Below are 115,343 nucleotides of genomic sequence, written 5' to 3'. Positions count from 1 at the left end.
AAAAACGGATCGAATGCCACCACCTCGGTTGTAAGCGGTATTGATTTCAAATTTGTTGTTGACAACTTCACAATAGCCATATCTAACGAGGACTGCACCACCTCCGTAGTTTATGCCACTGGTATTGTTTCTAAAAACACAATTATTAAGGATGAGTGAGTCCGCATCGGTACAGTAAATAGCCCCTCCTTCTAATAGGCTTTTGCCGTTAATGAGCGCCAGGTTATCAAAGTAAAAAACTCCTCCGGGGTTTGTGCTCTTATCGATGTAAAACAACTGTACAGAATCACCACCGCTTATGTAAAGTGTGTCTAAATTGACATTCCCTCCCTTAATGGTTAGTCCGTGAGTTAGGCTGATGGTGTAAAGTAAGTGTAAGGTATCACTGCCATTGGCCAAAAGAGCTGGGTCAAATTGTACGGTATCCCCAGCATTGCTGTTGAAGATCTGCTGACGAAGAGATCCCGGTCCTGAGTCATTTAGGTTGGTGACAGTCAATGTGGTTTGTGCCAACGTTGAGATTGAAAGCGAAAGCAGAATGAAAGAGATGAGAGATTTCATGTTTCAGATGTTGAAGAATATGTTAGTCTAAACTAAGGAGCATTTAGCTCACAGAAGAGTAAACCTGCTACATTTCGAATAGAAATTACAATTTTAACATTTTCATCCATCTTTTATTTTTAAATTCCACTCCATATTCTCTCTAAAACCTAACTCTTTCAACCATGGTCTCTCTTTCGCATGGATTTTACCGCACGTACCGGGTGTGGGGATGTATTGCTTTCTTATCTGTTTCATTAGGTGTCTATTCTCAACAAGCTCCTGGGGGAGTTCAAGGCTCAAGTCTTTGGTATTCAGAGTCGGATTTGTCAAAAACGGTAGGTAATTACTACACATTCAATCTGTTAAATTTTGAAAATCGAATAGATGTCGAACAGCTACATCTCACGGGGGCTTCGACGTTGTTTTTGGTGTTAAAACCAAGCTTTAACACCGAGCGTGGAGCTCAGTTTCTAAGGCTGGGTGATGTGGCGATAAGCGATGAAGGCGTAGCACACGGTGTTAGTTTCTCTGAAATTGACTTCAAAGAAGACGTGCCAGTGATAATGTCGCTTGAAATTCAAAGATCTCGCAGGTTTGCTCATAGAGGTTTTTCAGAGATTCAAGTAGGGGATACTTCCTTGTTTTCACTTGCTGAGTTTATTGTGTTTCCCGGACGACTCAATCGCGATGAAATGCGCAAGGTACATACCTACTTGGCGTTGAAATACTCGGTTACCATAACAGATAATTCGGAAACAGAGTATCAAGATTATTTCCGTCCAGATGAGTACACGTATTGGAATACTAGGGTAGATAGGCTTTATAGAAATAGAGTTATTGGACTAGGACGCTCAGATGATCAGTCTTTCTATCAGTCTCAGACCGTCACTACTCAAGGGGCATCGGTAATGGTGGCTCTTGATCATTTTGATTCCATTGGGCAGATGCCAACAGTTGAAATAGCAGATGAATCCTTTATCATCTTTTCAGAGAAAAAATCGAAAGGAGCCAACGCTATTCATTGTCCAATTCCTTCCGCAGAGTCACACATTCTACATAATTGGAAATTTCAACTTCAGAATTGGCAATCACAGGCCGAATACCTACTGCTAAAGGTTCCTTCATCCGAAGTTGATAAGCGTGACTCTTTGTTTTTATCTGATGGGTATTGGAATCTATATCTGCCCATCGATAGTTATGAGGGGTCAGATTTCTTATACAAGATTCCACTCTCGGAATTGACCGATTATCGACATTATTTTTTCACCAACTCACAGAACTCAGACTGTCTTGAGATATTTACATATCCAGAAAGCGGAGATTTGAATGTCGTAACAGAGTTGATTGGTGATCGAGAATGGGTTTTGGAAACTCAGTCCATGAGTGATGGCACTTTGATATCAGAACACATTAGTGGCACCCATGCTCGTCGATTCTTGCGAGAAGGACAATATGTGGTATCTGTTTTGGACGCAGATGGTGAAATGATTAGCTCTGAGATTGTGAGAATCCAATCAACTTCTAATCGTTCTTCAATCGGATTGGAGGAGTTGGATATTCGAGTCTATCCCGATCCAGTCCAGACGGGCCAATCGTCCACTCTAGAAGTGAGGAATATGCCTTCTTCGGAATCTCTACGCATGACAGTGTCAGATATGAATGGTAAGATTCACCAATCCATTCCTGTGGATTACTCTGAAGAAATCATTCAATCTATAGCTCCACTTTCTGTTCCAGGCACGTATACGGTTACCCTCCATCAGGGGTCATCAGTTTATAGTGTGAAGCTCGTTGTTCGCTCAAAATAATTCATCTCTCCTCTTTATAAGTTAAGTATTATGAGAACGGATAGTATCTCAAGGATAGCCGCCATTGTTACCGTTTTGGTTTTTCTCTCTAATGATTTGATGGCAAGCGCAATGTATTTGAGGGTTGGTTTACCTGTGGTGTCAAGTGAAAGATACTCTGCGATGCCCGTGGTATCAACCCCGTACTTTCAACCTGTTGAAGCGGATACGGAAGTCATTACAAGACGTTCGTCCAACAGTTTCTCTGCACCAGAAGAAGAACGTACGTCAATTACTTCAACCGCTTCTAGAAATTACGCCAGAGCGCTCGATTTTGAAGTGCTTGATTCGACCGTTGATTTGCGAGGTTATGTATCGTTTGATGCTGAACTATCATCTATCCCTAGTCACATCAATAACGTGACACGAAATGCGGAGGCTTATCGCATGGATGGTGAATATGAACACGCGTATCCTGTGGCTATTGGAGTGGATGCCTCTCGATTGAAGTCCATATCAGATATTGACCATGTTCAGGTCTTATTCTTTGACCGAGTGACGCGTTCGTGGAAAGCGGCTCAAACCTTGAGAACAGATCGTGATATACTACGAATAGAGGCCATGGTTCCCGGTGAAACGGATTATTTCGCGGGATTGATTACTTCGCCAGAAATGCCAGAAGCGAATGCATATGTACCTACGAGTGTTTCTGATATAGATCCAGTAAATCCTGCTACGGGGATGCGCCTTATGCAGCCGCCAAGTGTCAATCGACAGGGTTCAGCAAATATTAATTATCCGCTCTGGATTCCGCAGGGCAGAAATGGAATGACTCCGCCATTGTCCGTTTCCTATAATTCAGATGGAGGAACAGGTTGGATGGGCATGGGATGGAATATTGGTAGTTCCAGTATAAGTGTCGATACGAAATGGGGTGTTCCTGTTTTTGATGACATTCAAGAAAGTGAAGGATATGTACTCGACGGTGAAGCGCTATTTCAGGAAGGTGGGTTTCGTCCCAATAAAGCAGTTAAAGATTCTTCAGGAAATGTAATTGTCCAACTGCGCCAGCCTAGTGGTAGTCGTTTCTTTCCGAGAGTACAAACGTCCTACCAGAAAATTGAACGTCTGGGTGGAGATCCAACCAAATACTTTTGGAAAGTAACCGACGCTTCGAATACAGTACGTTATTATGGAACTGAGGATGGTGCTACGCTAGATCAGAATTCTGTCTTACAAGAAGGGACAAACGGCAATATCGCCAAATGGTACTTGACTAAGGTGGTAGATCAATGGGGAAACACGATAGAATACGATTACACATCCTACCTCAATACCACCACCAATAAAATGAAGAGTGGAGGTAAAGGAATGCATTTATCCAGCATTACTTATACGGGATTTGGGAGTACGTCGGGAAGATATCATATCATCTTCAACACTGCGGTTGGCAGAAAAGATGGAAGCGTAATGATGAATTACGGTTTCAAAGTGATCGATGATAGGAAGCTGATGAGCATTGACGTTAAATACGATTCTCAATTGTTAGTGAAGTATGTTTTTGGATACAATGCCTATGATCAAAGTACTCACTTCAAGACACTGCTTCAATACATAGCTGAGGAAAGAGGGGGAGTTGAGTTTTATCGACATACGATGAATTACTACGAGCGTGGTTTGGAATACGACAGCGACCCCAAGATTCTTCGAATGAATCATGGAACTCGATATTTAAGTGAGTCACCATGGTATATCAAATCGGTTCTCAATCCTCTTTATACGTATATCGAGCCGTCTCCCATACGCACCTCGCTCACCGAGGGGTACAGCGGGAGTGGAAGAGTTGGTTTCGGACTGGCATTGAACGAGTCGCCATTTGGTATCACTTTAACAAAAGAAAACACGGTTGGTGCAGGGATTAGTAGCAGCTCTTCTGTTTCGGATGTGATCACTCAGATGCGCGATTTTAATGGGGATGGTATCCCTGATGTAGTTATAGACGAGGGAGATAAAGTGTACTATCGTCCAATTACCAGACGCGCAAATGGTACGCTTCAAATAGGTAGTAAGGTTCGTATTTATATCGATGGAATTAGTAGGACGCGAAACTCATCTACGGGGTATCAGGTTGAAGTAATCGGCCCTCAGGCTGCTCAACTCACTCACATGAATGTGTCATTCAGTGATGGGAATTCTGAAGTCCTTCGAGATGTGATTGACTATAACGCCGATGGTTATCCAGACTTAATCTACCCCGATGGCAATACAGCTAAAGTTTTGTTTGGGGAGATGAGCGATAATGGAGAGTATCACTTTAGGGGATCAAGTGAAAGTACTTTTAACCCTGTAGTTAAGGGGCAAAATGCGGTTGCGGCGCCTCAAGGAGATAATCTTCAACCGATGGAGATTGTTAGAGTTTGGGAGGCTTTTGAAACCGGTCAAATTCGTATCACAGGACTTGCCAGTATGTATCCTGGTGCTACAGGTACAGCTCAAGTAGCAGTCCAACACAATGAGGCCTTTCAAAACGGTGGCTTTCAAACAATAACCCCTACTTCTCCCTCATCGGTTGCACATTTCTTGTATTTGAATGTGGCCAAAGGCGATAAAATTTTCTTTCGAATGAGAGCGGGAGAAGATGGACAGTCCGACTTGGTGAAATGGAACCCTGTGATACGATATACAAGTGGTAATCGGTTGGACGGTCAAAACACAAACTGGGGTGTTTCATCTAGTCAGGCTGGTTTTTTACTTTCTTCTGGGGAAGGGGCGACATTTCAGGGAGATCAGGAGTTTCGTGTTCAATTGAATTATTCTAATAATCCAATCTATTCCGATGAGGTTAATGTGGCCATAGATGTTTATGTTAACGGAGTTCTTTCCAATACCTATTATCAAACTGTAGAGGAAGGTACATCGAGCTCTCCGACTAATTCTATTGCTCCCTTTGTTGGGTTAACAGGTTCTAATTACTACAAGGTAGCAGGATTGACTTCTTCGGATGTTGTAAGTCTGCAATTCCGTCTCACTTCTTCTTCTAACATTCTTTGGACTGGATTACTTTGGACGCCTGTTGTGGAATTTAAAAATGATTGTGTTAATCCAGTAGAAGAACTGTATCCAACTCCCGAATATGTGACCTACAATAAGTTGGATGAACATGGATATCAAACTGATTTGGGAATTCTTTCATCTGGAGTTGATTATCAACTATTGCCCGTTATCGATGACGCAGGTGTAAGTAGCGTCATTGACAAACCCGATGACGTTTCACAAGACGTGGTATACATGACTCTCAAGAATTCGGGCGTCATGGCAGAGAAAATAGCCATTGTCTTTGATGGTGTGAAAGGAACCATCACTTACAAGAATGTTGACATGACCCAAGGAGTTGGTCCTTATGATATGGCGTTTGTTGGGAAAACGACGCTCAACTCCAGTAGTTTTACAAGTGCGTCAAAAGCATATTTCACGAAAACTTCAATTGATCAGAAAGCTCAAATTGAGTTTTTCGCTAAAGGTCCTTACGCGCAAGCTTTACTGGATTATATCCAGAACAATCTCGCTAAATTCAGCCTGTACTCTCCTTCTGGTTTAGTTCGAAGTATTACTGCCTATGACCTCGGTTTTTTTCACAGAGAAATAGAGCTCCTTCAGATGAATTACAAGCATTGGGGAGTGTTCGGTTGGAAACCTCATGAGGATTCAATGAATTACCCTATCCAACGAGCGCAATTGCATATTCCACTAGGGAATGATCCGAGTGCGTATGATACTACTTACATCAAGAATCATCCAGATGAGTACGATGCGAGTAAGTATAAGTTCTGGCCGCTTTATGCAATAAGAGGTGAGAATGTTGGAGATCTATGGGGTTATCAGAAGAGCCTGATAACTTCAGATCGCAATAGAGACCGATACGGAATAAATGGTCAAGCTATCGCTGCATTTCGTTTGGCGGGGGGCTTTTCTCCTATCCTCGTCAATGAATTTGATCAATCGACGAATCTCCCAAGTATAAGTGTGGGTCCTTCGGATCCTAAGTTTACTGCACAGGGGCTTTTGACTCGAAGCACTTCTAGGTCGTTAGGAATTAGTAGTGGAACGGATCCAATAGCCTTTGCTGTGAGTGTTTCTCAACTTGGACTCTATTCTAAGCAATTATCATCTTTTACAGATTTGAATGGGGATGGTTATCCTGATATTCTTGTGGATGACGATGTGATTAAGGGGCAGTTTACAAATCCTCAAGGAGGATTGGGAGCTCAAGTGGAAGTTCCACGAATATCAATACTCGGTCAAGGTACTTCTCTAGGGGGGAATGCTGCCTGGTCTGGCTCTTACACAACAGAATCAAGGAAATTTACCCTTTCTGGTAACCTTGGGGCAGGATACCGCGCTTCGAAATCTCGAACGTCTATCATTGACGTTAATGGTGATGGGATTCCAGATTCGTATGAAGATGACTTATTTAGTGAGAAGTTCCGATTGGGGTATGGATATGGCTTTGAAGCAAACGTTTTTGATGCTATCGGAACCATCCGCAATCATGCCTATGATATTTCACTTTCAGGTAATCTAGCTCCAATTGCCGTATCCTATTCATGGTGGGTACGATCTTTAAGTGGTGGGCTTAACGTGAATAGAGCAGGTAATTACTCCGAGAGGTTCTATTTTGATTTTAACGGAGATGGTCTGACTGATTATATAGATTTGACTGCAGCTGATGACCTATGGCTCAATACGGGATCGGAATTTGAAGCTTATGATATAACGGGTTACAATCTTACCCAAGGAACCGAAAACTATAATAAATCGGGAAGTACGGGTGTGTCAGCGCAAGTCACCTTTACACTAGGTCCCATCCTTTGGGGGTTGAAGGTCCCTGTAACGGCAGGATACAGTGATAACTTCTCGATTGATCGATTGAAAACCAGCTTCATGGATATGAACGGAGATGGTGCTCCCGATTATGTGGAAACAGAGGATGGGGACTTAAAGGTTTATTACGCAACGTTTGGAGATGCGAATAAATTAAAATCCGTTACCAACCCTTTGAAGGGCAAGTTCACTATTACCTATGAAGTAGTTGGAAACAAGCAGGGATACCACGAGCCTGTTGTTCGAACTCATCTCAGTGAATTGGAGAATGAGAAAATCTATTGGGATATGCCGTCGGCTAAATGGGTGATGAGTTCTGTGGTTGTGTCAGATGGGCATCTTATCACAGATGGAACAAATGACCTAGATGGCGTAGATGAATATGAAACGAAGTTCGCATACGACGGAGGGATTCGGATTCGAAGAGAGAGAGAATTCGCAGGGTTTACGCGTGTCGCTACCATTCAACCCAATCAATTGGGAGAACGAGAAGACTTTTGTGCAGAATCCAATGATTTTGAAATTGAAAAGAAAAGATATATTAAAGACGAGTATGATTGTCCATTCAAACTCAATTATGATACAACGTCAGTAAGAAGAACAGGACAATACAATATGAATGTCCTTGAATATAGAGCTCCAAAAGGTACTTCACCTCGAGATATGGGTCGCTATTTGTATGAGCAGGGTATATTGGAGAATACTTATTTACTCCATGTTCATGAGTGGAGAGATTCAGTTCGAGTGGATACTCTGAATTTGGGTTACGATTGTTCTGACCCTTCAGTTGAATATGGGGCTCATCATTATGATTCATGGACTCACCAACACATAGAACTCATTTCCGACGAAGGGGTAGATTTTGAACTTCGTCTCGTTGAAAGTGGGGTTTCCAAAATGTCTACTTATGGAGGTACGCTAGGAGAGGTCATTGAGCAAGGTGCAAAAGATTGGCTATTAGTGGATGAAGTGTACACCTCTGATAATCTCCCGGATTATATCACTGTATTTCCTGCGGTCACGGATAAGCGAAACATTAATTTCCCAGTTGTAGAAGACCGTTCTGGGATCAATCTTCAGAAGTATCATTTAGAATTTGACAAGTATTTCAATGTGGTGTGGTTTGAAGATTTTGGCACGCTGAATACAGCTCAAGTAGATACGATACCTGTAGATACCATTTATACAGGACACTATGAGTATTTGACGCAGCAAAACAGCTGTGCAGATTTGGATATGGTCCCTGGCCTTGATGTTGTCCCGATAGATGATTACCACTACTATGTTTATGTGGAATGCGACTCCCCTTCATACGAGCCAGACACCATTTATGGTCTCTACGAAAACACTTCTGGATGCGGAAATCAGGAAGGAATTGGTCCACGAGCCGTATGTGATGGGAATGAACTTGCAGAATTCACAAGTACGCATAGGAAATGGGTAATTGAAGAAACGATTATCTATAAGCTCGTTGACAAGAGTACGTATGATTTCAGGATTATTGCGGTCATGGATTATTTTAGTCCGACATCAGCAAATAATAGAACCAATGTGTTACAAGAGCACTGGGTGTATACTCAGTCTGTTAGTCCTTCCAATATTCGCAGACACTCCAAGGTAGAATCACTTACCACAAATAAGAAGGCTGTTCAGCAAATGGGGCAGTATTTGTCGCCTAGTGATGTAATGCTAACTGACTTCACCTATGATGCGATGGGGAATTTGACTCAGGTTGAAGCTCCTCAGGTTCCTGGTCAAGGTAGGCCAACCACAACATTTGTTTATGATTCAGACGTTTCTCAATTTGTTGAACGTGTGAACAATCCTTATGGCGATTTTGCGTGCACCATTTATGATATCGGGTATCAACAAGTGCTCCAGACTACAGATATCAATGGTCAAGTTATGCGATTTGCATTTGATCAATATCGACGACCTTCTAGAGTTTGGGCACCTCGAGAATTGAGTAGCTCCTCAAAGGAACCTACCATTTCATTCGAGTATCACCCATTTGATACACATCCGTATGCTTCCACTTATCACAATACAGGAAATGCATCTACAGTGGTTAGTTATGGAAGTGCTTCAACCTCATGTGACGCGTTAGTTCCTGAGAATACACTTGATACAGTGATTTCAACAGCTGCTCAAACTATCACATTTACAGACGGATTGAGTAGAGCGATCCAAGTCCAAACATTAACAGATTGGGATGATCCTTCCTCAGGAACGGACCATTCCATGGGAGTGGCTCGTCGTGTTTCCGGCTTCTCTGTGTACGATAAGTTTGGACAGGTTTATGTGCAACACAATGACACGCTCATCACAGGGACATCTGCTTCTACGATAGCCTTTGAAACGCTCTTAACGGATACGATGGGTAAGGTGAAGTTTGATTACCTCAATCGACCGACAGAGTCTATGTCTTTGTATCCTACGGGAGGGGCGAGTTCGAATGTCGATTGGTCAACCACGACAGTTAACCGTTCATGGTCTGTATTTAATGGAGAGTCTCGTTACACGGAAATTACCAATCTCGATGGAAAGTCGAGAGCTTATACGTATCAAGATCACAAAGGGCGTCAAGTAGGTTCTGCGCAGGAGGGTGTATCCTGGGCTGCGAATATGGAAATTACTCGATTCGTTTACGATGAACTGGGACAGCTTGATACAGTGATTGATCCCGCAAATCAAAAGACAACCTATCAATATGATTGGGTGGGGAGAATGATTGAAGAAGTTCATCCCGACCGAGGACGGACAACCAATACGTATGACTTAGGAGGAAACTTGGTTTCCGTGAGTACAGAGGGAACGAGGGAGTCCATAACTAATGGACAAATTACCTTTGATTACGACTTAAATCGTTTGGTTGGAAAGAAGATGCCCGCAGGTTCTAGCAATGAAGATCTTTACAACGTTGCGTTTACGTACGGACAGCGCGGAGATGGAAAGAATGGAGCTGGCAGAATTGTGACCGTTGAACAAGGGGACTCTTCGGCCCCATTCTTAGTAGAAACTTTGAAGTACGATGAACTGGGACAAACCTCTTTTCAGTCTAGGGTGATAAAAGTTCCACAAAAAGGCTTTAAGACATATACCACTAATTTCCGCTATGACTCATTTGGAAGGATGCTTCAGATGACCTATCCTGATAATGAGCAATTGGATTACCATTACACGGACTTAGGTAATTTACTTTGGGTGGATGTTAGCAATGGTTCATGCATCACGGTTCCAAACTTGATAGACACAATATCGTATGACGGTTACGATAACATCGTTTACATGAAGTATGGAAATGGTACAAAAATGAACTACGGATACCATCCTGTAACGCGTACCTTGTTGTCGAGTGACGTATTAGCATTGCCAAAAGGGTATCCGCATCAACAGCAAGTTATGGACAGAAGCTACAGCTATAACAGCTTAGGTATGATTTCAGCATCTGAGATCACTCCACACCGACTGTTTATGGCGACATCTTCAAAACTTACAACGACCTATACGTATGACGGTTTAATGCGGCTTAAAGAAGCAAGTACGTCCATGAGTTCGGTGAGCTTTGACGCTGCAGATGATCCTGGAACCCCACCGGTTACTTATAGTGCCTACTCAGGGACGGTTCACGAGGTGTCCATGGATTATGACCTTTCCGGTAGGATTACAAATAAGGTCAGTGATCCTCAGGGCTCGTATCCTATGACGAACTTGTCAAGTCTTGATTACAGTTTGTCCATGGTTTATGACGGATCTAAAAAGCATAAGCTAACGAGCTCCTCAGAAATTACTCCATCAGATACTGCAAATACGACGTACGATTACAACAACTCTGGAAGTATTAAAGAGATAAATCGTAACTTATCAGGGAGTACGCTGGGAAGTATTCGAATATTGTGGAATGAAGAACAGCAGATGATTGCCGATAGCAATGATCGTGGAATTCATCACTACGTATACGACTACAATGGAGAACGAATCATGAAGGCGAGTTTTACCACATCAACGGTCAACATCAACGGAGATGTATACACGCAAACCGGCACTTTAGATGCCTACAAAGTGTATGTGAATCCGTATGTGGTAGCAGAACATTTCGACACGGAAGATCGCCTTACTTTCCATTATTACATGGGAATGCAACGGGTAGCCAGCGGACGCTTTACGGAGCAGACTTATCAGAGTCAACAGAAAGCAGCGTCGGAATCTCAAGATTCCTCGGAAGATCTTGTGTTGAATCAACTGGAGGAAATCCTCAGTGAGTTCAAGCTCAATAAAGGAGAAGATTATACGAGGGAAGAGTTGGAATCACCAGCTTCTGTGATTCAATCCTATCCAGATCTTTCATCGGGAAAGGCAGAAGGGATGTCTACAGATCTCTCTCCAACTACCAACGATGGAGTGAACGAAGTAAATTGCGGAGATCGCACTACGGAAGTCTACTGGTACCACCCGAACTACTTGGGTTCTGTCGACCTCATAACCGATTTAGATGGGCAAGTTCATCAATTCTTCCTCTACAATGCTTGGGGCGAGAACATGAGCGAATACAATGCGCAACCGCAAGGGTTTGATAGTCCGTACAGGTTCAACGGTAAAGAAGTAGATGAGGAGACTGGGCTAGCATACTACGGGGCTAGATATTATGATAACCAGTTGAGTATTTGGTTGAGTGTGGATCCGATGGCGATGGAAGGGATTAATTTGACCATGACGTCGTACCAGTTTACTAATAATAACCCTATAAATCTTGTGGATCCTAATGGCACGAATGCGAATCCTGTATTCGATTCTGACGGCAACTACATAGGAAATACGTCAGAAGGATTTGTCGGTGATGCGTTGATTTATTCTGGTACATCTCAAATAGATTTTAGCACGATGTCTGCAGATCAAGCATTGCAAGACAACAATACTAGCACGATGACATCAGTGATTAGAAATAACCAGATGAGAGGAGAAGTCTTTCAGAAAATAATGTCGTCTATCGTAAGCAATTTTGATGGTCAAGAAATCATGAATGGAATAGTTTTCGACTATGAATCTATCGGATCCCAAATCTATTGGGATGCATCTGGTGATCCAACTTCTAACGAGTTTTCATATGACCCTGAAAAAGACAGAATATATGCCACAATGAATACGTCAATTTCAGAGTATACAGTCGAGAATATTAAGAATGCGGTGTTATCGCATGAGTATTTATCACATAAGATTCTAGATTACAACAGCAGTGACCGTGATGAGTATAGGGCTTATATGCGTGAAATGGAATATATGCTCCAAACGGGAAATAATGTTACGCCAACCTATCGGTTAGAAACCATGAAAAGAATGATGCAATATTTTCAGGATGCATACCCAAACGCAGATATGTCACAAGCTGTGCAACAATGGTTGTATCACTTTAATCGTTATACCCAACCTTAATACATTTTATTAGTCGCATGAAAAAGTATTTGATTTCATCTCTCTTTATTTGCCTTTCGAGCATGGTTCTAGCTCAGTCGGTGTCAATTCTAGATGGTGATAGTCTATTTATTAAATTGAATGGTGCACATTATGTTGAAATCCAGTCGTTTCAAAGAGAATTAACCATTACTACTTGGAATCAAGAATGGCTATTGCAATTTCCTGATGTGGATGATGAAACACCACGGTTGGTGTCTTGGACTATATCATCTGCTGCTGAAATCAATGATTCGATTAGGACAGGGTGGCGCAAGTTTCTATTAATCGATCCATGGACAACTATTGACAGTTCTGAAACAAGTAGGCGGCGATCCAAGGAGAATGATGTGTATGTGGAGGTTTGGAGAGCTTGTGAGACGGGAAGCAATAAGAGGTTAGTTATTGGTAGAGGTTACTACACAGCTCTTTGTCACATGAAATATAAATGGACAAACGAATTTGCCAACTTCCATAAAATGCTTGACGATTTAGCTGGGTAATGTTTACTCTGTCAAAAGCAAATAAAATCAGGAGGATTTAAGGTTATTTCTCGGATCAAGAGTAATGTGATTGGGATCAAAAGTTTTTTGAGATTCGATGATGGCAAAGATGGTTCTGAGGAGTTTGTTGGCTACGTTGTTCATTACGAGATAAAAGTGTTTTCCCTCCATCGTTTTACGTTCTCGATATAGCTTGAACTCCTTGTTATGAATGCAAATGGTCTTGGCACAGATGTGCAGGAGCGATTTGAGATTTCGACTGGTTCGATAATGGACTCTGGCTGGTATAAGGACAGACACCTGCGTATGCGGCTGCTTTTCGAGCGGAATTGATACGCTGAAAGTTTTCGGTTAGTAAGATGAGTTCTGTAGCTGTAATAGGCCCCACTCCTGTGATGGAAGTAATAAACGAAAAGTTCTTTTGGATCTGCGGTTGAGCTTGAATGAGCTGGGTCATTTCGATTTCCACTTCCTTGCCTTCCTCAGCCGATAACGCGAGAAATCAGTTGGAGCTATTTGCTGAAGGTTATGCAGTAGATCGATTCGGAACTCGATTCTTTAATGATGATGTGAACGATCTATGGGGTATGGATACAATATTAATGAGTTTGGCAATGTTGTTTTTGGGGCCGCCAATTCTAAGAAGGGTAATATTGGACTTACACCAATGTTGTTGGGTGGTTATATTTATTCACTTTTTGCAAATGGACGACTTGATGAGACTAGCGAAGTTCAAGCTGTAACGCGAGGATATAATTATTACCATGGCTTTCAACAACCAAGTTCGGAAGAAGCACCTTTTATGCCATGAGAACGAAGCATTACCTATTTATGTTTGGGATGACATTCCTTTTCGGTTGTACTCGACAATTGAAGTTTGATACAGCTAGATGGGCTGAAGAACCTAGTGAGCGATATAGAATGACTGAGGATTTGGAAGAATCGAGGTTGTTAATCGGAAAAAGTCGGGAAGAAGTTGTGATGATGTTAACGACTGATAGGTGCAAAGGATGTGATGATTCGATAGGGAACTTGATGTATGTAATAAGAGTTAAAAAACATCCAAGAGGCGGTGAAGTAGAGGTGTTTGATGTTATGTTTAAAAATGATACTGTGGTTGAGGCAATGACTCGAGAATGATTAGAGGCATAAGCTGGTAATGTGGTCATCTAGGAGGTGGCGACTATTCAGGATCTTAACCCATTAAAAATCAATTTATAGTTTCAGTGAAAATTCTGGGACAGGGGGTGATTCAAATGAGTTATTCTCTTACGGAGCGAGGTATTATGATAACCAGAAGAATATGTGTTTGAGTGTGGATCCGTTGACGCATGAGTATAGAAGTTTGAGTCCGTATAATTCTGATACAAACAATTCAGTTTTTCGTAGTCAGGAGTGATAGTGTGTTTTTATGTTCAACAGATAACTAGAGTCAGACAAGCATAGGCTATAGGTCATTAGTCATGGCTTGGAGCTCTCTTTCGATCCGGTGCATCTTGGGGTGATCCATATTATCTTGGAGGAGTTGGAGAACATCATGCAGACTAAAAAGCTTTGAAATGAAAATCCAAATTGTATTAATCTGCCTCTTGATGAGTTGTGGATTTCGCAAAAATGAAAACAACTCATCAATAAATGCAGAATCTAAAATTCTACATTATATAGGTGAGTTTCAAAGGTTGAATACTTCCTATTGTGCCGTTCATATTAGCTTTTCTGAAGGCAATGTTGATCAAATAATTACAACAGACATTGATGATGAATTTACGCTAAAGGTAATCAGAGGGAGTAGTAATCAATATGATGAGTTCATTTCCGTACGAAATCGAAAAATTAAAAGAGTACTGAAAGAGTTTATTGATAGTGTTGAGAATAATTCAACACTTAGTGCTATCGATCGCAATGATCTAGTCAATCCTTCGATAGATTGGATAGAGGTATACAATGCGGAGACTGATAAGAAGTACTACGTAGAAATCACATCGGGTGACTTCCATAATTCTGTTTTCGAAGAAGTATTTAGGCAGATTTCACCTTTGCTACTTCAAGCGGAAATAGCCCATAATGCTATTGATGGCTCAAGCACATACCAACTTGATTATCCCGTAGAGGAAGTTGTATTACTTGCGTTTCTGAATTATTCACAATATCCAGGCACTTTTATTTATCCATCTTCTGTAAATGATTAGTACGAGGAAATTTAATAAAATAGGGTATGACGTACGTGCTAGCTCTTAACTGTTTAATAATCAAGATGCATTAATTGCAGATTGAATTGAAAAAGGGGAGTTTGCCGAACAATCCTGTATTGCTCTCTGAGCCGGACGGTAGATATCCTGTTTATAATGAAGAATGTATTAGCAACAATAGGTGCAGTGTTGATTTTGGGGTGTTCTGTCAAAGCACAGAAACTCTTAGAAGAACAGTTGTTTATTGAGTATATCCATCCAAACATTCCATTAAGCGTAACCTTGCGTTTTAACACGGAAGGCGACACTATTAGGATGACATCGTTAGGGTATTTCGATAGTCAAGACACATCTTTTTTCAAAGAAATAAGTGTATTTGAGCCTGAAATAATAGAAAAACTTGATAGTCTGGTATCACATGTTGAATGTGAAGGCTTAATCATAGCTTCTGAATTTATTGGAGGCGATGGAGAGCCTAGTCAAAGCTTGAAAATGGAGAGGAGTATAAATGGGGTCGTTTACTCTACGCATACTTATTATGCTCGATTCGGCGTATACTCTTTTGAGTTTTCACCTGAATTCTATGAAATCGCAGTTGTTGTAACAGCTTTGAAAAGAAAGTATTGGTAGAGTTTTTAGAGGGATTTCCTATTTAATGTTCTTCACCCTGCGGAAATCAATATTGAAATAGGTGAGCTTATGGTGAAGGCTTCCCGATGTCGTCTATCGAAAATAATTTTGACGGTCCAGCAATTCGACTTCCTCTCCTAAAACCAGTAAGTGTAATCGCGCGGGTACCCACTTCTCCAATTTACTTATCTTCCAAGAGATACATCAAAACACAATGCTTCAAGTCAGCCGATTTGCGATGATTAGAAACTTGAAATTCATGTGGCTTTTGGGATTGATCTTCAGTTCATGTACCACACAAAAGATTGTCATCAGTCCTTTAGGTCCGATGGATAAGCCCATGCCTACCCTTGAATTGACTTGTGATGAGGATGCAAAGACAGACCCCTTTGAATTCAAAGATGTTTTGGTGGTATCGAAAGAAACAATCACCGAATTGGCGATTTTTTTTGATTCAACCTTAGCCACCGAATCCAAAATCGATGGTGGTGAACATTATCCGTTTGGATCGTATCGTGTAGAAGTAATTAAAAGTGAAGGGAGCTCTTCGGTTTATACGTTGGTTGGAATTGAAGCTACACTGTACTTCATCGAACAGCACCAACTAATCTCCACTGATTCACTTTACATGGCCTCGTTAAATGGGATTAAAAGACGATTAGGTGGTTAGGTTGAAATCATCAATGTAAGGTAGAAGTATGGGGGCTAGTAACTGGTCACTCTTGCGAGGAGCTTTCACTAACCCTCAAAATCCAACCTATCCCAGCTTTTCAATAATCTCTGGCAAAATTCGTAATGAAGCCATTTCGCGGTACTTTTTGCGGGCATCTTCTGCAGGGTAGCCAAAGTAGGTTTTGCCTCCTTCAAGGGATTTAGAAATACCGGACTGGGCAAGGACAACACAGCCTTTACCTAGGGTAATTCCACTGGTGACGCCGACTTGTCCCCATAAGGTGACGTTGTCTTCCACAATTACACAGCCAGCTACGCCAACCTGTGAGGCAAATAGACAGTTCTGTCCAATTTGAGTGTCGTGACCAATGTGGACGTTGTTGTCCAACTTGCTTCCCTTGCCTATGATGGTGGTTCCAGAAACGCCGCGATCAATGGTGCAAGAAGCGCCCAACTCTACGTCGTCTTCTAAGCGGATATCACCGCCACTAACCAATGGGTCATATCCTTCTGGACGCTTTTTGTAGTAGAAAGCAGAGCTTCCTAGTACGGTTCCAGCGTGGATGGTAACGCGATCGCCAATGGTGCAATCGCCATAAATAGTGACATTCGCGTGGATCACACAGTCTTTTCCAATCACGACATTCTTACCGATAAATGTACCGGGCTGAATGATGGTTCCTTCCCCAACTATGAGGTCGTCTGCGATGGACTTTGATGCAGCTTGGAAGGGCTTGTAAAAGCGAGTGATTCGGTTAAAATCGCGAAAGGGATCATCGGAAACCAAGAGACCTTTGCCTTCTGGCGCTTCCACTTCTTTGTTGATCAGAATAGTGGTTGCCGCAGAATTCAATGCCTTGTCGTAGTATTTCGGGTGATCTACAAATACGAGATCACCCGTTTCTACTACGTGTATTTCATTGATGCCGGTAATTTCGTGGTCGGGGTGCCCCACAAAGGTGCAGTTTAACCATTCGGCTAAATCTGCGAGTGTTCTTGGTTCCGGAAATCTCATATTATTCTTTTGCGCGCTCTTTGTAAGCTCCTGTTGTTGTATCAACTACAATCTTCTCTCCAGTTTCAATGAAGAGAGGAACGCGAACTTCGGCACCTGTTTCTAGTGTGGCAGGTTTAGTAGCGTTCGTTGCAGTGTTTCCTTTTAGGCCCGGCTCGCTGTAAGTGATTTCAAGAACAACGGTGGCAGGAAGCTCGCATGAAAGCGGACGATCTTCATCGGTGTGATAAAGAATGCTGGTCTCCATGCCGTCTTTCAAGAACTCTGGAGCATTGATCAAGTCTTTTTGAAGCGTAATTTGCTCATAGGTGTCCATGTTCATGAAATGGAAACCGTCTTGGTCGTTGTAGAGGTATTGATAGCGACGAGTTTCAACTCGTACTTCTTCAATTTTAGTACCTGCAGGGAAGGTGTGCTCGAGCATTCTACCTGTGTTGAGGTTACGCATCTTGGTGCGAACAAATGCATTGCCTTTTCCCGGCTTCACATGAAGGAATTCTACAATTTGGAATGGGTCGTTGTTGTACGTGATGCACATCCCATTGCGGATATCTGAAGTACTTGCCATAATATCTGTTTGTGTAGCAAAAATAGAGCTTTTACTCTAGGGTTTTGACAGAGAGTCTAACTGGATTTTATAGAGGTGAAAACTTTCGGCAAAACCGGACTCGCTGTGGGTATTAATTTCTTCAGGTTGAAGAATGGGTTTCCAAGGATTTATGCTCCGAGCGTTTTCATAGGTCATGTTGATGGGCGTGATCAAATAGACCTCACCCTCCTGGTACCTTTCAAATAATCTCCTCAAAACATCTTTTGGGTAGTAGTCGGCCTGACTATCTGGATTCCAAATAATGTGAGTCATGCTGGTGTCCATGTCGGGTTGGTAGTAGGCTTCGCCCGATAGCAGGCTGATGCCTGCTCCATAGGCGGCAGGGAATACAGCAGTGCGTTGTGCGGGAATGTTTTTATTCTCTAAGTAGTCGGCCATTCCTCTGGATTCCGAATAGGGGGTAATGTATTCGAACACCAAATGTGTCAGTCCGCCAACAAGTTGGCCGGCCACCAATAGCTTCAATAAAATTGTGGGGCGAATTTCAATGCCTTCCCTGCTTTCTACAAAGAGCAAAAGGAGGTAGAAGATCCAAATGTGCCCAAGGTGTCTTGCAAAGCCAACCAATACCATGCTGCAGAAGAGAAGTATGACGAATGAAACAATCGCGAATGCCATTTGATGCGACACCTTTCTCAATGTGAGCGTCATAAATGAGAGTAGACCGAGTGCGACTAGCAGACTAATTCCATTCGTAAAAAAAAGGATGCTGATGGCAGGAGTCGATGGAGTGAGGTAAACAGGAAGAGGGGTTCCCCCAGTGAACATCTGTGTAGCATGCTGTAGTTTGTCGAAGTCAAAACTGCGTTCACTTGCAAATCCTCCGGTTTCGGGAGGAGTGAGTTGATAGGCTGTGAAGATCAGAACAAACAGGGCAAGAGGAATGCGCCAGTACCAATTTTTGTCTTTCGGATTTTCGAGGAGCATGAGCAAGCCGAGCACTCCAGCTAAAAGCGCTGAAAAGAAGTTGGCTTGTGTAGCGAGAAGCAAGAGTATGAAAGCTCCATTCATTCGATTTCTGTGCTTGCCTTTCCAAAGGCTGACCGCTGTAAATAGGAGAAGCACACCAATGGCGTAATCTCTGGATATCACAGCGTATTCAAACACAAAGTAGAAGGATAAGGGGAGTGTCCAACGCATCCACGCAGGCCACTTGCTCTTAAATACGATGATGGCATTGGTCAATACCGCAATTAATCCGTGAATGAGAGGAGTAATACTAGGGCCAGCCGCTTTCGCAATGAGAAACCAAAGCATAGGATGACCTTCCCAACGAATGCGTTGAATAAGGTCCCAGAATCCGGTAGCATCTTGAGCCAGCATAATAGCCTGCCCTTCATCGCGCCAAGGGGAGTGGAGGAGTAGGGTAGCAAAAATGAAGAAGGTAGAAATCACCCAAAGGATGAGGTCCATTCTCTTCTTCGCTTCTACTTTCATTTAGTCAGATTGATTTCGCTTGTGCAAAGGGCAATTTCCGCCGATTGATGATTTGAACCTACGCAAAGTATTCGATTCTCAATGTGTTGTTCCAACAATTCGTGAAACCACTTCATCGCCTTTGCGTCCAAATTACTGGTGGGTTCATCTAAGAGTAGAATTGGAGTATCGGCTAAAATGGCCAGAGCCAAACGAACGCGTTGACGCATGCCTGAAGAGAAGTTGGCAATACTGCGTTCAGATACTTTCTTCAATCCCGTCAATTCCACCACATCCTCATTGCTCAGGTTGTTTCTCCAAGGGCGGAATTTAGATTGAAAATCGACGATTTCTCTGAGGTTGAATTCCTCGATAACCTCGGTATATGGACCTGTAAAGGCCACTTTTCGCATGTAATCCATCACGGGAATAGATGCGCCAGAATCGTCTATAATGCTGAGCTTTCCGGTGGTAGCTGTAAGACTACCGGAAATTACTTTCAGTAGGGTACTCTTTCCAGAGCCGTTACCGCCAAGAATGGCTACGCGGGTGTCTGGAAAAAGATCGACCGACACTCCGCGAAAAACGAAATGTCGGTCGTATTTTTTACCGATGTCTTCGAGCTTAACCTGCATTACGCGTTAGGCTGAACCCTTTCATGATACCGGTTTGTGAAGTGCGGATAAAGGTGAGAATCTCATCTCTCTCTTTGGTTGCTTCAAAATCGGCTTCAATGATTTCGGCAGCTTGAGTGACGTTGAAGTTCTTTTGGAAAAGAATGCGGTAGATGTTCTGGATCTCGTTGATCTTATCGTTGTCGTACCCTCTTCTTCTCAAGCCAATACTGTTGATGCCCGCGTAAGAAATCGGCTCTTTAGCGGCCTTTACGAACGGAGGAACATCTTTACGAACCAATGACCCACCTCCCACAAATGCATGAGCACCGATTTTTGTGAACTGTTGAACGGCGGAGAGTCCACCCAAGATGGCATACTCGCCAATTTCTACGTGCCCGGCAATGGCACAACCATTTACAATGATGGCATGATCTCCTACCACACAATCGTGTGCGATGTGAGAATAGGCTTGTAGGAGGCAGTGTTTACCAACAATAGTAGCACCTGCTGCCTTAGTTCCTCGGTTGATGGTCACACATTCTCGAATAATGGTTCCATCTCCCACTTCAGCAGTCGTGTCTTCCCCCTCAAATTTCAAGTCTTGAGGGATGGCAGAGATAACAGCACCGGGAAAAATTCTACAATTCTTCCCAATACGCGCCCCTTCCATTATGGTGACATTACTACCAATCCAAGTGCCTTCACCAATTTCCACATTCTTGTGAATCGTAGTAAATGGCTCAATCACTACCGTATCGGCAATCTTAGCCGAGGGGTGTACGTAGGCGAGTGGTTGGTTCATATTATTTCTCTTTAGTGATCTGAGCCATCAGCGATGCCTCAGTAATTAGTTGTTCGCCCACAAAAACTTGTCCGTGCATTTGAACGATACCGCGACGAATCGGTTCGGTAAGTTCCAAGCGGAAGGTGAGCATATCGCCCGGGGTAACTTTTTGCTTGAACTTTACTCCGTCTATTTTGAGGAAGTACGTCAAGTAGTTTTCCGGATCGGGTACTGTGCTTAGTGCGAGAATACCTCCCACTTGCGCTAGTGCTTCAATCTGAAGAACGCCCGGCATAACTGGGGCGCCTGGGAAGTGTCCTACAAAGAAGGCTTCATTCATCGTAACCGCCTTCATGCCCACAACGTGGTTTTCAGAGATTTCGAGGATGCGGTCTACCAACAAGAATGGTGGACGGTGAGGTAAGCGCTTCATGATCTCCACAACATCGTAATGTGGAGTTGCGTTGAGGTCAATTTTAGGAGCCTTTGGACGAGCATCTTCTTTCCGAATGGTGTTCTGAAGAATCTTTGCAAATTCGGTGTTAGCCTTGTGTCCGGGCTTGGTTGCGATAATTCTACCGCGGATGTTTCTCCCTGCCAATGCGAGATCGCCAATTACATCGAGTAGCTTGTGGCGAGCGGCTTCATTTGGGAAGTGGAGATCGAGGTTATCGAGAATGCCATTGGGCTTCACTTTCACAGAGTCCTTGTCAAAGGCCTTGCGAAGCTTCTTCATGGTCTCGTCATTCACCTCTTTATCTACATAAACAATCGCGTTGTTGAGGTCTCCACCTTTAATCAACCCATTGTCTAGCAAGAATTCCAATTCGTGTAAAAACGAGAAAGTTCGAGCAGGGGCAATTTGAGTGGCAAACTCATCAATGTGATCGATGTGCGCATTTTGGCTGCCCAATACGCGAGTCTGATAGTCAACCATAACGGTTACCTGATACTCATCAGCAGGTAAGGCAATGATTTCGATATCCTCTTCTTCGTTGTAGTAGCGAATCACTTCGTCGATGACAAACTCTCTTCGAGGAGCATCTTGTTCTTCAACACCTACTTTGGCAATGGCTTCAATAAACGGACGAGAAGAACCATCTAAGATGGGGGTTTCAGGTGCGTTTAGCTCAAGAAGACAATTGTCGATTTTAGAACCCACAAGCGCCGCAAGGACGTGCTCTGTAGTGAAAACCTTCGCTTCCCCTTTAGTGAGTGTAGTTCCGCGATCGGTGCTAACTACGTTAGATGCCAATGCATCAATAACAGGTTGTCCATCTAGGTCAACGCGTTTGAATTTGAATCCGTGATCGGCTGGAGCAGGATGTAGAACGAGGTCTACCTCAACTCCTGTGTGCAATCCAACACCTTTAATGTGTACAGGTGCCTTTAGGGTTTGCTGGTTCATGATTCGTTGGTTTTCTTCAACTGGTGTAGGTCTTTTGCCAAATCCGGTAGTCTACGGAATACGGCGTAAGACTTGGTATACTCGGTATAATCATAGGCAGGTGATCCTTGAACCACTTTGCCTTCTTTGATGTTTTTAGAAACGCCACTTTGCGCCGCAATGCGAACATTGTCGCCAATGTTGAGGTGTCCTACAATTCCCACTTGACCCCCAATCATACAGTTCTTGCCAATTTTGGTAGAACCTGCAATTCCAGATTGAGAAGCAATTACGGTGTTCTCACCAATCTCTACATTGTGAGCCACCTGAATGAGGTTGTCGAGCTTCACGCCTTTGCGGATGATCGTGGAGCCTAATGTTGCACGGTCTATGGTGGTATTGGCTCCAATTTCCACGTGATCTTCAATAATCACATTTCCGATTTGTGCCACCTTATCGTAGGAGTTCTCGCTATTCGGAGCAAATCCAAACCCGTCGGCACCAATCACCACTCCGGCGTGGAGGGTGACGCTGTTGCCAATCTCACAATCGGCATAGATGGTTACACCGGGGAAAATGGTGCAGTTTTCACCAATGGTCACATTGTCGCCAATCTGCACATTTTGATGAATGCGTGTGCCATCGCCCACTGAAGAGAAATCACCAATACTCGAAAAAGCACCTAAATAGATGTCTTTTCCAATCTTGGCAGACTCAGAAATGAAGGTGGGTTTTTCAATACCAGTTTTGCTATTGCGCATGGCATTGTACATCTCCAACAACTTGGCAAATGCACTGTATGCATCCGGGACGCGAAGTAGCGTTGTACTAATATCTGCCGTAGGCTTAAAGTCCTCTGAAACAATAACTATACTAGCTGTAGTGGTATAGATATACTTTTCGTAAGCAGGGTTGGCCAAAAACGAAAGAGAGCCTTTTCCGCCCTCTTCAATCTTAGACAGTTTGCTCACTGTCGATTCTGCATCTCCTTCTACACGTCCGTCTAGAAGTTCAGCTAGTTGTTTCGCGCTAAATTCCATCCCGCCAAAAGTATGAAAAATAGGCGTTGCTAGCCTACTTCGCTCTACGTATAATGGAATGGCTGAATATCCCTACGAATCCTCGATTTTTACAACGTGAAATCCCGTTCTATTTGGGTAGATCTACAGGGCCCACTTCCTTCGGATAGCAGATGAAATGACGTTTTACAGAAGTTTGTAAGGCCTTTAAATTGAGCTGGTCAGCATCTTCCGCTACATCGGTTACACGGCCATCTTTGTAGAGGAGTCGAATCTGACTATCTCCTGCCTTGTAAATGTCGTTCGCCGTCATTTTCTCAATGATGTAGTACGACGCTTCATCACTTGTGAAACCGAATAAGGCTTGAGTTTGTGTCCTGATTTCGTTCACATAGTCTTCGTTGAACGGGTCTCTGCGAATTTCAATTTTAAAGAGTCGCCGCTCTACAATTCGCCTACTCAAATCACTCAATACTCTGTCGCTGTGGTTGCACCATTCCTTAATGGAGGCCATGATGTCGAAGTCGTCCAAATGCGCAAAGGTGTCAAGCAGTGTAGTGCTGTTCATGAACTCGTCATATGTGGGATCTTCGTACATGAAAGTTCTCAGAGCGGTGGTGCCGTGTATTTCGATGCCCTCGGCTGCTAGCTCTTTGGCACGTTGAAGCACATTCACAAGCATGAATTCTGCACTGAGAACGGTTTTGTGGAGATAGACCTGCCAGTACATCAAGCTGCGAGCCACGATGAATTTCTCTACCGAATAGATTCCCTTTGCATCTACCACCAAACGATCGTTGGCAATGTTGAGCATGGTGAGAAGACGCTCTGAATTGATGGCTCCTTCTGTAACTCCTGTGTAAAAACTATCCCTGCGTAGGTAGTCGAGGCGATCCATGTCAAGCTGACTACTGATCAATTCATTCAAGAATCGCTTGGGATATTCATTCTTGAAAATCTGAATTGCCGTGGTGAGCTTTCCGTCAAACTGCGCGTTTAAGCGCTCCATGAAAAGCGTAGAGAGCTGTTCGTGATTGACGTTTCGAACCAAGGTGAATTCCAAGGCGTGCGAAAATGGCCCATGACCAATGTCGTGCAACAAGATGGCAACGTATACCGCTTCTTCCTCTTCTGGCGTGATGTCGTGCCCTTTGCTCCTCAGGATGGAAACCGCCCTTTGCATCAAATGCATGGCTCCAATCGCATGGTGGAATCGGGTGTGATAGGCACCGGGATACACCAAATAGGTGAGTCCAAGTTGTGTAATCCTCCGTAAACGTTGGAAATACGGGTGCTCAATCAAATCGAAAATGAGCTCGCTTGGAATGGAAATGAACCCGTAAATGGGATCGTTAAGTATCTTGTACTTGTTGGTGAAATTCGCCTCAAAGGCCATAAGCTTGAACTTAGTCTTGCAAAGTTTTCACTTAAGTTCGGATTTTCAGCAGAACTTCATCAAATATTCAGCACATTGAATCCGTTGGAGGTGCTAACTTGCATGGATTAAGATCGAATTTATGGAGAACACTCGGATACTTTGGGTAGACGACGAGATAGATATGCTAAAACCACACATGCTTTTCTTAGAACAGAAAGGCTATGTTGTGGATTCGGCGAACAACGGAGATGAGGCACTCGATTTAGTCGATGAGCACTCCTACGACATCGTTTTTTTGGATGAAAATATGCCCGGCCTTTCAGGGTTGGAAACACTTCAACGCTTAAAGTCGAAGCATGAATCTCTTCCGGTTGTGATGATTACGAAGAGCGAGGAAGAGCACATCATGGAAGATGCAATCGGTCAGCAGATTTCGGATTACCTGATCAAACCGGTGAATCCCAACCAAATCCTCTTGTCACTGAAGAAGAATCTTCAAACGCGACAATTGGTGAATGAGAAAACCACTTCGTCTTATCAACAGGAGTTTAGAAACATCAGCTTGGAATTGGCGGAGGTTCGCACTTGGGAAGACTGGACGAAGTTGTACCGCAAGCTGGTGTATTGGGAATTGGCCCTAGAGAAATTGGAAGATGAGGGGCTTCAGCAGATCTTGATCTCCCAAAAACAAGAGGCGAATAATTTGTTTTCTCGCTTTGTAGAAGATGAATACGAAGATTGGATTCGCGACGCAGAAGGAGCCCCGCTCTTGTCGCACCGATTGGTGAAAAGTGAAGTGGCTCCAGTGCTCCGCGAAGGGAAGCGCGTTATGATGGTGGTGATTGATAATCTCCGCTTTGACCAGTGGAAGATTATTCAACCCATGCTAGAAGAGTACTACCGTGTGGTAAGTGAGGATGCCTATTTCAGCATTTTACCAACGGCAACTCAATTTGCCCGAAATGCTCTGTTCGCAGGAATGATGCCATCGGCAATTGCTAAGAAATTCCCAGATAAATGGGTTGGCGATACAGATGACGAAGGCAAGAACCTCAATGAAGACTTCTTCCTCAAGGCACAACTAGATATGTTGGGCTTAAAGGATGTGAAGATGAACTATACCAAAGTAGCGAACCATCAAAGTGGCAAGCGATTGGCAGATTCTTTTGGAAATACCCGCGACTTCAACCTGAATGTGGTCGTATATAATTTCGTAGATATTCTCTCCCACTCTAAAACTGAGATGGAAGTGATTAAGGAGTTGGCAGACGATGACCGCGGCTACAGAAGCTTGACCGAGAGCTGGTTTAAGAATTCGCCTTTATTCGACCTACTTCGCCAGGTGGCAGAAACCGATGATATGGTCATGATTACTACTGATCATGGAACCATCAATGTGAATGAGCCTTCTAAGTTGGTGGGAGAAAGAGATTTGTCTACCAACCTTCGCTATAAAGCGGGGAGAAATATGACCTATGACAAACGCGATGTTTATCGCGTGACAAATCCAGAATCGCATGGTTTGCCAAAGCGCAACCTCAGTGATGAGTACGTTTTTGCGAAGAACGACAAGTTCTTTGCCTATCCCAACAACTACAATCACTATGTGAAGTATTTCCGCAATACCTATCAGCACGGCGGACTCTCACTTGAGGAAATGATTATTCCTAAAGTCTGGTTGAAGGGTAAAGGGTGATATCCTCAAAATTCTCCAAATAGATCTAGGCGCAACGGTTTCAGTTGCGCCTTTTTTTATGTCAGATTGGGAAGAACTGCTCAAAGGTTTCTATCTTCCAATGCAAAATAAAAAACGCCTCTCTCATGGGAATGAACTTTGCTGGCGCAGTGCTCAAAGACGGAATTACTTCTCCTCTCGAGCTCGCCAATGTACTGGGTAGGGAATTAGAACTCGTAGAAGAAACGGTTCTTGGTGATGAACCTTTTTTGGATGTTGAAGAGGATCAATTCGCCATCATTCAGAGAAACGGTTGCACCACCCTTTACTTCGATTATGACTTTCTTGGAGAGGATATCAATGATTTTTCAGAAATTTTTGCTCCTGCTAGTGAAGCAGTGTTTTACATGATTGGTGAAACAGCAGGGGCTTACATTGTTGAGTGGTACGAGAACGGAAAGAAGGTGTCTACGGATGAATACCAAGATGCCGATATCTATCATGTGAACGGTCCTAATAAACTCGGACTCACCGATGCAGATGTATATTTTTCGGGCATTCGTGAATTAATTGACGATTGGTCGGGCGGATGGGATGAATCTTATCCCGCCTTCATTTATCGCTTGATGCCTATCACAAAGAAAACCGTAACTCAAGTCATTCGAGAAGAGTTAGTACGTCAGTCGGGCTCTTTGGCAACTGAAACAGAAATAGATGAACGGTGTACACAAATTCTGGAATCCAGCGGGCATTTTTCAAGGGCGAGTTTGATCGCATTCTGTGAGGAGATTCAGCAATTTTACAAAGTGGTTACACCGCCAGCTCTCGGGTTCTACAAGGGCGTGAAGCTCTCAACTCGACAAGAAGCCACACCGCTTCAAATGCGTCATATGTTCATTTTTGTGGAACGCCTTACTTCGAGAGGAGATACCAAAGGCGGCCTCACCGATGAGAACAGCAGCGAAATGGGCAAAGTGGTTCGCTACCTAGGTGTTCATCTAGACGTACTCAAATCCTTTCCAGATAAATCCATGGTTGATCAAACGATTGCAGAAATAGAGAGCAATAAGGAGATCATCAACCTCGCTACGGTGATGTCTACACGAACGGGGGAAGATTTGAAAGTAGCCTTTCGAAAATTGTACAACAAGATTGTAGATCATTACGTGTATGGCTACTCAATGCAAACCAATCCTTTATTGAAGGAGCGCTCAATTGCGGAATTGAAGAAAGGAATTTACTTCAACGTTCATGGTAGGCCAGATGGAGGTGCGCCAAATAGTGCAGCCGTTACCAGAACTGTAATTCCAAACATTCACGAATTGCTAGTTAGGGGGATTCGAATGGATGATGTGTTAGATGGAAGTTTCGACCCGAACACTAAAGAGAATCAAATAAAAGGCAGAGTAGAGGGGAAAACCGTTGCCATTGGAGTGGTGGGCGTTCTCATCATAATCCGGTTGCTGTTCGGACTATTTCGGCTCATGGCCTAGACATTACTTCGATGAGAGAAGAGCTAGTAAAGGAACTCGCGAAAAGACTCAAACGGGGAGAACGCATTTACCGTTTGGAGGCTTACTTGGAATCCAAGGGATATTCTGAAGCAACGGTAGAGGCTTATATTCAGGCGGCTTTGAATTCAGTGGATAGAAAGTCGGTGAGTCTGAACCGGACAAGAGTGGCCAAGGGGATTTTCATCGGATCCGTGCTGACTTTTCTAGGGGCGGTCTATTACTTCTTTGGAGATGCATCAACGGGCACGATAACATCGTCCACGTTTAGGTCTGTAATGGGAGGGATATTGATTTCCGCCTCTGCTTATCTAAGTTGGCTCTTCCATTTTGTTTGGCGAAAGCCGAAGGATGGCAATGCAAGTTATGCTTACCCTGATTGGAGTGCGTCGTCCATTTTGGGCATCTTCGTAATTTCCATTTCTGCAATTATTCTCGGTTTTATTCTAGACTCTACTTATGAAGATCACAACCATTCTGTGTTGCGCGAATCTGGAGTTCTGACCAAGGCAAGGGTCATTTCTGTTTCCTTCGATAATTTCGGCAAGCGAGATGATTCTTCGGTGAGCTTGCTATGGAGAGATCAGTCGGGCAATCGAAGAGAAGAATCTTTTCCTGAAATACGAGAACGACTCTACATGTACCCTAAGGGAAGAGAGATTTACGTGATTTACGATCCTACTTACCCGCACAATTTCCTTCCACTTCTTCGAGATAGTCAGATTCAAGCGGCAACGGGAAGTGCGCAGCGCGATTTTACTATTGCCGATTTAATGTCTCTAATGCAGATGACGGAGGAAGAGCGGTTAGAGAAGCTCAACCAGATTCATTTTGGATGGGAGTATAAGAGCGCTGGCCACAGTTATACCAATAAACTGCAAAGTGGAGTAGTGGAGATATATCGAGGGCGAGTGCGTGTGATCACTCAACGAATTTCTCCATCGCACATCAACTACGAACAAAAGAAGTTGGGTTTCGAAGTGACCGAGGTCTTGCCTAAGAACCGTTGGAGTTTACAGGATTACACCGCAGAATCAGATCAGTATAGACTCAACTACACACATAGAAATGAGGGTGGATCGCTCTTTTTTGAACTAGAACTCACAGCGAAAGTCGACGAACCTTGAATTGCAATAACACCACTTGCGAAGACTATCTTTGCGCCCATGCATTATAGTTTTACCCTACATTCTCTTGAGGAGCTCGTGGAGAAGGCGCCTGAAATTGCCCAGGTGTTGCCCAGCAGCGGAGTCATCGTTTTTAAAGGCGAGATGGCGGCTGGGAAAACCACAACCATCGCGCAATTGTGCAAGGCTTGGGGAGTGGAGGATATAGTGCAAAGTCCTACGTTCTCTTTGGTAAACGAATACCGAACGAAGAGCGGCGAAACCATCTTTCATTTCGACTTTTATCGGTTAGAAGATGAAGAGGAGGCATTGGATATGGGCTACGAGGACTACTTCTACAGCAAGGCTCGATGCCTCGTAGAGTGGCCAGAAAAAATCCCTACCTTGCTACCTAGCACAATAACTCTACTAACCATTACCTCGGTTAACGGTGTTCGCCACATCGAAATCGACGTCCCTCAATTGTCGCAATGAAGTATTTGAAGTACCTTTTAATCACTCGGATGTTATCAAAATTGGTGCAAGCCAAAATGGCCAAGCGCTGGGTGCAGTAAGATTCTGAACTATCCATGACCGAACCGAATTACTTCTCGTTTTCAAGTACCCAACTCGTTCCGCAAGAAGAGCGATTGGCTGTGAGTAGAAAGAAAGGGAAACTTCAAATTGGTGTGCCTCGTGAAACGTGTATGCAAGAGAATCGCGTTGCACTTACACCTGAAGGTGTCCATCTTCTCGTATCGAACGGACACGAAGTGTTGGTGGAAACGAAAGCCGGTGAAGGTGCTCGTTACACCGACCGAGATTTTTCTGAAGCAGGGGCAACCATTGCTTATACACCTAAGGAGGTTTTTGAATGTGATGTCGTGCTCAAAGTAGAGCCGCCTAGCATGGAAGAGTTGGATTTAATGAAACAGAAGCAAACTCTGATTTCTGCTCTCCAGCTTAAAACCTGCACAAGGGAGTATTTTAAAAAATTGATGGCGAAACGCGTAACTGCGATTTCCTACGAGAATATCAGAGACGAAGAAGGACAGATTCCCATCGTTCGTCATATGAGCGAAATTGCGGGTAATGCCAGCATCCTCATTGCCGCCGAGTATCTCAGCAACGTAAACAACGGAAAGGGATACATTATGGGTGGTGTTACCGGAGTTCCCCCAACCGATGTTGTGATAATTGGTGCCGGTACCGTTGGAACCTACGCCGCTAGAACAGCCACTGGAATGGGCGCTAGCGTAAAGGTGTTTGACAAGTCACTTTCCAGGCTAAAACGCTTACAAGCGGAAATGCCGATCCCTATTTATACATGTGTAACGCAGCCAAAAATCCTTGAAAAGGCCCTTCGTAGATGTGATGTTGCCATTGGTGCCATCCGTTCGGAAGGAGGAAGGACCCCGTGTATTGTTACAGAGGAAATGGTGCGGAATATGAAGCCGGGTTCGGTGATTGTAGATGTAAGCATAGATCAAGGGGGTTGTTTTGAAACATCGGAATTAACGTCGCATGACGATCCTGTGGTGGTGAAGCACGGCGTGATTCATTACGGTGTTCCCAACATTGCCTCACGCGTTTCTCGGACTGCCTCTTTTTCATTGAGTAATATTTTCGCCCAACTTCTCCTCTCCTTCGGAGAAGAAGGTGGCGTAGAAGATTCTCTCCGATTCCGAAAGGAGATTAGAGCGGGGATGTATATCTACAATGGAGTGCTGGTGAACAAGGCGATTGGGGAGTGGTTCGACCTTCCATACAGCGATGGTAACTTGCTCTTTGGATAATTTCATAATCTAGAATCGCCGTTACCGTCTAGCGGTTATCTTTGCGCCATGGCATTTTTACGACGTATGGGGTGGTTCCTTGTCGGTGTTGGCTTGGGAACCCTTTTGGTGATATTCATGTTTGGCGATCGAGAGTTCAAATGCTCTTATTTTCCCAATGATCGCGTGCTGTCAGACCTTCAAAAGAAGGAATTGCTATTCAGTCCAGCCGTGGAATGTCTGAACAGTTGTATGTCGGCAGATACCACTTTCTACACAGGTGTATTGAACAATTCCGATGTTGATTTTGAGTTTAACAAACGCGGAACTGATAATATGTGCAACACCTACAAGCTAGATTATCAAGGCAATAATGGTGTGCATTCTTTCTATATTAAGAATTGTGATAGCACGGCAACGGTAATGCGTTGGACGCTTCCGGAAGGTGTAAGCTGCGACTGTCCTGAATGAAAACTAGGAAAAGCTAGTCTTATACCTGAGAGTGATCGGTAGCAGGTTGATGTTTTTCCTGCTTTCTTCTTCTCAATTCTGCTTTAATCAAGCCCAATTCTCTACCTGTCTGCCCTCGAACAGAAGTATTTTCTTCCGCTCTTCGGATGAGGTATGGCATGACGTCTTTTACAGGACCAAACGGGAGGTATTTTACCACATTGTATCCCGCCGCAGCTAAGTTGAATGAAATGTGATCACTCATGCCATAGAGCTGAGCAAACCAAATGCGTCGATCTCCCGGGTCGATGTCGTTTTCTGCCATTAAACTCACTAGCAACTGACTAGAAGCTTCGTTGTGTGTGCCGCATACAAAGTTGATGCGATGGATGTTTTCCATAAGAAGGCGAATGCCTGCATCGTAGTCGCGATCTGAGCTCGCTTTGTCAGGTTGAATAGGACTTTCATATCCCATTTCTTCTGCGCGGTCACGCTCTTTTTCCATGTATGCACCGCGAACTATTTTCACACCGTAGAAGTAGCCGTTTTGTTCGGCGTGTTCTAAGGATCGCTTGAGGAATTCTAGGCGATCGTGGCGGTAGAATTGTATGGTGTTGAGCACGACTACTCGCTCGCGGTTGTGCTGCATTTGGAGTTGCGTCACCAATTCATCAACCGCATCTTGAATCCACGATTCTTCCGCATCCACCATTACGGGAATGTTGAACTTATCGGCAGCATCGCAAATTTCGGTGTATCGACCTACCACGCGTTGCCATTCCGCTTCTTCTTGAGGCGTGAGGTCATCACCTGCACTTTTCTTTTCATAAAGCGCAAATCGGCCCATGCCTGTAGGTTTGAAAACGGCAATGGGAACGCCAACTTTTTCAGACGCGTATTCAATACTGTGTACTACTGTGTCTTTGGTGCGATCGAATTCATCTTCAATCTCTTTTCCTTCTACACTGTAGTCGAGAATACTACCCACACCAGCTTCAATGAGCTTGTCGATAGATTCTCCACAATCTTCAATCGATTCTCCCCCACAAAATTGGTTGAAAACCGTTTTTTTGATTAGACCCTTTACGGGTAATCCACTCTTAAAAGCGAACTCTGTTAATCCCTTACCCATCTTCACGATGGCAGGCGAACCGAGAGTGCTGAACAGTATGTAACTCTTTCTTAAATCGAAGTCCGATTTGTTCCGAAAGGCTGTAGCTGTATCTGAAAAATTAATCAGCATTTCACCAATTCAATTGATTGTGGCAAGCGGGCAAATATAGTTCAGTAACCATCAAAAAAAACTCATCTTTGTCATGTCAAGTGATGATTTTTTTCATCATTTCTGAGAATCAAAGTTGGGTATGAATCACCGAGATACCAAATTCGGAAGCATATATAATACGGAAGAAGCGCTCATCGCTTTCGACGCGCTACTTTCAGAGGCTAAAGCATCGTCTTCAAAGGTTTTCTTTTTAGTGGATGAAAACACTCATGAGCAGTGTTTGACTCGACTTTTGCCCGAGTTGCCCAACTTGGGGGAGTACGAGTTGCTGGAAGTTCCACCGGGTGAAGAGTCAAAGTCCATTGAAGTGGCTGCCCAACTGTGGTCGGCCCTCGCGGAACTCGGAGCCAATCGTCAATCCATTCTTGTGAATGTAGGAGGTGGTATGATTACCGATCTAGGTGGGTTTATCGCCTCAACTTACATGAGAGGGATTCGATTTTGCCATATTCCAACTTCTCTACTGGGGATGGTGGATGCTTCTATTGGCGGAAAAACGGCTGTAGATGTTGCAGGCGTGAAGAATCTAGTGGGTGCTTTCGCGGCTTGCGAAGGAGTGTTCCTGATTCCCGATTTCTTGGAGACACTTCCCGAACGTGAGTTGAGATCGGGTTTTGCCGAAATGCTTAAACACGGACTCATTCGAGATGCATCGCACTACAGTGATTTAATTCGAACGGGATTCGAGAAGGTGACCCCTGATCAGGTTCGTGCTTCCATGAACATCAAGTTGGATGTGGTGGAGAGTGACCCATTGGAAGCAGGGGCACGCAAGGAATTGAACTTTGGTCATACTCTGGGACATGCACTTGAATCACATTTTTTAGAGGCTTATCCTCATGACCCTCTATTACATGGTGAGGCCATAGCGTTTGGAATGTGGCTAGAGTTGGAATTGTCAGTGCTTTCAGGTCTGCTAGACGCTGAAATAGCAAAGGCAATACAATCGGATATAGCTTCCATTTTTGGTCGTTTGGCACTGCCGGAATCCGAATGGGAATCCGTAACTTCATGGTTGAAGTACGATAAGAAGAACACGAATCATTCGGTTCGATTTGTCCTTTTGGAGAATGTGGGAAAAGCGGTAATTGATTGTAGCGTTGACCCTAGTCTAATTCGGCGTGCATACGAGAATTGGCAAGCATCTTAAATCATGAAGACGGTATCTTGGAAAGAGCAGGCGGGTGATGTTCCCATTGTGAATGTCCCCCTTTCTAAAAGTGTGGCTAATCGCTGGCTGATTTTGCGAGCGTTTTATCCTGAGCACATTCACATGCACAGCTTGTCTGGGGCTCACGATACCGCCATCTTGCAACGCGCTTTGGAACAGGGCAGCGGCGAAATAAACCTCGGTCCGGCTGGTACGGCAATGCGATTTAGCACGGCGTATTTCGCGGTGGCAAGAGGGCGTTCTTGTCGGCTGTTTGGAACAGATCGAATGCACCAAAGACCCATTGGTCCCTTGGTAGATGCCCTTCGAAGTATGGGGGCTGATATCGAATATGAATCGATTCATGGTTATCCGCCACTGCGAATTGTGGGAAAGCACTTGCGCGGTGGGCAAGTTTATATTCCTGCGGACATGAGTTCGCAGTTTATCTCGGCCTTAATGTTGGTGGCGACAGCTACACAAGATGGTATTCTCATTCATCGAACCAGCAGAGGAGTGTCGCAGCCCTATGTGGAAATGACTGCTGAAGTTCTTCGTCAGGCAGGTTTGCATGCGGAGTTTGATGGTCCGAGAATTCATGTACATGGCAAGGTAACTAAGCGCGTAGATGTTCCCATTGAAGGAGATTGGTCAGCAGCTGCCGCTTTTCTAGCGTGGGTGGCGGTCACTGGAAAGCCTCTGGCGATACACGGACTCTCTCCTAAGTCCGTTCAAGGCGACAAAGTTTTGCAGGAGTTTGCGCCACAGTTTGGTGTTGTGGGTACTTGGGATGGTGCTTTGTGGAAGCTGGAACGCACCCATATTCCAACCGATGACGTACATCTTGATTTACTAGATTATCCCGACTTGGCCCAGTCGCTGATAATTGCTGCGGTTGGACAAGGTCGCTCGGGTAAAGTATCGGGATTGCGAACGCTACGGATCAAAGAAACCGATAGAATTGCCGCATTGGTGGAGACCATTGAGGCCGTTGGTGGTGAGCCCACTCCACTGTCGAGTTCCATTTATTGGTCTGTTTCAAAACCTGTGCTTCCCAACACTGTGTTTAAATCTCACGAGGATCACCGTATGGCAATGGCATTAGCTCCACTGTCCTTCTTTGGGAATTTGGATATCGATGATGTTGGTGTAGTCGCGAAATCTTTCCCTGAATTTTGGCTTGAAATGGAGAAGTTAGGAGTTTCGGTTTCCTAACTTCCAATGGTATTCAATCACAATTGAAAAGCTTCTGTTGCCTCTGGATTGGTCATTTCCCGATCCGCGTTCAATAGCTCCAACCCGCTCGTCGGAGTAAGAAGCAATTTGTACACTGTGCTGATTCGTAAGTTCCCAGGTCCATTTTAAACTGACTCCAACTCCTCTTCCAGACAAGGCGGCTATCCGCATTTGCATAGATGTGGTTGGAGTGTATAACCATGTGTTATGTCCTGTTCCCGCATCATTGTACGCATAGATTTGTCCAGTGATTTGATGTGATTTGAGCGTGTATATCGCTTGAACAGCATACGATTGTGAAATGGCGTTCACTCGATTGAAGTTTCCATTCCACCGCAATGAAACCATTGGATTGGGAGTGTTGAATTCAAGGCGCTGGACGACGTAATACGAGGTCCCTTCTTGCACGGTTTGTCGCGCTGTAGAACTCCAAAGTACCGAATGAATCCGCTTGCTTATTTTCCATTCCCAACCCCACTTTTCGAGTGGTGTGGATCGTTTTTGCAGACCTCTCCCGGCAAAGAGTAGAAGAGAGGTTTCACCCCCGTAAAAGCGAGTTTGCCAGAATGCCTGCATGGATAGGACTCCATTTCCGCTAACAAGTAAAGGGGGATGTTGAATCGGATGAGGTTGATAATCCAATGTGATATTCTCTATGCGCAGTCCGATTGTATGATCGTCTATAGCTTTACTCACGGATCCTATCAATGCGAACCTCCCTCTAGAATCGATGGCTGTTTCACTTTCGATGTGCAGGGCTCCGAGCAGATACTGCAGGTGCAAGGATGTTCCGCCATACTCTTTTCGACCTCCATAGGGATGACTGAGTTTTATATAATTGAAAGCACCACTCAATTTGAAGTTGTTGAGGGAGTACGACAGTTCTACAAAGGAATTCCAAGCCTCTACCGTTTTTCGGAAAGCGCGTTCACTTTTCGTTCGATGCCATCCCGTGGAGTAGAGGGTGGAGATGGTGTCGCTTTCTATCCGTGCATCCAATTTGCTTCTTCCGATAGCAACACGAATACCGATAGGATATCTGTGATAGACGGATGTGAAGCCCGTCCATTGTCCACTTTCCATGGCGGAGGCACTCATACGTGAGGAAGAAACACGCCGATGAAGATCACTCAATGAGCTGATCCGTCTTCCACCAAAAGCACTGCCAACCAGAAGCCCTGTTCCAAATCCCAATCGGTAACTACCGATCCCAAAAGAGGCAGAGGAAGTAGGTCGCCAAATGGCGTATCCACTCCAATAATCCCAAATGCCTCTTTGAATGGATAGCCAAGGTTCTTCCGCGTCACGTTGCCAACGAAGTCCAATCTCGTATGGCTGCGCTTTGAGTATTAGACTGCCTCCATCTTGAAAGGACGGGCCAGGGTAGGCTCCAGTTGTCGTTCCTTTGTTTACGGGGCCATTGACTTTGAAGCCAAGTCGGAGTTTAGCAGTGTAGTATTTAGGTAGAAATCTAAATCCAGATTGAGGTTGAGCCAACGTGAAGTAAGGCTTAGCTATCTCTATCCACTCCCGACTAAATCCTTTGATGTTTCCCAACTCTCCCCAATCTAAGATGCAGCCTGAGCGATGGGTGTAATAGGTCAGGTTTACAGCTTGTTGAAATGTGAGGAGAGGGTGGTCCGCTAAAACATTGGGATCACTTTCGCAAAGTGACATTGGGTCATTTTGGTAGTACTCCAAATCGTCGTTCCACTGTTGGAGTTGGTAACTGCTGAGGTTGGCATCTGCCGGAGGAAGAGGATGTTCATCTTGTGAGAATCCAATGAAGGAAAGTCCCATAACAAAGATGCTACAGAGCCATCGCATGTCCCAGCCCAATTTGTCCAGTGTACGGTTTGCCTACGCCTGCTACAAATGCCACATTCAATCTCCTTGTCCGCAATGTGAATCCAAAGGTTAAGTTGAGTTGTGTGCTCGCTATCAGAAAGAGTTCTCCCTGAGGGATGGACATCGAATATTCCAAAGCAAAAGTGGCGGCGGAATGAAGCTCGTTCAACCATTTTAGTCCGATTTGTTGGCTATTATTCAAATGGTAGTTGAGCCAGAATCCCGTTGCCATATTGCGATCTGGCGTTTGGGAGGCTGAAGTATGAGCGAGTACATTTTGAAGGAGAAGGGTTCCCTCGAGTTTGGCAACAGAAAAGTGAGTGAAGAAGTCGAAACCGAACCGATAGACACTTTGAAGATTTCCTCGCAACCACTCAACCCGACTGCCCATGCCAATTGTAGTGCCACTCAGAACCCTTCGACCGTAGGCCAACGTCGCTGTTTGAACTCCCCACTCGTCTTTTCCACTGACGTTCCACTGAATACTCGCCGCATTGTACTCATCCCGCCAACCTAATGCCGCCTTGTGAACAAACCAGCTGGGGATATGCACGGCGCGAGATTGAACATTCCACAGAAAGGCATGCTTTCCCACTTGCGGATAATCGAGACCGTTTCGAATACGCTCTTCGCCAGGAGAGTAGATTAATCCTGCAAAACCGGGATTCGCTTGCGCTAAGCTGCGGTTGGAAATGAATGACAACAAAAGCAAATTGATCCATTTGAACATGCTGCAATATCAACAGACACAATGCAGATAGTCGTATGATAAACGTTTACATGCGTTTGCAAACTGCTATGCCCACAATGGTTCTCGGGAATATTGCACCAGCAGTGAAATCGCGTATCTTGGCTCTGGTGAAGGGCTATCACAACATATTTCTATTTCTACTCCTCTTTTGCAGCTCTCTTACGGGCATAGGGCAACAGTATTTCTTTCAGTCGTACGGACAAAAGGAGGGAATTCCAGTTTCTACGGTAAACGATATTGCCGAAGATGAGTTGGGTTTCATGTGGGTGGCTACCGAGGGGGGTGGTTTGGCCCGATTCGACGGCCAGAATTCGGTTGTGTATACTACCGAAAATGGTCTACCATCTAACTATGTCACTTCTCTTATTTTTCGTCACGATAAAGGACTGTTGGTGGGAACCGATAAGGGGTTTCGCTTCTTCAATGGTCAGACTTTTGAAGATCCGTTCAACGTGCCTTCAGATCGCGTTTTCGATATGTGTACGCATGGAGATTCCATTCTTCTAGTTCTGCGGAGGTCGTTGGTGATTGTTCTTCCCAGCGGGGAACTTGAAACGTTGGAATTACCCGATAATCAGGAGATAATGTCTGTGGCTTGTGCAAAAGATCTCTTTGTGGGAGCATCCGATGGATTGTGGAAGTATGAAGAGGGAGACTGGGTGAAATGGTGGGAAGGGCGAAATGTTCGATCCATCTTTATTCCCGAAAACGAGAACTATTCTGGAACCATTCAAGTAGGCGCCGCCGATGATGTATACCTCATCCTTAGAAAGGGAGTAGGGGTAAAGAACCTGAGCAGCGGTACCTTAGATACAGAAGCTCATCCAGACGTTCGCGACATTGTGCACGACAATTACGGACGGTGGTGGTACGGCAGTTATCAACGGGGTTTGCGTCGGTATGATGCGAGTCAGCAAGACGGCTACCGCGGTGTGACGATTACCGAAGAGCAAGGACTGTCTACGCCAAAAGTTCGTTGCTTGTTTGTTTCGTCTGACGGTCGGATTTGGATTGGAGGTCTCAGCGGCTTGAGCCGACTAGTGGAGCCCGATTTGTTTCGATACACCTCTGAAGATGGACTGGGTGATGAACGTGTTCATGCCTTGTGCGTAACCCGCAATGGTGATTGGTGGATGGGCGGCCTGTCGGGACTCTCTCGAAAAACCATTAAAGGAGATTTCACCACTTATGATGAATCGGATGGCGTTCCTTCTGGACTCATCTTTGACATTACGGAAACCCAAGATGGCGATTTGTGGATTGCCACTGAAAACGGCTTGGCCAAGAAAGTGGGAAATCGGTTTGTGAAGTACGGAAGTACCGGTGGCTTGGATAATGCTTTTGTTTTTGATATCGATGCGTATGCGAATGGCGATTTGGTCATCGCAACCACACAGGGGATTTATCGGTACAACGGCATCCGCTTTAGTCAGATTGATCCCAACTTACAATCAACGGCCATTTCACATGTTCAGGTAGATGAGGACGGCCAATTATGGGCATTAGATATAGAAGGTCGAATTCTCGTTTTTGATGGTCAAGATTGGGAATACCCCATTCGCGAGGAGATTATGCTTCGCATTTCAACATCTACTTTTCAGGTTGAAAATGGGGTGTTGTGGCTAGCGACCAATGGTCACGGTTTGTGGCGTTTGGAAGGCGATCGCCTCGATTCCATCACCACTACACGGGGTTTGTTAAGCGATAATGTATGGTCGTTAGATGTGGTAGATAACGACGCTTGGATTGGCAGCGAACTTGGGATACAGAATGTGATTTGGCAAGGAGGGTGGACCTTTGGAACCCGCGTTTCAGAGGCTCGAGGTTTTGGTTCCATGGAATGTAATCCTCACAGTGTTCAGCGCTCAGATCGCTCCATTATTTTCGGAACCAACCAAGGATTATTGGTGGCACCTTTACGCTCAAGTCACAACAGAGATGCAGTGGGAACCATTCGCTTACTTCGTCTCGATCTCTATTTTCAGCAACCAGAAGACTGGGGTTTGTGGACCGATTCCATTTCACCGTGGACAGGCATGCCTCAAGATCTTGTTTTACCATATGACCAAAACTATTTGCGCTTTGCCTATAGCGCAATGGGGGTAGCAGATCCAAATGAATTACAATATGAATACAAACTGAGTCCTCTCAGTGAGGATTGGGTAAATGCTGAACACAATACGGAAGCGATTTTCACCAGTGTGTCTCCTGGGAAATACACCTTTGAAGTTCGTGCCTACGACCCTTTGAGCGGTAGAACCTTGGCATCTGATGTTTATCGATTTGCTATAAAACCTCCGTTCTGGAAAACTTGGTGGTTCTATGTGTTGGTTGTGGCGGCAGTTGTTGGGATTGTGGTAACGTACGTGCGCGTGCGATTGAGTCGAGTGAGAAGTATGTTAGCCTTGGAGGAAGAGCGAAATGACTTGGAAAGAAGGGCACTCCGACTTCAAATGAATCCACATTTTGTCTTTAATGCCTTGGATGCCATTTCGGGTTTTATTTTTAAGAATGAACCCAAAGAAGCAGTGAAGTATCTCAACAGTTTCGCCAAGTTAATGCGATTGATGTTGGAGAGTTCCAGAGAACATGTCATTCCCGTTCACACCGAAATCCAATTGCTCGAAAACTACTTGTCACTCGAAAAGCTGAGGTTTTCTGGAGAGTTCGACAGTGAGATTATTATTGATGAAGAACTAGATACCTATGGCTCTTCCATGCCATCCATGATGGTTCAGCCACATATTGAGAATGCGATTTTACATGGCCTTCGACCAAAAGGTGGAGGGAAGGTTACCGTTCACTTTGAACAAACCGACGAGGGCAAGGGACTTCGTTGCGTGATTGAAGACAATGGTGTGGGAAGGAAGCGAGCAGCTGAAATCCGAGAGAATAGTGGACGCAATCACCGAAGCTTGGCAGGCGAGATTAGTCGAAGACGAGTGGAGTTATTCGAGAAAACCTATGGGGGAAGGAGTGCTGTGATTGTACAAGATCTCCATGACCAGAATGGCAATCCATCAGGTACGCGAGTGGTTCTTCAACTTCCTTTACAGAACACCGATGAATGGGACGATGATTAAGGCCTGAATGGGTCGTTTAATCGAGGAAGAAACTCGTTTGCTCAATGTGTACACAAAGCACGGATAGAATCGTTAAGTTTGTGTGAACAGCAACACAGCCCCATGCTTAAAGCACTAATAATCGACGACGAAGCAAACAGCCGTGCAGCCCTCAAAGGCAAGCTCGAGCTATTTTGCCCAGATATCAATCCTATTTCTGAAGCGGGAGATATTGAATCTGCTCTAAAAGAAGTGATCGCCAACAAGCCAGACGTCATGTTTCTTGATGTAAAGCTGGCAGGCGAAACGGGTTTTGAGCTACTTGAGCGAATCCATCAGGAAGAAATTACTTGGAACGGAGAGGTGATATTCACCACTGCTCATGATGAATTCGCCCTAAAAGCGATCAAGTTCTCAGCGTTGGATTACTTATTGAAGCCCATCGATCCAGAGGAATTGGTAAAGGCTGTTCGAAAAGTTCAACAAGTGAGTAACGAAGTGCCCAGTGGGAACATTTCTGTATTGCTAGAAAACTTCCGCTCGGCTGCGGAATCGCCAAAGAAGATTGTTATTCCAAGTTCAGACGGAATGCACATCATCAAAGTGAGCGATATTCTGCGTTGCGAATCGTCGAGCAACTACACGCAGTTTGTGTTGAAAACGGGCAAGAACTTGTTGGCCAGTAAAACACTCAAGGAATTCGATAACATGCTTACTGACCACAACTTTGAGCGCATCCACAAAAGCCACCTAGTGAACATGAACTACGTGAAGCGCTACGTTCAATCCGACGGTGGATATGTGATAATGGAAGACGACTCTAAGATTCCTGTCGCCAATAGAAAGAAAGAACACTTAATGGCTTTGTTGAAAGCGTTGTAAGAAAAAATCCCGCGATGTTCTCGCGGGATTTTTATTTTTGGATGGATGCCAGAAGCTTATAGCTAACCAGCTCTACCGATTCTCTAATTCTTCCGCCGATTTCAACACTTTATTTTTCAAACCTTCTTTATAGTCGATAAGGTTCTGAAGGATCACTTGATCTGCACTGCCCACAATTTGAGCGGCGAGGATACCGGCGTTCTTAGCTCCATCTAACGCTACGGTCGCAACGGGAACTCCGCCTGGCATCTGGAGGATGGAAAGAACACTGTCCCAGCCATCAATACTGTTGCGTGATTTTACTGGAACACCGATAACAGGAAGTGGAGTAAGGGAAGCAACCATTCCTGGAAGGTGAGCTGCTCCGCCTGCACCGGCAATAATGGCCTTAATGCCACGCTTGTGCGCGCCTTTGGCATATTCATACATGCGTTCTGGAGTGCGGTGTGCAGATACGATGGTGATTTCGTACTTCACACCCAATTCGTCGAGCATATCTGCGGCTTCCTGCATAACAGGTAAGTCGCTTTTGCTTCCCATGATGATTCCAATCATGTGTTCTATTTTTTAGTAAAGATAGGTCTACCTACTTGATTATCTACTTTGTACACGGATGGCGTCCTTTGCCTTTTCGGCAGCGGCACGTGCCTCAGCTCGGTCGGTGTGTGTGGCCGTAACGTGCCCCATTTTGCGGAAAGGACGAGTAGAACTCTTGCCGTACAAGTGGATGTAAACGCCTCTCATAGCAAGCAAATCACGGTAGCCTTCGTATTTCACGGGGCCGCTGTACCCTTTGTCGCCTACCAAGTTGGCCATCACAGCAGGAATGCGAAGATCAGTTGAACCCAACGGCATATTGGTCACCGCTCTTACGTGTTGTTCAAACTGAGAAGTGAAGTTCGATTCAATAGTCAGGTGGCCACTGTTGTGTGTACGTGGAGCTACTTCGTTGATATAGATATTGCCGTCCTTGGCCAAGAACATCTCTACGGCAAGAAGGCCGACAAGATCATACGCCGCGATGGTTTTTTCTGCTAATTCTTTAGCCTTTTCTGCAGCCTCTGGTGAAATATGAGCTGGACAGAGAACGTATTCCACTTGATTAGCTGTAGGGTGGAATTCCATTTCTACAACCGGATATGAAACCACTTCACCGTTTTCATTTCTAGCAACAATCACCGCAATTTCCTTTTCAAAGGGAACAAAGGCCTCTACTAGTCCGGCTTGGTTTGGAAGGTTTTGAATGTCTGCTTCGGTGCGAACGATATTCACGCCGAATCCGTCGTAACCACCAGTAGCAGCCTTCCAAACAAAAGGTGGTTTCCAGTTGCCCTTCTTCAATCCTTCGTGCAATTCTTCCGCGTTTTCAAACGTGAAGAAATCAGAAGTGGGAAGTTGATGATCCTTATAGAATTGCTTCTGAACGGCCTTGTTTTGGATAATGCGGAGTGCCCTTGGTTGCGGGAAGACTTTCACACCTTCACCTTCAAGAACCTCTAGGGCATCAACATTTACATGTTCAATTTCAATGGTGAGAACATCCAATCCGCGACCAAAGTCGAGGACAGTGTTGTAATCCATAAGTGAACCGCAAACAAATTCGTTGGAAGCGAGTCGGGATGGTGCGTCTGCCGCTGGATCCATCACCACTGTGTAGATATCGTATCTGCGCGTTTCGGCTAGCATCATTTTTCCGAGCTGACCGCCGCCTAGTACACCGAGTTTAAAACTTGGGTTAGAGAAAATCTCTTTCATCTTTCAATTTCAGGAGTTGAACTTCTGCCAATGGATGGACGGCAAAGGTACGACCTGAATCGAGCTCTTCACATAGATATCGTGTTCTTCTCTTTTTACCGCGTTTCATGGGCTTTCTTCCCGGCAGGACAAAGAGGGCTCCTTCTTCAATTTCTTCAAGTGTTAACAGAGGTGAAGAATGCTCGTTCTCTGCGCGTAGAGCGCGAAGTAGACGGGTGTCGGCCGAACAGCTCGCCTTGGGTTTGGAAAGATATCGCCTTACTTCTGCCTCAATTTCTGGAGCGTAAATTTTTGCTTCCATGATGGGTTCCATGCACTTAGCAAAGGTGTTTTGCCACTCTTTTCCATGCGGATTAACCTTCAAGCCAAAGGTTTCATGGGTTTTCATGTGAGCAATTTCATGCACCAAAGTGAGTAGGAAATGAGAAGGAGGGAGGTCGCCATTCACCGTGAGTTGATGAGGGCCTCCACGGAGGTTGGGGCGAAAATCTCCGAGCTTGGTCTTTCGAGGTCGCACGACTTTCAATTTAAAAGAATGATCTTTTAATAAGTCGGCTACAAAAGGAGCAGATCCCTCTGGCAAAAATGGTTCTAGTTGCGAAATCAAGACCTAACCTGCTCTTGCTGTTGAACTTCGCCAAAATGCGGACAATCGCAATCTTTTGCTCCACCACATGAAGATATCAAGCCCGCAAAAGCAGTCACGATCAAAACTTTTCTTACCAACCGATGATTCACTTTCATATCCTGAAGTTGTCCCACAAAATTAAACTTATTTTAGCGGCATGATCCAGAGATTCTTTAATGGTATTGGAGATTACCTCCTGCTCATGTGGAGAACGTTCCGCAGGCCAGAAAGTTGGCGAGAGAGTTGGAAAGCCTTTTGGCGTGAGGTAGATCTTCTCGGTTTGGATTCCATTTGGATTGTTGCCATCATATCCCTTTTCATGGGAGCGGTTGTAACCATTCAAACGGCTTTGAATTTGGATGATCCATTCATTCCTTCATACTACGTGGCTATTGCGGTGCGTGAATCCATTATTCTAGAATTTTCACCGACCATGGTCAGTTTGATTTTGGCTGGAAAGGTGGGGTCTAACATTGCTTCTACCATTGGAACTATGCGGACTTCAGAGCAAATCGATGCACTGGAAGTGATGGGGATCAATTCAGCGAATTATCTGATTTTGCCCAAAATTGCGGCATCTGTATTTTTTAATCCCGTCTTGCTGGTTATCAGTGTGTTCTTGGGCTTAGCAGGAGGATATCTAGCCGGGAATTATACGGGAATGGTGATCTTTAGCGACTTTATTCTCGGTCTTCAAATGGGCTGGAATCCGTTCTACATTACCTATGCAATCATCAAGATGATTGTGTTTGCGTTCTTGATTTCCTCTATTGCGGGCTACTTTGGGTACTCTGTAAAAGGAGGTGCTATTGAGGTCGGTAGATCGAGCACCACCGCTGTGGTTAATGCGTCTTTGGCCATTATTGTATTCAACTACATTCTCACCGATTTACTCCTGAACTGATGATTGAAGTTAACGGATTAAAGAAGGGATTTAACGGAACCGAGGTACTGAAAGGCATCGACGTTGTTTTTGAACCGGGAAAAACCAATTTGATTATTGGTAGATCGGGTTCGGGAAAAACCGTTTTTCTAAAGAGTGTTTTGGGCCTGTATGATATTGATGCAGGTTCAATAAGATACGATGGAAGAGACGTAGCCGAATTGTCGAAGGACGAAAGGAAGCTCCTCCGACAAGAGATTGGAATGGTGTTTCAGGGAGGCGCTTTGTTCGACTCTCAAACGGTTCTAGAAAACGTGATGTTTCCGCTCAATTTCTTTGCAGAGATGAGTGATAGCGAAAAGAAAGACAGAGCTGATTTCTGTTTGTCTCGTGTCCAATTGGAGAATGCACATCAACGCTTTCCAGCAGAGATTTCTGGGGGAATGCAAAAGCGCGTTGCCATTGCTCGTGCCATTGCCATGAATCCAAAGTATCTCTTTTGTGATGAGCCGAATAGTGGATTGGATCCAGAAACGGCCATTGTGATTGATAACCTCATTCAAGAGATCACCGAAGAGTACAACATTACTACAGTGGTGAATACCCACGATATGAACTCCGTTTTGGAAATTGGAGATCACATCATTCTTTTGAAAGAAGGGTATAAGGTGTGGGAAGGAAACAAAGACGAAATCTTACACAGTGATGAGAGAGATGTGCTCGATTTCGTCTTTACTTCAGAGCTCTTCAAAAAAGTAAGAGCGGCTCAGGTGAAATAATTATCCGAGCTTTTCTAGCATAGCCGACATTACTTCGTCGCTATCCCAGTTGTCTTCAATATTCGGCATGGCCATGATTTCCTCCATGATCGCATCTTGGAATTTTCCACGGTTGTTTGCCTTGGCGTATGGAATATCGGTAAAGGTGACCATGGCGTAGAGTGGCATCCACTTTCCAGGGTGGAGTTTCGCAAACTTGCGCTCAATCTGTTTTTGAAGCAAGAATTTTGGATCGCCTGTAAGGTCTCGCATTTCAACGAAGTTGCGCATGGCTAGTTCAGCAATGGCATCACCGTTTGGCTTGCGTTCTTCTTCGTACAGCTTCATCGCAGTAGGCCAGTCTTCGTTGGTCTCTTCTAAGAATTTCTCGAAGATGGTACAGTCTTCAAAACCTGCATTCATGCCTTGCCCATAGAATGGCACGATGGCGTGAGATGCATCACCAAGCAGTGCAACTTTACCGTTCTTCGTCCATGGGAAACAGCGAATAATCACCAATGAACTCGTTGGGTTCTCGTGCCAATCGTCTAACAAATGTGGCATGAGTTCATACGCGTCAGGGAAGGTTGACTTAAAGAAATCTACCACCTTCTCGTCGGTGTCTAGTGCATCAAAGCCCACTTCGCCGCCGTAGGGGTGGAAGAGCGTACAAGTAAAGCTTCCATCTAAGTTCGGAAGGGCGATGAGCATGAACTCTCCTCTTGGCCAAATGTGAAGCGCATTCTTTTCAATCTTATGCGTTCCATCTTCATTCGGATGAATGCTGAGCTCCTTGTATCCGTGCTCAATGTATTCTTGCTGGTAGTTGAAGCGATCCGTACGCTGCATGGCTTTACGAACCGCAGAGAATGCGCCATCCGTACCAAAGAGCAGACCGGGTTCGGTCATTACTTTCTCTCCAGAATTTCTTTCTGAAAAAGTAGCAGATCCCGTTTCCAAATCTACCCCAGTGCATTTGTGGTTAAAGTGGATATCAACGTTACCTTGAGCTTCCGCAAGATCCATCAATACACAGTTCAATCCTCCGCGAGAGACGCTCCAAATCGCATCGCCGTTTACGCTGTAGGGTTGATGTGTTAAACTACCATCTAGGGCGTGAATCATTCGGCCATACATCGGTATAGCCACCTTGCGGATTTCATCTCCCAAACCTACTTTCTCAAGGGCTTTCCAGCCTCTATCACTAAGAGCGAGGTTGATGGATTTACCAGCGGAAAGGTTCGCTTTTCTAAGGTCAGTTCGACTTTCGTAGATATCTACTTTATATCCTCTTTTTGCCAAGTATACAGCCCAAAGAGAGCCTACTAAACCAGCGCCGGCAATGGTAGCGTTTTTCATTTCTATTATGCGTTTTTCAATTCAGCGAGAAGGGTTTCGCCAAAGCGATAGATATCGGTGAACGAGTTGTACATGGGAACTGGAGCTAAGCGAATTACATGTGGTTCGCGCCAATCGGCAATAACTCCTTTAGCGAGAAGGCGATTAAATAAATCCTTGCCTTGGCCGGGGAAAAGCGTGCTCACTTGGCAACCGCTTTCAGATTCTCCGCTAGGTGTAATCACCTCAATTGGCTGTCCAGTTTGTGCCGATACTTCGGCGAGCACAAAGCGCAAGTACTGACTCAATTTTCTTCCTTTAGCACGGAGTTCGGCGAGCTCTACTTTGTCGTATAAATCCAAAGATGCACGTTGAGCAGCCATGGCAAACACTGGAGCATTACTCAGTTGCCAAGCTTCCGCTGTTGGAATGGGAACAAATTGATCGGGCATGGCAAAGCGGGTCGATTTGTCATGACCCCACCATCCTTCAAAACGAGGAATATCGCTTAAGCCATGGTGGCGCTTGTGAACAAAGAGTCCGGCTATAGAACCTGGACCAGAATTCAAATATTTGTAGGTACACCAAGCGGCAAAATCCACATTCCAATCGTGAAGTTTGAGTTCGATGTTCCCCACTCCATGAGCGAGGTCCCATCCTACAACGATGCCTTTCTTTTGAGCTGCAGAGGTGAGTTTGCCCATGTCGAACACCTGTCCAGTGTAATAGTTAACACCGCCTACCATCATCATTGCGATGGATTCACCGTGTTCTTCTATAACTTGAAGGAAATCCTCTTCTCGAATGGTGTGCTCGCCTTCTCGAGGAGCAACTTCAATGATGGCATCTTTGGGCTCGTAGCCATGGAAGCGCGCCTGACTGGCAAGGGCGTATTGATCTGAAGGAAAAGCCTTGGCTTCACAAAGGATCTTGTATCGATTTTTAGTAGGGCGATAGAAACTCACCATCAAGAGGTGTAGGTTATTGGTCAGTGTTCCAACTGAAACCACTTCTGATTCTTCAGCCCCAACGATGCGCGCGAGGGATTTTGTGAAGTTTTCGTGGTAAGGCATCCAAGGTCGGCGAGCGTGTTCATGACCTTCAACGCCTAAGTTTGCCCAATCTTCCAGCTCCTCCTCTATGTATTGCTTGGCTTTAACGGGTTGAAGACCAAGGCTGTTGCCTGTGAAATACATCACGTCTTCTCCTTTGTGTTGAGGAATTCGGAATTCTTTTCTCAATGGGCTCAAACGGTCTTGAGCATCAGCTTCAAGTGCGTATTCTTTCGTGAATTTCATACTCATGGAGGGTGAATTGGAGCGCTAAGTTAGACCGAAATGTACGATGCCCCAAACCAAATTGCCGTTGCGACGGCGAGGATGATGGGCAATCCTTCAATCACAAAACTGAAGTACATGTCGGGTAGTTCTTCATCTGAACGATGGACCAAATAACCAGTAAGCAAGTAAACGCCTACTTCGGTCCACGGTATCCCGGTAACATTGTACCCCGGATAAAGTTGAAGCAAGATGACAAAAGCCACACATGTCAGTGCCACATTTCTAGCTCCAGTAACCCCTATCCACATGGGAAGTGTCAACATATCGGTGGCGTCAGTGCGCGCATCTCGAATATCAAAAGGGATAGTGATGGCAATTAAGAAGAGCAATCTTTCCAGGTGGTGTAAAACGAGGGCAAGATCGACTTCCACCTCAGAAATCAAAGCGGGAATGGTTAGTGTAACCACTGTCCAGATGGCTGCGATGTAGAACAGTTTGAATCCTGCAAAATAACGCACGCCCCTTCGGTTAAAAAGACTGGGCAGCGTGTACAGTCCACTCAACCCGCTAGCCAAGGCGAAGGCCCATCGAGGTGTGCTCTCCAAATCAAACCAAAAGTAAATACTGGCTAGGGTGCAAATGACAGAGATGCCAATGATGCTATTCCGATGAGAGAGTGTCCATGCGGCGATGTGCTGTTCTGGAGTCTCTTCCACTTCAACGCTCTCCACCAATCTGGCATAGCCGTAAAAGGCAATGGTAGAGGTGAAGCAAAGCAGCACATAGTTCCAATTCCAATCTCGAAAAGTTAGAAAGGATACCACAGAAAGACTGGTCACTGCCAATCCCACCCAGAAATTCGAATAAACGAAGCTACGAGCAAGGCGTTGAAACATACGCAAACGTAACAAAACCTTTGCATCCACGCGGGTTGCAGAGAGGATAAAAAACAGTATGACACACATTCGGTCAAATCACTCAGTCATCGTAACTTTGCGGCCTAAATTTAGAAGTGAGTTCGTCCATGAAAACCCATTCTTTTGCCTTCCGTCATATTGGCCCTCGCGATCATGAAGCTGAGGAGATGCTCAAGACGATCGGCGTTGATTCTCTTGATGAGTTGATCGCCCAAACTGTACCGGACAACATTCGCATGAAAGAGCCATTGAATTTGGCTCCTGCATTGACCGAACAAGAGTTTCTTGTACACATTCAAGAACAAGCTAGAAAGAATCAGGTATTCCGAACGTATATCGGGCTGGGTTACCACAACACCATCTTGCCCGGTGTTATTCAGCGAAACATTCTAGAGAACCCAGGATGGTATACCGCTTACACTCCGTACCAAGCTGAAATTGCACAAGGTCGCCTTGAGGCTTTGTTGAACTATCAGACGATGGTTTCCGAATTGACCGGAATGGAGTTGGCAAATGCCTCACTTCTCGATGAAGCGACGGCTGCTGCAGAAGCCATGAGCATGATGTTCGCAGCGCGTTCCAGAGAAAAAGTAAAAGCGAACGCAAACAAGTTCTTTGTTTCAAAAGACTGTTTGCCACAGAATATCGACCTACTCAAAACTCGTTGCGAGCCAATGGGAATTGAATTGGTGATTGGTACACACAGAGAATTCAGCTTTAGCGAAGAGTTCTTTGGTGCCCTTCTTCAATATCCAGATGTAGTAGGAACGATCCACGATTACCGCGCCTTTGTACAGCGCGCTCATGAAGCAGGAGCTCTTGTGGCAGTTGCTGCAGATATCATGAGTTTGGTAATGCTAACGCCTCCAGGTGAATGGGGAGCCGATGTTGTAGTAGGTACTACTCAGCGTTTTGGTATCCCATTGGGCTATGGAGGTCCACACGCGGCTTTCTTTGCCACCCGTGATGAATACAAGCGATTGATTCCAGGCCGTATCATCGGTCAGACGATTGACCGCGATGGCAACCCTGCACTTCGCATGGCACTTCAGACTCGCGAGCAACACATCAAGCGTGACAGAGCCACTTCTAACATTTGTACTGCTCAGGTATTGTTGGCGGTGATGGCAGGTATGTATGCCGTTTATCACGGTCCAGATGGCTTGAAGCGCATTGCAACCACCATCCACCGTTCTGCAGTAACCTTGAACGATGGTTTGACCAAGTTGGGCTACGAGCAATTGAACGAAACCTTCTTCGACACGCTTGAAGTGGAGTTGGGTGATGTGGATCAAATCAATCTTCAAAAGATTGCTGAAGAGCACAAAATTAACTTCCGATACATGTACAGCACACGTATCGGTATTAGCTTGAACGAACACACTTCAGTGGAGCACGTAAACGATATTCTCACTGTTTTGGCGATGGCCAAAGAGATGGAAGCTCCAGTTTACGACGACTTCATTCAGGCAGATCAATTGCCAGCTGATTTCGTGAGAACCAGTTCGTTCTTAGAGCACGATGTATTCAACACCTACCACAGTGAGACAGAAATGATGCGTTACCTCAAGAAATTGGAGCGCAAAGATTTGTCGTTGAATCACAGTATGATTCCATTGGGTAGCTGTACCATGAAGTTGAATGCAGCCACTGAAATGTTGCCGTTGAGCTGGCCTAGCTTTGGTAATATTCACCCATTTGTTCCTGTAAAACAGGCGGAAGGGTACCAATATATCCTGAATGAACTCGAGAGAGATTTGGCTGAGATCACAGGATTTGATGCAACATCACTACAGCCAAACAGCGGGGCTCAGGGCGAGTATGCTGGATTGATGGTCATTCGTGCCTATCACCAGTCAAGAGGTGAAGGACACAGAGATGTGGCAATCATCCCTTCTTCTGCACACGGAACCAACCCTGCATCGGCAGTAATGGCCGGAATGAAGGTCGTGGTGGTGAAGTGTGACGAACGAGGCAATATCGATGTAGAAGACCTCAAGGCGAAAGCCGACAAGCACGCCGATAACCTTGCGTGTTTGATGATCACATATCCATCAACGCACGGTGTATTTGAAGCCAGTGTTACGGAAGTGACTGGAATCATTCACGAGAGAGGTGGACAGGTATACATGGATGGTGCGAATATGAATGCACAAGTGGGATTGACATCTCCAGGTTTGATTGGAGCAGACGTTTGTCACTTGAACTTGCACAAGACCTTTGCCATTCCTCACGGTGGTGGTGGACCAGGCATGGGCCCAATTTGTGTTCGCAAGCACTTGGCTCCATTCCTACCGGGCAACGAACTTGTACGCACGGGAGGTTCTCAAGGGATTTCAAGTATTTCTGCAGCGCCTTGGGGAAGTAGCTTGGTATTGTTGATTAGCTATGCTTACATCAAGATGTTGGGCAGCAAAGGGTTGACAAATTCTACCAAGTATGCGATTCTCAATGCAAACTACATCAAGCATAGACTAGAAGGTCATTACGCAGTATTGTATACCGGAGAAACTGGACGTTGTGCGCACGAAATGATCTTGGATTGTCGTCCGTTTAAACGTGAAGCTGGAGTAGAAGTCGTAGACATTGCCAAGCGATTAATGGACTATGGCTACCATGCGCCAACCGTTTCTTTCCCAGTTGCAGGTACCCTAATGGTGGAGCCAACTGAAAGTGAAGGAAAGGTAGAGCTCGATCGTTTCTGTGATGCCTTGATTAGCATTCGCAAAGAAGTGGATGAGATTGTAAGTGAGCAAGTTGATCCAGAAAACAACGTGTTGAAAAATGCGCCTCACACCTTGCAAATGACCGTTGGTGATGAATGGACTTTGCCATATAGTCGCCAAAAAGCTTCATTCCCATTGGATTATATTATGGAGAACAAGTTTTGGCCATCTGTACGACGAGTGGATGATGCATATGGAGATAGAAATTTGATGTGTACTTGTGCTCCTGTGGAAGAGTATGCATAACAGCTACTTACTGGTTGTAAATATCAATTTTCGGTAAATAATGTGGATGCCCCTTACAAAAGTGAGGGGCATCTTCATTTGATGTTAAGTTAAATTTGGGTAATATTGCGTATTGCTCATTAGTGATTAACTAAAACATTTCTTAACATGAAGAAATTTACTCCGACTCTCTTGGGTCTGATGGTTGGCGCAGCTGCCTTCGGTCAGGAACAAGCGAACACGCTTCCTGCGCAATTGGAAGAAGCAAACTTGGAGACTATGGTACGCGGTAACGTGTCTGCTGATTACAGAGGCTCGGAAGCTATCCTTTGGTCAGAAGATTTTGCGAATGGTATCCCAGCAACATGGACAAACGCAGGTTATGACGGGAACTTGAACCCGCTTGCAGCTGCAGTTTGGGAATACCGTGGTACATCTACCACTCCAACCAACGCAGAAGGTTCACGCGGAGCTTATTCTGGAGTTTCTACCGGACAAAATGCTCCGATTGCATCGACTACAACGGGTAACGGTTTCATTATTTTTGACTCTGATTACCTTGATAACGGCGGTAACAGCTCAAACATGGGTGGTGGTTCAGCACCAGCTCCACATGTAGGTACATTGACAACTTCTACGATCGACCTTTCTGGTGAGCCGTATGTGATGTTGGAAATGGAGAGCTACGCACGTGTATTCTTCGCAAACTTCCAAGTAGCCTTCTCTATTGACGGTGGTACAACTTGGGGTGATACGGCTACTATTTATACAGACGCTTCTTTGGGTGTGAATAACTCATCACCTAACGCTGACTTGGTACAAGTAAACGTATCTAGCATCATTGGTAACCAAAGCAACGTTAAGATGCGTTTCATCTTTGACGGTCGCCCAGGTAACGCCAATGGTAACAGCTACTACTTCTGGATGTTGGATGATATCCGATTGAAAGACCTTCCACGTCACTCATTGCGTTTCGTAGATAACCCAACTGATGGTGCTCCTGCACACGACATCATCTACGGTACAGTGGCTGGTGGTAGCAAGCATGGTGTTATGCCATTCAAGCAAAACCGCGCTATCTCTTTCGACTCAAACATCCTTAACTTTGGTTGGGATACGCAGTCTAACGTAGCATTGGAAGTTCGCATCTTGGACGGCGGTAACAACGTAGTTCAAACTTTGAACTCATCAACTGTAAGCTTGGCTTCAGGTGCTGTTGCTGACTACTCTGTGATGAACACTGCGGCTTGGACTCCTTCTGGTGAAGACAACTACAAGATTGTTTACATCGCGAAGTCTGACTCTGTTACTTCACTTGTTGCAGATACTTTTGATATCTACGTTACCGATTCAATGATGTCACTTGACTTCAATTCATTCGACAACCGTTTCGGTACAGCGAACATCGGTGATGACGGTTCTGCGGTTGCAGTTCGTATGGACCTTGTTCAAGACGAGCGTCTATTTGCTACCGACATCTACTTGTCAACAGCTACAGTTCCAGGTGGTGTGATTGAAGTTACTGTTTACGATTCAACTGGTTTTGATTTCACAAACGGTTTCCCAACTCAGCCATTGGCATACTACCAGCACACTATTACTCAGACGGATGTTGACAACGGATTCTTCCGCGCTGACCTTACAGGTAATGACGGTTTCCCTGTGTACTTGAGTACTTCAAATACTGGTGCTTATTACATCGTGGCTACGTTCTTCTCAAATGCTGGTGCTAACGCAATTGCAATTGCGAACGATCAAACGTTCCCACAACCTGCAATGTCTGCAATCATGTACTACACATTGAGCAGCCCACGTTGGTACACAGGTTTCTCTAACAGCCTTTCTTTGAACGCTCCTCTAATCCGCGCAATTACTTGTCCAGCTTCTGCAGCTGCTACTTGTATGACAATCGGTGTAGAAGAAGTTTCTATCGAAAGCCAAGTAACTGTTGGTCCAAACCCAGCTGACGACAAAGTATTCGTAAACTTCGGTGACGACTTCTCTGGAGACTTCAACTACGAAGTGGTTGATCTTCAAGGTCGCGTTATCATGAGTGCTAACGAAACTGCAGTTGCAGGTTCTAGCCTCGAAGTTTCACTTGCTAACTTGACTCCAGGTGTTTACATGATGAACATCTCTCAAGGTGAAGCAATGAGCACATACAAACTCATCATCAAGTAAGTATACTTGACTAGCTCGCACATGAGCCGGCCCGAAGTGATTCGGGCCGGCTTTTTTTATTCCCTCCTTTACAACTAATAAGGTGATATGTATTACCGGTATATATTCTTCTGTTGGTGAGGACGCTGAGGTAGTCTATCTTGCTATTTGTCTAGAAGAGCATTTCGTGGTTAGTTGAGAAAACCTTCAATCTCTACCAACCATTGCAGTGTTCTTAACGTTAACCTAGTTGACAGACACACAAATCGATGGTGGCGAGAATCGTCACAACAACAAACAAAAACACAAAAGATGAAGAAGATTACTTTATCTCTTCTTGGTCTGGCTATTGGCGTTACAGCCTTCGGTCAGGAGAATGTGAACCAACTTCCTGCTCAATTGAGCAAGTTGGACAAAGATGCAGTTGTGAAAAAACAACTTCAGTCGACGGCTACTACAGAAGCCGTTATTTGGTCTGAAGATTTCGCAAACGGCATCCCAGCTACATGGAGCAACCAAGGCTTCGATGGTAACCTCAACCCACTTGCAACAGCAGTTTGGGAATATAGAGGTACTAGCACTACGCCAGACAACACTCAAGGTACAAGAGGTGCTTATGGTGCGGCAAATGATCCAATCCTTTCTACAACTGCATCTAACGGTTTCGTAATTTTCGATTCTGACTTCCTAGATAACGGTGGTATTCAAGGTAACGAAGGTGGTGGTACAGCTCCAGCTCCTCACGTAGGTACTTTGACTACGGGTTCTATTGACCTTTCTGGTCACCCTTATGTAATGTTGGAATTGCAAAGTTACGCTCGTGTATTCTATGCTAACTTCCAGATCGCACTTTCTATCGACGGTGGTACAACTTGGACAGACACCATTACTTCTTACACAGATGCTAGCTTGGGTGTGAACGGTCAATCGCCAAATGCTGACAGACTTCAGTACAACCTTTCTAGCCTTTTGGGTAACCAATCTAACGTGAAACTTCGTTTCATCTTTGACGGTCGTCCAGGTAATGCAAACGGTAACAGTTACTACTTCTGGATTCTTGACGATATCGTGATTGCTGATCTTCCACGTCACTCACTTCGTTTTGTAGATAACAACGACGGAGCTCCTGCACACGACATGATCTATGGTACTACTCCAGGTGGTAGCAAGTACGGCATCATGACTTTGAAGCAAGCACGCGCCGTTTCTTTCGACTCAAACATTCTAAACTTCGGTTGGGACACCCAAACGAATGTTCAACTTGAGATGAGAATTCTTGACGGAGGTCAGAATGTAATCCAAACATTGAACTCTTCTTCTGTTTCTTTGAACGCTGGAGATACTGCAGATTACAACGTGATGAACACTTCATCATGGACTCCAACGGCTGAAGACAACTATCAGATTGTTTACATCGCTAAGTCGGATTCAGTAAATGGTACAGTGGCTCCTATGCCAATGGATACTTTCCGTCTTTATGTGACAGATTCATTGATGTCACTTGACTTCAATTCATTCGATAACCGTTTCGGTACAGATAATATCGGTCCTGATGGATCTGCACTTGCGGTACGTATGGAACTTGAACAAGACGAGCGTCTGTTCGGTGCTGATATCTGGTTGTCTGCTTCTACTGTAGCAGGTGGTGTAATTGAAGTAACCGTGTATGACTCAACTGGTTTTGATTTCACAAACGGTTTCCCTTCTTCACCATTGGCTTACTACCAGCACACGGTTACAGCGACAGATGTTGCGAACAGAGTTATTCGTGCTGACCTTACTGGTACAGATGGTTACCCAGTTTTCTTGAGCACTGCGAACACAGGAGCTTACTACATCGTAGTTACTATGTTCTCTAACGCTGATGCAAACCCAATCAACATCCGTAACGACCAATCTTTCCCAGAGCCACCAACTTCAGCGTTGATGTACTACACATTGAGCAGCCCACGTTGGTACACTGGTTTCCAAAACAGTTTGGATCTCAACGCTCCACACATCCGTGCGGTTCTTTGTCCAGCAGCTACAGCTACTGCTTGTATGACCATCTCTATCGATGAGCAAGATTTGAACAACGAAATCTCTGTTTACCCTAACCCGGCTACAGATTACGTGAATCTTGAGTTCGGTGATGTTAACGGTTCTGTTGATATCCGTGTAGTAGACTTGAACGGTCGTGTGATTGTACAACAAAGTGAAACTGCAATCGCAGGTACTTCACTTCCAGTATCACTTGTTGACCTTACTCCTGGTGTGTACGTACTTAGCGTACAAAAAGGAGACGCGGTTAGCACATTCAAGCTTACTGTACAGTAATTGAATTTCTCGGAGTACTAGTTAGTCCGAATGAGCATAAGGAACCACCTGTCGTATGGCAGGTGGTTTTTTTGTTGATGGCATCCGCAAACTGAATCCGTTCGTATTGCGTTATGTGTGTGCATAGCCTATCTTGATTGTTTACCTTTATCCTGTATGCAAAAGGGCCTACTTCGATTCATTATAATCTGCTCCGCAATTGTTCTCTCTACCCTAGAGAGCAATGCGCAGTTTTACTATGGTTTGCATCAAACCTTCGGAAAGAACAGAGTAGAGTACAAAGAATTTGATTGGCGCTTTTTTAGATACGAACGATTCGACGTTTTCTTCTACGATAATGGTAGAGATGTGGCCGAGCAAGTGGCTAGAATGATGAGTCGCCAAATGCCCATTACCGAATCGAACTTGGATGTGCCTCTGGATGAGCGTATCCAAGTAATGGTGTTCAACACGCTTACCGACCTCAAGCAAAGCAACGTTAACGCTTCTACGGAGGATGCTTACAATACAGGGGGGGTTACCCACTTTGATGGAACCCGCATGTTTGTGTATTTCGACGGTGATTACACCCATATGGAATCTCAGGTAATTGAGGGGCTAACCGGACTTGGACTCGGTAACTTGATGTACGGTGGTTTTACTCAGAGTCTGCGAAATAGTACACTTCTGAATCTCCCAGAGTGGTACACGGAAGGGCTGCTGGCTTTCATGGCTTATCCCTACACTTCTGATGTTGAGAATTACATCATGGATGGTATGGCCCATGATGATTACGATCATCTCTATGCCCTAACGGGTGTGGAGGCTCGAATGGCTGGACATTCCATATGGAATTATATCGCTCAGACTTATGGACAAGCTACCATTAAGAATATTCTGTACACAACTATAGGCGAGCGAAGTATCGATAAAGGACTTCAGTACAACCTCGGGGTGAATTCCGATCAATTGCTAGCCAACTGGCGCAAGTTTTACGCCGATCGTTATGCCGACCGATGGACCGATGACGATTTAGAAGATTCAGAGCTCAGACGAAGTCGGAGAGATGCCTCTTTGAGCAGACCCTTGCTATCTCCTGAAGGGAAATATGTAGCCTACGTTTCAAATCGCTTGGGAAAATACAAAGTGAATGTTCTAGATGTTGAAGAGAACGACAGAACCACCGCTTTAAGAGGCGGTCATCTCATCGCTCAGAATGCTGATTTTTCCTACCCGCTTCTCGCTTGGCATCCCAATGGAAAGATCCTGGCCATGGTAGTGGAAGATGAGGGGATGAGTTGGCTCTACTTTTATAATGTAGAAGATGAAACGCTCGAGAAGCGTGAGTTTTTCATCTTCCAAAAGGTTCGTTCTATTACGTACTCAAAGGATGGAAGAGAGTTCCTCATCTCAGCTGTTAAACAAGGACAATCGGATATCTTCCTTTACAATGTTCGGTCCCGATCGGTCACTCCACTGACCAATGATGGCTATACCGACCTCGATCCCATCTTCATCAACAACGACAATTTTGTCGTCTTCCGCTCTAATCGAAAGGATGATACACTTCGACTTCGAGAAGAGGTATACATTCATCCGAAGGATTTTGATCTCTTTATTTATCGAATGGATGGTAGGAAAGATCAAGTTCTTTGGAGGTTGAATACGCCGGACGGATTTGATGAGTATCAACCCAGGGCCGTGGATAAAAGTCATTTTGCTTATTTGGCATCTTCTCAGGGACCTCCTGTTGAGTTTTTAGTGCGACTGGATAGTTCAATCGCCTATGTAGATACAACTACCCATTATAACTATTCCATTGAACAAGCTGAGATTTACAATCCAGGCTATGGTGCTATGGGGTATGACATCAATGCCGAGTCGGGACGAGTTGCGCGCATTTACCTCCGTGATGGTCGATATCGTTTGGGCGTTACCGAATTTGTGTGGCCCAGTGAATTTAAACGCGCATCGCGCAATGCGAATGGAGCCTTCCCTACCGAAGACTCTCAAGATATTTCGGATGTTCGATCAAGTCGAGATATTGATATCCATAACTACGAGTTTGATCCCAAGGCTTTGGAGTTGATTCGGCCGAGATCCGTACCACAACTCCGAACCACTCAATTGGCGAATAACGACAGTTTGTTTGGCGAAGACTTTCCCATTCCCACGGCGAGAAATTACTTCCTCACTTTCCAGCGAGATGAGTTTACAGTAACCATCGATAACGTTTTTGATTATCCGCAGTATCAGCCTTTCACGGGGTCTCCAAGTGGCGGACTCATCAATACTGGCTTCAATGCCATGTTCAAAGTGGGGGTAATCGACTTGATGAACGACTATAGAGCCGTCGCCGGATTCAGAACGGATTTTCAGCCTATTCCTGGAGTGAGTTTAAGTCCTAATTCAGAATTTTTCGTCGGATTCATCAACTCTAAAAAACGCCTCAATCAGGAAACTACGCTATATCGAAGGAGTCAAGTGACGTACTTGAGCGATTTGAATTTAAACGGTAGATATATTACCTACGAAGCCCACCAGAAGTATACTTGGCCATTTAGTGAAGTAGATGCGATCAAGTTTTCTGCCGGATATCGAAATCAGCGAAAGATTATCTTGATGGATAATGCTGGGGCCATTGCTCCACCAGAAACGGATCCGATCACGATTACCGATTACGGGATATTGAAATTCGAGTACGTGTATGATGACACACGTAAGAAGGGGGTAAACTTGTATCACGGATTGCGGTATAAAGTCTTCTCTGAATTCTATGAGAACTTCAGTAAGGCAAATTCTGGCCTGTTCACGGCTGGGATAGATTGGAGACATTATACGCCTGTTCACAGAGAGATAATCTGGGCGAATCGATTTGCTTTTGGAACCTCCTTTGGTCGTGAAAAATTATTGCACTATTTGGGAGGAGTTGACAACGAATTTAGTCCGGGTTTCCAGAACAACACTCCATTTGCAACCAACGAAAACTACGTGTTCCAAACGGTGGTGACCAATATGCGTGGTTTCTATCAGAATGCGCGTAACGGAAATAGTTTTGTAGTCATCAACTCAGAACTTCGCGTTCCCATTGTGAAGTACCTGTACAATGGTCCGGTTCAGAACGATTTCCTCGCGAACTTTCAGATCATTGGATTTGGGGATGTAGGTACCGCGTGGAATGGACTTCATCCGTACTCTGAAGAAAATGCGTTGAATACCAGAACGGTTAGTACTCCTGGGTACACAGTGGTTCTAGACACCCAAAGAGATCCGTTTATCGGTGGAGTGGGCTTCGGCTTGAGAAGTCGTATTCTGGGTTATTTCTGTCGCGTGGACTGGGCTTGGGGGATTGAAGATGGAAAGATGTTGGACAACGTCTTTTACTTCTCACTTAGCACCGACTTCTAAAGAGGTCCATTGGCCTTTTCCCATTCGGAAATCACCGATTTTCTTCCAATTGTTTTTGTGATGATATCCTTTCTGAGATCCCAACCACGGGCTGGGCAATATTGTCTTCCGTAAAAGATGATTTGTAAATGTAGCTTGTTCCATTTCTCTTCTGGAAATAGACGTTTCGCATCTTTTTCTGTTTGCACCACATTTTTACCTGTAGTCAAGCCCCAGCGATACATTAATCGATGGATATGTGTGTCCACCGGAAAGGCGGGAACACCGAATCCTTGGCTCATCACAACGCTTGCTGTTTTATGTCCAACTGCTGGCAAGGCCTCTAATGCCTCCATTGATTGTGGAACTTCACCATCGTATTTATCAAGCAAAATATGAGAGAGCTCGTAGATGCCCTTCGACTTCATTGGGGTCAGGCCGCATGGGCGAATAATGTCGGCAATTTCTTCTCGAGAGAGCTTGATCATTTCCTGCGGGGTACGGGCGACTTGGAAGAGAGAAGGGGTTACCTTGTTCACTCTTTCATCGGTACACTGTGCAGATAAAAGAACCGCAATGAGAAGTGTGTACACATCGGTGTGATCTAGAGGAACTGGAGTTTCCGGATAGAGATCTTCCAAGGTGTCAATTACAAACTGTGCTTTTTCGGCTTTGGTCATTGCATGCAAACTTTTAGCTTCGTGAGGTGTTCCGAATATGACATCAAAAATAGAATCTTATGACACATCTAAAGGTAGGGGATACAGCTCCCGATTTTTCAGGAATCGATCAGTCTGGCAAAGAAATCAAATTGAGCGATTACAAGGGCAAAAAGGTGGTTTTATACTTCTATCCAAAAGATGATACCCCAGGCTGTACCGCCGAAGCTTGTAGTTTTCGCGATGAGTACACTCAATTACAGGAAAGGGGATTTGAGATCATAGGCGTTTCTGCAGATACCGAGAAGAAACACGCCAAGTTTGCCGAGAAGTACAATCTTCCTTTTCCGCTGATTGCAGATACAGAGAAAGAGGTCATTAAGGCATACGGAGTTTGGGGTTTGAAGAAGTTTATGGGAAGGGAGTACGACGGTATTCACCGCGAAACTTTTGTGATTGATGAGAACGGCAAAATCGAGCAGGTGATCCACAAAGTAAAGTCCAAAGAAGCTGCCGCTCAACTTCTAGAACTCTACGCTTAAGACTGTCGATAACTTAGTCGTTTGAAAACGCTTAGCCCGCCTTGGATGGATTATATTTGTTCCTCAAGTCCAAGTGAAAAAAGAATTACATGAGCAACGATAAAGACGCCCGTCTGAAAGCTCTCAAGCTGACGATGGATAAGATGGACAAGACTTACGGCAAAGGTGCTGTAATGCGCATGGGCGACGCCCCTGTGGTAGAGGTGGATGTCATTCCATCGGGTTCATTGGGATTAGATATAGCATTGGGTATTGGTGGATATCCTCGAGGTAGAGTGGTTGAAATCTACGGTCCTGAATCGTCAGGTAAAACAACGCTTACTCTTCATGCCATTGCAGAAGCTCAACGCAACGGAGGTATTGCTGCCTTTGTGGATGCTGAGCATGCATTTGACCGTACTTATGCAGAGAAATTGGGAGTGAACACCGAAGAGTTGATCATTTCTCAACCTGACAACGGTGAGCAAGCCCTAGAGATTGCCGACAATTTGATTCGCTCTGGTGCGATTGATATCTTAATTATCGACTCCGTTGCAGCGCTTACTCCAAAGAGTGAGATTGAAGGAGAGATGGGAGATTCAAAAGTGGGTCTTCAAGCCCGATTGATGTCCCAAGCCCTTCGTAAGCTTACCGGTACAATCTCGAAAACAAACTGTACTTGCATTTTCATCAACCAGTTGCGTGAAAAGATTGGTGTAATGTTCGGAAACCCTGAAACCACAACAGGTGGTAATGCTTTGAAGTTCTATTCTTCTGTGCGTTTGGATATCCGTCGTTCTTCACAAATCAAAGATTCCGACAACGTTGTGGGTAACCGCGTACGTGTGAAGGTGGTGAAAAACAAAGTGGCTCCTCCTTTCCGTCAGGCTGAATTCGATATCATGTACGGTGAAGGAATTTCCAAAGTGGGTGAGTTGATCGACTTAGGTGTTGAGCACGAGATTGTTCAAAAGAGCGGTTCTTGGTTTAGCTACGACACTACCAAGTTAGGTCAAGGTAGGGATGCGGTTAAACAACTCCTGAAAGACAACCCAGAGTTGGCGGAAGAAATTGAAACGAAGGTTCACGCTAAGATCAAAGAAGCTAGCAATTAATTGCACGCTTCCATAGTATAAAGGTCGTTCCCATTGGGGCGACCTTTTCCTTTTACCTCAAACCCATTCCCTCATTCCGACGTTATCACTTCAAACCTTATCATTAGCTTTGCAAGCATGAGGATATCACGATTATACACATTGCTTTTGCCGGCCATCGTAGCTTGTGGCGGCGAGGGTGATTCGACGAGTACAACTACATCAGACCAGACGCTAGACGTTGACTCCATTGCAGCAGCTGTGGCCGATCAGAATTTGCCTTCGGATTCATTGAACGAGTACCTCCGAGAAAATCCGTTTGATGTAGATGCACTGATTGAAAGAGCGGATCGGTTCATTCGCTCCAAGAACATTCCTTATGCCGAGGCTGACGTAAAAGCAGCATTGGAGTTGGACAGTTTGAATCCACGTGTCCTTCTCTATTGGGGAGATGTGAATTTCTACAAGAATCAAACACGTCAATCTCGCGATGCATGGATGAAGTGTATTGAGGTGGATCCGAACAATGTGGACTGTCGATTAAAGTTAGCCGAGCTATATAGCATCGTACAGAACTACCGTGAAAGTCTTCGCCTAGTGAATAAGGTGCTAGAGATCGATCCATCAGAACCAGTGGCCTACTTCATCAAGGGAAACAACATCCGCGATTTGAAAGGCGACACTGCCCAAGCTGTACGATATGTGCAACAGGCTATTGAACTAGATCCTGAGTATTGGGCTGCACTCGATTATGCGGCTGTAATGCTCGCCAATATGCACGACCCAACTGCGGAAGTGTACTACAAGCGCATGTTGGAGATCGATCCCAATCATCAGCCTACTTACTATAAAATGGGAATGTTCTACCTCGATCAAGAGATGTGGAACGAATCTATCGCAGCGTTTACCAAAGCCACTCAACTACGTCCATCTGACGCTGAGAGCTTTTACAACTTGGGTTATATCAACCTAGAGTTGGGTGTAAACGACGTTGCCATTGATTACTTTAATAAGTCTATTCAAGCTCGTCAAGTAAACCACCGTGCGTATTACGGAAGGGGATTTGTATACGAGAGAATGGGCGATTTGATTCGCGCGCGTAGTGATTACCAGCAAGCGTTAGCCTACAATCCACAACACGAACCAAGTAGAATTGCACTTCAACGTTTAGCCGAGAAGATGGCTCAGTAAGCCTATTGTTTTACGAAGAGGTAGGTACCTCCTCCTTGTTCTAACGTGAAGGAGTTCTCCTCTTTATTGAATGTCATTACAATACCCGCTGCGTTGAAGACAAAGCGGGTATTGCTTTCTGCGCGCAATGGGAATGCACCTTGTCCCGTAGCTTGGGCAACTAACTCCCCTTCTTTTAAGCTCACTGAAATGGCTAGTGGGAAGTTGTCACTTTTGTACGCTCCTGCATAGGCTTCTAATAACGCAGGATCTACTTCGACAGATTCGGCAATAGTCGGAAGCTCGAATTCCTCTCCGTGGTAAATCTTTACCATAGCCTCCATGATGTCTTCATAACCTGGGCCGTTTACTGTTACGGCAAAGCTAGTATGGTCTTCTGGGAAATAGACCACATGAGATTGAAATCCATCAATACCTCCAGTATGGCCATATCCTTCATGCTTTCCATAGGTATGTGGGAACATTCCCATTCCATAGCCATTTACATCGGTCGCCATTCGGGTAACCGAAGAGCGTTCTAATACATATCCCTTAAAGAGGCAGGTGTAAAATTGATTGAGTTCTTTTGGGGTAGAAATGATGGCGCCTGCACCAAGCGGAATAGACATGTCGCTCGACGGAATTCGGGTCCATTCTCCACTGTAGAAGTAGGAATAAGCTTCGTGGTTAACTTCGCTCACATCACTTCCCAAATAGGTGTTAAGGAGTGCGCAGGGTTCGCAAATCTCTTCTTTGAGAAGTTCTGAATAACGCTCTCCCGTTACATCCTCCAGAATAAAAGTGAGTAGTACGTAGTTGGAGTTTGAATACTCCGATTTCTCTCTTGGCTTGAAAACAGAACCGTATTTGGCAATGCGTTCTAATAGCTGTTCTTTGGATTGCTCAGTGTACATATACGTGGAGAAATCATCTGCATTGGTGAAGTTGAATATTCCACTTTGATGACGCAGGAGATCCTCAATGGATATATCCTCTGCATACTCAATTTGAGGATAGAAATCAGACAGTTTATCTCCCAGAGAAAGTGCCCCCGCGTCTGCCAATTTCACAATCATAGTGGCTGTAAAGGTCTTAGAGATCGAACCAATTCTGTATTTCGTTTCTCCAGAGGCTTGAATGTCCTTTTCCACATTTTCAAAACCGATAGATCGAGCGTACACTTCGGAACCATTCTCAAAAATGGACACGCTGTTCATGCTCATGTTGTTTGCTTCGAGAATATCGAAAAGGCTGTCGAGCTTCTCCTTGTATTCGGTTTGACCAAAAGCGACAAAGGAACTTAGAGCAAAGAGCGGTAGGAGGCAGGCGTGTAGTTTCATCGGGTTGAGTTTAAAAGAAAAACGGACAACCGTATGAATGATTGTCCGTTGTGGTATGAGGTATGGAGTTTACTTGGCCCGTTTTGTCATTGCGGCAAGCATGTCCCATTCTGCTTCGGTTACTTGATCTAGGAAGTTCAACTGACCTGCGTCTTGCAGCCATTCGCCACCGTCTAGGGTTACAACTTCACCATTCATGTAGGCTGCAAACGGACTAATCATGTAAGCGGCCAAGTTGTTCAGTTCTTGGTGTTCGCCAGATCTGCGGAGTGGTATTTGATTGATGACATTCAACTTTTCAGAGGTGTCGCCAGGAAGCAATCTAGACCAAGCGCCTTCCGTAGGGAAGGGCCCCGGTGCAATAGCATTTGAGCGAATTCCGTATTTCGCCCACTCTATCGCTAGGGAGCGAGTCATGGCGAGTACTCCTGCTTTCGACATAGCCGATGGAACGACATACGCCGAACCTGTCCATGCATAAGTGGTCACAATGTTCAAGAAGTTGCGATCTTTTAGTCCCTTCGAGATCCATCGCTTTCCAGTGGCAAGGGTTACGTTCTTGGTTCCCTTTAGAACAATGTCGATAATCGCATCGAAGGCATTTGCAGAAAGGCGTTCTGTTGGACTGATGAAGTTACCCGCTGCGTTGTTCACCACTACATGTGGAAGCTCCCATTTGGCTTCAATTTTATCCAACATCGATTCTACATCATCAATGCTGCGCACATCACATGCGATTGGAAATACTTCATTGCCAGATAGATCAGAAATCTCTTTCGCAGCCTCATCAAGTCGCTCTTGTTTTCTGCTGGCAATCACTACCTTGGCTCCTAATTGAGAAAAGTAAGTGGACATGGATTTACCCAATCCGCTACCTCCTCCAGTAACGAGGATGACAGAATCTTTCAGACTTCCTTCTGGAAGCATTGGAGTGGTGTGAGAAATGGACATGTTTAAAAAGTATCTGATGAAGCCCTCAAATTACAATAATATCCTTGCTATGAGACGTACTATTTTCGCGGTTCTTAGCACCTTTGCCATCCTTAGTTGTTCAAATCACACTACAAATATGCCTCAAGAGCCTCAAGCTAAGAGAGTTCCTGTGCAATTAGAGAAGCACGGCGACATTCGAATTGACAATTACTACTGGTTGAATCAGCGTGAAGACGAAGAAGTAATTGAGTATTTAAATAGTGAGAACGCCTACCGAGAGGCCATTATGAAAGGTACGGAAGAGCTCCAATCTTCGCTGTACGATGAAATGGTAGGACGCATTAAGCAGGATGATTCTTCCGTTCCCTACGAGCTAGATGGCTATTTCTATTACTCTCGCTTCAATAAGGGGGATCAGTATCCTATTTATTGTAGAAAGAAGGGAAGTATGGATGCGGATGAGGAGATTCTATTGAATGTGAATGAACTCGCAAAAGATCACTCGTATTACCAAGTGAGCGGTATTTCTGTTCGACCAGATTCGAAGATGATCGCCTTTGGCGTGGATACCGTTTCTCGAAGAATTTATACGATTCACTTCAAAGACCTCGAAACTGGAGAGATTCTAGAAGAGGTTATTCCGAATACATCCGGTAGCGCAACCTGGGCAGAGGACAGCAAGACGGTTTTCTATTGCACCAAAGACCGAGAAACGCTACGTCAAGACCGCGTTCATCGTCATGAGCTAGGTACAAACTACGGTGTGGACGTTGAGGTGTATTACGAGGAAGACGATACGTACATCACGTTTGTAGGAAAGTCGAAGAGCAAGAAATTCATCCTAATCGGCTCTCACAGTACACTTACCACGGAGTATCGATTCATCCCTGCAGATCAACCTGATTCTGATTTTACCGTAATTCAACCTCGAACACGCGGACTTGAATATGGGGTGGCACATTTTGAGGATTACTGGTACATCCGAACCAATCACAATGGGGCGACAAACTTCAAATTGATGAAGACACCTATTGATGCTCCAGGCGTTGAAAATTGGGTGGATGTTATTCCTCATCGTGAAGACGTTCTCTTGGAAGGCGTTGAAATTTTTAGAGATTTCTTGGTGGTTGACGAGAGATCAAACGGCCTCAATCAAATTCACATTCAACGATGGGATGGAAGTGAAGAGCACTATATCGAATTTGATGAAGAGACGTACACGGCCTATGTAGGGAACAATCCACAATATGATACCGAACTACTTCGATACGGCTATTCGTCTATGACGACACCAGCTTCTGTGATTGAATACAACATGACCTCACGTGATAAAGTGGTGTTGAAGGAGCAAGAAGTAGTTGGTGGATATGACAAGTCTCAATACAAGTCTGAGCGAGTTTGGGCGACTGCGGATGATGGGACCAAGGTTCCTATTTCTCTCGTGTATCGAGTTGATATGAAACGCGAAGGCGGGAATCCACTGCTGTTGTATGGATATGGTTCGTACGGACATACTATTGATCCGTCTTTCTCATCTACTCGTCTTTCTTTATTAGATAGAGGTTTTATCTACGCCATCGCCCACGTTCGTGGTGGTGAATACTTAGGTAGACCTTGGTATGAAGACGGCAAGTTGCTCAATAAGCGCAACACTTTTACAGATTTCATTGCCTGCGGCGATTTCTTGATTGAGTCGGGAATGACTTCCAAAGGCCATCTTTATGCCATGGGCGGTAGTGCTGGAGGTCTGCTGATGGGGGCCGTAATCAATATGCGTCCGAGTTTATTCAACGGAGTGATTGCTGCCGTTCCTTTTGTGGATGTGATGACGACCATGTTGGACGAGAGCATTCCTCTTACCACGGGCGAATACGATGAATGGGGCAATCCAAATGAGAAGGAATACTATGACTACATGTTGTCGTATTCTCCTTACGATAACGTGGAGACCAAAGACTACCCAGCGCTGTTGATTACTACCGGACTTCACGATAGTCAGGTGCAATATTGGGAGCCTGCTAAATGGATTGCCAAGTTGAGAGAGAAACGCACCAATCGCGATAGACCTCTGCTGATGTATTGCAATATGGATACGGGACACGGTGGTGCATCAGGCCGATTTGAAGCCTATAAAGAAGTGGCGATGGAATATGCCTTCTTCCTAGATTTAGAGGGTATTTCGAAATAACTATGAACGCAATTGAGGTAGGAGGAGTTCAGTAATGGCTCTTCCTGCACCAGCGTGCTTTTCTACGAAATTTCTAGCGCGTGCTCCCATTTCGGTAGCCTTCTGAGGATACATGACCAACGTATTCAATGCTTTCGTGAACGTCTTGGGGTTCTCTATCTCTTGAGCTCCACCTGCGTCTATCATTGCTTGAGCTTCCCAAAATTTATAGTGTACAGGCCCGAAGAAAACAGGAACCGAATAACTGGCCGGTTCTAGAATGTTGTGAAGCCCCGTTTTGTATCCACCGCCAACAAATGCTATAGATGCATGTGAATACATGGCGCGAAGTTCGCCAATGGTATCCACTACAAGTACTCGATACTCTCCAGGGTTCTCAATTTGGCTTCGCTGCGACCACCGATAGGCCGGAGCTGGCAGTCGCTTCATCAATCGCGCAATATTGGATTCTGAAACATCGTGTGGAACTAAGATGACGGCCAGTGAAGTATGTGCCATGATTTGAGGAAGAACAGCATCTTCGTCCTCGCGCCAGCAGCTTCCTGCAATCAGACTTTGTCGATAGTCAATGAACGCTTCCAGTTCTGGTCGATTGTATTCTATTTCAGCAAGCTTTAAAACATTGTCGAATCTTCCATCTCCCGTTCGTGTCACATTCGCAAAACCCTTTTCTAACAAAAGAGATTCCGATGTTTCGTCTTGAACGGAAATGACAGTGAACTTCTTAAGTAGCTTCTGAATAGGCTTTCCAAATGCGGAGAAAATGAAGTGGTCTTTTCGGAAGGTCGCCGAAATCAAGTTGACAGGGATGTCGTTTTCAAAGCAAGCCGTAAGGATGTTAGGCCAAAACTCGTACTTCACAAAAACGGCCAAGACCGGTTGGACGTACTGGATGAATTCCGCGGCATTTCGGCGGTAGTCGTGTGGCAGGTAGCACGCGTAATCATGTGCTGGATCTGCTTTGCGCGATTCATAACCACTAGGTGAAAAGAAACTCACCAATATTTTGTGATCTGGTGCTTCCACTTTCAACCTTTCCATAACCGGACGAGCCATTTCATACTCTCCCATGCTGGCCGCGTGGATCCAAATAATCTTGTCAGATGTAGAAATTCCTTCCAAATCTGAGAAGATGTGCGATCGACCTTCTACCCACTTTTTCGCTTTTGGATTGACAATGGAAGCAAGTTGCACAGCCCACTTATAGGCCGTGTAACCTATGGAATAGAAGATGGTCATTTAGTAATAGTAATACTTCTGAGCATTTTCGTCGTAGAACGGTAGGAACCAGCTGATTCGAATGCCGTAGTAAAGATCGAGCTTGCGCTCCGTTTCGTAGGAGCGGGTGTCGTAATTGAATTCTCTAAGACTGGTGTTAAAACCTTGCATGAACTCAAATCCCGCTGTGAAATTAAGGCGCTTACGGCTTCCCGAAAAGAAATACCCCAAGAACTGTTTCGTCATCAACCCCTGTGAAAAACGGTCGTACCCCTTCAAATACTCACCTTGTATCTGTGGGGTATTGTTCAGTTGATTTCGGATGTCGATGTAATAGTTGTTGTAACCTACGCCTAGGGTAAATAGTGGTCCACTGTTGGCATTGTGACCTAGACTGGTAAATATTTTACCTACATCAAACCCCATATCCCATCCTCGTTCGCGAAAAGTAACAGGAGCGTATTCTCCATTTAATCCCAATATTTCTCCTTGTCGAGTCACCAAGCCACCAAAAATTGCCGTTGGATCCTTCAGGCCATCTGCAAAGTGATACCGCGCACCAATGGAGAAAATCCAGTTCGATCGAGTCTTGTATTGTAGATCTAATCCACCGGAAAAATTAGGGTTGAAAACCTCCGCAAAGTCGCCCCCTTTCAGGAAGTAACCTACATTGATATTCACTAGAATTCCCTGTGTGGCTGAATCTTGAATGTTGAGCTGACCAAAACTGGTGGCAGACAGAGCAATGGCTATAATCAGGAGTACCTTACGCATGTTGCGAAAATATGATTTTTCATTCGGTCTATGTATGTAAGGAAACGATGAATATTCGGCCTACGTTTGCTCTGTGTTCCTTACTTTTGGAAGCAAATTTATACCCATGAAAGAGATCCGCATGGTGGATCTGGTTACCCAATATGAGGGTATCCAAGAAGAAGTCGATAAATCAGTACTAGACGTTATCCGCTCTAGCGCTTATATAAACGGTCCAGAAGTTAAGTCTTTTCAGGCTGAATTAGAGGATTATCTCGGTGTGAAACACGTGATTCCATGTGCAAATGGCACCGATGCTCTTCAGATTGCCATGATGGGATTAGGCTTGAAACCCGGGGATGAAGTCATCACAGCTACCTTCACTTTTGTTGCTACAGCTGAGGTGATCGCCCTGCTTCAACTTACTCCAGTTTTGGTGGACGTAGATCCAGACACCTTCTTAATTGATCCTGCTGCTATTGAAGCGGCTATTACTCCAAAAACAAAGGCCATTGTTCCTGTTCACCTCTTTGGACAGGTGGCGAACATGGACGAGATACAGCGTATTGCCAAAGCGCATGATTTGTTTGTGATTGAAGACAATGCACAGGCCATCGGTGCTTCCTTTACTAATAAAGACGGTGTTTCTGCGAAGGCTGGAACGATTGGACATGTAGGTTGTACATCATTCTTCCCAAGTAAGAACCTTGGTTGTATGGGAGATGGTGGAGCAATTTTCACCAATGACGATGATTTGGCTTCCAAAATGCGCATGATTGTGAATCACGGTATGGTACGCCAGTACTACCACGATCACATCGGTGTAAACTCTCGCCTCGACAGTATTCAAGCAGCGGTACTTCGCATAAAGTTGAGAAAACTCGATGTTTATAACAGTGCGAGAAATGCTGCGGCAGCTGCGTATGATACCGCTTTCGCGAATTGCGAGGATTTGGAAACTCCTGCAAGAGCCGAGAATAGCACCCATGTCTTCCATCAGTACACGCTGAAGGTCAAGAATGGAAAACGCGATGAATTAAGAGCTTATTTAGGGGAGAAGGGAATCCCGAGCATGATTTATTACCCCGTGCCTTTGCACATGCAAGAAGCTTACAAAGATGAGCGTTATGGCGTGGGACATTTCCCAATCACGGAGAGCTTGGTAGATGAGGTACTTTCATTGCCAATGCACACGGAACTCGATAAAGAACAACTTGATTTCATCACCTCTAGCGTGTTGGAATACATCAATAGATAATCATGAAAATTGCCATTGTAGGTACAGGTTACGTAGGCCTAGTAACCGGAGCATGTTTAAGTGAAGTTGGTATCAATGTAACCTGCATTGATGTTGATGAAAAGAAGATTGAAAACCTGAAAAAGGGAATCCTCCCGATTTACGAACCAGGTTTGGAAGAGATCGTAGAGCGCAACTTCAAAAAAGGGAGATTGCAGTTTTCTACAGATTTGGCCTCGAGCATTCAAGATGCGGAGGTTGCTTTTATTGCTGTTGGAACCCCTCCGGGTGAAGATGGGTCAGCCGACTTGAAGTACGTTCTTCAAGTGGCTCAAGGTATTGGTGAGAGCATGAATGACTACATTGTGGTTGTAACGAAGTCGACCGTACCTGTTGGAACTGCCGAGAAGGTTCGCAACCAATTGTCGTCTGCATTGGCAGAGCGCAGTTCCGATTTAGAATTCGACGTTGCTTCTAATCCGGAGTTCTTGAAGGAAGGTGCTGCAGTTGATGATTTCATGCGTCCAGATCGCATCGTTGTAGGTGTGGAATCGGAACGTTCAAAAGAAATCATGGAGCGTCTTTACCGTCCGTTTACATTGAATGGTCATCCTGTGATTTTCATGGACATTCCTTCTGCAGAAATGACCAAGTATGCGGCAAACGCCATGTTGGCAACCAAGATTTCCTTCATGAACGATATTGCGAACCTATGTGAAATCATGGGAGCTGATGTGAACGCGGTTCGTACAGGAATTGGTTCAGATCCGCGAATTGGCAACAAATTCATCTACCCCGGAATTGGATATGGTGGCAGTTGTTTTCCGAAAGACGTGAAGGCCTTAATTCGCACCGCTCGTGAGAACGGTCATGAGATGCGCATTCTTCAATCGGTTGAGGATGTGAACGAAGGTCAGAAAGAAGTGATGTTCGCGAAATTGAAGAAACACTTCGGCGATCTAAAAGGCAAGCACTTTGCCATCTGGGGATTGAGCTTTAAGCCACAAACCGACGATATGCGTGAAGCGCCAAGTGTGGTAATTATCAACCAAATCCTAGCAGCGGGAGGTACTGTAAGTGCTTATGATCCTGTGGCAATGGAAGAGGCAAAGCACCTTCACTTGGGAGAGACCATTCGCTACGCAGAAAACGAGTACGACGCTTTGAAAGGAGCGGACGCATTGTTGTTAGTAACGGAATGGAGCGAATTCCGTGTTCCAGATTGGAAAAAAGTGAAATCAGAACTTTCTACACCCGTTGTATTCGATGGTCGTAACCTCTACAATCGCGAGCAATTGCGCAAAGACGGATTTACGTATTACGGAATTGGTGTTCAATAAATAAGACAAAGATTATGGCCAGAGTACTCATCACCGGAGCAGCCGGATTTTTAGGGTCACACTTGTGCGATCGCTTCATTGCCGAAGGCTTCGATGTGGTTGGTATGGATAATCTTATCACGGGTGATTTGAAGAACATTGAACACTTGTTCAAGCTCAAGCAGTTTGAGTTTTATGAGCACGATGTATCAAAGTTTATTCACGTACCAGGTAAGTTGGATTATATCCTTCACTTTGCTTCACCTGCAAGTCCCATCGATTATCTCAAAATCCCTATCCAAACGCTGAAAGTGGGATCTTTGGGAACACACAATTGTCTCGGACTAGCGCTTGAGAAGGGTGCCAGAATCTTGGTGGCTTCTACGTCTGAAGTGTACGGTGATCCGCACGTTCACCCACAAACCGAGGAGTATTGGGGAAATGTAAACCCGGTTGGACCACGTGGTGTATACGATGAAGCCAAGCGTTTTCAAGAGGCGATGACCATGGCGTATCACACGTTCCACGGATTGGAGACGCGTATCGTTCGTATCTTCAATACTTATGGACCGCGTATGCGCCTCAATGATGGTCGCGTTTTGCCAGCATTCATCGGACAAGCATTGAGAGGAGAAGATCTAACAGTGTTCGGCGATGGAAGTCAGACGCGCTCTTTTTGCTATGTTGACGATTTGGTGGAAGGTATTTACCGCTTGTTGATGAGCGATTATGCCCAGCCAGTGAACGTGGGAAATCCAGACGAAATTACCATTGGAGATTTTGCTGAAGAGATCATTAAGTTGACCGGGACGAACCAGAAGGTGATTTACAAAGACTTGCCAAAAGACGATCCTACACAACGTCAGCCTGATATTACCAAAGCCCGCGAAATTCTGGGTTGGGAACCTAAATTTTCAAGAGCCGAAGGGTTGAAACTCACTTACGAGTATTTCAAATCACTTCCAGAAGACGAGCTTTACAAGAAAGAGCACAAGGATTTTAAGAAGTATTCAAGACATTAATTCTGTGCAAAAGATTCTAGTAACTGGAGGATTGGGCTACATCGGTAGTCACACTGTTGTTGAGTTGATCAGCGCAGGGTATGAGCCTGTAGTACTGGATGATTTGTCAGAGTCTGATATAGAGGTGGTGGAGCGAATTGAGCGCATTGTCAATCGCAAGATCATTTTTGAAGAAGTAAATATGTGTGATGCAAAAGCGCTAGATGGCGTTTTTGCTTCGCATCCTGAAATGGTTGGAGTTATTCATTTTGCCGCTTTTCTGTTGGTGAATGAATCCGTTGAACATCCTCTGAAATACTATCAGAACAACTTAGTCTCTACCATGAATCTGATTGATTCCATGGTAAAGCACGGGGTGAAACCGGTAGTATTCAGCTCCTCATGTACGGTGTATGGAACACCTGCAACTTTACCCGTTGATGAAACGGCCCCTCTTCAACCGGCCGAATCGCCGTATGGGAATACCAAGAAAATGGGAGAAGACATCCTTCGCGATTCTTCGCTGGCCTACGGGTTGAGAACCTTGGCACTTCGCTATTTCAATCCCATTGGGGCGCACTCTAGCGGTCACATTGGGGAGTTTCAAGATGGTGAACCGCATCACTTGGTTCCCTACATTACGGAAACAGCCATCGGAAAGCGCAAGTCACTCAAAGTATTTGGTGGTGATTATGAAACGAGAGATGGCACCTGCGTTCGCGATTATATTCATGTGGTAGATATTGCCCGCGCTCATGTTCGTGCGGTTGAGGTTTCACTCCATGAAGATCGTCCGGCATTTGATGTCATTAATCTCGGTTCAGGTACTGGATCTACCGTTCTTGAAATGATTCACGCCTTTCAACGTGCCACAGGAATGGAAGTGCCTCATGAAGTGGTAGCAAGAAGAGAAGGAGACGTTCCTGCCGTTTATGCCGACATTAAAAAGGCTGCTTCCGTCTTGAATTGGAAGCCTATTCACACCTTAGAAGACATGCTGTCTTCCGCATGGGAATTTGAACAATCACTTTCGTAATGGTAGAATTTAATCCCGGAAAGATGGCGTCTAAACCCATCTTTATGATTGGGTTTACGGTACTCGCTCTCGTCGTGTCGGGTTCCATGGTTTACAATGCAATGGCCGAAGGTGAAGAACCTCAATGGTCGTCAATTGCCTTTGGTCTTGGAGTGGTTATCCTACTGTGGTATACTCGAATGACCAGTAAGTTTTATGTCCGTATTCACAATGACAGAATTGAGTGGAAAGTCACTCGCTCCAACAGCGAGAAGATTTTGGCCAAAGACGTAGAAGTGGTTGATATCTATGCCCTTTCTGTTGATTTTGTGACAAAAATGGGAACTGTAGAACTTTCACTTGCTAACTTTGATAAAGGCCCAATTACGGGAGAAGTTGTTGATGCCATTAAGGCGTGGGCAACAGAGAACGGAATCAAGGTAGAAGAATAAGATCATGAAAAGCATTCTCATCACAGGTGGAGCTGGGTTTATCGGTTCTCACGTCGTACGTCGTTTCGTTAAGAGGTACGCAGATTATCACATTGTCAATTTAGACGCGCTTACTTACGCGGGGAATTTGGAGAATCTGAAGGATATCGAGAACCGACCGAACTATCACTTTGAAAAAGCTGACATCGTGGATGCCGCTGCTGTTCGAAAGGTGTTTGAGAAGCACAGACCCGATGGTATCATCCACCTAGCAGCTGAGAGTCACGTAGACCGATCGATCACTGATCCTTTAGCCTTTGTTCGCACGAACGTGTTGGGTACGGTGAACTTGCTCGATGAAGCTAAAGCACTTTGGGGAGATAATATGTCCGAGAAGCGCTTCTACCATATTTCTACCGATGAAGTCTACGGAAGCTTGGGCGATACAGGACTCTTTACAGAAACTACAGCCTACGATCCAAACTCTCCATATTCAGCCTCCAAAGCGAGTTCCGATCACTTTGTGAGAGCGTATGGGGAAACCTATGAAATGCCTATTGTAGTGACCAACTGTAGCAACAACTACGGTCCTAATCACTTCCCAGAAAAGTTGATTCCACTTTTCATCAATAACATTGTGAACATGAAACCATTACCTGTTTATGGCGATGGTAATTACACCCGCGATTGGCTGTATGTGATTGATCACGCCCGCGCCATTGATACCGTGTTTCATGAAGGGGTTATTGGTGAAACCTACAATATCGGAGGGTTCAACGAGTGGAAGAACATCGACTTGGTGAAACTTCTCTGTAACCTTATGGATTCTAAACTGGGCAGACCAGAAGGAACCAGCGAAGGACTGATTACCTACGTAAAAGATCGTCCAGGCCACGATAGGAGATACGCCATTGATTCTACCAAAATCAAGAATGAATTGGGATGGGAACCAAGCGTGACTTTTGAACAGGGCTTGGCAGAAACTATTGATTGGTACATGGAGAATGAAGACTGGCTGCGCAATGTGACCAGCGGTGATTATCAATCCTACTACGAAGAGCAATACGACAAACGCTAATGGAAGCCCTTTACGTAAGAGCCCTGCACATCATCTTTGTAGTAACCTGGTTTGCCGGGTTGTTTTATATGCCCCGACTCTTTGTGTATGCCAGTGAGGCTAGTACAGAAAAGGGAGAGAGACGGTCAATTTTGTTGGAGCAGTATTCATTGATGCAGCGTAGATTGTGGTATGGTATCACATGGCCATCTGCTGTTCTCACCCTGATTTTTGGCCTTTGGATGCTCGATACCATTGGGTGGTATATCCAAGGATGGTTATGGGTGAAGTTGGGGTTTGTCCTTGGACTATACGCGTATTTCTTCAGCCTTCATTACATCTTCAAACTTCAACAAAAAGGCGATTTCCGCTATTCGGGAAACCAAATGCGAGTTTGGAATGAAGTAGCAACCATCTTCCTCATTGCCATTGTTTTCTTGGTGGAGTTGAGAAACACCATCGATATGTTGTGGGGAATTGTTGGACTTTTCGTGTTTATCGCGGTGTTGATGACAGCTATCAAGGTGTACAAGAAGATTCGCACTAGCCCCCAGAAGCGCCCGTAAAGCCGTAGTCTATCGCTTTTGTGAAGAGTTCGAATAACTCATCTTCTGCAAAATCAAACATCAATTCAGTGAGGTTGCTTCCCGATGCTGAAGTAAAGGTAACGTACACTATTTGAGTATCTTCGGATGCTGCGGTATTGAATTTCGAAACGACAATATCGAAATAGATCCTTTCGAAGATGGGTTTAGGTAAGTGAGATTCTAAATAGCGATATCGCACTCCCTTTCCAGTAACTTCAACTTTTGGATCTGCGTTTACTTGATGGGATATAGAAGCAATCAAGGAGTCTATATTTCCCGTGTAGTAGATAAGAGCTTTGTTCAGCTCGGTATTTTTGTGGTTGACATACAGCAAAGTATCTCTCTCCTGTCCGCGTAAAACGGCAGTTAGCAGAATTAGAGCAAAGAGGAATACCGTTTTGCGCATGTTGGCACGAAGATTATTCGGGTTCTTTCGGTAGGATTACATCTAAATCGAGTAGCCAATTTTCTATGGCTGGATAGTGCCCCGATAGAACGGCGGAGTTCAAATTCACTGAGGATTCATAATGACGAAATAAGAAGAAGACATGAGCAGAGTCTTCAGGGTTGAAGAGCATCTGTAAGTCAATGGGGTGTAGCAAATTGTCACTCACTTCCATTTTCTTCCAATGCCAAGACTGATAAGGTCCAATGACGGTTCGTTCAGCAACAGTAGAAGCGCGATAGCTAATTTCACTGGCAAAATCTTCAACGGCATCTATTTCGCTAGTCTCAAAGACGAACTCAGGTTTTGACCACAGCATTAAGGTGTCTATCGACCATTCTACTTGTCCCCAACAATGAGCTGAGAACAGTAGAATGGGCAAGAGTAACCGAGAGTGCATTAATCTTTCCACACTCCTAATTTACCATTTTGATAGTCGTTAAACGCTTCCTGAAGCTCTGCTTCTGAATTCATAACGAATGGTCCGTAAGCGGCAATAGGTTCGTTGAACGGCTTGCCGTAACCGAATAAGATGCGTGTGTCCGCTTGTGCTTGTAAGTGAATGTCTGTGCCTTCGTGATCGAATTGAACCAATGATCGCTCACCGGCCTCGCGTCCGTTTACGTCGAGTTTGCCGCTTACTACATACAGCAAGATTTGATTTTCGGGATCTACTTGAAGATCCAACTTGGAATTCTCCCTCAATTCCATCCAAGTCATTGTGAGGTTGGTAATGGAATCAATGGGACCTTTATGATCCAAGAATTCACCACTTAAGAGATGAACACGTACTCCTTCCACTGCATCAAAATGCACCAGTTCATTTTCTTGAAGCCCAGTGTAGGACGGAGGAGTCATTTTGAGTTTGGATGGCAAGTTCAGCCATAGTTGAATGAGTTCAACTGCTCCACCTTCTTTTTTGAATTCTTCGGAAGAAGTCTCCGAATGAAGAAGGCCACTTCCAGCAGTCATCCATTGAACCCCACCTGTCTTGATGTTGCTGTTGTAGCCGGTGGTGTCTTTGTGAATCAACTCACCTTCAAGAATGTAGGTTAGTGTTTCAAACCCACGGTGAGGATGCGGTCCAAAAGGAAGTCCACGGTTGTTGGGACGGAAAACATCCGGTCCATGATGATTCAAGAATAGAAAGGGATCAAGCCATTCAATTCGTGCCGTAGGCATCGCGCGCCACGTGCTCAAGCCAGGCATGTGCGCGGCCATGGCTGGATGTATATCGATGATTTTTCTATCGCTCATGATAAAATGTTTACTCTTAAGACACTTAAAATTGGAAAGTGTTCATCAATGGTGTCCTTCGTATTTAACGCCAGCTTTGATGGGAACATTCAGGATGTTCTCGAAGGGGATTTTAGGGCACGAGTACCGATTGTTGTACGCACATAATGGGTGATAACATCGGTTGAAATCCACTACGATGGTATCGCCTTCAGGGATGCGGAGATCGAGGTATCTTCCTCCGCCATAGGTACTATTTCCATTCGTTTCATCGCCAAAAGGCAGGAAGAGGTAGTCTTCAAAACCTGGACGCTTTATCAGGTCCAAGTTCTGGTAAACATTCAAAACTAGGCTCGAATCTCCATAGGTGAAATGAAGCTCTCCAAATACGCGATAAACCGGACGTCGGTTGGTGGAGGTCGGCATTTCAAATGGTTCGGAATCAGGGGTGCGGATCAAAGTACATTCCACAATCCAATTCGTATCTACTGGAAAAAAAGGAAGACTAGTAAAGTTTTTAAAATCGGATTCTGTGAGTGGAGATTCGCTGCGATCGGCGAAGCTAGAGTCCAGTTCAGCTTGGGCTTGTAGGGAGGCTCTAATTTGATCGTTAATATCTTGCCCATAGGAGATGGAAGATAGGGCAGTTGCGAGTGCAAGCGTGATGAATTGAATCGTACGCATGTTGAGAAAATTTTCAACAAGGTAAGGACTTGTGCGGTGTTTGCGGTTAGAATTTTTCGCGGAGAGCCGTGGTTGGTTTCTCGTAAAAGCGATACATCAACCAAGAAATGGTAAAGGTGAAGAACCAATAGGCTAAGTAACCAAGGGCAGTTGAGAAATCCGCGATGCCAAAGTCTTGAACGAGTATCCTCAAAACACCACTGAGGTGAATCAAGTACATGGAGTAGGAGATCAAGCTAATCTTGGTAATGGCTGCCGACCAAGTTGAGCGTGATACCTTCCAATTCGACAAGTAAGGCAGAGTGAGGGCCGTTCCCAATGCAATGACCCAAAATGAGAAAATGGCGTCGTAGGTACTCACCACTTCTTCGGCCAACATGCTTGCAATAAACACCTTATGGGCAATGATCAAACCGATACCTGCAAAGAGTTTTTTCTTCTGATTAGCAAACCAAGAGTTGAGTCGGTAGAACTTGATGTAGGCAGCAATTACCCCTATCATAATAGAATCAAGGCGAGTTACAACTTGCTTTCTAAGGGAAAGATCCCAAGCGTGTACACTGTCGATATCTCCATCTAGAAACCGCCAAATTCGGACAGTTCCACTGATGGTTAAGATGATGAGTGCAACGAGGATAAGGGTGTGTCTAGGAGTAAGTGCGAAAAGGTGAAAAGAGCTCCACATCAACAGAGGTACTCCTAGATAGAACCATTCTTCAACCGACAAACTCCAGGCTTCATTGAAGTGAATGGGATGGTCCCACGCGAAATTCTGTAAAAATCCGAAGTAAGGCAGTAGCTCTGAAAACGGCCTGTTCGTGACCCATACGTAGTAGCAGGTGAGAACCGTTAGTACTAAGAAATAGTTGGGCAATGTTCGAAACCATCTCCTTCTCCAAAATCGGAATAAATCCGACCATTGCGTTCTTCCCGTCTCGATTTGTTTGATGAGAATACCGCCAATCAGAAATCCACTGAGCACGAAAAAGATGGAGACACCGTCGAATGTAAACCAATTCATTTTGGCTTTGTCGAACTCGTGTTCGAGCAAAATATTCCCATGACCATATACCACCGTTAATATGGCAAAGGCCCTCAATAGGTCTAATCCAAAAATTCGAGTAGAGTATCCCATGTCCTTAGAGGGACGAAAGATAAGAAGGGATAAGCGAATAACCGTTAAACTGCTCGAGAGAACACGCCGTCTTGAATCACCTTCATGTTAGGGTCAAAGGCTGCACAGACAACTCTTACAATGGATTTACCTTTGGCAGTAACGATTAATCCATTGGGTTTAATGTCGATTAATCCGTCTTCTACAAAGGCATACAGCTTGTGTTGAAGCTCGTGATCGAGGTGCATGGCTTGCAGAAGTTCGCTTTCGGACAAGCGGAAGTAGCAACTCAATTCTATAATTCGTCGACGTATAGATTTTTCAATGTCGGTCATCAAATGACCTTTGAAAATGGGAAGCTCTCCGCGGTTCACTCGCTCCGACCAATCTTCAACCACTTTTTCATTTTGCCAATACGCGCCCACTCCATCTGAAATTGAAGAGACGCCGAGACCAAGTTGAAGGGTTTCCCTATCATGGGTGTAGCCCATAAAATTTCTGTGCAAGTGATGATGCTCTCTGGCGGTAAACAGCTCATCGCCTGGAAGTACGAAGTGATCCATCCCCACATCCACATAACCAGCTCGCTCTAAGAGTCGGCACCCCCATTGATAAAGTAGGGTTTTGGCCTCTGGAGAAGGTAGATCGTTTTCATCATAAGCCCGCTGACTCTTGCTGACCCATGGCACATGCGCGTAACTGTAGAATGCAATGCGATCTGGAAGCATGCGTGTTACCTCCGTAAACGTATTGTCCAAGCCTTCCATGTTTTGGAAGGGGAGACCGTAGATCAAATCAAAATTGATAGAGGTATAACCGATTTCTCGAGCTTCGCGAACACATTTTTCAACCTGCTCAACACTTTGCCAACGGTGAATGGCCTTCTGAACTACGGGGTCAAAATCTTGAATTCCCAAACTCATTCGTCTAAAGCCGTGCTTGTATAGAACTCGAAGGTGTTCCGATGTTGTGTTGGCGGGGTGACCTTCAAAACTAAAGGCGTAATCCTTTACAAGCTGCTGACCTTCTAGCATTTTGCTGAGGAGGTCATCTAAGTTTTTTGGACTAAAGAAGGTAGGTGTTCCTCCACCTAAGTGGATGCCGCTGATCTTAAAATCAACACCTACTAGAAGGTCGAGATACATCTGCCACTCTTTTAGGAGGGTGTCGATGTAAGGCGTTTCTACCTTGTGGTTTTTAGTGATGCGCTTGTTGCAACCGCAGTAGGTACAAAGAGCTTCGCAAAACGGCAAGTGCAAATAGAGGCTGAGTTCTCCTCTTTTTTTCACCTCGTCCACAAAGCGCGAGTGAGCATCAGCTATGTCAAATCCCTCCACCTTCCAATGCGGAACGGGAGGGTACGAGGTGTAACGAGGTACAGCTAGATTATATCGACTAATAGAATTTGGCATCCCTGCTTGGTCTTTTCAGCCTAACAAAGATGTCTGTATTTCATGTGGCAAAAAATGCTAAAAGTCAGTTTTTAAACTGATAATTGTCACTTTATGCGAGCAGCCATCAAACCGTCGCGAATTGGTAGCAGTACATTCTCCACTCGGTCATCTTGTGTAATGAGCTCGTTTAACTCGCGGAGAACAACGGTGTCTTTATCATTCGCATTTTCATCCACAATCTTCCCACTCCACAACACATTGTCACATAAGATCAAGCCTCCTGGATTCATGCGAGGTACGATGTCGTTGTAGTAATTAACGTAGTTCGATTTGTCGGCATCAATAAACACAATATCCCATCCATCTTTTAGTGTAGGAATGACGTCTAAGGCTTTTCCAATGTGTTGGTGAATGGAGTCGCCAAAGTCACTTTCGTCAAAGTACTTTCTGGCAAAGTCCTCCAGTTCTTCGTTGATGTCGATGGTGTGCAATTCTCCGCCATTCACTAGCCCTTCGGCCAAGCACAGGGCGGAGTATCCCGTGTACGTTCCAATTTCTAGTATTCGCTTGGGCCGATGAAGCTTGGCGAGTAAGGATAGAACTCTTCCTTGTAGATGTCCACTTAGCATACGCGGACTCATGATCTTCACATGCGTTTCTCGATTGAGTCGCGCCAGTAAATCACTTTCCGCTTTGGTGTGATTGTGAACATATTGATCGATACTTTCGGGGAGGAATTCCATGATGTTGTATTTTCAGGTACTAACTCAAATGTACGATTGTATGTTTTCGCTCACCTTGAAAAAACGTCCTCATTTCATACCCCTGATCAGTTTTACGGCTTTTTTTCTTTTCATATCATATTTGATTTGGTCTTATGGTGTTCCAGAAGATTTGGAGTTGATAGAGTTTGAACTTAAGATAATTGGATTAGGGCTTATAGGAGATTTGACTTTCAATTACCTCTTTGTATTGGGGTTGAGAAATAAGCTGAAGTTCTTGATTGTTTTGATGAGGATATTGCTGACATTGTATGGATTGGGATTACTCTGGTTTGCGTACTCATTTACAACAGACGTTCTCCTAGAGACGCTGGATAATCCATATCGATCAGTCCGTGAAATAATAGAGGTACTGACCTTCTTAATCATACTTTTAGTGCATGGTTTTTCGGAGATTTGGTTGATTTCACGGCGACCACATCATATTCATATGAATCGTATCGAAGAAGACTCAGATATGGAAGTCATCGATAATCCATGGTGATGTTTGTTGATCAATCTGATTCCAAGTGGGTAAAAGGGTACCGATGGTTGGTGTATTCATCCCCCGTTTCCATACCCATTTATGTTAGTTTCTTTCTGAATGACTTATCGCTTGAAGGAGTCGGCTTACTCCTAGGGGCTTCAACTCTTGTAGCAGTAATGTTGTATTTGGCTAATCGAACGATCATTCAGAGCCTGTTCATCAAAGGTCCTGCTTATCTCGTTAGTCTGGTACTCACCTCAGCATGGGTGCTAACTTGTTTGATCGGTGTTTTGGCAGCGCTATTTGCCTTAGATGAATCCATAGCTGGAATGGTCTTCCTTCTTTCCGTTGGTAATGCCTTTGTACAAACATCAGCCATCGTTTACCCTCCAAGAGATTTGCAAAAAGTAGAGGAGGATGAGAACCTCTTGGATGAAGAGTTTTGGAAATAAACAATTACTTCGCCTTGTAGATCAAGGTAGTAAGTTGAGATGGGTCGAATACTTCATTGGCAACGCGCATGATAGCATCCGAAGAAACCGATTCCACTCTTTTCGTCACTTCTTCAAAAGTTTCCACCTTGTCATAATGCAACAGCGTTCTACCAATTCCAATCATTGAGCTTGAGTTGCTCTCTTGTCCAAGCGCAAATTGTCCTAGTAATTGCTGCTTAGCCTTCTTGAGCTGAACCACGCCAAGCTTTTTTTCACGCAGCATGCGTAGTTCGCGATGGATGAGTTTCAAGCTTCGATCGATGGTTCCCTTATCGGTTCCGACATACACACCAAACGTACCCGTATCGGTGTAGGCCGTATAGAAGGATTCGAGGTTGTAGGCAAATCCGTATTTCTCTCGAATATTGAGGTTCAAGCGTGAATTCATTCCAGGCCCACCCAAGAGGTTGTTCAACAAAATCATCGCTGTTAAATCGTGATGATGCATGTCGTAGCCACGGTTGCCAACAATGGCATGGGTTTGATAGGTCGATTTGTCTTCCACTTGGAACACGGGCTCGTACCCATTGATCGGTCGTCTGTGGTAGCGAGGGTCTCCAGAAGGTAGTTCCGAAGTGTATTTGTCGATGTACTTGCGGATATCTTTCTCTGAATAATCACCCACAATACTAAACACCATTCTTTCTGGGGAATAGTGCTTAGCTACCCAGTCCATCAATCGCGGGCGGTTGATGGCAGCTAAGCTCTCTGGTGTTCCCAGAATATTTCTGCCAATCGGGTGTCCCTTAAAAAGCACATCTTCGAAATCGTCAAAGATCAACTCACTCGGTGAATCGAGGTAAGAAGCAATTTCATCATTGATGACATCCTTTTCTTTCTTGATCTCCTTTTCTGGATAAACCGATTCAAAGGCAATTTCGAACAGTAATTCAATGGCCCTTGGAAGGTGACGCTTGAGTACGGAGGCATAAAGAACGGTTTCCTCTTTGCCTGTGTACGCATTTAGCTCACCACCTACATCTTCAAGCCGACTTAAAATGTGATAGGCTTTTCGCTTCTTGGTTCCCTTAAAAAGAACGTGCTCAATGAAATGCGCCATACCCTGTTCGTTGTCGTTTTCATCGCGAGACCCCGCATTAATGATGAGTCCGCAATGCGCAACAGGACTATTCACAGGCTTGTGAATGACACGCAATCCGTTAGGTAGAGAAAAGATGTTAAGTGGTGACTCCATTTGGGGGGCGAAGATAGGGAGAAAATGGGTAGGGTAGGGGCTGCGCCAGTGGCTGGGGGCAAGGGCTGTAGGCAAGGGCTTCGCAAGGGCTTTGCATTGGGCTTCGCCAGTGGCTGGGGGTAAGGGCTGTAGGCAAGGGCTTCGCATTGGGCTTCGCCAGTGGCTAGCGCAGTGGCTTCGCGGCGGTTGGGTAGGTTGGGAGAGTGATTATCCATTCGTAAACGTTTGTATCCATTTACAATAAGGTGTTTTAATGAAGAATCGGTTTGCTTTGAGGAATGAACGAATTAAAACAACTGGTTAAAATCCAATTGGATGAGCTTATTGAGCTTATCGCTCCTCTTGAGAATACTCCTAGTAAACGAGATTTTGTAGATCAGGTTATACGAGCATCAAGAAGCATTTCTAATAATTTCAACGAAGGATTTGGGACCCGAATGATTGGAGAGAAACTAAAATTCTTTGACTACTCGAAGAGATCATGCCGAGAAGTTATGGCCATGATGGATGAAAAGTGGTTTATTAAATGGTGTGATAGCCAGAGGAGAGTGCGTTTGGTAGAAGTGCTTCAAATGATTGATTTGCAGCTTTATAGAATGATCCAGTACTGGCGAAAAAGGCGTTAAATAAAAAAGACACGAATCTTTTCTTTTCGAAGTAATCCGTGTCTTTCCATATTTTTTATTGATGGCTCTTGCATCAGCCCCTGCCGCAGGCCCTTGCGCTAGCCCTTGCCACGCCCCTACCGTAGGTCCTTGCTATGCCCCTGCGCTAGCCCCTGCCTCAAGCCCTTGCCACGCCCCTACCGCAGGCCCTTGCGAAGCCAATGCAAAGCCCCTGCGCAGCCCTACTCCTTCAAATGTTTCGCTAACCACCCAAAGAACTCACTGTGCCATACCATGCCGTTTTGCGGACTCAGTACCCAGTGACCTTCGTTAGGGAAGTAAAGAAATTTAGAATCGATACCTTGAAGTTGAGCAGCTTGGAAAGCTTCCATACCTTGGTTTTCAGGAACGCGGAAGTCATTTCCACCGTGGATTACCAAGATTGGTGTATCCCAGTTTTGCACATACTTATGCGGACTAAATTCTGCATAACTTTCTGGAGCTGGATTCGTCCAATACGGTCCACCGATATCCCAGTTCGCAAAGAACAATTCTTCGGTTACACCGTACCAGCTTTCAAGGTTGAACAGGCCACAGTGACTGATGAACGCACTGAATCTTCCTTCGTGGATACCAGCGAGCATGTACACACTATAGCCACCGTAACTCGCGCCAACAGCGCCGAGGTTTTCAGTGTCAACGTAAGGCTCTTTCGCTACATCATCAATGGCTGCGAGATAATCGCGCATGGCCTGGCCACCCCAATCTTTAGAGATTTCTTCGTTCCATTCAGAACCGAAGCCTTGAACGCCTCTTCGGTTTGGAGCAACTACAATGTAGCCTTGTGCGGCCATCAATTGGAAGTTCCAGCGGAAGCTGTAGAATTGACTCACAGGACTTTGCGGCCCACCTTGACAATAGAGTAGGGTTGGGTACTTTTTGTTCGGATCAAAATCTGGTGGATAAATCACCCAGGTAAGCATCTCTTTTCCATCCGATGTTGGAACCATTCTCTTCTCCACATTGCTCATATCTACATGCTCGTAGATGCCATCGTTCACATGAGTGATTGGAGTAACAGCATCTTCGGTAACCGAGTAGATTTCTGTAGCGTGATTCATATCCTGACGCTCGGCAAAAAGATTGCCCTTCGCATAATGGAAACCTTGGTAGTTGTAATCCCCATCCGTTAGGTATTCCAATTCATAGCTCAACGCTTCCCCTTCACGAAGTCGGCCTAATTCAATTTTTGCCAATCTTTGAGTAGCGTGGAAAGGAACATTTACAATGAGTTCATCCTTTGAGGTCCACTGGAAATCGTTGATGTATTCAACAACCTGATCTTCGGCTGCACCTACAATTACGGTGAACTTCTTGCGAACATCATATATGGCAAGGCGGCTTTCATCCGACTCATATCCATCGTGCTCCATGCTGGTAAAGGCCAGGTATCTTCCGTCTGGAGAGAATTTTGGCGAACTGTCATAACCGCTTCTTCCCGGAACTTCAATTACATCGCCATTTTCGGTATCGTAGAGGAAGATGATGCTATTTGTACTTTGAGCAAATTCCTTTCCAGTGGTTAACTTGGTGTTGTATGCCACGTACTTTCCATCTGGACTCACCGCGAAACTTTCGCTTCCTGAAAATGGAGGAATTGGAGATTCAAAGGGTTCTCCTTGCATGATGTGGGTAAATCCACCTGTAGTGAGTTGATGGGCACCAGAGATGTCTAGTTTTCCAAATGCTGGATGGTTGACAAATTCGTCATTCCAATGGTCCCAATGACGGTACATCAAGTCATCGATAACCTTGAATTCCGCTTTAGGAAGGGAAGGGTACATTTCACCTGGCGTCTCGCTTACTTTCTCACGTACGCTGAAGAGAAGCATCCAAGATCCGTCCTTTAATTGAACTGGTTTAAAGTTGCCACTGCCTTCTGGAAGCTGAGTGAGAGGTTGAGGCGTTCCACCTACTTCAGTAATCCAATATTGACCGTCTTTGGCATAGCCAATGTGGGTGTCGTCAAAAAATACGGCAGAGCTTTCACTGCCCGGAAGGTCGATCACCAAATTAGGGGTACCCGATTCGGTATCGTAGATGTAAAGGTCTCGTTCGCCTTTGTTTTCTTCTAGTGAATAGCGCGTAACGCCATAAAGAACTTTGGTTCCGTCTTTATTCACGTCTTCCATATGAACTCTGCCAAGAGCCCATAGTAGGTCGGGTGTCATGATCTGCTGTTGAGCAGAGGCACCCAGTACGGCAGATGTCGTCATGACCGATAGGATAAACTTCTTCATATTCCTTGTTGATTTTGCGAATGTGAAGATACTCAATGTAGGCCTATATGACCGTCATGAGTTTTAGGTTTTAGGAAAGTGGGGAGGACTAGAGTTTGCGAGCTACAAAGCTCTTTACCCGTTTCGTTGCTCTTCCATCCATCTCTTCTTCTACAGCGATGGAATTGGCCGTTGGTTCCGAAAGAACCTTTCCCAAATCTTTTACGATGCCCAAAGGAACCCTGAGGTCATGGCATTTTTGTGATAGTACTTCAGAATGGAGCTTACTCGATGCGGCTGACAATTCTTTGATCAGTGAGGATCGATGAGACACACGGTCGATGTTACTTCTGAAGCGCAGATCTGAAGCGAGGTCGGGAATCCCGAGAATACTACAGAAGCTTTGGAATTGAGCATGACTTCCAATGGCAGGTACGGCCCACTTTTTATCGTACGTTGGAAGCAAATCTCCGTAGGGAGCGATATTGGGATGTGCCGTGCCCATTTGTTGAGCAACCACATCATTCATCCAATAGTTTGTGGCTTGATTAGCAAGTCCAGAAAGGGAGGCCTCCTCTAAGGTGACAAGCCAATGTGATCCTTTTCCCGTTTTCTCTCTCTCGTATAGAGCGAGCAATATGGCTTCTTTCAATTGATGGGCGGCTAAAACATCAATCAGTGCGACTGGCATTTTGGTGGGAAGTGAATCGGGCTGTCCCGTCATGCTCATCCATCCTGTTTCAGCTTGCAATACCACGTCAAATGCAGGACGAGAGGGTTCAGAAGCAAAGCCTCCAATTTTCCCCCATATCAATCTTGGGAATTGAGATTTGAGTTCACGGCTTGACAGACCGAACTGTTCGTCATCCCCTTCTTTGAAGTTGGTGAGAAGGATGTCGGTGTTTTCAAGGATTTCGTGAATAGCAGCCTTGCCTTCTTCCGTTTTTAGGTTGATCGTTTCGTAGCTCTTACCTGCGTTAATGGCTGCGAAATAAGCAGAGATAGAAGAAGAGCGGTCTTCATTCTGAAGGCGCCAGCCCCGAGTGACATCCCCACTTGGCGCTTCGTACTTCACTACGGTTGCACCCAATTCGGCCAAGAAGCGTCCCACTTCTGGGCCGGCTAAAACCGATGCGAGTTCAACCACACGAAGTCCACGAAGAACATCCATTAGTCGAGACGTTCAGCGGTGAACTCAGCAAGTACCTCCATCATCGTGCGGAAGGCTACTGTCTTTTCTTCAAATCGCTTTTTGTGATCGGCTTGTAAGGCTGGAGCGTACATCTCCTGGTAAAGACGAAACGACTCTTCGTCCTTCAGTTTGTATTGAATGGAAAAGGTAGTGCCTGATTCTTCTTCAACCATCAATCTAGACATCGTCGCACCGAGGAACAGTCCGGTTTGCAGTACATCTGGGATGTGCGTTTCACGCATCCATGTAGTCCATTGATTGATAGCCGAATCATCGACGTTTACCGTAACGTTGTAGATATACATCTTCATCAAGTGTTCGTGTCACCGCGAAGTTTGCGGTACTCTTGTCGCGCCTCTTCGGCGTAAATACTATTGCTGTGTTCCAACAAAACCTTTTCATAAAGGTTCTTGGCACGTGTCTCATCTTTCAGAGTGTAAAGGCAGATTCTTGCTGCTCTAATGAGTGCTTGATCCGCGAGGAGATCTTTCGGGAAATTAGCAGCTACTCTTTCATAGAGTGTTGCGGCTTCCTCGTTTTTGTTTAGGTTGGATAGCAATTCTGCTCGGGTGAACAAGGCTTCATCCTTAAGTGGATGATCGGAAACAGCTAAACTCAATCTCCCGTCTAAAGTGTCTAGCGCGAGCAATGCATCGGAATACCGGTTTTGAGCTTGAAGCAGAAGGACCTTTGCATAGCGCTCCAATAGAACATAAGTGGTGTCGAGCGCCGCATTGTCCTTGATCAGTAGGCTGTAGCGCATGGCGTCGTTGGCAATCAACTTTGATGTGGAGTGCTTTAATACGTAGAAGGTATTTTCAGCCCACTCGAATTTTCCAGTATAAAAGGCCACTCGTCCCTTGCGGAAGCGAGCCTCTTGCCCCATGGGCGATGAATCGTGATTGGATTCTACCTGTGCGTAAGTGAGGATGGCATCGTAAGGAAGCCCCATTGCCAGTTGAATGTCGCCTTTCAAAAGTTGAGCACTCACTACACTCGAGTTATTGGGGGACGCGGAATTTTCACACTTTGCTATACTCTCTAGAGCATCCTCATTTTTGTGAAGATATCCGTATTGAACTTCAGCCATTAAGAGGTAGGTGTCCGCTAGCAGTTGACTACCTCTAAGTGCATCAATATTGTCATAACACGTAGCTAGGAGTTCTTCGAACTGTGTTGTGTCAGCGCGTTCGGCCTGAAGTTGAGTGAATTTTGATTTGAGCAATGCATAACGTGCATTTTGTTCAAATGGCGTCTTATCACCTTCTTGAATAATGTAGTCAAATACACGGTTGGCTCCTCGAAAATCCTTTGCCGTAACAGCTTGATTACCCAATTGAAGAAGATCGATAGCTCGATATGACCCTCTGAGGTAGAGCGCTTTTGCCTGTGTAAAAGCTTGGGTGTACTGTCCTTCTTGGGTGAGAATCCAAATGAGGAACTTGTTTAATTCAACCGGTCCCCCTTCTCGAATTCGAACCAGAACATCGCGTTTGAGGACATCTGAGATGGGAATCTCTCCCTCGCGATTCATGTTGAACCGAATGATGTTTTGAAGTTGGAGCAAAAAGTTCGGGGTGCGTTCCAGTACGTCGAGGTAGGCTGAATACATCTCTTCGAGCATCCCCAATTCGGCATAAATACTCGCTTTTTGGTTGCTGAACTGCATGCGAGGGTCTGACTGTTCTGCCGTTTCTAGAACGGCAAGCGCAAACCGATAGACTCCCCATTTTTTAGCTCTTTCGCTATACTGGTAGGCAATGCCAGGTTGGGAATTTACTTCTTCCAGAACCTCGTTGTACACCTTCTCTGCCTTTGAGGTGTCTGGAATGTTTTGAAGAAAAAACGCACGGTCGATCTTGTAGAAACCCAAACGGTTTCGCGAATTGTCGATGTGTTTTTCAATAAATCTTTCTCCTGAACGCCAGTCTTTCAGGGCGATGTAACAATCCAATACATAATTGTAGTTTACATCGTCGCTATGACTCTTGTAGAGGTCGAGATAATCTTTAATCGCATCTTCAAAACGTCCCTCTTCCATAGCCTGTTCGGCCAACTCGAGTTTCACCTGCGCTGAAGAGAGCAGGGAGAGTAGGCTGAATATGGCTATAGTCAAGTATCTCATTGAATATCGGGAAAGATAGAATCGAGACGAGTGGCCATGGAGTCGGCGCCATTCCCGTAGAACAGGATTTCACCGCCTCTTGTGCGGATATTGCGCAAAACTCCTTCAATGGCGTTGCGTTCTTGTTTGATGAAGATACGAAGCTCGTTGGTGTCTATTTGATTATAAATCGCATCGTGAGTAAGATCCTTCAACTGAGAAGCAGATTCTTCCAACTCCATCAGGTGGGAGCGGTGCTTTCCTTGCCACTTGAAAATGGCCCGTTGATAACGATCTAACCAAGTGAGATCTTTGATGTAAACATCCTTTAATGTGCTGTCGTAATCAGTAGTCGACAAGTATTCGAAGTAGGGCTTAACCTTGTTGTATTGCTCGGCAATCGAAGCACTGTCGAGGTTCGACAACATATCCATTGCTTCCGTGACTTCACTTTGAAGTGTGGTCAATGATTCAGGCACTTCGCTTTTAGAACACGATGCAAGGGTGAGTCCGGTTAATACTGCGATTACTACGTTTTTCATTTTTCAATTCTTTCAAACCCTGTGTAAGTGTGTAGAACTTCAGGGATATTGATGCCATTTTCGTCTTGATGATTCTCGAGCAAGGCCGCTACAATTCGAGGCAGTGCCAATGAAGAACCATTGAGGGTATGGCAGAGTTGAGTCTTTCTATCGCTGTCGCGGTAACGCAACTTGAGGCGATTGGCTTGGAAGGTTTCAAAGTTAGAAACGCTACTTACTTCCAACCATCTCTCTTGAGCGGCACTCCAAACTTCAAAGTCGTACGTCAATGCGCTAGTAAAGCCCATGTCGCCTCCACAAAGGCGAAGCACGCGGAAAGGAAGTTTGAGGTCGCGGAGCAATCCAGCTACATGCTCTACCATCTCATCAAGACGAGTGTACGATTCCTCAGGTTTGCTGAGAACCACAATTTCTACTTTGTCGAATTGATGAAGGCGGTTGAGTCCGCGAACGTCTTTTCCGTAAGACCCGGCTTCTCTGCGGAAACAAGGGGTATAAGCGGTACACTTAATAGGAAGGGCAGCCTCGTCCACAATCTCATCGCGGAACATATTGGTGAGCGGTACTTCAGCAGTAGGGATAGCGTACAAGTTATCCTCTGTCATGTGGTACATCTGACCTTCTTTGTCGGGCAACTGTCCAGTCCCAAAACCGCTGTCCTCATTCACGAAGAAAGGCGGGATGAATTCGCGGTAACCTGCGGATGTATTCTTGTCTAGGAAGTAGTTGATGAGGGCACGTTGAAGACGCGCTCCTTTATTAGTGTAAACGGGAAAACCAGCTCCGGTTACTTTTACACCTAGTTCAAAATCGATAAGATCATACTCAGAAGTGAGTTCCCAGTGAGGCTTGGCATTGGCGTGAAGGGTAGGGAAGTCGCCTTCGCGGCTCACTTCTACGTTATCTTCGGCAACGGCGCCTTTTACCACGCTTTCGTGTGGAGTATTGGGAAGGCTAACGATGAGTTCGCGTTGTTTTTCTTCCGCAATTTGAAGAGCGTCGTTCAACTCCTTGCCCTTCACTTTTAAGTCGGCGGTTCTCGCTTTAGCGGCGTTGGCTTCTTCTACTTTGCCTTCGCGGAAAAGCTGACCAATTTCTTTCGCCAATTTGTTGCTCTCGGCAAGTGTATTGTCGAGTTCAACTTGTGTTTTGCGACGCTCTTCGTCTGCCTTGAGGATTTCGTTCAAGGTCTCAGTAGCATCGATATTGCGTTTATCGAGAGCAGCAGCAATAGCCTCTTTATCTTCTCTTATGCGTTGTATTTCAAGCATGATTGGAAGTCGTAATGTTAATCGAAATCAAAGGTAAGTTTTGAAGTGTTATTGGAGAAACGTCCGAAGCACTTCCATTGGTGTAAATAAAAAAAGGCTTCCCGAAGCGGAAAGCCTTTTATACGATAAGGTATGCTCGGGTTAGGCCTCGATAGGCTCAACCGATACAAATGATCTGTTGTCTCTCTTCTTGGTGAAGACAACAGTACCATCTACCAACGCGAAAAGCGTGTGATCTTTACCAATACCTACATTCTTTCCTGGGTGGTGCTTAGTTCCACGTTGGCGAACGATGATATTTCCGGCAATCGCATCTTGGCCACCGAAAATTTTAACGCCAAGGCGCTTACTTTCTGATTCGCGTCCGTTCTTGGAACTACCAACCCCTTTCTTGTGTGCCATGGTTGATTGTCTTTATTTGTTTATTCTTCAGTTTTCTTTGGAGCTGCTTTCTTAGCGGCTGGCTTCTTAGCAGCGTCTCCTTCTTTCTTAGGAGCTGCTTTTTTGGCGGCCGGCTTCTTAGCTGCAGTTTTCTTTTCGGCGGCTGGAGCTGCTTCAGTTGCTTCCACTTTCGCTGCAGCTTTCTTAGCGGTTCCTTTACCGATACCTTCAATCTTAATTGAAGTGATGGCTTGGCGGTGACCATTCTTCACGCGGTAGCCCTTACGGCGCTTCTTCTTGAAGATGATAACCTTGTCTGCCTTGAGATGCTCAAGGATGGTTGCGTTAACTGCAACACCTTCGATAACTGGGGCGCCAACTTCTACTTTACCGTTGTCATCAGTCAAAAGAACGCGATCAAAGCTTACTTTGTCGCCTTCGTTTCCTTGCAAACGGTTAACGTAGATGCGCTGGTCTTTCTGTACTTTGTACTGGTGCCCTGCTATTTCTACAATTGCGTACATGTATTCCGTACTAATGTTTAACATTCAGAATAAGGGCTGCAAATGTAAATTTTTTAATTGAAAGAGTGCTAATGCATTACGAAGAATTTTCTCTCCGATTGAATTCACTCTGTATCAGGCTTTTGTTCATGAGTATACAAAAGCCTAATTTTGGGCTCGCTGCTTGAATAGTATTCAAATTATTAAACCCATCCGTAATGAAGAAAATCATTGTCGGAGCTGCCTTGCTTGGGACCATTGGTCTTCAAGCTCAGCGTAGCGAAGTCGAATTTACGGAATTCGACCTAGACAATGGTCTGCATGTCATTTTACATGAAGATCATTCAACTCCAATTGTTGCCGTAACTGTGCTTTACCACGTAGGTTCAAAAGATGAAGTTACTGGTAGAACAGGTTTTGCCCACTTCTTTGAGCACTTGCTCTTTGAAGGCTCTGAGCATATTGAAAGAGGAGAGTACATGAAGATTGTGCAATCTAATGGTGGTGCTTTAAATGCGAACACTACTCAGGATAGAACTTTCTACTACGAAGTACTTCCCGCTAATCAACTGGAACTCGGTCTTTGGCTAGAGTCGGAGCGTATGCTTCACGCTAAAATCACACAAGAAGGTGTGGACACTCAACGTGAAGTGGTAAAGGAGGAGAAGCGCATGCGTGTAGACAATCAGCCTTATGGTTCTTTTCAGGCTGAGATGTTTGGAAATGCTTTTAAGGTTCACCCTTATCATTGGACACCAATTGGGTCTATGGCAGATTTGAATTCTGCGATGCTTTCTGAGTTTATCGATTTCTACAAGAAATTCTACGTTCCCAACAATGCTACTTTGAGTATTGCAGGTGATCTGGATATCGATGATACCAAAGAGATGATCGAAATGTACTTTGGTGATATTCCATCCGGCGCTGAGGTTGTTCATCCAAAAGTGGTTGAGCCAGCCATGACTGCTGAGTATGTGGATACCATCTACGATAATATTCAACTTCCTGCCGTGTTTGTGGGTTACCGCATCCCAGCGCAAACCAGTGAAGATGCCTATGCGCTTGAAATGTTGAACAACGTTCTTTCAAGAGGTGGTTCTTCTATGTTGAACCGCAGAATGGTGGATCAAGATCAGATTGCTCTACAAGTGGTGAGTTTCCCATATACCCTAGAAGATTACGGTTTGTTCATCAACCTAGCTCTAGTGAATGGAGAAAGCACAACCGCTGACCTCCTAAGAGTGATGGATGAAGAGATTGCCAAATTGAAGAATGGCTTGATCGAGGAAGAAGTTCACACACGTGCTCTTAATCAAATGGAAAGCTCATTCATTCAGAGCAACTCTAGTATGGCAGGTATTGCCGAGAGCTTGGCAAACTACCATGTTTACTATGGTGATGCAAACCTTATCAACACGGAAATTGAGCGCTACCGCAAGGTGACTCGCGAGGATATTCAGCGTGTTGCTAAGAAGTATTTGAATGCAGATAACCGAGTGGTTCTTCACTACTTGCCGATGTCTGCTAAGCCGTCTGAAGAATAATGGTCCCATCGTCAAAAGGAAATAGCATGAAACGAATTATCTATTCACTCTTGTTGACTATGGTGGCATTGCCAGCTGTAGCTCAGCTCGATAGATCTGTACGTCCACAACCGGGCGAGGCACGCGAGCCTGAAATCGCAGAATACAAGAAGTATGAACTCGACAACGGCATTACGCTGATTGTTGTTGAAGATCACAAGCTTCCTCGACTTTCTATTCAACTTTCTTTGGATATCGATCCAATTGTAGAAGGTGATAAAGCGGGTATGATTAGCCTTGCAGGCGATTTGCTCGGTGAGGGGACTGCTAACCGCACCAAAGAAGTGCTCGACGAGTCTGTTGACTTTATGGGAGCTCGTTTGAGTACGTACTCTTCAGGAGCTTTTGCTTCTGGTCTTTCTAAGTACAGTGAGGACTTGATGGAACTTCTCGCCGACGTGGTGTTGCATCCTTCATTCCCACAAGAGTCTTTTGATAAACTGAAGCAACAGAGCATCTCCGGCATTCGTGCCAATCAAGATGATCCAGGTGCAATGATGAGCAACCTTTACGGTTCTCAAATCTACGGGTTGGATCACGCCTTTGGTGAGATCGTAACCGAGTCGACTATTGAGAATGTTACTCTTGAAGATTGTGTGAACTATTGGAGCACTTACTTCAAGCCGAATGTAGCTTACATTACCATTGTTGGTGATATTAAACCACGTGCTGCTAAGAAGTTGGTGAATGAGTATTTTGAAGGTTGGACGCCTGGTGAGGTTCCAACGCACTCTGTTCCTGTTCCTGAACTTCCATCTGCAGATTACGTTGCGTTGATCAACCGCCCCGCATCTGTTCAATCTGAAATCAGAATTGGAAACCGAGTGGTGTTGAGTGTGGGTGACGAAGACTTGGAAGCAGCTCGTATCGCGAACATGATTCTAGGTGGAGGTTCATTAGCTCGTTTGTACCTGAATCTTCGCGAAGACAAAGGGTACACTTATGGAGCGTATTCTTCTATAGGAACGAGTGAGCATGTGACGGCGTTCACGGCTAACGGTGCTGTTCGTACGGAAGTTACAGACAGTGCAATTACTCAGTTCTTGTTTGAGATTGATCGCATTCGTACCACTTTGGTAACGGAAGAAGAACTTCAAGGAGCGAAAAACTACTTGGCGGGTTCTTTTGGTCGTTCATTGGAAAGTCCAGAAACCGTTGCTCGTTTTGCTTACAATATTGAGCGCTATGGTTTAGATGAAGATTACTACAATGACTACCTCCAGCGCTTGCAAGCCGTTACTGCTGAAGATGTTCAGAAAGCTGCTCAGAAGTACTTTGCAGATGGCAACTTGTTGATTGCTGTCGTTGGAAAGGCTTCGGATATCAAGCCAAGTCTCGCTCAGTTTGGTGAGGTGAAGATGTTCGATGCCTTCGGTCAGCCAGCTTCTGATGCTGAAATGATTCCAGAAGGTCTTACCGTTGATGCGGTGTTGAACAATTACGTTGAGGCTCTTGGAGGAGCGGAAGCATTGGCAGGTGTTAAGTCGTATTCTATGCAGTCTTCCGGTAGTATTATGGGACAAACCCTCAGCATTGGGGAGAAATGGATGAAGGGTGGCATGTATCGCTCAGATATTCAGTCTCCAATGGGTGCTCAGTCTATGGTACTCAATGGCTCTGACGTGAAAGTGATTGCGAATGGTTCGGAACAACCGATTCCAGAAGAGGCAAAAGCAGAAATTCTTGCTGACGATCCTATCTTCATGTTCCGTGACTTCTCAAACTTTGAAGGCGTACTTTCTAATGAAGTTGCTGTAATAAATGGCGTGAATGCTTATGCCGTTTCAGAAGGCGAAACAACATACTACTTCGCTGTAGAATCTGGATTGTTGATCCGTGAATCAAGCACAGAAGAGGGGCCGCAGGGATCTGTAACTAGCAATCAAGACTACTCCAACTTTAAGGAAGTAAATGGCATTGTATTCCCACATGCTTACACCTTCCCATTAGGGGGGAGTATGACGATAGATATGAGTGTGAGTGAAATTAAAGTGAACTCAGGAGTTTCTGCTTCTGACTTCTAAATTTTCACCTACAGGAAATAGAGAAAGGCTGCCATTTGGTGGCCTTTCTTATTTTCTATACTTCTTGTAGTTGATGAGGAAGACACCGATGAGAATAGTGACAATGCCAATCAAGTGACTCCAAGTAATCGGTTCGTTATCCATTGCCCCCATGCCTACTGCAATAATAGGAACGGCATAGGTGATGGAAACAGCATAGAGTGTAGAGGCGTTTTTGATAAGGTAATTGAAGAGAATGATTGCGATTCCAGTTCCCATCAAACCCAAAATAGCAATGTAACCTGTGCTTGCCAGTGCTTGTGGATCCGATTGAAGTGTGTCTGTAATATCTGTAAACAGGAAGATGGAGAGGAGTGCTGGTATGCCGACTACCGTCAGCGCAAACGTCGTGATGGTCACTGAATCCAAGTGTTGCAGCTTAGCGCTGATGGTGTTTACACCAATGGCATACATCATAGATGCAATGATGGGCAGAATAGCGTAAATGGCCTCTCCGTCAATAGCTTGACTATTCGAGGATTGAATGAGATAAATCGCACCAAAGAGGCCAAGGAGCACACCGATAACTTGGAATTTGCGAATAGGATTTTTGTAAAGGATTACCCCAACAATCAGCGTGAAGAGTGGAGTGAGTGAGTTCATAATTCCCGCTACTGAACTCGGAATGTGCATGATCGCCCACGCGAAAAGTGCATAGGGGATTCCATTTCCAAAGAACCCCACCAGTACAATGGCCGGAAGGTCGGCGCGACGGAGTTTTTTGAATGATTTGTATCCAATCATCAAAATGAAGAGCATGGCGAAGGAGATGCGCATAAGGGCGACTTCCACACCATTAAACGACTTCAAGCCGAATTTCATCAAGATAAAAGAGCTGCCCCAGGTTAGGGCGAGCAGGACGAAAATTCCTGCATTAATAATGGGTTGGTTGGCTTTCACTGCGCAAAGATAGTTGGATTCCCTTTTGAAGAGATGAGCTTCTAATTTCAATTTCACCACCTTGTTCTAGAGACTTACTTTGTACCTTTGCTACTCCAAAATTAGACACATGAAATCTCTGTGGTTCCGCCGATTAGTTCGGATTGAAATCGTTCTTATTTTCCTCGTGATCTTAGCGGGAAGTGTGGTTCGAATGACGGGTTCCGGAATGGGTTGTCCCGATTGGCCAAAGTGTTTCGGCTACATCGTGCCACCAACGGAAGAGGGGCAAGTGCTCTGGACCGCTGGAAGAGAGTATCACAAAGGTCAAATCATTGTACACGACGAGGCATTGTATTCTGCGGCGAGTGATTTTGTGGCAGGAGAGGTGTATGACGATTCGAACTGGGTGAAATACACAAAACACGATTATGCCATTTTCAATCCCGTACATACATGGGTGGAATACGTGAATAGATTGTTTGGTGCTCTGAGTGGCGTGCCGATGTTGTTGCTCTTTGTAATGAGTTTGATTTCCATCCGAAAGAAGCCGCTATACTTTGTCCTGTCTGCACTTGGTTTATTCCTGTTGGGATTTGAAGCTTGGCTGGGTAAAGAGGTGGTTGATGGTCACCTGATCCCTGGGCAAATCACCTATCATATGATGGGCGCCTTTGCCATTGTCATGGTGCTCGTTTTCTTCTTGAGTAGACTTTCGGACCACACTGGGGAGAGAACGCGCTTCGACAAGTGGTTCTTACCTATTCTCATCTTGTTACTTGCACAAACGGTACTTGGAACACAGGTTAGAGAGCAAGTAGATGCACTAACTAAGCAGTTTGGTCATGAAGCGGGAAGAGTAGGTTGGGTAGATCAAATTGACACGTTGATTTACGTCCATCGTTCACTTTCCCTTTTAGTGAGTGCCGCTATTTTATGGCTTTGGTACCGATTGAAAAAAGAAGGAAAGAGCTATGCTTTTACCACATGGACTGTTGTGATGGTACTCTGTGCAACTACATCTGGAGCCTTACTCTTCTATTTTGATTTACCTCGAATTCTCCAGCCCGTCCATCTGATGCTATCGGCAGGAATGGTGGCTACGTTGTCGTGGGGAGTTTTTAGAAGAAAGGCTCATTGAGTCCAAAGTTGATCGTAGGATCAACTTTTCTTTTGGTTATTTGCGCAAGTAATAACTTGCATATATATTTACGCAAGTGAATTCTTGCTTATCATGAGAAGAGATGTATTTCAAGCGATAGCGGATCCTACACGTAGGGGCATTTTAGCGGCCTTATTGGAGGAGCCTAAGAACGTGAATACGTTGGCTGAGCATTTTGACATGACTCGTCAGGCGGTCTCATTACACGTCAAGATATTGCAGGAATGTGCTGTGATCTCTGTTGAGAAAGAGGGGCGGGAGCGCATTTGCACCTTAGAGCCACAGAAGATGGCGGAGGTAGTGGAGTGGTTGGAGCCATTCAAGCAAATGTGGGAATCTCGCTTTGATCAGCTCGATGATCTTTTGAAGAAACTTTAAAGCTAAGCTAGTATGAGTAAGACTGTATTTATTGAAGATTTGGAGAACGCAACGCTCACTATTACAAGAAGTTTTCGTGCACCATTGACCAAAGTATGGGATGCGTTTACCCAGCCAGAGATTCTCGACCAATGGTGGGCTCCTAAACCTTGGAAAGCCAAAACTCATGAGATGAAATTTGAGAATGGAGGTTATTGGAAATATTCCATGAATGGTCCAGAAGGTGAGCGCCATGCGTGTAGAATGAATTATGGCGAAATCGTGCTACATGAAAAGTATACAGGTGCTGATTACTTCTGTGATGATCATTTCGAGATCAAAGACGACATGCCTAGTAGCAACAATGTGGTCACATTTATGGAAATAGACGGGCATTGTGAAGTAGTGATGGTGTCTGATTTCGGAACGGTTGAAGCTCTGCAGCAAGTGATAAAGATGGGCATGAAGGAAGGACTTACCATGGCTCAAGACCAGTTAGAGGCGCTCCTTGAGGAAGGTAGAATCTGAGAATAAGTAAGAGGGGAAGCGTACTGCGTCCCCTTTTTTTTCTCGTTTGTAAACGTGTGTATTCGTTTTTAGATGGATGTCATACGACTCCGAGCTACAAGAATGCGTAACTTGAAACTGGGGCCTGAGGGTGAAGGCCCCTAGGGGTTCGCGACTCGAGCGAGTTAGAAAAATACTAGAGATACATCGGGCCGTCGCCTAAATCTATATCGGCGAGAATGGCCATAGCATGAGGAGCAGCTTCTTCTGGAACGCGAATTACAATAGTAGTAAACGATCCTCCGTACAGGGAGTTCATCGCAGTGTTTAGCAAGACACAAGGTATACCTTCAGACTCAAGCTTACCTCGTGCGATTTGGGCGCTCGACCAACTTGAATATTCAGCTATGGTTACTTGTTTTTCCAACGGGTAGATTCCATCATTTTAACGACTTCATTCGCCATAAATTCATCTACGGGCTTTAAGGAGTCGGGATTAGGACTTGCATAAAAGTACACAACTCCTCGCAGGAAATGGTCGGTGCTATCGGTGACAAAGAATTGGGTGGTGGTAGCGGCCTCTCCCTTCATGCGGTAGAGAAGACCGTATACATCGTGTTTAGCGTTTGAAAACACTTCGTCGCGGATGCCGTCTGCACGTACGGAATGTTTGTAGGCAAGATCGTGTACTTCATCTAGAAGTTCGCCAAAATCCACAGTGTTCAAGTCTTTGTAGGTGAGTTGAATCTGAGCTTTGATGCTTGGATAATTGACGTCGCCCCAACACGTTCCGCCCTTGTCTTCCGCCCATTCAGCTTCTGTGTTCATGTCAAAAGTATACGGACAGTCTGATGCCATTTGAACCGGAGCGTATTCCGTAGAAGGAAGGTCGATTCGCATGTAGCCAAATGGGCGCGGTGTGCTTTCATTGTCACATGAAGCGAAACCTAGAATCGCCAGAACGGCTAAGGTTAGTTTATGCATCCTCATCATTTTCCTCTATGTCTTCAATCGTAACCTTAATGCGTTTAATTCTTCGTTGGTCTACGGCTTCAACAACGAAAGTGTAGCGATCATACTGTTCTACGTGACCCTTAGTAGGGAATTGTCCAGATAATTCTAAAAGAAGTCCAGCAAGTGTATCGGCTTCGCCTTTTACCTTGTCGAATGGATCATTGCTAATCTCCAATACCTTGTAGAAATCGGTGATCTGGGTTTTTCCTTCGAACACGTAATTCTTTTCGTCGAGTTTCGAGTAAACCAATTGTTCTACATCGAACTCATCCGAGATGTCACCTACAATTTCCTCGATGACATCTTCCAAAGTGACAATTCCATCGGTTCCACCAAATTCATCTACAACCACGGCAAGGTGAATTTTCTTTTCTTGGAATTCCTTCAGGAGGTCATCAATTTTCTTACTGCCTGGTACGAAGAAAGGATCGCGCAGCAAATCTTGCCAAGCGAAGTTTTCTGGAGCGTCAATGTGGGGAAGTAGGTCCTTGATGTACAGAACTCCTACAATCACATCGGAGTTGTCCCGATAGACGGGGATTCGCGAGTATCCGCACTCCAGTAACTGCTTCATTACAGAAGGGAAGGATTCATTCACATCGAAGGCAACGATGTCCATTCGAGGCTTCATGATTTGCTTTACAGTTGTAGAGCCAAAGCGGACGATTCCTCGAAGGATTTTCTGCTCATCGGCTGTAGTTGATTCTCCGTCGGTGAGATCCAGAGCCTGCTCTAATTCATCCATAGAAATGCCGCTGGATTTCTTGGGTTTAGAAAGCAAATGCCCCGTAGCTTTTAGCACGGCGATAAGGGGTTTAAGTCCTTTCCGAGTGGTGAGCATTGGTCGAGCCATCCAACGGGCAAACCCTAGATTGTTCGTATTGGCGTAAACCTTTGGGAGAATCTCGCCAAAGAGTAAGATCAAAAAGGTGATAACCACCAATTCAATCATTAATCCGATGCTCTCAAAACCGGTAAAGTCGAATACTTTGTCTACGATGAAGGACGACAAAAGAACGATACCGATATTGATAAAGTTATTATTGACCAAGATGGTAGCCAGAAGAGACTCTGGGTCATCGAGTAATTGAAGGATTACACGGTCGCGAGAATCTTCACTTTGCTCCAAGTTTTGCTTGTCGGTTGGCGTAAGTGAGAAGAATGCTACTTCTGAACCTGAAACCATTGCTGAAGCCAAGAGGAGTAGGCCCAGAATAATTAATGGGATAATGAGAGTCGGGTCAAAACTGACTATCGAAGAAGCTAAAAGGGAACTCGGGTCGGGATCCAATCTGGATGGTTTTGGTTAACGAATGGGATCAGAATGGTAAATCGTCATCATCTGACCCTACCGGAAAATCACCTGCATTTGATTCTGACGAGCTTGGTGCAGGTTCAGCTTTTGGTTGAGGTGATGATGGAGTCGGAGCAGTAGTGTTCATGCTTCCGCCTTCTCCTTTTGGAGTAAGCATGGTCATGTTGTCTGCTTGTACTTCAGTGGCGTACTTCGTCTGACCATCTTGGTCTTGCCACGAGCGTGTTTTCAATCGGCCTTCGATATAAACTTTGTCGCCTTTGCTCAAATACTTTTCACAGATCTCGGCGAGACCTCTTCTGCCCACAACAATGTTGTGCCATTCGGTATTCTCAACCTGATTACCCTCGCGATTCTTGTAACGTTCCGTAGTGGCAATTGGGAATTTCACCAGCATGCCTCCACCTTCAAAGTGACGAGCCTCTGGGTCTTTTCCAAGGTTTCCGATGAGCATTACTTTATTCAGAGTACCAGACATAGGTGTCGCAGTTTCGAAGTGATTTAATCAAAGGTAGCAAATCAATCTTCGCTGCCAAGTCGCAAAGGTAGTAGATTATTATCCAGCCAGTGACGAATAGGTTTTGGAAACGCTAAGTTGTCGATATCATTCCATCTCACTAAGGTGTATCCCTCCCACAATTCAGGTGATTGGATCGGCCATTCTATCACGTCAATATGGAGATTGAGTTTGCGATGTGAAAGCAAGTGAGTGGTATTAAAGCGTTCGCTAGAAAGTTTCATATCGGGTTCGAGTGAAAGAGAGTTACCGGATATTGGAATCAGTTCATACAGGCTTTTCCAGATTCCATCAACGCCTCTCTTTTGAACATAGAGCCCATTGAGGCTATAGATGGCCGTGTAGTAAAGATCCTCCTCCATGACTTTTGTTTTCTTGATCTTGACTGGAAGCGTGTTGACGAGTCCCGTAGCCAATGCAAGGCATTCCGTGTTCCAAGGACAAATAGAGCAATCGGGCGATTTGGGTGAACACACCAAGGCGCCGAGTTCCATGATGGCTTGATTGTGTTCGGCAGGTGGGTTTTTCCGAATCAGGGCGGAGGCTTTTTCTTCTATGATTTTGCGACCTGCCGTGCTGTTAACGGGTTCATGAATGGCGAATAGTCGGGCGATTACGCGATTCACATTTCCATCCACCACGGCCTTTTCTTCATGAAGGGCAAACGAAGCGATCGCAGCAGCGGTGTAAGGTCCCACCCCGGGTACCTTTAGCCATTCATCATAGGAGGTTGGGAATCCGTTTTCAACAATGTATTTTGCTCCCTTGTGCAGATTTCGTGCTCGAGAATAGTAGCCCAGCCCTTCCCACAGTTTCATCAACTTATCCTCAGAAGAAGCGGCGAGTGATTCAACATTTGGAAAAGTCTCTAGAAATCGGTCAAAGTAGGGTAAACCTTGTGTAACTCTCGTTTGTTGAAGAATTACTTCCGACAACCAAATTGCGTATGGATCGGTTGTTTCTCTCCAAGGCAGCTTGCGTGCATTGAAGCGATACCAGGCTCTAAGTTTTGTAGAAAGATCCATGGAAAGTTTTGTATTTGAAGGAATTACGACTTGTAAAAAAGCGCAATTCGGTTTAGGAATTAGAAAAAAAGGGTCTATATTTGCGCCCTCAAAAATAAGCAGTTCAGACTGTCTCTAATCACTTAATTCACAGGAACGATGACGAAAGCGGATATCGTTGCACGGATCTCAGATAAGACCGGCATGGAAAAGGCTGATGTGCAAGCTGTAGTAGAGGGTTTCATGCGCGAAGTGAAAACTGGTCTAGAATCCGGAGACAATGTATACCTGCGCGGTTTCGGTAGCTTCATTATCAAGAAGCGCGCAAAGAAAACTGGTCGCAATATCTCCAAGAACACTACTTTGGTAATTCCAGCGCACTACATTCCGGCATTCAAGCCAGCGAAAGTATTTGCTGAAAGTGTAAAAGATAAAGTTCCTGTAAACGACTAAACTCTCTATTGTAGAGCAACAGAGCTAAAACACAAATGAAGACAGGCCCAATCATAGCAGTAGCCAGCGCCGCCGTACTTACGACGTTGTTGTTCATTGCACCCCGTACGCCTCAAACTGTTGAGGTAGCACAGGAGGAGGAAGCCGTGCACGATCATTCTCATGAGGGAATGTCGCCTTTAGATGCTAAAGTTGCTCAGGCAGTCGAGATTATTCAAAGTCAAGAACAACCACCGATGGTAGCTGTTGGTATGCTACGAGAGGTGTTGGAAGAAGATCCACAGCACATTGGTGCTCTGATGACCTTAGGCGACCTTTCGGTGATGTCTAATCAGTTGGATAGAGCGGAAGGGCGGTATATTACCATTCTTGCCATTGAGCCGGATAACTTTGAGGCTTTGGAGAAGTTGCTTCAGGTGTATGATGCTACTGGAAAGGTAGACCAGGCAAAAGGAGCGATTCAGGAATTCTTGGAAAAGAATGAAAGACACCCGGAGAGAGCGGAGCTCGAAGAGCGCTTGTCTCTACTTCAGGAAAAATAAATTGTACAATTAAAAACATTTCAGCTATGCCTAGCGGAAAAAAGAGAAAACGTCATAAGATGGCTACGCACAAGCGTAAAAAGCGTTTGCGCAAAAACCGTCACAAGAAGAAGTAATTCTTCTATCGTAACGATTTAACCGAAGCACCTCTTAGAGGGTGCTTTTGGTGTTTCATGTTGGTCTGCATGTGCAGGCCCGCTATGTTGGTTTAAAATTTTAGGAAGTGCGTAATGAATTAATCATCCACACTCGTGAAAACGAGGCGGTGATCGCACTTCTCCAGGATGGTAAACTCACTGAATTGCACACAGAAAGCGATGATGATCGCTTTTCTGTGGGCGATGTTTACGTGGGACGTGTTCGCAAACTGGCTAAAGGTTTGAATGCGGCCTTCGTTGACGTGGGTTATGAAAAAGATGCGTTTTTGCATTACCATGACTTAGGACCACAGGTCAAGTCATGGCATTTGTTTACAAAGCGCACCCAAACGGGTAAACAGCAAAGCAACATCACCAACTTCCAACTTCAACCTCTAATTGAGAAAGATGGAAGTATTGATGAAGTGCTTAAGCCCGGTCAAAATATTATCGTTCAGATTGCCAAAGAACCAATCTCAACGAAGGGGCCAAGAATTACGTCGGACATCTCCCTAGCGGGAAGGTTTATCGTATTGGTGCCGTTTACCAGTCGGGTTTCTGTTTCGCAGAAAATCCGTGACCGAAAGGAGAAGGACAGGCTCAAGAAGCTTGCGATCGACATTTTACCGAAGGGTTTCGGACTCATTGTACGTACAGTTGCGGAAGGCCGCACAACGGCGGAGTTGGAAACTGATTTGAAGAATCTGTTGAAGAAGTGGCGCACTTTGCATCGTCAGATGCGTCGTGCCAAGGCACCGGCTCGCGCCTTAAGCGAGATGAATCGCGCTTCGGCATTTTTGCGCGATGTTTTCAATAGTACGTATGAGCGTATTGTTGTAGACGATGTTGATCTCTACAATGAGATCAGAGAGTACATGGAGGAAATTGCTCCTGATAAGTTGGACATCGTTCAGCATTTCGGAGGGAAGACTCCAATATTCCAACATTTCGGCATCGATCGTCAGATCAAGTCGAGTTTTGGGCGCTCTGTATCGATGACGAAAGGAACGTACCTCGTCATTGAACATACAGAAGCGATGCACGTAATTGATGTGAACAGTGGAAACCGTTCAAATCAAGGGGAATCTCAAGAGGATAATGCCTTAGCGGTTAACCTTATTGCTGCTCAAGAAGTGGCTCGTCAATTGCGCTTGCGTGATATGGGTGGAATCATTGTCGTTGATTTCATCGATATGCACAAAGGAGAGAATAGGAAGATCTTGCACGAGAAGATGAAAGAGATCATGAAAGATGATCGTGCCAAGCACAAAATCCTTCCTCCTTCAAGATTTGGATTGGTTGAAATCACTCGACAACGCGTTCGTCCGGAGATGAATATCCCAACTAGGGAAGAAGACCCAGACTCGTTGGTAGAAGCACCAATCTTGATTATCAACGACATTGAACATGCCATTCAACGATTGGCGAAAGAGAAGGTAGCGAATAGCATCTTGATACACGTTCATCCGTTTATTCATGCCTATCTCACCAAAGGAATTTTGTCGTCACTACGCCGAAAGTGGCAAAAACAGTACAAAGTGAAGTTGAAGGTTATCCCAAGAGATGCCTACAAAACACTGGAGTATCATTTCTTCAACGAAAAGAACGAAGAGATAGGGAAAGCCTAACTCTTCATTGAACCCGAGAGAAGTCCCTAGCTTATTGGTTAGGGACTTTTTTTGTGTCTTGAGAATTGAGTTGAAGTCCACCATCTGCGTTACTTTTACTTCAATTGTTGTGAAATGGATAAAATTTACGATTTAGATATCGCCCGCAATACCATCAAGAAGTTCTGTGCGTATCAAGAACGGAGTCAGAAGCAAGTGCGTGAACGCTTGCAAAAAATGGGGTTGATTGAGGATGCTATCAACCTCCTAATCTCCGAGTGTATTCAGGAGAACTACTTGAACGAAGAGCGTTTTGCCCGAGCCTTTGTACGTGGGAAACACAAAATCAAGAAATGGGGTAGAAAGCGCTTGGAGTTGGAGCTCAAGAAGCATGAAGTCAGCGATTATGTGATGCGCAAGGCGATGTCTGAGATTGACGATGACTCTTACGACGATCAGCTGCAAGAGCTTGCTGAAAAACGCTGGAACTCCGTCACGGAACCCAATCGCTTCAAGAAAGGGAAGAAGGTTGTGGATTACTTGCTGCGAAGAGGATATGAAAGTTCTGCTGTCTGGGAAGTGGTTCATTCTTTCATTAATCAATCCCCTGAATCTGATGAATGATTTTTTCAATGTCGTCTAATGATACATTGAGATGGGTAACCATGCGAAGTAAGGTTTTACTCATCGCAATGATCTGAATTCCATTATCCGCCAAAGTAGCCATCCACTGCTGTGCATCGTACCCTTCCTTCAGTTCAAAAATGACAATGTTGGTTTCTACGGGTTTGATGGACTTAACCGCAGGGTGTTTGCTAAGTGCCGCTTCTAAGAGCTTTGCATTAGAATGGTCGTCCGCCAATCGTTCAATGTGGTGGTCGAGGGCGTAAATACCCGCCGCTGCTAAATAACCCGCTTGTCGCATTCCTCCTCCAAATCGCTTTCGAACTCTGTTGGCAGCAATGATGAAATCACTGGACCCCAGTAAAAGTGAGCCAACAGGACAGCCCAATCCTTTTGAAAGACAGATTGAAATATTGTCGAAGATAGCTCCGTAGTCTTTTGGACTTTCTCCTTTAGCTACCAATGCGTTGAATAATCGAGCACCGTCAAGGTGATAGGGAATTCCGTTCTCTGCGGCCAACTGTCCTATGCGTTTGAGCTCCTCTAAGTCCATACAAGTTCCACCTCCTTTATTGCTGGTGTTTTCCATGGAAATCAATCCAGTTGGTGCTGCATGAACATCTCCATACCCGTTGATGAGAGGTTCAATTTCACTCGCAGTGATTTTTCCGTAATCATCACCCGCCGTGCGTATTTGTAGTCCAGAGTTAAATGCTGCTCCACCTCCTTCGTAATTATAGATATGTGCATGCTTGTGGCAAATCACTTCATTGCCAGGAACGGTGTGCACATTCAATGCAATCTGATTCGTCATTGTTCCAGAAGGACAGAAAAGTGCATCTTCCATCCCGAACATCTCTGCTGCTTTGAGCTCTAATTCTCTAACCGTTGGATCATGTCCAAGTACATTATCGCCCACTTTAGCGGAGAACATTTTTTCCAGCATTTCTGCAGTAGGTACGGTAACAGTGTCGCTTCTGAGATCGATCATAGTAATGGAAGATTGTGGAGAATGAAAGTAGTGAAGGTGAAGGGAAAATCAATGAGGGCAAGTGCGAAATATAAGTGGATTTCCCACCCATTCTATCCGGGGCCACCAAGCCTCCTCCCCGAATTAAGGTACGAAACACTCCGCGAATAGTCGTAGGATAAACGTATACTAACGGGTAGTTATCAACGCGTAATAAGCTTTTATTACCCCGTTCCACATCCTGCTAACTTTGCTTACTTTTGCGGACTATGGTTGGACAAGAGCAACTTCGTGAAGTACAAGAGCGATTGAAGGCCCTCAAAGGCTATCTCCGTTTAGAAGAGAAGAAAATTCAAATCGCTAATGAAGAGGAAAGAACGGGTGATCCGAGCTTCTGGGATGATCCCAAGGAGGCGGAGAAAACGATGCGCTTTATCCGCGAACTCAAGTTTTGGGTGAATGGATACGATTCTGTATCCAATCTTGTAGATGAGTTGGAACTCGGACTGGAATTCTATAAAGAAGGTGGAATGACCGAAGAGGAAGTTCAAGACATCTACGACCGAATTCTTACTCAGTTGGAAGACCTTGAATTCCGCAATATGTTGTCGGGTGAAGAGGATAAGCTATCAGCTGTACTTCAGATTACGGCAGGAGCAGGCGGTACCGAGTCGTGTGATTGGGCCGGAATGCTCATGCGTATGTACTTGAGATGGGCCGAACGCAGCGGACATAAAGTACGTGAGCTCAACTTCCAAGAAGGCGATGTTGCAGGGGTGAAAACAGTAACCTTGGAGATCGATGGTGAATATGCCTTCGGGTATCTAAAAGGGGAGAACGGTGTACACCGCCTGGTTCGAATTTCTCCTTTTGATTCCAACGCCAAGAGACATACTTCTTTCGTTTCGGTTTATGTGTATCCACTGGTGGATGACAGTATCGAAATCGAAGTCAACCCTTCAGATATTCGCTGGGACACCTTCCGTTCTTCGGGTGCAGGTGGACAGAACGTGAACAAAGTTGAGACTGGTGTGCGTTTGCATCACGAACCTTCAGGGATTGTGATTGAAAACACGGAAACGCGATCTCAACATCAAAACCGTGAAAAGGCGATTCAGCTTTTGAAATCACGACTCTATGAGAAAGTGATTGAAGAACGCAACGCAAAGCGTGCTGAAATTGAAGCTGGTAAAAAGAAGATTGAATGGGGATCTCAGATCCGTAACTACGTACTCCACCCATACAAGTTGGTGAAGGATGTCCGCACGGGGAAAGAGACTTCTCAAACGGATCACGTGCTTGACGGGGATATTGATGCTTTCTTGAAGGCTTACCTCATGTCGGAAGGACAAGGGGTAGAAGTGGACGAAGACGCGTTCGAATAATCCGTTCGTTCATTCCATACAACCTAGAGCGTCTTCTATTCGTATATTCGATACGATGTTGAAACTCCAGGACTCCTTCCGAATCTTCGCGATGTCGGCTATGCTTTTCTGTTCTTCTATTTTGATGAAAGGGCAGGGTTACTTTGTCCCCAACGAAGGGCAATGGGATGGAGACTTCATCTATCGCTCAGTAATGGGCAATACCACCTTCTTCCTCGACGACACGCATATGGCGTTCACCATGTTAGAAGAGGGTGAGCCAGAGGACGAATCGGAGCATTCCCATATTCACTATGTAGGTGGACATCACTACCGAATCCAATTTTTAAATGCTCAATCTCCTTCTATCACTACGGTGGGAGAAACTTCGCATACACTCAACTATTTTTTAGGGAAAAGAAATCGTTGGCGTTCCGGACTTCGGGGCCGTGATGAGGTTATCTTGAATGATCTCTATCCCAACGTTGATTTGAAAGTCTATTTCAAGCATGGTCAGCTCAAGTACGACCTGTTGTCGGATGACGCGGCAAACTTATCTCATGTGAAATTTTACTACGAAGGGGTAGAAGATTTGAGAGTCGTAGAAGGGCGACTGCACATGAGTACTAGTGTGGGAGAAGTAATCGAAGCACGACCTTATGCTTATCACCCCAACACGAGAAAACCCATTCAAGCTCGATTTGAAGTAAGTGGAGATACCGTCTCATTTATCGTAGTTGAAGAATACAATGGACCAATAGTCTTGGATCCTATTTTCATTTTCTCTTCTTATACAGGGTCTTTTCAAGATAACTGGGGGTATTCGGCAACATATCACCCATTAGATTCTACGGTTTATGGAGTGGGTGTAGGTTTGGGTAGTGGCGTTTATCCCATTACGCCCGGTGCTTTGGATTCCTCCTTCGCAGGCGATAATGACGTTACGATTTCACGATTTAGCAGTGACGGTTCAACTTTGATCTATTCCACCTATTTAGGAGGTGGTTCATCCGAACAGCCCAGTAGTTGTATTGCAGATGACCAAGGTAGATTGTATGTCATGGGAACGACAGGCTCTTTTGATTTTCCCTGTACAAGCAATGCAATAGATTCCACTTTTAATTCTGGAACCCCTATCTCAGTAAATAACTTCAGCTACAGCGCAGGATCTGATTTATTTGTTTCTGTTCTTTCCGCAGACGGGACTTCTTTGGAAGGTAGTACCTATTTAGGCGGATCTGCGAATGATGGGTTGAACGTTGTCCAGAATAACCTAGGCGATAGAATGCGCGGTGAAATTATCTTGGGCAATAGTGGATCCATTTTAGTGTCGTCAACTACTTTTTCCTCTGATATACCTCTCGCCAATGCCTTTCAAACAAGTATTGGAGGAATGCAGGATGGGTGGATGATCGAGATGGATAACCAGTGCGAGAACCTGTTATGGAGCACGTATTTTGGTGGAGCACAACACGATGTAACCTTTGCCGTAAGAATGAATCCGGCGGGAAAAGTTTACACTTGTGGTGCCACGAACAGTGCGGGATTACCGGGTAGCGCAAATGGATTTCACTCTGTTTCTCAAGGTGGGAGAGATGGCTTCATCACAGTCTTTGATGCAACATCTCGCGTTCCTTTAGCAACCACTTATAATGGTACTTCTAGAGCAGATTATAATTTCTTGATCGATTTGAATGACGATGGAGATGTATATGTGTTTGGGCAATGCGACACGACTTATCCATACACGCCGGGAGCAATTCACGAATTGAATAGTTCGGTTTTTATTCATCAATTTGATTCTACCTTGGCCGTTTCGAAGCGCAGCTTGTGTTTCGGGAATGGATTGCCAAACAATACGGCCATAGCCCCCACCGCTTTTGCTGTTGATCATTGTGGTGATGTTTACTTGAGTGGTTGGGGGGGGAGTCTCAATGGGATTTCCCCGAGCACAACTACAGGGATGTACGTTACCCCAGATGCTTACAAGGATTCCACCGATGGGAATGATCTCTATTTTGCAGTAATTGATGCGAGTTTTACCAAGTTTAATTACGCAACATTCTTTGGTGCGAACGATAACTCTGCACGGGAGCACGTGGATGGTGGAACCTCTCGTTTTGATCCAAATGGTGTAATGTATCAGGCGATTTGCGCAGGTTGCGGGGGAAGGTCAAACTATCCAACGTTTCCTGCGAATGTTGTTTCTAGGGTGAACCACAGCTCGAATTGTAATCTTGCCGTAACGGTTATCGCCTTTGATCAGCAGCAAGCGCAAGTCCAGGCCAGCGTTCCAGATACGGTTTGCTCCCCTTTTCAGCTAGTGTTGAACGAGAGTGTGTCGGGAGCGGATTGGTTGATTTGGGATTTTGGCGGAGGTGATATTGATACTTCTTTTACGGTTCCAAACAGGACGTACTCAACTCCAGGAACGTATAGTCTTACGATCATTGCCCTAGATACAAATTGCAATACAGCAGATACAGCTATCATAGAATTTGAGGTCGTTAACCCAAGTGTAGATGCGAGTTTTGGAATTGCCTATGACCGATGTGATACGAGCATGACGGTGACCGTGAACCCACTTCAAGGTTCTGGATCAACGTATTATTGGGATTTTGGAGATGGGAATAGAGATACGACAAACCAAACGACTTCGCATTCGTACAGAAACCCGGGGACCTATACCATCACCGTAGTGGCTACTTCTTCCAACTGTTTTGGAGCTGTTAACGATACGAGCTATCAGGAAGTGACCTTTGTGACGCCCATGCCACAACCGAGAATTGAGTTTTCGTACGACGGTTGCGCAGGCAATGGTGTGGCTCGAATTTATGCCGTTGGGGCCGGGTGGCAGCTGTATAACTGGACCCTGAGCGATGGACAAACTTTTTCAGGACCTTTTGTGGAGACTAATGTAGATGAGGGACAGTTAACAATAACACTTTCGGCAACAGATACCATTTGCAATAGAATGGTTACGGTGACCGAAACCGTGGATGTGGTTGAGTTATCGGCGTCCTTTGAAGGTGCCGTTCCAAATGTGTTTACTCCAGACGGCGATGGCTTAAACGACTTCTTCAAATTGCGACCAGGAGTGAATGGATCGAGCCTTACTCAATTCACAATCAAAGTGTACGATCGTTGGGGACAATTGCTGTTCGAGTCTTCTGATATTGATTTTGCATGGGATGGAAAGTACAATGGTAGAGGTTTGACAGAAGGTGTGTACTTTTGGGTCATTAGTTCAAGCTCATATTGCGGTTCTGGCGTTGAACAGAATGGAACCGTTCACATTTTGAAATCAGAAGAATGATTCGCGTTTATCATAACCCACGTTGCACGAAGTCGAGAGAAGCCCTTGCTTATTTGGATGAGAAAGGATTGGAGTACGAGGTGGTGGAATACATGAAAGAACCCCTAACTCCAATGGATTTGGAAAGTGTTCTTGAAGCCTTGGATATGTCGGCTGAGGATTTGATTCGAACCAATGAAAGCGTTTGGAAAGACGATTTCAAAGGGAAGGAACTAGATGAAGATGAATTGATCTTAGCCATGATCGAGCATCCAAAATTGATGCAACGCCCCATCGTGTTAAATGCCGGAAAGGCTGTTGTGGCAAGACCTGCTGAAGAAATAGAGAAAGTGCTTTAACTGAACAATCTTTACTAAAAATGCCCCTTCACGTGAAGGGGCATTTTAGTTTTATTTACTTAGAAGTGAAGTGAGATACCATAGGTTAAGGTGTTATACTCTACGTTTTCTTCGAACTCTTCATAGTATTGTCCGTTGTTCTCGTGAACGTATGTTGGGTTGAGGAGATGTGTTAAGTCGTTTCCATATTCCACATATATTCCCACAAAGCCATATCGAACTCCGAGATGAAGGTTGAGGTTCACACGCACGCCTAAGAAGCTTTCATCGTCATAGGAGAAGTCTCCTGTGTTGGATGGATTCTGATAAGTAGTTTCTCCAGTTCCCCAGAAATCAAGACCAATATTAGCTCCAACGTCAACGAGAAGACCATTCTTGGTAGGTACGGCATCACTTGTAAAGAGCATAGGTTTGATGGTTGCCCCAACACCCAATCGCGTACTTAGTCCAATGGTTGTTCCGTAGTCAACTTCGTAACCCAAAGCTGCAGAATCTGCAGATAATTCGTAGTTGTAAATTTGCAGGCCCATTTCAAATATGCCACTCAAGTCAATGGCAGGATGCAAATTCTTGTTTGTTTCCGTCATATTGGTCCATCCACCAAAAAAGAATTCGTAACCACCTGTCATGTCATTTCCACGTTCTCCCTTGAATCCATCTTCTGGCCAGCCAAGGCGCGAAGCTTCCGACCACAGTCCACGTCCCTGAATGAGTCCAGCTCTAAAATAGGTGGTTGATGTTGTCGGGTAGCTAACGTTTTCGGTAATCTGTGTGTAGGTGGTGTCGTACTGAACATCATACCGACGCCAAGATTGGGTTGATCCTCCGCTGGTCCGCTGCGCGAAAACAGGTGAAACAATTCCGATAGTAAAGAGTAGGAGTAAATATTTTCTCATGTGTTCCGCAGGTTAGTTGATGGTCATTTTCCAGACATCCCAAGAGCCATCTGTATTTCCTCTTTGTGCAAGGAAGTACAGTTCTTTTCCGGTTGGATCCCAAATCGGACTCACGTCATGGCCAGGATGAAAGGTGAGTTGTGTGACGTTGGTTCCGTCAATCCCCACGGTGTAGATGTCTAAGTTTTCTTTGCGATTCTCTGTCGCAATGGTCGTTCCTACAATCGCCAGCGTTTTTCCGTCTGGTGAAAGGGAAGGGGAGGAGTATCCAACTTCAGGATCGCTTAAGATAAGGGTCTCTTGTCCGGTCAATAGGTTGATGGTGTAAATCTCACCTCGCCCAGTCTCACGATTGTTTCTACACACTGCAATCACATCATTACCTCCTTTGCTAAGCGATGGATTGAAACCCTCTGAGTACTGTGTCTTTAGAGCCGTACTGCGATTCACACTCCAGATGTAGTACCGGTAGTCGTTAATGCTGCTCACCGTTTCACCTTGGGTGTAGAAGATGAGTTCTCCATCATGACTGTAAACGGGGCTGGATTCGCGGTAGCTGGTCGCAGAGATTTGCTGAATGGCGGCACCCTGATTCGCTCGAATTTGCAGGATGTTGTAGTCGTTATTCTGCTCTTCTGTGAAGACGATGTATTCGCCATCTGGTGAATACGACATATCCAAAACGTTGTTTCTAAACGTTCTTTGAATGGTTGTTCTACCTCCTCCGGTATTCTTGATGAAGATATTGCGCTTAGAGTCGCGTTCAGCGACATAGGCTACCTTTTCCCCATTAGGAGAGACGGCAATCATCCCAGGTGTGTACCACGTGATTACACCTTCTGTTGATCGGATGTAAGGTCCTACTACATCTTCATTTTCTTCCGTGAATTTGGTGAATCGAATTCCACCTTCTTCAGGTACGGTAAGGTTTCGATAATCTACTGTTCGTTCCCTGAGTTCAACTTTTGGAACCGTTCGAGTAATGGTGCCTCGCGGCTGACAAGATGCCAGAGCAAGCGTCACTCCACCGACAAGTGCGATCTTGGGTAATTGTCCGTAGCACATAGATAGTTAGGCTTTTATACTATCAAAATAGTAAAAATTATCCTTTACCACCTGTATACATTTCAACTCTGATGTGATTAAAAAGAAAAAGCCAGCAGTTCTGCTGGCTTTCAAAGGAGGGGGTGGAGTTGAATTACTTCAAACTTCCAACCATATCTTCCGGTTTTACCCATTCGTCGAATTGTTCGCTAGTGAGGAGCTCTAGCTCTACCGCAGCTTCGCGAAGTGTCTTTCCTTCTTTATGTGCCTTCTTGGCGATTTTGGCAGCGTTTTCGTAGCCAATGTGCGTGTTCAAAGCGGTTACCAACATGAGGCTGTTTTCCAAATGTTGACCAATCATTTCGTGATTGGGTTGAATGCCAGCAGCACACTTATCGTTGAAAGATACACATGCGTCTCCAATCAAACGAGCGCTCATCAATACATTAAATGCAATCAGTGGTTTGAATACATTCAAT

At 45.0% G+C, this 115,343-nt stretch carries 99 protein-coding genes (2 of these 99 cut by a window edge); 49 read left to right on the top strand and 50 right to left on the bottom strand.

Annotation, left to right across the window (positions count from 1 at the left end; genetic code table 11):
- On the bottom strand, positions 1–561 hold the beginning of the coding sequence (locus F8C82_RS09740; protein WP_151693400.1) for a T9SS type A sorting domain-containing protein. Its footprint begins 1,479 nt before the window's first position; 561 of the gene's 2,040 nt are visible here — the first part of the coding sequence; the start codon lies at positions 559–561; its stop codon lies off the left edge, out of view.
- A gap of 164 nt (positions 562–725) precedes the next feature.
- On the opposite strand from F8C82_RS09740, the gene F8C82_RS09735 reads away from it, so the two are divergent.
- Genes F8C82_RS09735 through F8C82_RS09725 form a run of 3 tightly spaced genes read left to right on the top strand, consistent with a single transcriptional unit; the run spans position 726 to position 13,162 of the window.
- Positions 726–2,351 carry a T9SS type A sorting domain-containing protein gene (locus F8C82_RS09735; RefSeq protein ID WP_151693399.1) on the top strand — a complete coding sequence of 542 codons (1,626 nt, stop codon included), beginning with the start codon at positions 726–728 and terminating at the stop codon, positions 2,349–2,351.
- 30 nt (positions 2,352–2,381) lie between these two features.
- Positions 2,382–12,641: a SpvB/TcaC N-terminal domain-containing protein gene (locus F8C82_RS09730; RefSeq protein WP_151693398.1), complete on the top strand. Its 10,260-nt coding sequence runs from the start codon at positions 2,382–2,384 to the stop codon at positions 12,639–12,641.
- A 17-nt stretch (positions 12,642–12,658) separates the two neighbouring features.
- Positions 12,659–13,162: a hypothetical protein gene (locus tag F8C82_RS09725; protein ID WP_151693397.1), complete on the top strand. Its 504-nt coding sequence runs from the start codon at positions 12,659–12,661 to the stop codon at positions 13,160–13,162.
- Between the two features lie 205 nt (positions 13,163–13,367).
- Here F8C82_RS09725 and F8C82_RS09720 read toward each other — a convergent pair whose 3' ends face one another.
- Positions 13,368–13,619 (bottom strand): transposase, encoded by a 252-nt coding sequence (locus tag F8C82_RS09720; RefSeq protein ID WP_151693396.1) that lies wholly within the window; start codon positions 13,617–13,619, stop codon positions 13,368–13,370.
- A gap of 350 nt (positions 13,620–13,969) precedes the next feature.
- Between F8C82_RS09720 and F8C82_RS09715 the strand changes: the two genes are divergently transcribed.
- The 4 genes from F8C82_RS09715 to F8C82_RS09700 all read left to right on the top strand — a co-directional run bounded on the left by F8C82_RS09715 (position 13,970) and on the right by F8C82_RS09700 (position 16,651).
- The gene (locus F8C82_RS09715) at positions 13,970–14,302 is read left to right on the top strand and encodes a hypothetical protein (RefSeq protein WP_151693395.1); all 333 of its coding nucleotides are present in this window, start codon (positions 13,970–13,972) and stop codon (positions 14,300–14,302) included.
- Positions 14,303–14,721: 419 nt separating this feature from the next.
- Positions 14,722–15,351, top strand: coding sequence for a hypothetical protein (locus F8C82_RS09710; RefSeq protein ID WP_151693394.1), 630 nt, complete (start codon positions 14,722–14,724; stop codon positions 15,349–15,351).
- A 156-nt stretch (positions 15,352–15,507) separates the two neighbouring features.
- Positions 15,508–15,981: a hypothetical protein gene (locus F8C82_RS09705; protein ID WP_151693393.1), complete on the top strand. Its 474-nt coding sequence runs from the start codon at positions 15,508–15,510 to the stop codon at positions 15,979–15,981.
- A 214-nt stretch (positions 15,982–16,195) separates the two neighbouring features.
- The gene (locus F8C82_RS09700) at positions 16,196–16,651 is read left to right on the top strand and encodes a hypothetical protein (protein WP_151693392.1); all 456 of its coding nucleotides are present in this window, start codon (positions 16,196–16,198) and stop codon (positions 16,649–16,651) included.
- 87 nt (positions 16,652–16,738) lie between these two features.
- On the opposite strand, the gene F8C82_RS09695 is transcribed toward F8C82_RS09700, so the two are convergent.
- The 8 genes from F8C82_RS09695 to F8C82_RS09660 form a co-directional block, all read right to left on the bottom strand.
- Complete coding sequence (locus tag F8C82_RS09695; protein ID WP_151693391.1) at positions 16,739–17,668, bottom strand: UDP-3-O-(3-hydroxymyristoyl)glucosamine N-acyltransferase; 930 nt, start codon at positions 17,666–17,668, stop codon at positions 16,739–16,741.
- Between the two features lies 1 nt (position 17,669).
- Positions 17,670–18,236, bottom strand: coding sequence for an elongation factor P (gene efp, locus F8C82_RS09690; protein ID WP_151693390.1), 567 nt, complete (start codon positions 18,234–18,236; stop codon positions 17,670–17,672).
- Between the two features lie 36 nt (positions 18,237–18,272).
- Positions 18,273–19,715, bottom strand: a complete 1,443-nt coding sequence (locus F8C82_RS09685; protein WP_151693389.1) for a hypothetical protein — start codon at positions 19,713–19,715, stop codon at positions 18,273–18,275.
- Positions 19,712–20,329 carry an ABC transporter ATP-binding protein gene (locus F8C82_RS09680; protein ID WP_151693388.1) on the bottom strand — a complete coding sequence of 206 codons (618 nt, stop codon included), beginning with the start codon at positions 20,327–20,329 and terminating at the stop codon, positions 19,712–19,714. The genes F8C82_RS09685 and F8C82_RS09680 overlap by 4 nt, the downstream gene beginning before the upstream one ends.
- Entirely contained in the window at positions 20,319–21,113 is a 795-nt protein-coding gene (gene lpxA / locus F8C82_RS09675) for an acyl-ACP--UDP-N-acetylglucosamine O-acyltransferase (protein ID WP_151693387.1), read from the bottom strand. Before lpxA ends, F8C82_RS09680 begins: the two co-directional genes overlap by 11 nt.
- 1 nt (position 21,114) lies before the next feature.
- Positions 21,115–22,503 carry a bifunctional UDP-3-O-[3-hydroxymyristoyl] N-acetylglucosamine deacetylase/3-hydroxyacyl-ACP dehydratase gene (locus F8C82_RS09670; protein WP_151693386.1) on the bottom strand — a complete coding sequence of 463 codons (1,389 nt, stop codon included), beginning with the start codon at positions 22,501–22,503 and terminating at the stop codon, positions 21,115–21,117.
- A complete protein-coding gene (lpxD, locus tag F8C82_RS09665) occupies positions 22,500–23,522 on the bottom strand; it encodes a UDP-3-O-(3-hydroxymyristoyl)glucosamine N-acyltransferase (protein WP_151693385.1) in 1,023 nt (340 codons plus the stop codon). The genes F8C82_RS09670 and lpxD overlap by 4 nt, the downstream gene beginning before the upstream one ends.
- 109 nt (positions 23,523–23,631) lie before the next feature.
- Positions 23,632–24,897, bottom strand: a complete 1,266-nt coding sequence (locus F8C82_RS09660) for an HD domain-containing protein (RefSeq protein WP_151693384.1) — start codon at positions 24,895–24,897, stop codon at positions 23,632–23,634.
- A 121-nt stretch (positions 24,898–25,018) separates the two neighbouring features.
- On the opposite strand from F8C82_RS09660, the gene porX reads away from it, so the two are divergent.
- The 6 genes from porX (at position 25,019) to F8C82_RS09630 (ending at position 31,417) form a co-directional block, all read left to right on the top strand.
- Entirely contained in the window at positions 25,019–26,575 is a 1,557-nt protein-coding gene (porX, locus tag F8C82_RS09655) for a T9SS response regulator signal transducer PorX (RefSeq protein ID WP_151693383.1), read from the top strand.
- A 125-nt stretch (positions 26,576–26,700) separates the two neighbouring features.
- The gene (locus F8C82_RS09650) at positions 26,701–28,047 is read left to right on the top strand and encodes a hypothetical protein (protein ID WP_151693382.1); all 1,347 of its coding nucleotides are present in this window, start codon (positions 26,701–26,703) and stop codon (positions 28,045–28,047) included.
- An 11-nt stretch (positions 28,048–28,058) separates the two neighbouring features.
- Complete coding sequence (locus F8C82_RS09645; protein ID WP_151693381.1) at positions 28,059–29,192, top strand: hypothetical protein; 1,134 nt, start codon at positions 28,059–28,061, stop codon at positions 29,190–29,192.
- 39 nt (positions 29,193–29,231) lie between these two features.
- A complete protein-coding gene (gene tsaE, locus F8C82_RS09640) occupies positions 29,232–29,666 on the top strand; it encodes a tRNA (adenosine(37)-N6)-threonylcarbamoyltransferase complex ATPase subunit type 1 TsaE (protein ID WP_151693380.1) in 435 nt (144 codons plus the stop codon).
- 95 nt (positions 29,667–29,761) lie between these two features.
- Entirely contained in the window at positions 29,762–30,967 is a 1,206-nt protein-coding gene (locus F8C82_RS09635; protein WP_151693379.1) for an alanine dehydrogenase, read from the top strand.
- 48 nt (positions 30,968–31,015) lie between these two features.
- Positions 31,016–31,417, top strand: coding sequence for a hypothetical protein (locus F8C82_RS09630; RefSeq protein ID WP_151693378.1), 402 nt, complete (start codon positions 31,016–31,018; stop codon positions 31,415–31,417).
- A gap of 19 nt (positions 31,418–31,436) precedes the next feature.
- On the opposite strand, the gene F8C82_RS09625 is transcribed toward F8C82_RS09630, so the two are convergent.
- On the bottom strand, positions 31,437–32,639 hold the full coding sequence (locus F8C82_RS09625) for a proline dehydrogenase family protein (protein ID WP_151693377.1): 1,203 nt from the start codon (positions 32,637–32,639) through the stop codon (positions 31,437–31,439).
- Positions 32,640–32,760: 121 nt separating this feature from the next.
- Here F8C82_RS09625 and aroB point away from each other — a divergent pair, with 121 nt between their 5' ends.
- Together aroB and F8C82_RS09615 are read left to right on the top strand one after the other, a co-directional pair.
- Entirely contained in the window at positions 32,761–33,831 is a 1,071-nt protein-coding gene (aroB, locus tag F8C82_RS09620) for a 3-dehydroquinate synthase (RefSeq protein WP_151693376.1), read from the top strand.
- 3 nt (positions 33,832–33,834) lie between these two features.
- A complete protein-coding gene (locus F8C82_RS09615) occupies positions 33,835–35,046 on the top strand; it encodes a 3-phosphoshikimate 1-carboxyvinyltransferase (RefSeq protein ID WP_151693375.1) in 1,212 nt (403 codons plus the stop codon).
- On the opposite strand, the gene F8C82_RS09610 is transcribed toward F8C82_RS09615, so the two are convergent.
- Both F8C82_RS09610 and F8C82_RS09605 read right to left on the bottom strand, forming a co-directional pair.
- Positions 35,026–36,894 carry a hypothetical protein gene (locus F8C82_RS09610; protein ID WP_151693374.1) on the bottom strand — a complete coding sequence of 623 codons (1,869 nt, stop codon included), beginning with the start codon at positions 36,892–36,894 and terminating at the stop codon, positions 35,026–35,028. The two genes, F8C82_RS09615 and F8C82_RS09610, sit on opposite strands and share 21 nt — an antisense overlap.
- On the bottom strand, positions 36,878–37,645 hold the full coding sequence (locus F8C82_RS09605) for a hypothetical protein (RefSeq protein WP_151693373.1): 768 nt from the start codon (positions 37,643–37,645) through the stop codon (positions 36,878–36,880). Before F8C82_RS09605 ends, F8C82_RS09610 begins: the two co-directional genes overlap by 17 nt.
- Positions 37,646–37,695: 50 nt before the next feature.
- Between F8C82_RS09605 and F8C82_RS09600 the strand changes: the two genes are divergently transcribed.
- The gene (locus F8C82_RS09600) at positions 37,696–40,749 is read left to right on the top strand and encodes a ligand-binding sensor domain-containing protein (protein WP_170266214.1); all 3,054 of its coding nucleotides are present in this window, start codon (positions 37,696–37,698) and stop codon (positions 40,747–40,749) included.
- Positions 40,750–40,851: 102 nt separating this feature from the next.
- Positions 40,852–41,610 (top strand): LytR/AlgR family response regulator transcription factor, encoded by a 759-nt coding sequence (locus F8C82_RS09595; RefSeq protein ID WP_151693371.1) that lies wholly within the window; start codon positions 40,852–40,854, stop codon positions 41,608–41,610.
- Between the two features lie 72 nt (positions 41,611–41,682).
- On the opposite strand, the gene purE is transcribed toward F8C82_RS09595, so the two are convergent.
- Genes purE through F8C82_RS09580 form a run of 3 tightly spaced genes read right to left on the bottom strand, consistent with a single transcriptional unit; the run spans position 41,683 to position 43,882 of the window.
- Positions 41,683–42,165: a 5-(carboxyamino)imidazole ribonucleotide mutase gene (gene purE / locus F8C82_RS09590; protein ID WP_151693370.1), complete on the bottom strand. Its 483-nt coding sequence runs from the start codon at positions 42,163–42,165 to the stop codon at positions 41,683–41,685.
- Positions 42,166–42,204: 39 nt separating this feature from the next.
- A complete protein-coding gene (locus F8C82_RS09585; protein ID WP_151693369.1) occupies positions 42,205–43,365 on the bottom strand; it encodes a 5-(carboxyamino)imidazole ribonucleotide synthase in 1,161 nt (386 codons plus the stop codon).
- Positions 43,346–43,882, bottom strand: coding sequence for a SprT-like domain-containing protein (locus tag F8C82_RS09580; RefSeq protein WP_151693368.1), 537 nt, complete (start codon positions 43,880–43,882; stop codon positions 43,346–43,348). Before F8C82_RS09580 ends, F8C82_RS09585 begins: the two co-directional genes overlap by 20 nt.
- Positions 43,883–44,150: 268 nt before the next feature.
- On the opposite strand from F8C82_RS09580, the gene F8C82_RS09575 reads away from it, so the two are divergent.
- Both F8C82_RS09575 and F8C82_RS09570 read left to right on the top strand, forming a co-directional pair.
- Entirely contained in the window at positions 44,151–44,897 is a 747-nt protein-coding gene (locus tag F8C82_RS09575; RefSeq protein WP_151693367.1) for an MlaE family ABC transporter permease, read from the top strand.
- Positions 44,897–45,655 (top strand): ABC transporter ATP-binding protein, encoded by a 759-nt coding sequence (locus tag F8C82_RS09570; protein ID WP_151693366.1) that lies wholly within the window; start codon positions 44,897–44,899, stop codon positions 45,653–45,655. The genes F8C82_RS09575 and F8C82_RS09570 overlap by 1 nt, the downstream gene beginning before the upstream one ends.
- On the opposite strand, the gene F8C82_RS09565 is transcribed toward F8C82_RS09570, so the two are convergent.
- From F8C82_RS09565 to F8C82_RS09555, 3 genes are read right to left on the bottom strand one after another with little or no spacing between them, the layout of a single operon-like run.
- Positions 45,656–46,993, bottom strand: a complete 1,338-nt coding sequence (locus tag F8C82_RS09565) for an FAD-dependent oxidoreductase (protein ID WP_151693365.1) — start codon at positions 46,991–46,993, stop codon at positions 45,656–45,658. It abuts the gene before it with no gap.
- Positions 46,994–46,998: 5 nt separating this feature from the next.
- Positions 46,999–48,270, bottom strand: a complete 1,272-nt coding sequence (kynU, locus tag F8C82_RS09560) for a kynureninase (RefSeq protein WP_317132277.1) — start codon at positions 48,268–48,270, stop codon at positions 46,999–47,001.
- Between the two features lie 29 nt (positions 48,271–48,299).
- Positions 48,300–49,148 carry a UbiA prenyltransferase family protein gene (locus tag F8C82_RS09555; protein ID WP_151693363.1) on the bottom strand — a complete coding sequence of 283 codons (849 nt, stop codon included), beginning with the start codon at positions 49,146–49,148 and terminating at the stop codon, positions 48,300–48,302.
- A 128-nt stretch (positions 49,149–49,276) separates the two neighbouring features.
- On the opposite strand from F8C82_RS09555, the gene gcvP reads away from it, so the two are divergent.
- From gcvP to F8C82_RS09535, 4 genes are all read left to right on the top strand, one after another.
- Complete coding sequence (gene gcvP, locus F8C82_RS09550) at positions 49,277–52,141, top strand: aminomethyl-transferring glycine dehydrogenase (RefSeq protein WP_151693362.1); 2,865 nt, start codon at positions 49,277–49,279, stop codon at positions 52,139–52,141.
- A 147-nt stretch (positions 52,142–52,288) separates the two neighbouring features.
- Complete coding sequence (locus F8C82_RS09545) at positions 52,289–54,301, top strand: T9SS type A sorting domain-containing protein (protein ID WP_151693361.1); 2,013 nt, start codon at positions 52,289–52,291, stop codon at positions 54,299–54,301.
- A gap of 291 nt (positions 54,302–54,592) precedes the next feature.
- Entirely contained in the window at positions 54,593–56,596 is a 2,004-nt protein-coding gene (locus F8C82_RS09540; RefSeq protein WP_151693360.1) for a T9SS type A sorting domain-containing protein, read from the top strand.
- Positions 56,597–56,752: 156 nt separating this feature from the next.
- Entirely contained in the window at positions 56,753–59,983 is a 3,231-nt protein-coding gene (locus F8C82_RS09535) for a hypothetical protein (RefSeq protein ID WP_151693359.1), read from the top strand.
- On the opposite strand, the gene nth is transcribed toward F8C82_RS09535, so the two are convergent.
- Positions 59,980–60,642 (bottom strand): endonuclease III, encoded by a 663-nt coding sequence (nth, locus tag F8C82_RS09530; protein ID WP_151693358.1) that lies wholly within the window; start codon positions 60,640–60,642, stop codon positions 59,980–59,982. The genes F8C82_RS09535 and nth overlap by 4 nt on opposite strands.
- Before the next feature lie 59 nt (positions 60,643–60,701).
- Between nth and bcp the strand changes: the two genes are divergently transcribed.
- The 3 genes from bcp (at position 60,702) to F8C82_RS09515 (ending at position 63,427) form a co-directional block, all read left to right on the top strand.
- Positions 60,702–61,163, top strand: coding sequence for a thioredoxin-dependent thiol peroxidase (gene bcp / locus F8C82_RS09525; RefSeq protein WP_151693357.1), 462 nt, complete (start codon positions 60,702–60,704; stop codon positions 61,161–61,163).
- An 89-nt stretch (positions 61,164–61,252) separates the two neighbouring features.
- Positions 61,253–62,257, top strand: coding sequence for a recombinase RecA (recA, locus tag F8C82_RS09520; protein WP_151693356.1), 1,005 nt, complete (start codon positions 61,253–61,255; stop codon positions 62,255–62,257).
- Positions 62,258–62,374: 117 nt separating this feature from the next.
- Positions 62,375–63,427 (top strand): tetratricopeptide repeat protein, encoded by a 1,053-nt coding sequence (locus F8C82_RS09515; RefSeq protein WP_151693355.1) that lies wholly within the window; start codon positions 62,375–62,377, stop codon positions 63,425–63,427.
- 2 nt (positions 63,428–63,429) lie between these two features.
- On the opposite strand, the gene F8C82_RS09510 is transcribed toward F8C82_RS09515, so the two are convergent.
- On the bottom strand, positions 63,430–64,746 hold the full coding sequence (locus tag F8C82_RS09510) for a serine hydrolase domain-containing protein (RefSeq protein WP_151693354.1): 1,317 nt from the start codon (positions 64,744–64,746) through the stop codon (positions 63,430–63,432).
- Positions 64,747–64,815: 69 nt separating this feature from the next.
- Positions 64,816–65,691: an SDR family oxidoreductase gene (locus F8C82_RS09505; RefSeq protein WP_170266265.1), complete on the bottom strand. Its 876-nt coding sequence runs from the start codon at positions 65,689–65,691 to the stop codon at positions 64,816–64,818.
- Positions 65,692–65,746: 55 nt separating this feature from the next.
- On the opposite strand from F8C82_RS09505, the gene F8C82_RS09500 reads away from it, so the two are divergent.
- On the top strand, positions 65,747–67,867 hold the full coding sequence (locus tag F8C82_RS09500; RefSeq protein ID WP_151693353.1) for a S9 family peptidase: 2,121 nt from the start codon (positions 65,747–65,749) through the stop codon (positions 67,865–67,867).
- On the opposite strand, the gene F8C82_RS09495 is transcribed toward F8C82_RS09500, so the two are convergent.
- A complete protein-coding gene (locus F8C82_RS09495) occupies positions 67,868–69,106 on the bottom strand; it encodes a 3-deoxy-D-manno-octulosonic acid transferase (protein ID WP_151693352.1) in 1,239 nt (412 codons plus the stop codon).
- On the bottom strand, positions 69,107–69,859 hold the full coding sequence (locus F8C82_RS09490) for a hypothetical protein (RefSeq protein WP_151693351.1): 753 nt from the start codon (positions 69,857–69,859) through the stop codon (positions 69,107–69,109). It lies immediately after the preceding gene.
- A 106-nt stretch (positions 69,860–69,965) separates the two neighbouring features.
- Here F8C82_RS09490 and F8C82_RS09485 point away from each other — a divergent pair, with 106 nt between their 5' ends.
- The 7 genes from F8C82_RS09485 to F8C82_RS09455 are packed head-to-tail and all read left to right on the top strand — an operon-like array spanning position 69,966 to position 76,464.
- Positions 69,966–71,096, top strand: a complete 1,131-nt coding sequence (locus tag F8C82_RS09485) for a DegT/DnrJ/EryC1/StrS family aminotransferase (RefSeq protein WP_151693350.1) — start codon at positions 69,966–69,968, stop codon at positions 71,094–71,096.
- A gap of 2 nt (positions 71,097–71,098) precedes the next feature.
- Complete coding sequence (locus F8C82_RS09480; protein ID WP_151693349.1) at positions 71,099–72,415, top strand: UDP-glucose dehydrogenase family protein; 1,317 nt, start codon at positions 71,099–71,101, stop codon at positions 72,413–72,415.
- Positions 72,416–72,429: 14 nt separating this feature from the next.
- Positions 72,430–73,416, top strand: a complete 987-nt coding sequence (locus tag F8C82_RS09475; protein ID WP_151693348.1) for a UDP-glucuronic acid decarboxylase family protein — start codon at positions 72,430–72,432, stop codon at positions 73,414–73,416.
- Between the two features lie 4 nt (positions 73,417–73,420).
- Entirely contained in the window at positions 73,421–74,431 is a 1,011-nt protein-coding gene (gene galE / locus F8C82_RS09470) for a UDP-glucose 4-epimerase GalE (protein WP_151693347.1), read from the top strand.
- Positions 74,431–74,862 (top strand): hypothetical protein, encoded by a 432-nt coding sequence (locus tag F8C82_RS09465; protein ID WP_151693346.1) that lies wholly within the window; start codon positions 74,431–74,433, stop codon positions 74,860–74,862. The genes galE and F8C82_RS09465 overlap by 1 nt, the downstream gene beginning before the upstream one ends.
- Before the next feature lie 4 nt (positions 74,863–74,866).
- Entirely contained in the window at positions 74,867–75,919 is a 1,053-nt protein-coding gene (gene rfbB / locus F8C82_RS09460) for a dTDP-glucose 4,6-dehydratase (protein WP_151693345.1), read from the top strand.
- Positions 75,919–76,464: a CopD family protein gene (locus F8C82_RS09455; RefSeq protein WP_151693344.1), complete on the top strand. Its 546-nt coding sequence runs from the start codon at positions 75,919–75,921 to the stop codon at positions 76,462–76,464. Before rfbB ends, F8C82_RS09455 begins: the two co-directional genes overlap by 1 nt.
- On the opposite strand, the gene F8C82_RS09450 is transcribed toward F8C82_RS09455, so the two are convergent.
- From F8C82_RS09450 to F8C82_RS09420, 7 genes are all read right to left on the bottom strand, one after another.
- Positions 76,442–76,891: a hypothetical protein gene (locus F8C82_RS09450; protein ID WP_151693343.1), complete on the bottom strand. Its 450-nt coding sequence runs from the start codon at positions 76,889–76,891 to the stop codon at positions 76,442–76,444. The genes F8C82_RS09455 and F8C82_RS09450 overlap by 23 nt on opposite strands.
- A 13-nt stretch (positions 76,892–76,904) precedes the next feature.
- Complete coding sequence (locus F8C82_RS09445; RefSeq protein ID WP_151693342.1) at positions 76,905–77,342, bottom strand: hypothetical protein; 438 nt, start codon at positions 77,340–77,342, stop codon at positions 76,905–76,907.
- Positions 77,330–78,187, bottom strand: a complete 858-nt coding sequence (locus F8C82_RS09440) for a pirin family protein (RefSeq protein ID WP_151693341.1) — start codon at positions 78,185–78,187, stop codon at positions 77,330–77,332. The genes F8C82_RS09445 and F8C82_RS09440 overlap by 13 nt, the downstream gene beginning before the upstream one ends.
- 45 nt (positions 78,188–78,232) lie before the next feature.
- A complete protein-coding gene (locus tag F8C82_RS09435; protein ID WP_151693340.1) occupies positions 78,233–78,850 on the bottom strand; it encodes a DUF1684 domain-containing protein in 618 nt (205 codons plus the stop codon).
- 46 nt (positions 78,851–78,896) lie between these two features.
- Positions 78,897–79,985, bottom strand: a complete 1,089-nt coding sequence (locus F8C82_RS09430) for an acyltransferase family protein (RefSeq protein WP_151693339.1) — start codon at positions 79,983–79,985, stop codon at positions 78,897–78,899.
- 44 nt (positions 79,986–80,029) lie between these two features.
- Complete coding sequence (gene hemN, locus F8C82_RS09425; protein ID WP_151693338.1) at positions 80,030–81,376, bottom strand: oxygen-independent coproporphyrinogen III oxidase; 1,347 nt, start codon at positions 81,374–81,376, stop codon at positions 80,030–80,032.
- 86 nt (positions 81,377–81,462) lie between these two features.
- A complete protein-coding gene (locus tag F8C82_RS09420) occupies positions 81,463–82,101 on the bottom strand; it encodes an O-methyltransferase (protein ID WP_151693337.1) in 639 nt (212 codons plus the stop codon).
- Between the two features lie 40 nt (positions 82,102–82,141).
- Here F8C82_RS09420 and F8C82_RS09415 point away from each other — a divergent pair, with 40 nt between their 5' ends.
- Together F8C82_RS09415 and F8C82_RS09410 are read left to right on the top strand one after the other, a co-directional pair.
- Positions 82,142–82,624, top strand: coding sequence for a hypothetical protein (locus tag F8C82_RS09415; RefSeq protein WP_151693336.1), 483 nt, complete (start codon positions 82,142–82,144; stop codon positions 82,622–82,624).
- Positions 82,624–83,058, top strand: a complete 435-nt coding sequence (locus tag F8C82_RS09410; RefSeq protein WP_151693335.1) for a hypothetical protein — start codon at positions 82,624–82,626, stop codon at positions 83,056–83,058. Before F8C82_RS09415 ends, F8C82_RS09410 begins: the two co-directional genes overlap by 1 nt.
- A 4-nt stretch (positions 83,059–83,062) precedes the next feature.
- Here F8C82_RS09410 and F8C82_RS09405 read toward each other — a convergent pair whose 3' ends face one another.
- Positions 83,063–84,295 (bottom strand): M16 family metallopeptidase, encoded by a 1,233-nt coding sequence (locus tag F8C82_RS09405; protein WP_151693334.1) that lies wholly within the window; start codon positions 84,293–84,295, stop codon positions 83,063–83,065.
- 278 nt (positions 84,296–84,573) lie between these two features.
- On the opposite strand from F8C82_RS09405, the gene F8C82_RS09400 reads away from it, so the two are divergent.
- Positions 84,574–84,921 (top strand): four helix bundle protein, encoded by a 348-nt coding sequence (locus F8C82_RS09400; RefSeq protein ID WP_151693333.1) that lies wholly within the window; start codon positions 84,574–84,576, stop codon positions 84,919–84,921.
- A 221-nt stretch (positions 84,922–85,142) separates the two neighbouring features.
- On the opposite strand, the gene F8C82_RS09395 is transcribed toward F8C82_RS09400, so the two are convergent.
- From F8C82_RS09395 to rplU, 8 genes are all read right to left on the bottom strand, one after another.
- On the bottom strand, positions 85,143–87,200 hold the full coding sequence (locus F8C82_RS09395; RefSeq protein ID WP_223279531.1) for an alpha/beta hydrolase family protein: 2,058 nt from the start codon (positions 87,198–87,200) through the stop codon (positions 85,143–85,145).
- Between the two features lie 88 nt (positions 87,201–87,288).
- The gene (locus F8C82_RS09390) at positions 87,289–88,350 is read right to left on the bottom strand and encodes a CaiB/BaiF CoA transferase family protein (protein ID WP_151693332.1); all 1,062 of its coding nucleotides are present in this window, start codon (positions 88,348–88,350) and stop codon (positions 87,289–87,291) included.
- Entirely contained in the window at positions 88,350–88,676 is a 327-nt protein-coding gene (locus F8C82_RS09385) for a DUF4286 family protein (protein ID WP_151693331.1), read from the bottom strand. Before F8C82_RS09385 ends, F8C82_RS09390 begins: the two co-directional genes overlap by 1 nt.
- 5 nt (positions 88,677–88,681) lie before the next feature.
- Positions 88,682–90,496: a tetratricopeptide repeat protein gene (locus F8C82_RS09380; protein WP_151693330.1), complete on the bottom strand. Its 1,815-nt coding sequence runs from the start codon at positions 90,494–90,496 to the stop codon at positions 88,682–88,684.
- Positions 90,493–91,017, bottom strand: coding sequence for a hypothetical protein (locus F8C82_RS09375; protein ID WP_151693329.1), 525 nt, complete (start codon positions 91,015–91,017; stop codon positions 90,493–90,495). Before F8C82_RS09375 ends, F8C82_RS09380 begins: the two co-directional genes overlap by 4 nt.
- Positions 91,014–92,288, bottom strand: coding sequence for a serine--tRNA ligase (gene serS / locus F8C82_RS09370; RefSeq protein WP_151693328.1), 1,275 nt, complete (start codon positions 92,286–92,288; stop codon positions 91,014–91,016). The genes F8C82_RS09375 and serS overlap by 4 nt, the downstream gene beginning before the upstream one ends.
- A 141-nt stretch (positions 92,289–92,429) precedes the next feature.
- Positions 92,430–92,690 carry a 50S ribosomal protein L27 gene (gene rpmA / locus F8C82_RS09365; protein WP_151693327.1) on the bottom strand — a complete coding sequence of 87 codons (261 nt, stop codon included), beginning with the start codon at positions 92,688–92,690 and terminating at the stop codon, positions 92,430–92,432.
- A gap of 20 nt (positions 92,691–92,710) precedes the next feature.
- Positions 92,711–93,193, bottom strand: coding sequence for a 50S ribosomal protein L21 (gene rplU, locus F8C82_RS09360; protein ID WP_151694073.1), 483 nt, complete (start codon positions 93,191–93,193; stop codon positions 92,711–92,713).
- A 197-nt stretch (positions 93,194–93,390) separates the two neighbouring features.
- Here rplU and F8C82_RS09355 point away from each other — a divergent pair, with 197 nt between their 5' ends.
- Together F8C82_RS09355 and F8C82_RS09350 are read left to right on the top strand one after the other, a co-directional pair.
- On the top strand, positions 93,391–94,716 hold the full coding sequence (locus tag F8C82_RS09355; RefSeq protein WP_151693326.1) for a M16 family metallopeptidase: 1,326 nt from the start codon (positions 93,391–93,393) through the stop codon (positions 94,714–94,716).
- A gap of 26 nt (positions 94,717–94,742) precedes the next feature.
- Positions 94,743–96,779, top strand: a complete 2,037-nt coding sequence (locus F8C82_RS09350; protein WP_170266213.1) for a M16 family metallopeptidase — start codon at positions 94,743–94,745, stop codon at positions 96,777–96,779.
- A 48-nt stretch (positions 96,780–96,827) separates the two neighbouring features.
- Here the strand turns inward: F8C82_RS09350 and F8C82_RS09345 are convergent, their stop codons facing one another.
- A complete protein-coding gene (locus F8C82_RS09345) occupies positions 96,828–97,718 on the bottom strand; it encodes a DMT family transporter (protein ID WP_151693324.1) in 891 nt (296 codons plus the stop codon).
- A 109-nt stretch (positions 97,719–97,827) separates the two neighbouring features.
- On the opposite strand from F8C82_RS09345, the gene F8C82_RS09340 reads away from it, so the two are divergent.
- The 3 genes from F8C82_RS09340 (at position 97,828) to F8C82_RS09330 (ending at position 99,744) form a co-directional block, all read left to right on the top strand.
- On the top strand, positions 97,828–98,838 hold the full coding sequence (locus F8C82_RS09340) for a COX15/CtaA family protein (RefSeq protein WP_151693323.1): 1,011 nt from the start codon (positions 97,828–97,830) through the stop codon (positions 98,836–98,838).
- Positions 98,839–98,931: 93 nt separating this feature from the next.
- Positions 98,932–99,237, top strand: a complete 306-nt coding sequence (locus F8C82_RS09335) for an ArsR/SmtB family transcription factor (RefSeq protein WP_151693322.1) — start codon at positions 98,932–98,934, stop codon at positions 99,235–99,237.
- Positions 99,238–99,249: 12 nt separating this feature from the next.
- Complete coding sequence (locus F8C82_RS09330; RefSeq protein WP_151693321.1) at positions 99,250–99,744, top strand: SRPBCC family protein; 495 nt, start codon at positions 99,250–99,252, stop codon at positions 99,742–99,744.
- 175 nt (positions 99,745–99,919) lie between these two features.
- Here F8C82_RS09330 and F8C82_RS09325 read toward each other — a convergent pair whose 3' ends face one another.
- From F8C82_RS09325 to mutY, 5 genes are read right to left on the bottom strand one after another with little or no spacing between them, the layout of a single operon-like run.
- The gene (locus F8C82_RS09325; protein ID WP_170266212.1) at positions 99,920–100,150 is read right to left on the bottom strand and encodes a putative signal transducing protein; all 231 of its coding nucleotides are present in this window, start codon (positions 100,148–100,150) and stop codon (positions 99,920–99,922) included.
- Positions 100,135–100,707: a gliding motility lipoprotein GldD gene (gene gldD / locus F8C82_RS09320; protein ID WP_170266211.1), complete on the bottom strand. Its 573-nt coding sequence runs from the start codon at positions 100,705–100,707 to the stop codon at positions 100,135–100,137. Before gldD ends, F8C82_RS09325 begins: the two co-directional genes overlap by 16 nt.
- Complete coding sequence (gldE, locus tag F8C82_RS09315) at positions 100,700–102,028, bottom strand: gliding motility-associated protein GldE (RefSeq protein WP_151693318.1); 1,329 nt, start codon at positions 102,026–102,028, stop codon at positions 100,700–100,702. Before gldE ends, gldD begins: the two co-directional genes overlap by 8 nt.
- A 28-nt stretch (positions 102,029–102,056) precedes the next feature.
- Positions 102,057–102,530 (bottom strand): single-stranded DNA-binding protein, encoded by a 474-nt coding sequence (locus F8C82_RS09310; RefSeq protein WP_151693317.1) that lies wholly within the window; start codon positions 102,528–102,530, stop codon positions 102,057–102,059.
- Between the two features lie 41 nt (positions 102,531–102,571).
- Complete coding sequence (gene mutY / locus F8C82_RS09305) at positions 102,572–103,594, bottom strand: A/G-specific adenine glycosylase (RefSeq protein ID WP_151693316.1); 1,023 nt, start codon at positions 103,592–103,594, stop codon at positions 102,572–102,574.
- A 138-nt stretch (positions 103,595–103,732) separates the two neighbouring features.
- Between mutY and F8C82_RS09300 the strand changes: the two genes are divergently transcribed.
- The 4 genes from F8C82_RS09300 (at position 103,733) to F8C82_RS09285 (ending at position 106,936) form a co-directional block, all read left to right on the top strand.
- The gene (locus tag F8C82_RS09300) at positions 103,733–104,026 is read left to right on the top strand and encodes an HU family DNA-binding protein (RefSeq protein ID WP_151693315.1); all 294 of its coding nucleotides are present in this window, start codon (positions 103,733–103,735) and stop codon (positions 104,024–104,026) included.
- 35 nt (positions 104,027–104,061) lie between these two features.
- Positions 104,062–104,568, top strand: a complete 507-nt coding sequence (locus F8C82_RS09295; RefSeq protein WP_151693314.1) for a tetratricopeptide repeat protein — start codon at positions 104,062–104,064, stop codon at positions 104,566–104,568.
- A gap of 223 nt (positions 104,569–104,791) precedes the next feature.
- Complete coding sequence (locus F8C82_RS09290) at positions 104,792–106,333, top strand: Rne/Rng family ribonuclease (protein WP_151693313.1); 1,542 nt, start codon at positions 104,792–104,794, stop codon at positions 106,331–106,333.
- Positions 106,334–106,447: 114 nt separating this feature from the next.
- Positions 106,448–106,936 carry a regulatory protein RecX gene (locus F8C82_RS09285; protein WP_151693312.1) on the top strand — a complete coding sequence of 163 codons (489 nt, stop codon included), beginning with the start codon at positions 106,448–106,450 and terminating at the stop codon, positions 106,934–106,936.
- On the opposite strand, the gene F8C82_RS09280 is transcribed toward F8C82_RS09285, so the two are convergent.
- Complete coding sequence (locus F8C82_RS09280; protein WP_151693311.1) at positions 106,908–107,927, bottom strand: threonine aldolase family protein; 1,020 nt, start codon at positions 107,925–107,927, stop codon at positions 106,908–106,910. The genes F8C82_RS09285 and F8C82_RS09280 overlap by 29 nt on opposite strands.
- A 248-nt stretch (positions 107,928–108,175) precedes the next feature.
- Here F8C82_RS09280 and prfB point away from each other — a divergent pair, with 248 nt between their 5' ends.
- The 3 genes from prfB to arsC are packed head-to-tail and all read left to right on the top strand — an operon-like array spanning position 108,176 to position 112,924.
- Positions 108,176–109,291: a peptide chain release factor 2 gene (gene prfB / locus F8C82_RS09275; protein ID WP_151693310.1), complete on the top strand. Its 1,116-nt coding sequence runs from the start codon at positions 108,176–108,178 to the stop codon at positions 109,289–109,291.
- A 55-nt stretch (positions 109,292–109,346) separates the two neighbouring features.
- Entirely contained in the window at positions 109,347–112,586 is a 3,240-nt protein-coding gene (locus tag F8C82_RS09270) for a DUF7948 domain-containing protein (protein ID WP_151693309.1), read from the top strand.
- Entirely contained in the window at positions 112,583–112,924 is a 342-nt protein-coding gene (gene arsC, locus F8C82_RS09265) for an arsenate reductase (glutaredoxin) (RefSeq protein WP_151693308.1), read from the top strand. Before F8C82_RS09270 ends, arsC begins: the two co-directional genes overlap by 4 nt.
- Before the next feature lie 59 nt (positions 112,925–112,983).
- Here the strand turns inward: arsC and F8C82_RS09260 are convergent, their stop codons facing one another.
- The 3 genes from F8C82_RS09260 to fumC all read right to left on the bottom strand — a co-directional run.
- Positions 112,984–113,820 carry a hypothetical protein gene (locus F8C82_RS09260; RefSeq protein ID WP_151693307.1) on the bottom strand — a complete coding sequence of 279 codons (837 nt, stop codon included), beginning with the start codon at positions 113,818–113,820 and terminating at the stop codon, positions 112,984–112,986.
- A 12-nt stretch (positions 113,821–113,832) separates the two neighbouring features.
- Positions 113,833–114,885 (bottom strand): PD40 domain-containing protein, encoded by a 1,053-nt coding sequence (locus tag F8C82_RS09255; protein WP_151693306.1) that lies wholly within the window; start codon positions 114,883–114,885, stop codon positions 113,833–113,835.
- A 133-nt stretch (positions 114,886–115,018) separates the two neighbouring features.
- On the bottom strand, positions 115,019–115,343 hold the final stretch of the coding sequence (fumC, locus tag F8C82_RS09250) for a class II fumarate hydratase (RefSeq protein WP_151693305.1). Its footprint extends 1,073 nt past the window's final position; 325 of the gene's 1,398 nt are visible here — the last part of the coding sequence; the start codon falls outside the window, past its right edge — the gene reads right to left on this strand; its stop codon occupies positions 115,019–115,021.

The organism is Phaeocystidibacter marisrubri (assembly GCF_008933165.1).
Lineage (GTDB): Bacteria > Bacteroidota > Bacteroidia > Flavobacteriales > Schleiferiaceae > Phaeocystidibacter > Phaeocystidibacter marisrubri.
The sequence above is the reverse complement of the archived record's forward strand: the minus strand, read 5'-3'. Positions and strand labels throughout refer to the sequence as shown.

Excerpts from the sequence above, each read along its gene's own strand:
- F8C82_RS09660 (WP_151693384.1), bottom strand. The coding sequence starts at position 24,897 with ATGGCCTTTGAGGCGAATTTCACCAACAAGTACAAGATACTTAACGAT.
- F8C82_RS09515 (WP_151693355.1), top strand. The coding sequence starts at position 62,375 with ATGAGGATATCACGATTATACACATTGCTTTTGCCGGCCATCGTAGCT.
- F8C82_RS09335 (WP_151693322.1), top strand. The coding sequence starts at position 98,932 with ATGAGAAGAGATGTATTTCAAGCGATAGCGGATCCTACACGTAGGGGC.
- efp (WP_151693390.1), bottom strand. The coding sequence starts at position 18,236 with ATGGCAAGTACTTCAGATATCCGCAATGGGATGTGCATCACGTACAAC.
- F8C82_RS09700 (WP_151693392.1), top strand. The coding sequence starts at position 16,196 with ATGCTTCAAGTCAGCCGATTTGCGATGATTAGAAACTTGAAATTCATG.
- rpmA (WP_151693327.1), bottom strand. The coding sequence starts at position 92,690 with ATGGCACACAAGAAAGGGGTTGGTAGTTCCAAGAACGGACGCGAATCA.
- F8C82_RS09510 (WP_151693354.1), bottom strand. The coding sequence starts at position 64,746 with ATGAAACTACACGCCTGCCTCCTACCGCTCTTTGCTCTAAGTTCCTTT.
- nth (WP_151693358.1), bottom strand. The coding sequence starts at position 60,642 with ATGACCAAAGCCGAAAAAGCACAGTTTGTAATTGACACCTTGGAAGAT.
- F8C82_RS09410 (WP_151693335.1), top strand. The coding sequence starts at position 82,624 with ATGTTTGTTGATCAATCTGATTCCAAGTGGGTAAAAGGGTACCGATGG.
- F8C82_RS09300 (WP_151693315.1), top strand. The coding sequence starts at position 103,733 with ATGACGAAAGCGGATATCGTTGCACGGATCTCAGATAAGACCGGCATG.
- F8C82_RS09625 (WP_151693377.1), bottom strand. The coding sequence starts at position 32,639 with ATGCTGATTAATTTTTCAGATACAGCTACAGCCTTTCGGAACAAATCG.
- F8C82_RS09465 (WP_151693346.1), top strand. The coding sequence starts at position 74,431 with ATGGTAGAATTTAATCCCGGAAAGATGGCGTCTAAACCCATCTTTATG.
- F8C82_RS09330 (WP_151693321.1), top strand. The coding sequence starts at position 99,250 with ATGAGTAAGACTGTATTTATTGAAGATTTGGAGAACGCAACGCTCACT.
- arsC (WP_151693308.1), top strand. The coding sequence starts at position 112,583 with ATGATTCGCGTTTATCATAACCCACGTTGCACGAAGTCGAGAGAAGCC.
- kynU (WP_317132277.1), bottom strand. The coding sequence starts at position 48,270 with ATGAAATTCACGAAAGAATACGCACTTGAAGCTGATGCTCAAGACCGT.
- F8C82_RS09585 (WP_151693369.1), bottom strand. The coding sequence starts at position 43,365 with ATGAAAGAGATTTTCTCTAACCCAAGTTTTAAACTCGGTGTACTAGGC.
- F8C82_RS09570 (WP_151693366.1), top strand. The coding sequence starts at position 44,897 with ATGATTGAAGTTAACGGATTAAAGAAGGGATTTAACGGAACCGAGGTA.
- gldD (WP_170266211.1), bottom strand. The coding sequence starts at position 100,707 with ATGCATAAACTAACCTTAGCCGTTCTGGCGATTCTAGGTTTCGCTTCA.
- F8C82_RS09440 (WP_151693341.1), bottom strand. The coding sequence starts at position 78,187 with ATGAGCGATAGAAAAATCATCGATATACATCCAGCCATGGCCGCGCAC.
- F8C82_RS09730 (WP_151693398.1), top strand. The coding sequence starts at position 2,382 with ATGAGAACGGATAGTATCTCAAGGATAGCCGCCATTGTTACCGTTTTG.
- F8C82_RS09685 (WP_151693389.1), bottom strand. The coding sequence starts at position 19,715 with ATGAAAGTAGAAGCGAAGAAGAGAATGGACCTCATCCTTTGGGTGATT.
- F8C82_RS09310 (WP_151693317.1), bottom strand. The coding sequence starts at position 102,530 with ATGTCTGGTACTCTGAATAAAGTAATGCTCATCGGAAACCTTGGAAAA.
- F8C82_RS09400 (WP_151693333.1), top strand. The coding sequence starts at position 84,574 with ATGAACGAATTAAAACAACTGGTTAAAATCCAATTGGATGAGCTTATT.
- serS (WP_151693328.1), bottom strand. The coding sequence starts at position 92,288 with ATGCTTGAAATACAACGCATAAGAGAAGATAAAGAGGCTATTGCTGCT.
- bcp (WP_151693357.1), top strand. The coding sequence starts at position 60,702 with ATGACACATCTAAAGGTAGGGGATACAGCTCCCGATTTTTCAGGAATC.
- F8C82_RS09475 (WP_151693348.1), top strand. The coding sequence starts at position 72,430 with ATGGCCAGAGTACTCATCACCGGAGCAGCCGGATTTTTAGGGTCACAC.
- purE (WP_151693370.1), bottom strand. The coding sequence starts at position 42,165 with ATGATTGGAATCATCATGGGAAGCAAAAGCGACTTACCTGTTATGCAG.
- hemN (WP_151693338.1), bottom strand. The coding sequence starts at position 81,376 with ATGCCAAATTCTATTAGTCGATATAATCTAGCTGTACCTCGTTACACC.
- prfB (WP_151693310.1), top strand. The coding sequence starts at position 108,176 with ATGGTTGGACAAGAGCAACTTCGTGAAGTACAAGAGCGATTGAAGGCC.
- aroB (WP_151693376.1), top strand. The coding sequence starts at position 32,761 with ATGAATCACCGAGATACCAAATTCGGAAGCATATATAATACGGAAGAA.
- F8C82_RS09680 (WP_151693388.1), bottom strand. The coding sequence starts at position 20,329 with ATGCAGGTTAAGCTCGAAGACATCGGTAAAAAATACGACCGACATTTC.
- mutY (WP_151693316.1), bottom strand. The coding sequence starts at position 103,594 with ATGGATCTTTCTACAAAACTTAGAGCCTGGTATCGCTTCAATGCACGC.
- F8C82_RS09635 (WP_151693379.1), top strand. The coding sequence starts at position 29,762 with ATGACCGAACCGAATTACTTCTCGTTTTCAAGTACCCAACTCGTTCCG.
- F8C82_RS09720 (WP_151693396.1), bottom strand. The coding sequence starts at position 13,619 with ATGACCCAGCTCATTCAAGCTCAACCGCAGATCCAAAAGAACTTTTCG.
- F8C82_RS09390 (WP_151693332.1), bottom strand. The coding sequence starts at position 88,350 with ATGGATGTTCTTCGTGGACTTCGTGTGGTTGAACTCGCATCGGTTTTA.
- F8C82_RS09600 (WP_170266214.1), top strand. The coding sequence starts at position 37,696 with ATGCGTTTGCAAACTGCTATGCCCACAATGGTTCTCGGGAATATTGCA.
- F8C82_RS09595 (WP_151693371.1), top strand. The coding sequence starts at position 40,852 with ATGCTTAAAGCACTAATAATCGACGACGAAGCAAACAGCCGTGCAGCC.
- F8C82_RS09380 (WP_151693330.1), bottom strand. The coding sequence starts at position 90,496 with ATGAGATACTTGACTATAGCCATATTCAGCCTACTCTCCCTGCTCTCT.
- F8C82_RS09575 (WP_151693367.1), top strand. The coding sequence starts at position 44,151 with ATGATCCAGAGATTCTTTAATGGTATTGGAGATTACCTCCTGCTCATG.
- porX (WP_151693383.1), top strand. The coding sequence starts at position 25,019 with ATGGAGAACACTCGGATACTTTGGGTAGACGACGAGATAGATATGCTA.
- F8C82_RS09270 (WP_151693309.1), top strand. The coding sequence starts at position 109,347 with ATGTTGAAACTCCAGGACTCCTTCCGAATCTTCGCGATGTCGGCTATG.
- F8C82_RS09455 (WP_151693344.1), top strand. The coding sequence starts at position 75,919 with ATGGAAGCCCTTTACGTAAGAGCCCTGCACATCATCTTTGTAGTAACC.
- F8C82_RS09670 (WP_151693386.1), bottom strand. The coding sequence starts at position 22,503 with ATGAACCAGCAAACCCTAAAGGCACCTGTACACATTAAAGGTGTTGGA.
- F8C82_RS09420 (WP_151693337.1), bottom strand. The coding sequence starts at position 82,101 with ATGGAATTCCTCCCCGAAAGTATCGATCAATATGTTCACAATCACACC.
- F8C82_RS09695 (WP_151693391.1), bottom strand. The coding sequence starts at position 17,668 with ATGAGATTTCCGGAACCAAGAACACTCGCAGATTTAGCCGAATGGTTA.
- F8C82_RS09255 (WP_151693306.1), bottom strand. The coding sequence starts at position 114,885 with ATGTGCTACGGACAATTACCCAAGATCGCACTTGTCGGTGGAGTGACG.
- F8C82_RS09495 (WP_151693352.1), bottom strand. The coding sequence starts at position 69,106 with ATGACCATCTTCTATTCCATAGGTTACACGGCCTATAAGTGGGCTGTG.
- F8C82_RS09650 (WP_151693382.1), top strand. The coding sequence starts at position 26,701 with ATGGGAATGAACTTTGCTGGCGCAGTGCTCAAAGACGGAATTACTTCT.
- F8C82_RS09705 (WP_151693393.1), top strand. The coding sequence starts at position 15,508 with ATGAAGAATGTATTAGCAACAATAGGTGCAGTGTTGATTTTGGGGTGT.
- F8C82_RS09735 (WP_151693399.1), top strand. The coding sequence starts at position 726 with ATGGTCTCTCTTTCGCATGGATTTTACCGCACGTACCGGGTGTGGGGA.
- F8C82_RS09415 (WP_151693336.1), top strand. The coding sequence starts at position 82,142 with ATGTTTTCGCTCACCTTGAAAAAACGTCCTCATTTCATACCCCTGATC.
- gcvP (WP_151693362.1), top strand. The coding sequence starts at position 49,277 with ATGAAAACCCATTCTTTTGCCTTCCGTCATATTGGCCCTCGCGATCAT.
- F8C82_RS09485 (WP_151693350.1), top strand. The coding sequence starts at position 69,966 with ATGAAAGAGATCCGCATGGTGGATCTGGTTACCCAATATGAGGGTATC.
- F8C82_RS09630 (WP_151693378.1), top strand. The coding sequence starts at position 31,016 with ATGGCATTTTTACGACGTATGGGGTGGTTCCTTGTCGGTGTTGGCTTG.
- recA (WP_151693356.1), top strand. The coding sequence starts at position 61,253 with ATGAGCAACGATAAAGACGCCCGTCTGAAAGCTCTCAAGCTGACGATG.
- F8C82_RS09545 (WP_151693361.1), top strand. The coding sequence starts at position 52,289 with ATGAAGAAATTTACTCCGACTCTCTTGGGTCTGATGGTTGGCGCAGCT.
- F8C82_RS09645 (WP_151693381.1), top strand. The coding sequence starts at position 28,059 with ATGAGAGAAGAGCTAGTAAAGGAACTCGCGAAAAGACTCAAACGGGGA.
- F8C82_RS09435 (WP_151693340.1), bottom strand. The coding sequence starts at position 78,850 with ATGCGTACGATTCAATTCATCACGCTTGCACTCGCAACTGCCCTATCT.
- F8C82_RS09715 (WP_151693395.1), top strand. The coding sequence starts at position 13,970 with ATGAGAACGAAGCATTACCTATTTATGTTTGGGATGACATTCCTTTTC.
- F8C82_RS09490 (WP_151693351.1), bottom strand. The coding sequence starts at position 69,859 with ATGCGTAAGGTACTCCTGATTATAGCCATTGCTCTGTCTGCCACCAGT.
- rplU (WP_151694073.1), bottom strand. The coding sequence starts at position 93,193 with ATGTACGCAATTGTAGAAATAGCAGGGCACCAGTACAAAGTACAGAAA.
- F8C82_RS09480 (WP_151693349.1), top strand. The coding sequence starts at position 71,099 with ATGAAAATTGCCATTGTAGGTACAGGTTACGTAGGCCTAGTAACCGGA.
- F8C82_RS09295 (WP_151693314.1), top strand. The coding sequence starts at position 104,062 with ATGAAGACAGGCCCAATCATAGCAGTAGCCAGCGCCGCCGTACTTACG.
- F8C82_RS09350 (WP_170266213.1), top strand. The coding sequence starts at position 94,743 with ATGAAACGAATTATCTATTCACTCTTGTTGACTATGGTGGCATTGCCA.
- F8C82_RS09725 (WP_151693397.1), top strand. The coding sequence starts at position 12,659 with ATGAAAAAGTATTTGATTTCATCTCTCTTTATTTGCCTTTCGAGCATG.
- F8C82_RS09285 (WP_151693312.1), top strand. The coding sequence starts at position 106,448 with ATGGATAAAATTTACGATTTAGATATCGCCCGCAATACCATCAAGAAG.
- F8C82_RS09450 (WP_151693343.1), bottom strand. The coding sequence starts at position 76,891 with ATGCGCAAAACGGTATTCCTCTTTGCTCTAATTCTGCTAACTGCCGTT.
- F8C82_RS09565 (WP_151693365.1), bottom strand. The coding sequence starts at position 46,993 with ATGAAAAACGCTACCATTGCCGGCGCTGGTTTAGTAGGCTCTCTTTGG.
- F8C82_RS09375 (WP_151693329.1), bottom strand. The coding sequence starts at position 91,017 with ATGAAAAACGTAGTAATCGCAGTATTAACCGGACTCACCCTTGCATCG.
- lpxA (WP_151693387.1), bottom strand. The coding sequence starts at position 21,113 with ATGAACCAACCACTCGCCTACGTACACCCCTCGGCTAAGATTGCCGAT.
- tsaE (WP_151693380.1), top strand. The coding sequence starts at position 29,232 with ATGCATTATAGTTTTACCCTACATTCTCTTGAGGAGCTCGTGGAGAAG.
- F8C82_RS09280 (WP_151693311.1), bottom strand. The coding sequence starts at position 107,927 with ATGATCGATCTCAGAAGCGACACTGTTACCGTACCTACTGCAGAAATG.
- F8C82_RS09605 (WP_151693373.1), bottom strand. The coding sequence starts at position 37,645 with ATGTTCAAATGGATCAATTTGCTTTTGTTGTCATTCATTTCCAACCGC.
- F8C82_RS09710 (WP_151693394.1), top strand. The coding sequence starts at position 14,722 with ATGAAAATCCAAATTGTATTAATCTGCCTCTTGATGAGTTGTGGATTT.
- F8C82_RS09260 (WP_151693307.1), bottom strand. The coding sequence starts at position 113,820 with ATGAGAAAATATTTACTCCTACTCTTTACTATCGGAATTGTTTCACCT.
- F8C82_RS09500 (WP_151693353.1), top strand. The coding sequence starts at position 65,747 with ATGAGACGTACTATTTTCGCGGTTCTTAGCACCTTTGCCATCCTTAGT.
- F8C82_RS09355 (WP_151693326.1), top strand. The coding sequence starts at position 93,391 with ATGAAGAAAATCATTGTCGGAGCTGCCTTGCTTGGGACCATTGGTCTT.
- F8C82_RS09385 (WP_151693331.1), bottom strand. The coding sequence starts at position 88,676 with ATGTATATCTACAACGTTACGGTAAACGTCGATGATTCGGCTATCAAT.
- F8C82_RS09430 (WP_151693339.1), bottom strand. The coding sequence starts at position 79,985 with ATGGGATACTCTACTCGAATTTTTGGATTAGACCTATTGAGGGCCTTT.
- F8C82_RS09540 (WP_151693360.1), top strand. The coding sequence starts at position 54,593 with ATGAAGAAGATTACTTTATCTCTTCTTGGTCTGGCTATTGGCGTTACA.
- rfbB (WP_151693345.1), top strand. The coding sequence starts at position 74,867 with ATGAAAAGCATTCTCATCACAGGTGGAGCTGGGTTTATCGGTTCTCAC.
- F8C82_RS09405 (WP_151693334.1), bottom strand. The coding sequence starts at position 84,295 with ATGGAGTCACCACTTAACATCTTTTCTCTACCTAACGGATTGCGTGTC.
- F8C82_RS09615 (WP_151693375.1), top strand. The coding sequence starts at position 33,835 with ATGAAGACGGTATCTTGGAAAGAGCAGGCGGGTGATGTTCCCATTGTG.
- F8C82_RS09395 (WP_223279531.1), bottom strand. The coding sequence starts at position 87,200 with ATGAAGAAGTTTATCCTATCGGTCATGACGACATCTGCCGTACTGGGT.
- F8C82_RS09610 (WP_151693374.1), bottom strand. The coding sequence starts at position 36,894 with ATGCGATGGCTCTGTAGCATCTTTGTTATGGGACTTTCCTTCATTGGA.
- F8C82_RS09555 (WP_151693363.1), bottom strand. The coding sequence starts at position 49,148 with ATGTTTCAACGCCTTGCTCGTAGCTTCGTTTATTCGAATTTCTGGGTG.
- F8C82_RS09340 (WP_151693323.1), top strand. The coding sequence starts at position 97,828 with ATGAAATCTCTGTGGTTCCGCCGATTAGTTCGGATTGAAATCGTTCTT.
- F8C82_RS09535 (WP_151693359.1), top strand. The coding sequence starts at position 56,753 with ATGCAAAAGGGCCTACTTCGATTCATTATAATCTGCTCCGCAATTGTT.
- lpxD (WP_151693385.1), bottom strand. The coding sequence starts at position 23,522 with ATGGAATTTAGCGCGAAACAACTAGCTGAACTTCTAGACGGACGTGTA.